Genomic DNA, 115,343 nt, shown 5'->3' on the forward strand with positions numbered 1-115,343 from the left:
AATACGCCAATCATTACAACCATACATGGATTCTCATCGCAGCGGATAATACCTGTTTATAAAAAATATAACTCAAGAGGGCACTACGTGTCAATCAGCAATGCCGACCGTAGTTCAGAGCTGGATTATATTGCAACAGTTTATAATGGGCTGGATACGAGAGATTTTGAATTTATTGAAACACCGGACGATTACCTGCTGTATTTTGGCCGTATACATCACCACAAAGGCACAGCCGAATCAATTGCTATTGCTAAGGCTACGGGCAGAAAACTGCTGATAGCAGGGATTATCCAGGACGAAAACTACTACCGCGAAAAGGTAGAGCCGGAATTGAATGATCAGATACAGTACGTTGGCCATGCCGGACCTGAGAAACGTAAAGAACTTTTAGGAAATGCTGCCGCGTTATTACATCCAATAAACTTTGATGAACCGTTTGGCATGAGTGTGGCCGAAGCCATGCTATGCGGCACTCCCGTTGTAGCTTTTAACCGCGGTTCAATGCCCGAGCTGATTAAACATGAAAGTACAGGTTTTTTGGTTAATAACGTTGATGAAGCTGTTGAAGCAATAAAAAATATAAAATCAATAAATCGTATTGACTGCCACAACCGCGCTGCAACACAATTCTCTTGTGAAAAGATGGCTGGTGATTATTTCGAATTGTACAAACGAATACTAAAAGGATAGCAGCAAAATGGTTAGGCAAAGGATATGGTATCTTACACTATCCTTCGCCCTACCTTTCAGCATTTATTATATTCCATCTTCCTTTAGGCGGTTTATCAAATCATCCATATCAACTTCTACAAATGATGTTGAATAATCAGACAATCCGTAAGGAATAATAAGCTTATTATTATTCACTATTGATCCACAGGAGTATATTACGTTAGGCACATAACCTTCACGCTCGTCGCTATTTGGTATGATAAGCGGCTCTTTCAGGCGACCTATCTCTACAGATGGGTCATCAAGCTTTAACAAGCTCGCGCCCAGCACATATCTACGCATAGGGCCCACACCGTGGGTTATCATGATCCAGCCATGTTCGGTTTCTATAGGTGAGCCGCAATTACCTATTTGGATAAATTCCCAGGTAAAGCGTGGCTCCTGCAACAACTCGGGCTCTTCCCAGATATTTATCTTATCTGAGTACATGATATAATTATTGCAACCGTCTATCCGTGATATCATGGCGTACTTGCCGTTTATTTTACGCGGAAACAGAGCAAGATTTTTGTTTTGCGCGCCCGCGCCATAAAGCGGCATAATGCGGAAGTTGTAAAAATCCGTGGTTTGCAACAGCTTAGGCATAATCAATGATCCATCGTATGCAGTATAGGTAGCATAGTAAACAGTGGATCCATCGTCATCAGTAAACTTCACAAAACGGGCATCTTCGATGCCTTTACGTTCGTATTCAGATATAGGGAATATAACCCTGTCAGATATATCAGTATCAAGCGAGAATACTATTTCGTAATATGAATCAGCAAGCCAAAGTACTTTGTCGTACTCCAGTTTGTTTATATCATTCTCCTGCAGCTTTTGCGAATCAAGAATAATACGGCGAAGGGTTGAATACTCAAAATGATGATCAAGTTTAGACTCCAGTTCCTTTAATACATCAATATTTATTTGGGTAGTAACAGCTTTTTCAAAAAACAGGCGCTTGTTGTAAACAGCGTTGCGCACTATCTCAGCCTCGTCAATGTAGTTTCCGGCGGGTAATACGGTAATGTTATTATTTTTATCAAACAATGCCCTGCGGAATGTGATGGACGAAATGTGCCCCTCGCCTACTGCCCTGAAACTCATTATTACACGTCGTTGTCCGTCTTCCAGTTCGGTTTGATCGGGGTCATCAACTATAGAGGGGTTAAAAAAAGCAGCCGACTCGATGGAGTATTCATGGGTAAAATAAGACCCTATCAGAAGCTTTCGGTAAACTGTTAACGTGTCAAAATCAATCCCCAGCTCTTCAAAAAGTGGCTTCAACTTACTGCAATGACGGTTTAAAACACGGGTTATATTACGGTGGCGCTTTGAATACTCCTGCAACAACGGAGATACTATGCCGAACGCTGTGTCTTCACTGATAACCATCACTCGTTGTAAAACCTGTTTGGCCCGTTCATTTCCATTAAAAAAGAACCTTGCTATAACGCGTCGTGAATCGGGATTAACTCTTATGGGTTTTCTTACAATAGGCAATCTCATATATAGTAAATAAGTATTATCAATTACAGCGTTAATATTAATGTAATTACGGCAAAAACAGGCTTTTTGTTTAGAAAATATAAAATATATATCAAATTATCCATTTCCACTATACAGGCGTATTTCATCATCGGGAATATAATGTTTCGCTCTCCAATCACTACTCGTCTTAAACCCTAATAATTTAACAGCAACGCCAGGTGATTTTAATTCTGTGTCATATCATCTTATTTCTTTTGATAAGATAGGTTTTTAATATCTCATTATACCCGGCATGTATGTCAGCGTCTACCAAATCAATCTGGTATTGCGCGCATTTTAGCTCCAGTTCCCGGCGATAACTTTGCACGGCTGTCCGGTAGGTATCACGAATTTTAGCCGGGTGCACTTTAATTTCCGAGCCGCTTTCCATATCAATAAAATGGTGTGGGTGATTATCAAAATTAAAGTTATACTCCTGGTGTTTGTCGCTAACATTAAATATAACCACTTCATGCTTATTGTATTTAAGATGCTGTAGGGCAGCAAACAGGGTTTGCATTGTAACCTCATCCAGGTTGTTTTCAAGCATATCACTAAAAACAATTATCATACTGCGCTGATGTATTTGCTGCGCAACATGGTGCAGAACCGCGGCAATGTTTGTATCAGATTTTACTTGACGGTTAGCATACAGTTTTTCAAGTTCCGCGTATAAATAAAACTGGTGAGTGCCCGTTGATTTTGCAGCAGTAAGCGTATCAACCTTATCTGAAAAAGCGCATAAACCAAAAGTGTCGCGTTGCTTTTTAAAAAGGTATATAAGCGACGCTATGGCATAAACAGAAAACTGCAGCTTGTTTATTCCTTTTTGAGGAAAATCCATTGACGAAGAAGTGTCTAGCAAGAGATAACAGCGCAGATTGGTTTCCTCTTCGTACTGCTTAACAAATAACTTATCAGTCCGGGCCAGCAGTTTCCAGTCGATATTTTTAACTGATTCGCCGCTGTTGTACAAACGGTGTTCTGCAAATTCTACTGAAAATCCGTGGAAAGGGCTTTGATGCAAACCGGTAACAAAACCTTCCACTACCTGCTTTGCCAGAAGCTCAAGATTGGCCAGGCTGCGGATGTGCTGTTCGTCTTTTAATTGCATACGATTTTAAAATATCACGCCATCCCTACAAGCTTTAAAAGATTGCCGATGCGTGCCGATAGCGGTTACAAGTTAAATATATAACAAAAAAGCGTCCTGATAAATATCAGGACGCTTTTAATATTTTAAGCCGGCACTTATTACACCTGGGCGTTTAGTTTATTAGCTAAAACAGATTTTGGCACAGCGCCAATTTGCTTGTCAACTATCTCACCGTTTTTAAAGAATAAAAGGGCGGGAATATTACGGATGCCAAACTTCATTGATATACCCGGGTTATGGTCAACGTTAACTTTGCCTACAACAGCCTTGCCGTCATATTCTTTAGCTAACTCCTCAACCACAGGGCCAACCATGCGGCACGGACCGCACCACTCTGCCCAAAAATCAACCAATACAGGTTTATCTGATTTTAATACAAGTTGTTCGAAGTTTGCATCAGTTATTTCTAAAGCCATGATTTCTACTTTTTATGTTTGTTATACAAATATTACTAATCAAATTGCTTGCCACAAGTACCAGCCTGACAATGTGACAATCCGATTATCAAATGCCGCAACGCTAACTTTGGCGTGACGCTAAAGGTAACAGTTTATACAAGTGCGCAGGAAATTATTTTATTAACATGGGTTACTTGTTAACAATACAACGTATTAAATGATATTATAAAAGCAAATGGAATTGTTACTATTTCATCAGGCGTTAGCGTGCCTTTAAGATGCATGCACACATATCGCCAGTCACAAAAAGCCGGTAGTAGCAAATGATACTATCAGAGTACTAAAAGCTTTACTTCGTAGTTAACACCGGCTGTACCCTTGTAAGGCTAAATAAATCCTCTAAAAGATCATCGCTCGGGTTTACCTTAAATACCTTTGATGTTGCACTTGCACTCAGGTTCTCCTCATAATCGCTGATGGTAATCTTAAGGTCGCAGGTTTTGTTAGGATATTTCTCATTGTTTTGCTGGATAATATACAGCAGGCTGTCAACAAACTGGGCATTTATCTCTTTCAGATTAACGGGTACGGTTAGCGATTTGCTCCGGGTTTCGCGCATTTCAGACAGCAGGCTCATTACACTTATGCGCAAGTCCCAGTTGTCCTTTTGGCGGAACTTTTCTTCGATACTGCCGCGTATGTGCATAAAGAAACCATCAACCAACAGATTACGAAACTTTATATAATCCTCGCCAAACAAAGCAAACTCGTATGAATCATTGTAATCCTCAAAAATAAAGGTCCCGAAAGGCTTACCGGTTTTTGTGGTTTTGTGTTGTACGTTGCTCATCAGCCCGCCAATGCACAGCTCGCCTTTACGGCGCAAGTTTGCGAAAGCAAGAGCTATATCATCACCCCCCTCGCCGGAGCGTGCCTTTTGCATCAGCTTAAGATCAGACACCGTAGCATTGCAAAACTTTTCTAATTCAAGTTTATAGTTATCTAAAGGATGGCCGGTAAGGTATATACCTATTACATCCTTTTCGTACTTCAGTTTCTCTATCAATGGCCATTCCTCTACCTCGGGCATAGGCGGCTCCGGAATATATGAAGCTACTGAACCGCCGAAGAGCGACGATTGCGTGCTGTTTTGCGTGTTTTGGTAATCGTTAGCGTACTTTATCAGGCGCTCCACACCTGTAAGCAATCCGTTTTCAGTCTTAGCAAAAAACTGCGCCCGCCTGTAGCCAAAACCATCGAATCCGCCGCCATAAACAAGATTCTCATATGATTTACGGTTTACACTACGCACGTTACTGCGACGCGCAAAATCATAAACCGACTCGTAAGGCCCGCGTTCTTTACGTTCTTCAATAATACTTTCAACCGCCTTTTCGCCCACCCCTTTTACGCCGGTGAGGCCAAAACGTACTTCACCTTTTTTATTTACAGCGAATGCCATGTCCGACTCGTTAATGTCTGGACCAAGCACCGGCACTCCCATGCGGCGGCATTCCTCCATAAAAAAGGATATCTTTTCAATGCTGTTTTGGTTATTTAATACAGCTGCCATATACTCGGCCGGGTAATGCGCCTTAAGGTAAGCCGTTTGGTAAGCCACAAAGGCGTAACAGGTGGAGTGCGATTTATTAAAAGCGTATTGCGCGAAGGCTTTCCAGTCGTTCCAAATTTTGGTAAGCTTATCTTTTGGATGACCTTTGGCTATGGCGCCGTCCATAAACTGGGCTTCCATTTTATTCAGCACCTCAATCTGCTTTTTACCCATGGCTTTACGCAACACATCGGCATCTCCTTTACTAAAGCCAGCAAGCTTTTGCGATAAAAGCATCACCTGCTCCTGGTAAACGGTAATACCATAGGTTTCACCCAGGTATTCTTCCATGTCGGGCAGGTCAAATGTAATTGGCTCAAGGCCGTGCTTACGTTTAATAAAATTGGGTATATATTCTATTGGTCCCGGTCGGTACAGGGCGTTCATAGCTATCAAGTCTTCAAACTTATCCGGCTTCAGTTCGCGCAGGTACATTTGCATACCATCACTTTCAAACTGAAATGTGCCGTTTGTATCACCGCGCTGATATAGCTCAAATGTTAGCTGATCATCAAGGTCTATATAATCTATATCGATTTCAACATCATGATTTTGCTTTATCATGCGCAAGGCGTCCTTGATAATGGTAAGGGTTTTCAATCCCAAAAAGTCCATCTTGATAACGCCTGCATCTTCAATTACCCGCCCGTCAAACTGGGTAACCAAAAGATCCGAATCGCGCGAGGTAGCTACCGGCACAATGTCAGTCAGATCATACGGCGCGATAATAATACCCGCCGCATGCACACCGGTATTACGTACAGAACCTTCAAGTTTTTCCGCCTCCCTAAGCACCGTACCCTTTGGGTCGGTAGTAGATTTGTAAATGGTTTGCAATTCCGGCACCTGCTCTATTGCCGTTTTAAGGTTAATGCCCAAAGTTTCGGGCACCAGCTTTTTAAGGGCGTTTACTTCGGCCAGCGGCATATCCAGCACACGCCCTACATCCTGTATACTGGTGCGTGCCGCCATTGAACCATAAGTAATAATCTGCGCTACCTGGTTTTTGCCATATTTATCAACAACATAATCAATAACACGCTGGCGGCCGGCATCATCAAAGTCCGTATCAATATCGGGCATCGACTTACGGTCGGGATTCAGGAATCTTTCAAATAGCAAATTATATTTTAAGGGGTCGATATTAGTTATACCTATGCAATAGGCCACTACCGAACCCGCCGCCGAGCCACGGCCCGGACCAATAAATACACCCATATCACGGCCGGCTTTAATAAAGTCGGCTACAATAAGGAAGTACCCTGCAAAGCCCATGGTGCGTATGGTGAACAGCTCGAAATTAATACGCTCTTCAGCCTCAGGCGAGATATCCTTATAACGCTCCTTAGCACCTAAAAACGTTATATGTTTCAGGTATTCCCACTGGTTCAGCGTGTCGGCATCATCACCGGTTGTATGTATCTTAAATTCTTCGGGTATTACAAAGTTTGGCAGTAATATATCACGCTTCAGCTTTAATACCTCAACTTTATCAACAATTTCATTTGTGTTATCCAATGATTCAGGCAAGTCATGAAACAGCTTGCCCATTTCGGCCTGTGTTTTAAAATAAAACTGGTCATTAGGAAAACCAAAACGGTAGCCCTTTCCACCTTCTTCATCTGTAGCAATAGGCGTGCTTTGCATATCGCCGGTATTTACACACAATAAAATATCATGTGCATTACTATCCTGCTGATCCACGTAATGCGAATCATTAGAACAGATAACTTTTACGTTATGCTTTTTAGCAAATTTCAACAGTGCCGCGTTAACAATATTTTGCTCGGGGATATCATGGCGCTGTAGTTCAATGTAATAATCTTCGCCAAACAGGTCAAGCCACCATTTAAATTCACGTTCGCCGGCTTCTTCACCATTTTTCAAAATCTCCTGTGGTACCGATGCACCAATACAGCAGGTTGTAGCAATAAGACCTTTATGGTGTTTCAGTATAAGTTCCTTATCAATACGGGGCCATTTACTGTACAAGCCCTCCATATAACCCAAAGAGCACAACTTAACCAGGTTTTTATAACCCTCGGCATTTTTGGCCAGCAGTAATTGGTGCCGCCTTACATCTTTCTTCTCCTTGGTAAATTGTTTAACATGCCTGTCATCAACCACATAAAATTCGCAGCCTACTATGGGCTTTACATTGTGCTTACCAGCCTCCGCTACAAACTTAAATACGCCAAACATATTGCCATGGTCGGTAATAGCCAGCGCCTTCATGCCATCGGCAGCAGCTTTTTTATATAGCTTTCCTATATCTGCGGCGCCGTCAAGTAGCGAAAACTGAGTGTGTACGTGTAAATGGGAAAAATCAGGCATAACAACTCCAAATCAAAATTTCAGGTAGAATACAAAGTTATCAAAAAACAAGTTGGGGCTATCATGTGTTGAAAACAAAAACCCGCTAAAGAAATCGCAACGCAAAGGTTAACAAACCTGTTTATAGCCGTTCCTAAGGTATTTTTACAATACTTAACACAGAAGAAACAGTTACGGGTACACTATTTGATGTTTAAAATGTAATTCGATCTTAACCGTATAATATATTACAATTTTGAAAAAATTTGGACGTATAGCCCTTAAAACCATCCTATGGATACTCGCGAGTGTTATTTTTTTAATACTGCTTGTAGTTATTTTGATACAAGTGCCAGCTGTGCAAAATTTTGCCAAGGATAAAGCAGTAACTTTTATACAAAATAAAATAAAGACTAAAGTTGAGATAGGCCATATCTCATTAGGGCTACCTAAGTTAATCGTATTAGAAGATGTATATTTTGAAGACCAAAAGCGCGACACCCTTATTGCGGGGGATAAGCTGAAGGTTGACATAACCCTGCTAAAACTTTTAAAAAATACGGTTGAAGTAAACGAGATTAACCTGCAAGGCATCACTGCAAACATTAGCCGCGGGCCTGACAGCCTTTTTAACTTTGATTATATTATAAAAGCATTTGCCGGCGAGCAGAAAAAAGAACCAAAGCCCGCTGACACCACTTCATCCATGAAATTTGCCATGGGGAAAATTATACTGGACAGGATAAATGTTAAATATAAAGACGCCATAAGCGGGAATGACGTAAAGTTTCTTTTAGGCCATTTTGACACGCGAATAAATGATTTTGACCTGGACAAGATGAAGTTTGGCATAGACAAAATAACGCTTGCCGATGTAAACGCTACGGTGATACAAACGCCGGTTCCGCCCACTATTGATACGCCCACAGCACCGCTTAATATGGATTTAAAGCTGGGTGAAATTGACTTATCAAAGATCCGCGTAAAATATAGGGCATCAGAAATGGATGCGAATGTTGATTTAGGGAAATTATTAGTTGATATGGATAATATTGACTTGAAAAATCAAAAGGTAGCTATAAATAATATATCCCTTAACGAAACTAAAGCACGCGTAACATTTGATAAGCCCAAAACCGTAGCCAAAGAGGTGGTTGAGGCCGTGAAAGAATTGGATACGCTTGTATCGTCGCCTACTAAAAACGAATGGGCAGTTACACTAAAAAAACTCAACATCACCAATAACGATATTAAGTTTGACAACAATGTGCAAAAGCCGATTGCGCGGGGTTTAGATCCTGGCCACATGCATATAAAAAATCTTAATGTTGAGCTGAAAGACCTCGCTTATAGCCCTGATACGGCTTATGGAAAAATAAACACTTTTACTTTTACTGAAAAGAGCGGCTTTAAATTAAAGACGTTCCATACCAATTTTACATACGGCCTTAAGGGCGCTTCACTTACAGATTTACTGCTTGAAACCCCTAACACAGTTTTACAAAAGGAAGTTAAACTGACTTATCCGTCAATAGAATCTTTAAGTAAAAATATAGGCATGTTAGGTGTGAATGCCAATTTAAATGGCAGCAAGTTAGGCATGCGCGATGTTACGCTGCTGATGCCTGACATGGCCAAAATGCCACAATTAAGGAAATTGCAAAATGCCGTACTAAGGGTTAACGGTAAAATAAATGGCCGGGTGGGTAACCTGCGCATTAATGACCTGGAGATATTTGGCTTAAGTCAAACTAGAATTAGGGCGTCGGCAGTTCTGCGGGGGTTGCCTGATGTAAATAAGGCTTATTTTGACGTAAACCTGCGGGAGTTTAATACCAGCCGTGGCGATATTTATGCGCTTGCCCCGCCAAATACTATCCCGGCTACGGTTAGCATCCCGGCTAATTTGAATTTAAAGGGCACTTTAAAGGGTAGCATGAACGATTTTGATACCAAAATGTCTCTCCGGTCAAGTTACGGCGCGGTTGATCTGACCGCATCTATGCGTAACTTTAACCGTAAAGGACGTGAAAGGTATACGGCTAATGTTAAAGCAAATAAACTCAATGTAGGCGCCCTTACTAAAAAGCCGCAAATGGTGGGTATGGTAAGCATGAGTGCCAGCATAAAAGGCACCAGCTTAAACCCTAAAACCGCGAGCCTGGCATTTAATGGCAACGTATCATCAGCCTATGTAAAAGGGTACAACTATCGCAACTTAGTATTAAAAGGTACTGCCAGCAACGGCAGCTATGTGGCCAATGCCCTTATGCGTGACCCAAACATAAGCTTCGCCCTGAGTGCGAAGGCTAATATGAATAAAAAGTATCCGGCGGTAAACGCTACGCTCTCGCTGGACAGCATTGATCTGCAGGCATTAAAGTTTGTTAAAGATCCGCTACGGTTGCATGGCAAGCTGGTAGCAGATGTACCTACCGCCGACCCTGACTACCTGAACGCTGATATCATTTTAACCGATTTGCTAATGGTTCAAAAAGGACAGCGTATAAAGCTCGACACTGTGAGCCTGGTTTCGACTGCCACTGCCGACAGCAGCACACTGCATTTAAAGGCTCCTATGCTTACTGCCCATATGGCTGGTAAATATACTTTAACCGGCATCGCCCCTGCTATGCAGGATCTTGTAAACAAATACTTTAATACAGCAATTGCTTCAGGCGTTAAACCTGCTGCGGCAAAATACCCTCCGCAACAATTCACCTTTAATATTAAGCTGGTAAAAACACCCCTGACTACACAATTAGTGCCCGACCTGAAAACCCTTGACCCTGTTGTGTTCAACGGCCGTTTTAACAGCCAGGCGGGTGAATTGGTTGTAAACGGATCTGCTCCAAAAATTGTTTACGGCACACAGGAGATAAACAACCTTGCGTTGGCGGTTAATACCGGTAATAATGCATTAAACTACAATGTATCTGTGGATGAGGTAAAGGTATCATCATCTATCAATATCTTATACACTACTATATCAGGTAATTTACAAAATGATAAGTTAACTACGAGCTTACAGGTACGCGACCGTGAACGTAAAGAGCGTTATCGTATAGCCGGTGTGTTGAGCGTACTGCCGCAGCAATACCAATTTAGCTTTGTTCCTGAAGGGTTACTACTGGACTATATGCCATGGTCGGTAAATGCAGATAATGCTTTACAGTTCGGCGCAAAGGGTATACTTGCACGCAATTTCACTATTACCAATGCTAACCAGGTATTAAGCGTTAACAGCAATCCGCAGCAGCCTAATGCGCCTATTGATGTCAGGTTTAACAATTTCAGGATTGAAACCCTAACAAAAATTGCGCAGCAGGATTCATTGCAGGTGGGCGGCGTTATTAACGGTAATGCAAATATCAGCAACCTGCAGGCGTCGCCAGTATTTGTAGCGGATATGAATATAAGCGACTTTAGTTTTAAAGGCGACACCGTTGGCAATATCGCTGTAAAAGTTAACAATCAAACCGCTAACGCCTTTGCAGCCAATGTTGATATAACTGGGCGGGGTAACCAGGTTAATCTTTCAGGAATGTACTATACTGCACCAAGCAGCCGGTTTGATATGAACCTGAATATAGTTAACCTGAATATGCAAAGCATACAAGGATTCAGTTTCGGCGCTATACGAAACGCAAGCGGTACTATAACCGGAGCCTTAAAAATTACGGGTACCCCTGACGCGCCTGCAGTGCGGGGCGATATCAACTTTAACAAGGTAGGCTTCAATGTATCAATGCTTAACTCCTACTTCAGCATGCCTAATGAAAGCATTACCTTTAATAATGACGGGGTACGATTTAACGACTTTACCATGGTAGACTCGACCGGCAACAAAGCTATTGTTACCGGTACCGTTTATACCAAACAATACACTGATTTTGCTTTCGGGCTTGATATCCGCACAGATAATTTCAGGGTGATGAACTCTACGCAAAAGGATAATAAGCTCTTTTACGGACAACTATTCGTTAACAGCAATATCAAGATAAGGGGCGATATGAACATGCCGGTAGTTGATGCGCAGCTTACCGTAAATGAAAAGACAGATATGACTATTGTACTGCCATCATCAGACCCAAGTATAGAGGACCGGAAAGGCGTGGTGGAGTTTATTGACCAGAACGCACCTAAGCTGGATTCGATATTGCTCGCGCGTCAGCTTGACTCGCTACGTAAATCAGATGTGACAGGGATGGATGTATCTGCTACAATTAACGTTCATAAAAATGCCAACTTTAACATTGTGATAGACCCGCGTAACGGGGATATGGTGAATATTAAGGGTGAGGCAAGCCTGAATGGCGGAATTGATCCAAGTGGTAAAATCAACCTGACCGGTACGTATACCGTAAACCAGGGCTCTTATAGCCTATCTTTTGCCACCGTAAAACGTAAGTTTAACTTTAAACAAGGCAGCAGCATCACCTGGACAGGCGACCCTACCAGCGCGATGGTTGACCTCACTGCAGTATATATTGCAAATGTCCCTCCTATTGATTTGATCAACGGTCAAACTGATGACGTAAACATGGGAGTGTATAAGCAAAAGCTACCGTTCAACGTGAACCTTATGCTAAAGAATGAATTATTGAAGCCGGAAATAAGCTTTGATATTATACTGCCAGACAGCAATTATGCCGTGTCTGCAGAGGTGAAAAGTACGGTTGAAACCAAATTGGCACAAATACGCCAGGATCCTAACGAGTTAAACAAACAAGTATTGGGCGTACTGGTGCTTGGCCATTTTATAGGCGAAAATCCGCTGCAAAGCCAGGGCGGCAGTGCAGGCGTTGAGGGCGCTATACGCAACAGCGTGAGTGGCTTGCTTAGCGATCAGTTGAACAACCTTGCAGGCGGTTTAATAACAGGGGTAGATCTTGACTTTGGACTTACCTCGGGCGAAGACTATTCTACAGGTACTGCTACTAACCGTACGGACCTCAATGTGGGTGTATCTAAACGGTTCCTTAATGACAGGCTCACCGTATCTGTAGGCAATAGCTTTAACCTTGAAGGTAACCGGCCAGGACAGAAAGCCAGCAATATTGCCGGCAATGTTTCTGTAAACTATAAGCTGAGCCGCGACGGCCGGTATACCCTGCGCGCTTACCGTAAAGACGAGTTTGTGGTAATACAGGGCCAGATTATTGAAACTGGTGTAGCCTTCGCTTTAACCATGGACTATAACCGCTTCAGAGAAATATTCCGTAAGCGCACGCCTGAAGAAAAAGCGCTTCGCCGCCAATATAAACGTGAACAGGAACAACGCGAGAAACAGGAAGATAAGCTGAATGAAGCCCGTGAAGCGAAAGATGAACAGACTAAAGAGCGAATGGAACAGCAATCTAAAGAGCAACCTACAAACTAACATGATAAAAAATACAATATATCTGCTATTAATTACAACGTTATTGAGTGCCTGCAGCACCACTAAGTACTTGCCGCCCGGCGAAAAACTATATACCGGGCACAAGGTTAAGGTTGACGGCAAAGACATAAGCAACAAAGAGGAAAAGAAACTGAGCGAAGATTTGAAGGGATTGTTACGCCCAAAACCAAATTCGTCTATATTAGGCTTGCGGGTAAAACTATGGGTGTATTACAAAACCTACACAACCAAAACAAAGGGCTTTAAACATTGGCTGAATACAAAATTTGGCGAACCGCCTGTACTGGTAAGCTCGGTTGATTTGCAAAAGAACAGTGATATATTACAAAACAGGTTACAAAATAAAGGATATTTTCAGGCGTTGGTAAGCGGCGACACCGTTGGCAAAGAGAGAACCGCCAAAGCAGAATATATGGCCGTCCCTGGTCCCGGTTATAAAATCCGGAACATTAACTTCCCTACAGGCAACGAGAGCCTGGATACAGCTATAGCCGGAACAAGTGATGAAACGCTATTGAAAAATGGGGAAAATTATGACCTGGATGTAATTAAGGCCGAGCGTTTGCGTATAGATGCGCGTTTAAAGGAAAAAGGCTTTTACTACTTCGCCCCCGAAGATATTATCATGAGGGTTGACAGTACGGTTGCCGGCCACCAGGTAGATATGTTTGTTGCCGTGAAACCCGAAACAGCCGAGCGAGACCGTAAAATTTACACCATAAACGACATTTATGTTTACCCGAGTTATTCATTAAGGGATACCTCCCTGCATTTGGATAAGGCTGTGCCATACCGCTGGTATAATGTTGTAGAGAAAAGGAAGAAAAAAACCATACGGCCGATGGCCTTTAAAAACACCGTTCTGCTTCGGCCGGGTGAAGTTTATAATCGTACTGAGCATAATAACTCACTTAACCGCTTTATAAACCTGGGGCCTTACAAGTTTGTAAAGAACAGGTTTGACCCGGTTGCAGGCGATTCTGCAAAGTTGGATGTATTTTATTTTTTAACGCCTCACAAACGAAAATCAATACAAGTTGAGGTATTGGGTCGTACAAACTCGGCCAATTTTACTGGTACGCAATTAAACATAAATTGGCGTAACCGTAATGCTTTTAAAGGCGCGGAATTGCTTACCCTTACCGCCTTTGGTAGTACCGACGTGCAGATATCCGGGCAAAACGGCGGATTTAATGTATACCAGCTGGGTGGACAGATGCGCCTTACCTGGCCGCGCTTTATCGCTCCTTTTAATATAAAATCAGATAACGCTTATATACCCCATACGCATCTTACACTGGGATACACTTTGATCAACCGTACTAAATTGTACACCCTGAATTCGTTCAATGGTTCATTCGGGTATGAGTGGAAACAGAATATCCGTAAAAACCACGAACTGAACCTCATTAATATTACCTATGTAAACCCGGTAAACGTAACGCAATTGTACCAGGATAGTATCAAAAAAAATGGTAACCCTGCCCTTCAACATGTTATAGACCGCCAATTTACTTTTGGCCCGAGCTATAGTTATACTTACACCAATACGAACGAAAGTTACCGGACCAACACGATGTACTACAATGCACGTATAGGGCTTTCAGGTAATTTGTTCGGTCTTTTAAGCGGGGCTGATACATTGGCAGGTAAAGTACGTACAATATTTGGCACACCATTTAATCAATACGTTAAGCTGGAGAATGACTTTAGATTTTACCACAAGGTTGGCCTTAACAGCAGCATTGCTACGCGCCTGATGGTAGGTGTTGGCATACCTTACGGCAACTCGACATTAATGCCGTACAGCCAGCAGTTTTTTATTGGCGGATCTAACAGTTTACGTGGTTTCAGGGCAAGGTCAATCGGTCCCGGTACTTTTTACGCGGGCAATACAACCGCTACAGACGGATTCCTGCCCGACCAGGCAGGCGATATCCGGATTGAGGCAAATCTAGAGTACCGCCCCAAATTATTCAGCATAATATACGGCGCCGTGTTTGTAGATGCAGGTAACATTTGGCTAATGCGCGACCCGCTACGTAACGGAAGGGCGTTTGGCAAAACGTTTTTAAAAGAAATAGCCGCTGACGCCGGTGTAGGTATACGTGCGGATGTTACTGTACTTGTAGTACGGGCAGACATCGCCTTCCCTATCCGCAAGCCTTGGCTGCCTGACGGTCAGCGATGGGTGTTGGATAAGATTGACTTTGGAAGCAGCGCCTGGCGCCGGGAAAACTTAGTGTTTAATATAGCGATTGGATATCCTTTTTAATAAGCATTTATTGGTTGCAGAATCTATTACGCTGAAGCCAGAAAACTATTTAAGGTGTTAACATTTTTCACGGCGTCGCCCATGGTATTATTAAAATACGCGTATACTGTTTTGCCTTCTTCTAACCAATCGCGGATATAGGTGGCATATTCATACAAATAATCATCGGTATAACTTCCGCGGTAGCCGCCGTTGGGGCCGTGGAAACGCAAAAAAACGAATTTCGTCCTCGGATCAGTAGTTGGTGTAGCAGAGGCTGGCATATCATGATATACCATTGCCATGTTGAATTTATCAAGCATTTCATAAACATCGCCCATATACCATGACTTGTGCCTGAACTCTACCGCCGTATCCCATTGCTTATCGGGATCGCAACTGCGAATAATGCTTAATAAATATTCCATTTTATGCAGCTTGTTTACCTGTATAGAAGGCGGAAATTGTATCAGCAAACTGCCCTTCTTTTCACGGGCATTATCAATTACCTGCATAAAACGCTCTACATCCTTCGGCTTAAACTCAAGTTCTTTTTGATGGGTGATCTCACGCCATAGTTTGAAAGTGAAACGAAAATCACCGGGCACATCATCAGCCCATTTTTTTATAGTTGTTGGCATAGGCACTTTATAAAAAGTGCAGTTTTGCTCCACGCTGTTAAACATGCTGGCGTAATAATTCAGCCGGCTTTTGTTTCGGAAAGCCTCGGGATAAAATTGTTTGTTACGAACAGGAAGTTCGATATTACTTGTGCCCGAATAAAATTTTGCAGCCATGTAAAATAGTAAGCTAACATAATGCCAGATTAAAGGAGTTACTAAAATGGCTTTAGCGTTAACGTTTTTTAGATCTATATGGCCAATCAATACATCCGCCTCAAATATAAACCGCAAAACTGCTAACTAACCTTTACTTTTGCGGCATGACCAAACATACCATTCCGTTACAGATTCTTGACCTGCACGATGACGGCTTCCACCCCATTATTGATGTAACGTTGTATGGCAATAGCTTCAAACTTGTATTGGATACCGGCGCATCTAAGACCGCGTTTGACAAAACGCTGTTAGCCGAAGCCAACGCCGACGCTCTTATATCGGCCACCGACAAATTGTCAACCGGCCTTGGTACCAACAGTATGGAATCATACACCGCCATCATAACCGACCTTTACATCGGTGATTTAAAAATTGACGAGTTTGAAGTGGCAGTGCTTGACCTGTCAACCATTAACATAGCTTACGAGCAAATGGCCCATCCGCAGGTACTGGGTGTTTTAGGTGGCGATATACTGATGAAGTATCAAGCAATTATAGATTATGGGAAGAAGAGGCTCGTGCTAAAAGTCTCGTAGATTAATTGCACCGCGCATATTTCAACGATAATCTTTTGGTTTAATCTTAAATTTCGAACACACAAAAAAGCCCTCCATAATGGAAGGCTCTAATTCTTAGTTCTTTTTATTACGTAAAACTACGTGTCAATACGCGCGTATTTAGCGTTCTTCTCAATAAACTCGCGGCGCGGCGCTACCTCGTCGCCCATCAGCATACTAAATGTATGATCGCATTCGGCCGCGTTTTCTATACTGGCTTGTTTTAGTGTACGGGTTGCCGGGTTCATGGTAGTTTCCCATAACTGTTCGGCGTTCATCTCACCCAAACCTTTGTAACGTTGTACATGTACGCTATCTTCCTTACCGGCACCCTTAAGGCGTTGTATGGCATTGTCGCGCTGCTCATCATTCCAGCAATACTCCTGCTCCTTACCTTTTTTAACCAGGTACAGTGGCGGCGAAGCTATGTATACATAGCCAAACTCAACTAACTCTTTCATATAACGGAAAAAGAAAGTTAAAATAAGCGTGGTGATGTGTGAACCGTCAACGTCAGCATCCGTCATAATCACGATTTTGTGGTATCGCAGCTTGGTTATATTAAGGGCTTTATCGTCTTCAGGAGTTCCGATGCTTACGCCAAGCGCGGTAAACATATTCTTGATCTCCTCGTTCTCGTATATTTTATGCTCCATGGCTTTTTCCACGTTCAGAATTTTACCACGTAACGGTAAAATTGCCTGCGTATCGCGGTTACGCCCTTGCTTGGCAGTACCACCTGCCGAGTCACCTTCCACCAGGTATATTTCGCATAATGCAGGGTCGCTGTTCGCGCAGTCAGCCAGTTTCCCCGGTAGTCCTGAACCGCCCATTACATTCTTACGCTGTACCATCTCGCGGGCTTTACGCGCAGCGGCACGTGCTGTTGCGGCCAGTATCACCTTTTGCACTATCATACGGGCCTCTTTAGGGTTTTCCTCCAGATAGTTTGATAGTATTTCACCTACAGCTACGTTAACGGCACCGCTTACCTCGCTGTTGCCCAGCTTGGTTTTGGTTTGTCCCTCAAATTGCGGCTCCGCAACTTTAACAGATATAACGGCAGTGAGCCCTTCACGAAAATCATCCCCTGTTATTTCTACCTTAACATTTTTAAGAAGGCCAGACTTATCCGCGTAAGCTTTTAATGTACGGGTTAAACCCATACGGAAACCGGCTACGTGCGTGCCGCCTTCAATAGTATTTATATTATTAACGTATGAGTGTACGTTCTCTGAGTAGCTGTCATTATACTGCAAAGCCAGTTCAACAGGGATGCCTTGTTTCATCCCTTCTACATAAATCGGCTCCGGAATTATCGGGTTACGCGTGCCGTCCAGGAATTTAACGAACTCTTTAAGACCACCTTCTGAGAAAAACTCCTCTGAAGGGAATGTTCCATCTTCATTGGCGTCGCGTTCGTCGGTCAAGGTTAAACGTATACCCTTGTTAAGGAATGCCAGCTCGCGTAAACGGGCCGCAAGGGTATCATATTTATATTCAGTAGTAGTAGTAAATATTTCCGGGTCGGGCTGGAAGGTTTGTATGGTGCCTGTTTTATCAGATACACCAATTTCTTTCACCTCAAACAGGGGCTTACCACGCTCGTATTCTTGCGTGAATATTTTGCCCTCGCGATGAACCAGCGTTTTTACGTGCGTTGACAAAGCGTTAACGCAACTTACACCCACACCATGTAAACCGCCAGATACTTTGTAAGTATCCTTATCAAACTTACCGCCGGCGTGCAATACGGTCATTACAATTTCAAGCGCAGATTTGCCTTCCTTTTTGTTGATGCCGGTTGGTATACCGCGGCCGTTATCTGCAACAGTTATAGAGTTACCCGGATGTATGGTGACATTAATATCGGTACAATACCCTGCAAGCGCTTCGTCTATCGAGTTATCAACCACCTCATATACCAGGTGATGCAGGCCCTTTACGCCGGTATCGCCAATATACATTGACGGTCTTTTTCGCACCGCCTCAAGGCCTTCCAGTACTTGTATATTATCTGCCGAATAATTGGATCTGTCGGCTGATGTTTCGGGTTTGTCTTGTGATTCTTCTGATTGGTCTTCGATTTCTTCGCTCATAAGTATTTAAAACAATAACCTTCAAAATTACACAATTTATGCGGATAAACAGTAATGTTGATAAGTTGTGGAAGTGTGGAAACAACCGGCGTAAATGATTAGGATACTTAACAGTAAAGTTTATATTTGTGAAATTTTTTAAGACAACGATAATGACACATAAGGCTTCGATTTTTAGCAAACTGACACTGGGAATACTCGTGGCTGGCACAATTGCCGCTTGTAATCAAAATAAACCTGCTGCTGATAAACCGGCTGCTACAACAACTGCCAGCACGCCTGCAGCTACGCCTACCGCTACCATTGTGTACGTTCAGCAAGACTCGCTACTGGCTAAATATGGTTATGCTAAGGACCTGTCTGACCGCCTGCAAAAGAAAGGCCGTTCTGCCGAGAGTGATTTGGTTTCGCGTAAGCAAGCCTTTCAACGCGAAGTAGCCGAGTACCAAAAGGATGCAAACACCATGAGCGCTGAGCAGCGTGCACCTATTGAGCAAAGGCTTCAGCGTAAAGGACAGGAATTGCAAACATACGAGCAAAACGCTACCGCGCAATTTCAAAACGAATCGGGCAATGAAACTGAAAAACTATATAATAAAATTGTAGCCTTTACTAAAAAATACGCTAAAGAAAAGGGCTACAAAATGATCTTGACCCATTCAAAAGCAAATCCTATTATGTATTATGGTGATGAAAGCCTTGATGTAACTGCCGACGTAGTTAAAGGGCTGAACGCTGAATATGACAAAGAGAAGAAATAACTCTGCATGCAAACTGCAAATGCCCCGGTTGAGTAAACCGGGGCATTTTTGTTTTATCACAAGTCCTTTTCAACCTATATAACCGCATCAAAGCTATATTAAAGTGGAATCTATTGTACTACCCCCAAGGCTACAAGAATGCAGGTACTTATTTCCCTTTTTTTCAACGAGATTTACTCGTGCTCTTCCCCCCTATCAGGCTGAACAGGTGTAAAAAAGCCGTCTTGTAAATCGTCTATCTCCCTGCGGTCGCGTTTGGTGGGGCGACCGGTTCCGCGGTCGCGTTTAAGCACCGGCGCATGAAACATAGATTTAAAACTATGCGTTTCTTCTACCGGAGTAAGGTCTTCATAAAAGTTAACGGCTGTTTTGGCGTCTACCCTATTCTCCAGCATGCCGGTAACCTTTACTACTTTACGCTCTGCACCTTTAGCCACGTTATATACATCGCCCAACTTAACTTCATACGATGCTTTAAGATTTTGGCCATCTTTTTTTACACGCCCGGCCTTGCAGGCGTCTGACGCCAGGGTACGTGTCTTAAACAAGCGGATAGCCCACAAGTATTTGTCTATGCGTAGTTTTTCTTTTTCAGGCATGGTGCAAAGATAGTGTGGTTAAATTATAATTCGGCGGCCGGCTACAGCTTTGCTTTTCTCGAAACTGTTATAGCAAGTATTACCACTCAATAGCTCAAACTTTGTCTGCCGGATGGCATTTTTAATTAACATATCGGTTTTTTTATTAAGTGCAGATAAATGGAGATTTCCATATTGACAAATGCTCCCTATGACAGTGAATTCATTGTTACAAAAATAAAAATATGGTAAAGAAGCGTTACATCTAATCAGCCAAAAAAAATGTTTAATAAATTCGGGCAGTTCACTTAAACTTACATTTATAGCACCGTTGAAACGTTCACTTATGCCATTATTTGCCATATAATCTAACGCTTTTTTAGCCGGCTTATAATCATTATACTGATAAAGCCAGGCTCCACGGGTTTCTCCCAAGAAAAACAATTCCTTGACATCAAGGCGAAGCATAAGTTTTGTTAGTTGGATACCTAACATTTTAGCATGGCCCTTAGCTGATAATGATGGAAGTGTCAGGATATATGTATCATACACTTCGGGGTGTGTAAATTTATCCGTTTTATTATTTGATTGCGGGAACTCCGTAAATTTCAAAAGAAACTGTTTACGGGATATCTTTTGTATCATTTAACTATCATCAGGTATAAATAATAAGCATAAAATTAAAACATCCATTTAAAAAAACACCTTATACCTTTGCAGAAACTTATTTTATTCAATGGACGACAATAAATACCCTGAAGACACCGGACAGGACGATACAGAACAAGAGCAATACAGCGACGAATCCGGAGCTGTTGAAATATATTCCAAAAGTGCTATATGGGGCTTTACCATATTTTTCTCCATGATATTTGGCGGGGTACTGTTGATGCAAAATTTAAGGGCAGCAGGCTATAAAAAGGCGGGTAATGTGGTGTTACTATTTTCCATCATTTATACATTACTATCGTTCGCTATAGGTTTTGTTTTGGCGCCCGGAGTACGATATATTGGTGTCATCACAAATATTATCGGGGGTGCTGTGCTAACCGAATACTTTTATAACAAATATTTCCCTGACAATGACTATTACCCAAAACCCATCTGGCGCGCGCTGGGGGTGTCTATATTAATAGTTTTAATTATAGCGCTGATACTCGCCATGTTAATTGCGTCGGTACCCGGACTTAAAGAGCAGCTTGAAGCTATCAAATAACATCAACCAAACAATTGTCGGCGAAAATCCTTTAATTTGCCAAAAGATAATTTACATCAATGCTAGATCTTAAAAAACTTATAGAAGACGCCTGGGAAGACAGGAACCTGCTGCAATACAAAGAATATGCTGAGGCAATTCACACCGTTATTGAACGGCTTGATAAGGGCGAATACCGCGTTGCCGAAAGCATTGCCGGCCGCTGGCATACGCATGAGTGGTTAAAAAAAGCCGTTATTCTTTATTTCCCTATACGCGGAATGGAAAAAATAGAAGTTGGCCCCTTTGTGTTTCATGACAAAATGAAACTAAAAACCGACTACGCCGAAACAGGCGTACGGGTAGTTCCGCACGCTATTGCACGTTACGGAGCCCATTTGGCTAAGGGCGTTATCATGATGCCGTCATACGTAAATATAGGCGCCTTTGTTGATGAAGGAACCATGGTGGATACATGGGCAACTGTTGGTTCATGCGCGCAGATAGGCAAAAACGTACACTTAAGCGGCGGCGTAGGTATAGGCGGTGTTTTAGAACCGGTACAAGCTTCGCCGGTTATTATTGAAGATAACTGCTTCATCGGCTCAAGGGCAATAGTTGTTGAAGGTGTAGTTGTTGAAACCGAAGCTGTGTTAGGTGCCAATGTTGTTTTAACAGCCTCAACTAAAATAATTGACGTTACGGGACCTGAGCCTGTAGAATATAAAGGCCGTGTACCGGCACGCTCGGTAGTTATACCTGGCTCGTATACTAAAACTTTCCCGGCCGGTGATTACCAGGTTCCTTGCGCGCTGATTATTGGTCAACGTAAGGAATCTACCGATAAAAAAACGTCACTTAATGATGCTTTGCGTGAAAATAACGTAGCGGTTTAATTACACTATCGTTTAAATTGGACAAGAGATTTGTGATTGCTTGCAGTAATTCAAATCTCTTGTTGTTTATTGCAGGTTTCGTATTTTTATATAACATCAAACAGCCGCCTATCTTAATTCATTATCTGACATATAAAACTACAGACACATGAAGATATTGATAAGGTTACCTAACTGGCTTGGCGATGTAGTTATGAGCACTGCCTTTACGGCAGCAGTACGAGAGCGTTACCCGAATGCGTTGATTGATGTAATCATTAAAAAGGAACTTGGCAGCATTGCCTCACTCATACCAGGCATTAACCATATCCACCTTTTTTCAAAAAAAGAGTACAATGGACTAACAGGCGCTTACGCGTTTGGAAAAACCCTGCGCCGGCACCATTACGATGTTTTTTTCAGTTTGCCGTCATCCATATCTTCTGCCACTATGGGTTGGGCTACACAATCACGTAAGCGCGTAGGCTTTGGCAGCGAAGGTGGGTTCTTTTTACTGACAAACGTTTGCCGCCGACCTAAAAATGTACATCGCGCTACAGAGTACATAGCCCTGCTTGAGCAGTTTAGCGGGCAAACAGTAAATGATAGCGCTGTAAAATTACAGGCTGCCGAAACAGAGAAAGTCAACCGGCGGATCATCATAAACTTCAATTCAGAAGCTACGTCGCGACGTATGCCGGTTGATAAAGCTGTAGAGCTATTAGATGCTATCGCAGCTAACTTTAAAGATGCCACATTAACGCTGATAGGCGGACCAAAAGATATTACATATATAGATGAAGTAATTACGGCCTCGGTTAATACCGCCGGTATTGAAAATTACTGCGGCAAAACAGATTTAAAAGGCCTAGCAAGTCTGCTGGCATCCGGCTTGGTGTTGTTAAGTACAGATTCGGGGCCGGCCCATTTGGCCAACAGCATAGGGCTGCCTGTAGTAGCACTGTTTGGCGCCGGTAATGAGCTTAATACATCGCCTTTTAATAAACATAATTTAACAGTACTTAGGGCTGGTGAGCTAAGTTGCGAGCCTTGTGTACGCAACACCTGTAAATTATATGGCGTACCCAGGTGTATGCAATTACTTAGCAATAACCAGATCATACAATCATTAGCTAAATACATTAACAATGCTTAAAAACGAAGTTGCAAAGGCTTTAAAAGTAGTGCAGGAAGGCGGCATTATATTATACCCCACTGACACCATTTGGGGTATTGGCTGCGATGCTGCAAATACCGAAGCAGTTAAAAAAATATTCGCGCTGAAACAGCGGGAAGAAAGCAAGAGCATGATTATATTGCTGGATACGGATAATAAGCTGGAAAGCTACATAAAGGAAGTACCCGCGCTGGCTTATGACCTGATTGAATTTGCCGAAAACCCTTTAACGCTTGTAATGCCCGGCGCTAAAAATATATCGCCGGCTTTGATAGCTGCCGATGGCAGTGTGGGCGTGCGTGTAGTGAAACACTCTTTTTGTGAACAACTTATTCAACGTTTACGCCGGCCGCTGGTATCTACCTCTGCCAATACCAGTGGTGAGCCGTCACCACAATACTTTAGCATGGTAGAGCAAAGAATTATTGATGGGGTTGACTATGTGGTTGAACTGGAACAGGATAGTAAAGAAATAAAAAATCCTTCTACAATTATGCGGCTTTCGCCGGGCGGGCAATTTGAGTTTCTGCGCCGTTAATGCCGTTTTAAGGCTTTATTTTTTAAATTTGCCACACACACTGTACTTTGTCTTGATGGACATATACCGTAATGAAGGAACACCTGCGTCACCATATATTTAAAACCATCTCGGCATTAGCCGGAGACCTAAACATACAGGTTTACGCAATCGGCGGTTTTGTACGCGACCTTTTCCTTAGCCGTCCCTCAAAAGACATTGATATTGTGGTGATAGGCAATGGTATTGACTTTGCTACCGCCGTGGCAAATAAGTTGAAAGTTAAGCTGGCTGTTTTTAAAAATTTCGGCACCGCGCAACTAAAATACCAGGACCTTGAAGTTGAATTTGTTGGTGCACGCAGGGAGTCATACCGACGGGAATCCCGTAAACCCATTATTGAAAACGGCACGTTGGAAGACGACCAGAACCGCCGCGATTTTACAATTAACGCGCTGGCAGTTTCGCTTCACCCAAAAACCTACGGCGAACTGCTTGACCCATTTGGCGGCATTATGCATCTGCAGCAAAAGCTGATAAAAACACCGCTTGGTCCTGTTGAAACCTTTAGTGACGACCCTTTACGCATGATGCGTGCCATACGCTTTGCATCGCAACTTGGTTTTACTATTGACGAAGGTGCCTTAAAAGCCATTGAAAATAATGTGCACCGCATCTCCATCATCTCGCAGGAAAGAATAACCGATGAACTGAACAAAATAATACTTTCGCCTAAGCCATCGCTTGGATTTAATTACTTGTTTGATACCGGTTTGCTGCATAAGATATTTCCGCAAATGACAGCACTTTACGGGGTTGAGATACGCAACGGCAAAGGCCACAAAGACAACTTTTACCATACCTTGCAAGTGCTTGATAATATTTGTGAAGCAACGGATGATTTGTGGTTGCGCTGGGCAGCCATTTTACATGACATTGCCAAGCCGGCTACAAAACGATTTGAAACAGGGCATGGCTGGACATTTCACGGGCACGAGGACAAGGGTGCCCGTTGGGTACCTAAAATATTTGCACAATTGAAACTCCCGCTTAATGAGAAAATGAGGCTGGTGCAAAAGCTGGTACAATTACATTTGCGCCCGATAGTGTTATCGCAATCCATAGTTACCGACTCGGCTGTGAGACGTTTGCTTTTTGAAGCAGGTGATGATATTGACGCACTGATGTTGTTGTGTAAAGCAGACATTACTACAAAAAATGAATATAAAATAAAAAAATACCGCAACAACTTTGAGTTGGTTCAGCAGAAGCTAAAAGATGTAGAGGAGCGCGATAGCATACGTAACTGGCAACCCCCGGTAACAGGTAATGATATTATGGAAATATTTGGACTAAAGGAGGGCCGCGAAGTAGGAATTATAAAAAATCAGATACGCGAAGCAATCCTTGAAGGCGAAATACCCAACTCCCGTGAGGCTGCCCTGAAATTTACTGTAGCCAAGGGTGAAGAAATTGGCTTAAAAGTTGTGGCGAAAATCGATTGAATTAAAACATTATTATTTTTGACTAAAAAAAAATTATAACACAAATGGCACTATACAGATTCAGGATCACTTTTGAAGATTACGACGATGTAGTAAGAGAAATTGACGTAAAGTCAAACCAAACCTTTCTTGATCTGCATTACGCAATCCACAAATCAACCGGGTACAATCCTGAATACTCTTCATCATTTTACATCAGTAATGACCAATGGATAAAAGGCGAAGAAATTACTTATTTGCCCAACCAGCGCAGAATAGACCGTGGCGTACCACTGATGGAAAAAGTTAAACTAAGCAGCTTTATTGATGACCCGCATCAAAAATTTTATTATACATTTAATTTCGACCGTCCGTTTGACTTTCATGTCGAATTAATGAAAATCATTTTGGAAGAAGCCCCGGGTGTAACCTACCCTCAAGTGGTAAAATCTGCAGGCGAGGCTCCAAAACAGTTTGGTAACGCGTTTAATCCTGATGCGCTTGCAGCAGCATCGGCATCAACCGACGAGTTTGATTTTTTAAATGAACAGGGCGACTACAATCCTGAGGATACTGAAGATTTTTCGGAAGTTGACGAGACCGGTGAGGCCGTCGGTGGCGAAGAGGAACAGGAAGAAGATGAATTTGGAGATGAATTTTCAGACAACGAGGGTTTTGAGGACGAGCGCAGCGGACGGGATGACTATTAATTGTGGTCATATCGGTAGCGGTAATCCATAATCTGGTAGTAACCAATCCTGACGGAACTTATCGGATTTTGATATTAAATAAGGATATGGATTATTAATTATGGACACAATGCCTAAAACCCTTGTTGTAATTGCCGGACCTACAGCTGTTGGTAAAACAGACGTGGCAATTAAACTGGCGAGGCATTTAGACACGGTTGTGATATCGGCCGACTCCCGGCAGTTTTATAAAGAAATGTCTATAGGCACGGCCAAACCTACGCCACAGGAACTAGCAGAGGTTAAACACTATTTTATAGATTCGCATTCGGTTACCCACAGTTTTACCGTTGGGGCATATGAAAAACAAGTTTTGCAGCTGCTGGACGAACTTTTTAAAATGCACGATAAAGTGATACTGGCTGGTGGATCAGGTCTTTTCATAAAAGCTGTGTGTGAAGGGTTTGACGATCTTCCCTCCGCCCCGCCTGAAATACGGCAAAAACTTAACGAGGAATTTGAAGAGAAAGGCATAACTTATTTACAGGACAGGCTAAAGATTGCAGATCCTGATTACTATAATGAGGCCGATCTGGATAATCCACGACGGCTTATCCGGGCGCTTGAGGTTTTTGAGGTTACCGGTAAACCGTTTTCTTCATTTCGCATGGCGGCAGCATCCCCCCGCCCTTTTAATTGCATAAAAATTGGCTTAAGCCTGCCGCGGGATATTTTATATGAGCGTATTAACCGCCGGGTTGATGTAATGATTGAGCAGGGCCTGGTTGATGAAGCCCGCACATTGTTAAACTACCGGTACTATAATGCACTGGATACTGTAGGCTATGCAGAATTGTTTGAATATTTTGACGGCAAAACTGATTTACAAACGGCAATTTCACTCATAAAACAAAACACACGCCGTTTTGCCAAACGGCAGCTCACCTGGTTCAGGCGCGATCCGGAGATCAAATGGTTTGATATTTCGCAGCCTGAATTTCTTAATCGTGTATTATCCGTTGTAGACAACACTTAACATTTGCTAATATATTTTATTTAAGTGAACTGCCTTTGCAATTCGCACTTAAGTTCATATTTTTAGCCACCTTAATTGTAAAACTAAATGTCGAAGAAAATAGCATTAATAACAGGAGTAACCGGTCAGGACGGAGCTTATCTTACTGAGCTTTTATTGAGTAAAGGTTATGAAGTGCACGGTATCAAACGCCGCAGCTCTTTATTCAACACTGACAGGATTGACCACTTGTACCAGGACCCGCATGATATTGGTCGTAATCTGATACTCCATTATGGCGACTTAAGTGACTCTACCAACCTAATACGCATTATACAACAAGTACAGCCTGACGAAATATATAACCTGGGCGCAATGTCGCACGTGAAGGTGAGTTTTGACACGCCTGAGTATACCGCCAACGCCGATGGCATAGGTACGCTACGCATTTTAGAGGCTGTCCGTATTTTGGGCCTTACCAAAAAAACCCGCATTTACCAGGCATCGACATCAGAGTTGTACGGTTTGGTGCAAGCTGTACCACAAAGTGAAACCACGCCTTTTTACCCACGCTCACCTTACGCGGTAGCCAAGCTGTATGCATATTGGATAACAGTAAATTACCGCGAAGCGTACGGCATGTATGCCTGCAACGGCATTTTGTTTAACCATGAGAGCCCGCTACGCGGCGAAACTTTTGTTACCCGTAAAATTACCCGCGGCGCCGCCAAAATAGCTATGGGACTGCAAGACAAGTTGTATTTAGGCAACCTTGATGCACAACGCGATTGGGGCCACGCCAAAGACTATGTAGAGGCAATGTACCGGATTTTACAACAGGATGTTGCTGAAGATTATGTAATTGCTACAGGCGTTACCACTGCCGTGCGCGAATTTGTGCGTATGGCTTTCGCCGAAACCGGTATAGTTGTTGAATTTAAGGGTGAAGGTGATAAGGAAAAGGGCTATGTGGTTAGCTGCTCAAACTCTGCTTACCAGCTGCCTGTTGGAAAAGAGGTAGTGGCGGTTGATCCTAAATACTTCAGGCCAACTGAGGTCGATTTATTAATTGGCGACCCTGCAAAGTCACAAAACCAACTTAACTGGAAACCAAAATACGATCTAAAAGGTTTAGTACAGGAGATGGTAGCCGCGGATATCACATTATTTGAAAAAGAAAAATTACTTAAAGATTCGGGCTACGTCATCAAAAACCAGTACGAATAAGCTTTAAATGGATAAAAACGCAAAAATATACATAGCGGGACACCGCGGAATGGTTGGATCTGCCATCCATCGCAAACTGAATAAAGAAGGGTTTAATAACATTGTAACGCGCACGTCTGATACCCTGGATCTGCGCGACCAGCAACAAGTAGCTGATTTTTTTGAGCAGGTAAAACCCGATTATGTATTTTTAGCAGCAGCTAAAGTTGGCGGTATTGTAGCCAATAATACATACCGGGCAGAGTTTTTGTATGAGAACCTGCAGATACAAAATAACGTTATCCACCAGTCATACCTTAACGGGGTTACAAAACTGATGTTTTTAGGGAGCAGTTGTATTTATCCTAAACTAGCCCCACAGCCGCTTAAAGAGGATTATTTACTTACCGGGCCGCTGGAAATAACCAATGAGCCTTATGCTATAGCTAAAATTGCGGGTATTAAAATGTGCGACGCATACCGTTCGCAATATGGCTGCAATTTCATATCGGTAATGCCTACTAACTTGTATGGTTACAATGACAATTACCATCCTGAAAACTCCCATGTGCTGCCAGCGTTAATACGTCGATTTCATGAGGCTAAAGAGCAAGGTGCTCCAACAGTTACTATCTGGGGCACTGGTTCGCCAAAACGCGAATTTTTATTTGCAGACGACCTGGCGGAGGCATGTTTTTATTTAATGCAAAACTATAATGAACCAGGGCTCGTAAACATAGGCACCGGTGAAGACCTGTCAATAAAAGATTTGGCGCTGCTTGTTAAGGAAGTTGTAGGATACCAGGGCACCATTGACTTTGACACATCAAAACCTGATGGCACGCCACGCAAGTTAATGGATGTTACCAAGCTCCACAACCAGGGCTGGAAACATACCATCGAATTGCCTGAGGGTATTGCTCTGGCTTACCAGGATTTTTTAAAAAAGAATTTGGTTAAATAGTGATTGAAACGGAGATAATGGATTAGTAGCCGACCGGTAAATTTACGGCAACTGCTTTCAACACGCTTATATATAATATCCATGAAGAACATCATCATAACCGGCGGCGCAGGTTTTATAGGCTCACATGTAGTGCGGCGCTTTGTACACACCTATCCCAACTACAACATTATAAATGTCGACGCATTGACCTATGCCGGTAACCTGGAAAATTTAACTGATATAGAGCACCTGCCCAACTACACGTTTGAGCGTGCGGACATTAAAGACGCAGATGCTATAAATGCATTGTTTGAAAAACACAGTGTGACTGATGTAGTGCATCTAGCGGCCGAATCACATGTTGACCGGTCCATCACCAATCCGCTTGATTTTGTTTACACCAATGTTATCGGTACGGTAGTACTTTTAGAAGCCGCGAAAAAATACTGGAAAGATGATTACTCAAAACATCTTTTTTATCACATATCAACCGACGAGGTTTATGGTTCTTTAGGCACCGAAGGCTTTTTTACCGAGAATACGCGTTACGACCCGCATTCGCCTTACAGCGCAAGTAAAGCTTCAAGTGATCATTTTGTTCGCGCCTACCATGATACATATGGCATACCGATTGTGGTATCAAACTGCTCAAACAATTACGGGCCAAACCATTTCCCCGAAAAGCTGATACCACTGCTCATTAACAATATTATTACCAATAAGCCGCTCCCTATCTACGGCGACGGCAAAAATGTGCGCGATTGGTTGTACGTGAAAGACCATGCGCGTGCTATAGACCTTATATTTCATAAAGGTAAAACCGGCGACACATACAACATAGGCGGATTTAATGAATGGGCCAATATTGACCTTGTGAGGGTGCTTTGCCGGCAGATGGATGAAAAGCTTGGACGTACACCGGGTGCCAGTGAGCAACTGATAACCTTTGTAAAGGACCGCCCGGGCCACGATGCCCGATATGCCATTGATGCTACCAAGTTAAATAAGGAGCTTGGCTGGGAACCATCAGTAACCTTTGAGCAGGGCCTGTCGGAAACTATCGACTGGTACCTTGATAACAAAGATTGGATAGAACACGTAACCAGTGGAGCTTATGCCGATTATTATGAAAACCAATATGATAAACGCTGATAAATGACCATTGAACTCACACCATTACAGGGATTGGTATTATTAACACCGGCGATATTTAAGGACGACCGTGGTTATTTTTTTGAGAGTTTTAATCAAAACAAATTCAACACACTTACAGGTACGAGTATCAATTTTGTACAGGACAATCAATCGTACTCTGTTAAAGGGGCACTTCGCGGACTGCACTTTCAGCGCGGCGAACACGCCCAAGCCAAATTGGTACGTGTATTAAAAGGCGAAGTACTCGATGTCGCCGTGGACATACGTCCAGGATCGCCTACCTACGGACAGCATTTTAAACAAATCTTGTCTGAGAGTAATCACCTGCAAATGTTCATTCCACGGGGATTTGCACACGGGTTTAGCGTATTAAGTGACGAGGCAGTATTTTTTTATAAATGTGATAATTTTTACAACAAGGCATCAGAAGGTGGATTACATTATGCCGACCCGGCATTGGCCATTGACTGGGGTATGCCGCATGATCAGCTTATTGTCTCAGAGAAAGACGCCGTGCTGCCGTATTTAGCAAATATTGAAGGTTAAAACCAGGAGAGGCCATGAAAAACGTAGTAATTTTTGGCGCATCAGGCCAGTTAGGCCACTGTTTTAAACAGGTAGCCGAAAACGAGGGGATAACCTCAATATATTTTCCGCCCGAAAGCGAAGCCGATATACTTAATCCGGAAGCACTGGCAAGAGTATTTAATCAATATCAGCCCTTTTACGTTGTAAATTGCGCTGCCTACACAGCTGTAGATAAGGCTGAAGATGATATTGAACTCGCGGAGAAAATAAACCGTACAGGCGCAGCTAATCTTGCTAAAGTATGTGCTGAATATGGCTCGGTTTTAATTCACGTATCCACTGATTTTGTGTTTGAAGGGAACAATCCAATCCCCCGTAAAGAGGACGATGTTGCTCAACCTATTAATGTTTACGGGCAAACCAAACTGGATGGGGAAAAGGATATAGCGGCTTTACTGGAGAAGTACTTCATTTTACGCACCAGCTGGCTTTACTCTGAATATGGCAATAATTTTGTAAAAACCATGCTTAAACTCGGTTCGGAGCGTGAGGAACTTAAAATTATAGCTGACCAAATAGGTACGCCCACCTATGGGATAGACCTCGCGTACGCCATTATGCAGATAGTCAACACAGAAAACACCTGCTATGGCATATACCATTACAGTAACGAAGGCGTGGCGTCATGGTATGATTTTGCCCATGCTATCTTTGAGCTTTCAGACACCCATGTAAAAGTACTGCCCATACCTACCAGCGATTATAAAACAAGGGCTATACGCCCGGCCTACTCAGTGATGGACAAAGGCAAAATAAAATCTACACTGGGCATTGAAATTCCGCATTGGCGCGATAGTTTGCATATTTGCATAAACAGGTTGATAAATGGTTGATTAACGGGTAGACACTGGCGAGTAGAGGATAGTATTTTGAATTAAATTTGGGGTTTAGAATTTATTAGTTGGTACTTATAATTTAAGAGCATGAAAGGCATCATTTTAGCAGGCGGATCAGGAACAAGGCTATACCCTATTACCAAAGCCATCAGCAAACAGCTGATGCCTATTTATGATAAGCCGATGATCTACTACCCATTGTCGGTATTAATGCAGGCGGACATCCAGGAAATCTTAATTATTACCACCCCTGAAGACAACGAAGGCTTTAAACGCCTGCTGGGCGACGGCCGCGAACTGGGCTGTCGTTTTGAATATGCCATACAGGAAAAACCGAACGGCCTTGCGCAGGCTTTTGTAATTGGCGAGAGCTTTATAGGCAATGATAAGGCAGCACTAATATTAGGCGACAATATATTTTACGGCACCGGGTTTAATGAACTGATACGCACATTTAATGATGTTGATGGCGCTGCGATTTTTGCTTACCCTGTTGCCGATCCTGAACGATACGGTGTAGTTGAATTTGACCAAAACCTAAAGGCAGTTTCTATCGAAGAAAAACCCGATAACCCCAAATCCAAGTTTGCAGTTCCCGGGTTATATTTTTACGATAACAGGGTTATTGAGATAGCTAAAAACCTTAAACCATCTCCGCGGGGCGAATATGAGATTACTGATGTAAACAAGGCTTACCTTGAAGCGGGCAATTTGTATGTAGGCGTTATGGACCGCGGTACCGCCTGGCTTGATACCGGAACATTTGATTCGTTGAGCGATGCTACAGAATTTGTGCGCGTAATTGAAAAACGCCAGGATACAAAAATAGGATGTATTGAAGAAGTAGCCTATCGCCGGGGATTTATTAACGCCGAACAGTTAAATACCCTGGCGCAACGCTATATAAAAAGCGGTTACGGCAAGTATTTGCAAAAACTGTTAGATTAATAAGCACAATTAATCATTCGCGCTAAAGGCTACAAAATATTCTTATTGGTCCCGTTACGTTGCGGTCTCACTATTACCAGTTGCGTTACCTGCACTTCTTTATTTCGCGTTGCCTTATTCAAAAAAGACGGGCTTAAGCGAGTGATAGCATAGTTTTCAAAAGTTTTTAAGGGGTATATGTGCCAGCCTTTAGCTGACAGCCGGGTAACAGTTGCGGCTTCGGCGTACAACATAAAAGGCTTGTCAGGTAAATCACCGCTGCCATCAGGAGAAATAGTTATCATCGGCTGGTTGAGGTAAAACTCCATACCAAAATTTGATATATCTACGCTTTGTAGTACAGGCAGGCGCTGCGGGTTGTTTCGGTTTATCCACACAGCGGCCTCGCTGCCCGCCTGGTACTTCATTACCGACGGATAAAACACCAGGTTAAGATACACATTGACAACACAGGCCGCCAAAATAGTGGCAAATCCTGTTTTTTCATACCACGTAACGCCTATGCTGCGCGGCAAAACCATCATACAAAAAACCAATATAAACAACAATGCAGCAGTAGCAATTCCGAAGGTTTCCGGGCTATAAAAATAGTGCAATGCTGCCAAAAGCAATATTAACAGCATAATTATTGCGCCTTGTACAACACGCACGGTATTAATAGTTTTTGCTGATTTAAGGCTACAAATGTATTGAGCCGTAATAATGGCGAAAAATGGAAAAACGATATTCAGGTAGTGGGGTAACTGAAATTTGGAAACGGAAAACATAAGGAAGGTTACCATAGCACCGCTAACGCAGTACCATTCATGTAACCTGGTTACACGCAAACCGTTTTTAACGTACTGAAACAGTGCCGCGAACAGTAGCAGTGACCATGGTAAAAATGCCCACAGCGTGGTATGTACAAAAAAAGACAGATCACCGCTGCCTTTGATTGGCCCGGTATTAAAAAAGCGTCCGAACTGACTATCCCAAAAAAAGAATTTTACGCCTGATACGCCTGTTTGACCGAAGACAACCTTTTCGGGATGTGCGTCAAATTGTACATATACACTGTAAACCTCGGGCAATATAAACACACCAACTAATATGATAGCGGCAAGCCACCGCCAGTGCAAAAGACGATGCCATTGCCGGGTGATAACAAGGTGACCGACGATGGCGCTGCCAATTGTAATAAGGGCAAACATACCCTTAGTCATTACGGCACAGGCAGCAAATATGCATCCGGCAAGCAGATGCCAAAAGTTATTATATATGTCTGCTCTGTAATAATGATATACAGCTGCTATAATAAGCCCGGTTAAATAGGGCTCGGCCCGTACATCATTATTTGATAAAATTATATGCTGCGAAGTAAGTAACACAAGCACCGCCCATATCGCCACTTGTTTATTATACAGTTTTTGAGCAAATAGCCAGGTATAAACTGCGCCTAAAAACATAAATACGATTCCCGACAGTTTGTAAGCCCAGGCGCTTATTCCGAAAATCTTAAAGAACAACGCGGCCACCCAAAACGGAAAATGTGGCTTATCCAGCCAATCGGTACCCCGCACGTAAATATTTATATAATCATTACGCAGTACCATGCTTTTGGCAATTGTAGCATACAGAGTGGCGTCGGGGTTCATTAGCGGAACAAACAGCCCGCTCAGGTTAATAAGCACGGCTAGTGCAACAAAAAGATACAGCCACTTATTTAATGTAATTGTTTTTTGCATACGGCACAATGCTTGCGGTGTAAATATATCAGATTTTTACGGCGCTTAACAATTTGAATTGCCGCCGTCTCTCAAAGTTTAGTATATTGTAAATAGCTATGAATCGAAGAAGTTTTTTACGCAGTACAGCCCTGGCAGCCGGGTCTCTTCCCCTGTTAAACAATCACAGTTTTGCATCATGGCTTAACCCGCAAACCATGCAATTTAAGGTGCTGCGCAACAATGTAGGTTTTTTTACCGAACAAGGCGGCACAATAGGCTGGCTAAGCAATAAAGAGGGTATCGCGGTGGTTGATGCGGAATTTCCGGAACAAGCCAGGCACTTAATAACTGAATTAAAAAAACAGTCAGACAAGCCCTTTAAATGGCTCATCAACAGCCATCATCATCCCGACCATACCGGCGGCAATATTGTTTTTAAGGGATTGGCCCGCAATGTAGTGGCTCATGCTAATTCCCTTACTAATCAAAAAAAGCAGGCAGCGGAACAAAATAAAGAAGACCAGCAATTATATCCCGACACTACGTATACTGATGAATGGAAAGTTAAATTGGGTGACGAGCTGATACACCTACATTATTTTGGCCCCGGCCACACCAACGGCGACAGTTTGATACATTTTGAGAATGCAAATATAGTGCATACCGGCGACCTGGTATTTAACCGGCGGTATCCGCGGGTAGATCGTAAAGGAGGCGCTTCTGTTAAAAACTGGATAAACGTATTGCAAAAGGTGCAGCATCACTTTGACAGGGACACGTTGTTTATTTTTGGCCACGCGTTTAACCCGGAAAAAGTTACAGGTAACATGGCTGATATTGCGGCAATGCAACATTTCATAGAAAGACTTATAAATTATGTTGAAAGCGGCATAAAAGCAGGTAAAAGCAAAGATGAGATACTGGCAACTAAAACTATACCCGGCGTTACCGAATGGCAGGGCGACGGCATACTTTACGGGCTCACAGCAACCTATGAAGAATTGAGCGTTATATGAAGTTATGGACTAAAGCTTTACTGTGGCTGATGGGCATTTTAGCTTTATTTTATGCAGCCGTTTGCTTGTTCTTTTATTTTGCACAGGACAAAATCATTTTTCCGGCCCATAAACTTACCGCTGATTACCAATTTGAATTTACATACCCCTTTAAAGAATACGCCATACCAAATGGTAAAGATACCCTTAGCGGGATATTGTTTAAAGCTTATGAAACTAAAGGATTGATATTTTACCTGCATGGTAATGGTGGCGCACTTGATACCTGGGGAACGATAGCACCAGCATATACCCAAATGGGATATGATATCTTTATGCTTGATTACCCAGGTTACGGCAAAAGTACCGGCAATATTGAAAACGAACAGGATCTGTTGAAGGCTGTGCAAACCGCTTACGATACCATAAAGGTTGGATATACAGAAAACCAAATTGTTGTTTTTGGTTTTTCTATCGGTACCGGTGCGGCTGCCTGGCTTGCATCGCATAGCCAGCCAAAGGCGTTAGTTTTATTGGCCCCCTACTATAGCATTGCCGACCTGGTAAATCGGCGTTACCCCTTTCTGCCAGGCTTTTTAGCTAAGTATAGCTTTGCTACGTTTAAATATATTGAGCGGGTAAAAGCACCGGTACATATTTTTCACGGAGACGAGGATGTTGTTATTGAGCACGCAGCTTCAATAAAACTACAAAAGCATTTCAAAAAGGGTGATCAGCTTGTTATTCTTGAGGGCCAGGGCCACAACAATATACAGAACAACAAAGTATATCTATCCAAATTAAGCGCTATATTGAATTAAATTTTATGGTATGAAAAGTATATACGTTATCATCATTTGCTTAATCGCAATCAATCCTTTAACGGCTTTTCCGCAAAGTAAGAGTATAAAAGTCCGGGCCAATCACCAGGCACTGTGTGTTAAGGATCTTGAAGCAAGCGTGAAATTTTATAATGAAGTGATTTTACTTGAGAAGATGACCAGTCCGTTTAATAACTCCGCTATTCAGTGGCTAAAAACCGGGCCGACAACCGAGTTACATTTGATTAAAGGCGATTGTGCCGGGGCAAAGCACTTTAGTAATGTGCATATGTCTTTTGCAGTATCGTCAATGGCCGACTACATGAAACACCTTGATAAATATAATATTGCCTACAGCAGCCTTTCCGGCGAAAAGAAGCCCCAAACCAGAGGCGATGGTGTTCAACAGATATATTTCCAGGATCCGGATGGTTATTGGATTGAGATTAACGACGCGAAGTAAACGTCAATATTAATACTCAATACCGGCTACCTCTTTTTGTTTAATGGTTACCGAGCCCGCACCGTTATAAATGTTAAGGTTGATAGATACGTTGTACAAATCGCTATCAAAAATAAATATGTTTTTATCGGCATCCAAGCCCTTGAAGCTAAGTTTAAGGCCTGCTTTGCCTGCTTGCGTTACCAGGCCCAAAATATGCTGCTTGTTGTTTGAAGTATAGTAAACATTACGTAATAAAGCGCCATTATCCAACTTAGTGCCATCGCCCACCATTACCGTTTCCCATTTAAAATCAGGCGTGGTGCGTTTATAACCTTCCATCTGCATGCCGCTGGTGTTTTTCATGTTATAGTCCCGCTTAAAAGAACGTGCCTGGGTTAAGTAATTATATGCCTCCTGATTACTCAGGTGTGCAAGGTTAGTAAGATCATTAAATGTTACGCTTTGGCCGTGTACATATCCACCGGTTAACATCAAAAGGATAAGCAGGTATTTTTTCATCATATTCCTTACCAAATATACTTAATTCAAAAATAAATCAAATGGTGTGCCTGAGCACGCTCCTGCTTCAAAACAAGCCTCATCCGGTCGTTAGCAGATGATTAAACTCCCCAATTCTCCGCAGGATGGGGAATCAGCTGTCAACGCTTGTCCACCTTACCGGCTATTTAGTGTATGGTTGTAAACAAAAACTGGAACAAAGAACGCATAATGGTCAGCGGTTTTGTCTGCTCCAGGCCATCACCAGCGTTATCATTTGATTATAAGTAAGCAGGCCCTGCGGCTGGTTGTTGGCCTTTAAAAAATTGTCGTAAAAAACACTGCTAATTTTCTCCAGGCGGCCTTCATAATATGTCCAGTAAGCGTGCTCAGCCTTTAAATCTGCCAGGACGTTGGCAGATATACGCTTTTTGTAAAGCTTAAAGGTTACACTATCGGTAGCGCGCAAGGCATACATAAACTCTGTCATGCCTGAATAATAAGCTGAATAGCGCAACAAACGGTTGTTTGAACTTATGCCGGCAATATACCCGGCAAAATTGGCTTCATCTTCGGGCGCTATACCCATTTGGTGGGAAAGTTCGTGGCATGCAACAAACGGCTTTAAAAATACAGGCATTCCGTAGTTTATTTGTGCCTCGGTGGTAAAAGGATTATAATAACCCGATGTTCCCAAATAATTCATTAGCGGTGTAAGTAACGACGATTTTATTTGCGGCCTGTGCGGGCGAAATTGATTTGAGTGCGCCGACATTTTTTTTACAGCATTTATAGCTACAGCATAAATTTCTTTACTATCTGGTTTAAGGTCAGCACCGGCGAGCCTACTACGCGTAGCGTTGGCACTGTCTATCAATAAAGCAGTTACTGCTTTTAACTCCCGTACTGTATAAGCGGTATCAGACAGGCCAAAACGCTGCGATGCAGGCGGCCTGAAATAGTTCATACCCCAAAAAACATAAAAAATGACAACGGCAGATTGTGCGCTGATGATGAGTCCCGTTAAAGTAATAAAGCCCCTTTTAAATTGCTTTGTAAAAAACAACTTTAAAAGTTGGATCAACCCGTATATAATACCACCGACCATTGCCACATATAATACGTCGCCAACACTAAAGGGAAACAGGTTCAACACCGGATGTAAAACCTTACAAATAAATTGGTAAACGCCACCCCAATAATAGCGCTCAACAAACCCGGGGTACCCTGCCAATATAATAAGCAAAAAGATAATGCCTGTAAGTATGCCTATGGTAATACCGCGATTAATTAATTTTTTATTGACGGGGGTAGCCATGCAGTAAATATACACCTGATTATGCCAAAACAAAAAGGCCATCCAGATGACTCGGGATGGCCTTTAAAAATAACTAATTACAACTATTTTATTGAGACTGGAATGGTTACGTCATCCCAATTAAGGGTGAACCCGTCGGTGTTGATTTTGTATACCAACCGCTCGTGTTTTTCGGCAGATTTAACCGGCTTAACTGTTGCACGCAAAGCATCCTGCGCCACATCATATTTATAAGAACCCGGCTGAACGGCGATCTTATTAAAAATAATAGTCCAGTCGCCTTCAGTAGGTATAGTAAAGAAACTGTAAGTACCTGCAGCTAACTTTTTGCCTTCAACGGTGATGTCTTTATCGGTAGTAAAAGTAGTGGCCATATTGGCACCTGAACGCCATACCTGGCTGTAAGGCACAAGTGAACCCCAAATTTTACGGCCCTTAACTGATGGGCTTCCGTAGTTTATGGTAATAGTAGCGCTGCCTGCCTTTGCCGTTACACTATCGCGTGGACTTGCCAATGGCTTCGGATCCGTTTGGGCCGATGCAACACCTGAAATTAAAAGAGCCAATATCATAAACGATAACGACTTTAACTGAAATGCTTTTTTCATAGTAATACTTTTTTGTAAGTGCGTTTGTAAAGGTAAAATGAAAAATAATATATCACGGAGTAATAACTTATTATTTACGGTTTTAGTTTATGAATTATAAAAAACAGCAAACTAAATTGCAGGAGAACGTGTTATACATACAGAATCACATTGCAATTAGGAATTGACCTTTTAAGGTTAAACAATTGTTGTGAATTTTGCCCTTGCCCTTCGATAAGGCAGGGGTTTTTTTATTATCCCGTTGAATATACGGGCTACTACGCATTGATATTTGCCTGTATATTAACCATCACTCTCATCTTTTATTTCCTGCCAATACACAGTATTCAACAGCAAACCGTTTTTTGAAGCAACAAAAGCCTGGGTTTTCTCCAATTCAGCTTTTACTTCTTCGGGTGTGAGCGAGCCGCTTAATGAGTAGTAATAAATTGAATAACCGGTACTACTGTTAATAAATTTATAGTGCTTATCTGTAGGTTCCATAACCCTGTTATTTATACTTAAACAACAGGATTACGAAGAAATGGTTTGTAACTTGCCCGGTTTTGAGCCAGACAAAGAACATTTTTTTAAACAGAAAGTTTTTTTCGTTAGCAAATAATATCGATTTTTGAACGTTATTTCTATATTTACAACGCATGGCCAAAAAAACTGACTTTACATATTCAGAGTATTCTGAACCGCACCGTATACGCACTAAGCAAATTCTTAAGCAATACCCACATATACGTGGCTTAATTGGTAAAGATCCTACTACTATTTTCGCTATTATAGGTTTGGTACTTTTCCAGGTGGCAATGGCCTGGGTTGTGCGCGACCAATCATGGTGGATAATAATTGGTGCCGCTTATTTATTGGGGGCATTTGCCGACCACGCTTTGTTTGTAATGATACATGAATGCGCGCATAAGTTGCTTTTTAAGAATGCCAACGCTAATCGTTGGGCCGGCATGTTTGCCAATATGCCGCAAATATTCCCAAGTTCGGTGTCTTTTGAGCGTTATCACATTAAACACCACTCATTTCAGGGTATCCATGAACTTGATGCAGACCTTCCTAACCGTTGGGAAGCAAAAATGATAAATAATTCATTTTTAGGTAAAGCAATCTGGCTGTTATTTTTTCCTGTATTCCAGTTGTTCCGTTTATCGCGGTTACGCGAGATACAAAATTTTGACTGGTGGATTGTAGCTAACGTAGCGATACAAGTGGCTTTTACCACCGCTATCTGGTACTTTATGGGCTGGGCCGCTGTTGGATACCTTTTCCTGAGCTTTATGTTCTCGGTAGGGCTGCACCCGCTTGGAGCGAGATGGATACAAGAGCACTACTTAACACATAGCGCCGACCAGGAGACATACAGTTATTATGGCAAGCTTAATACGGTAGCTTTTAATGTGGGCTTTCATAACGAACACCATGACTTCCCATCTATACCATGGAACAAATTGCCGGCTATTAAAAAAGCAGCACCGGAGTACTATGATACCCTGCACTACCACAAATCATGGACAATGCTGTTTTTACGTTTTTTGTTTGACCGCGAAATATCATTGTTTAACCGGATATTGCGTAAAGACCGCGGCCGTGTGCCATTAAAGGACGTAGCCAAGCCTGATGCTGAAATGAAGATAGAAGAGCAACCTACAGCGGTGTAGTTAGCGCCCGATAAACTCAGCATTTAACAAGATAAAAAAAGTCGCTTTGCATAGCGACTTTTTTTGTGTAATAGATTTGCTTGTGTAGGCTGTTATCTTCCGGTCTCCATTAACTTAGCATCCAGAAACTTTTTAGCCCGTACTACGTCGCTCTCGTCAAGGTGCTCTATAATAACCGGAATATTGGGGTGGTCGCGTCCAAGCCTTTCAAGATACAGGTTGTAATTTAGCCAGCCTAAGCCCGGCGCCGGCAATTCTATTATCCCTACCCCGCGTAGTTTATGTCCTTCTGTACCTTCAATACCAGCCATACTTACACCCTGCATTTGGGCTGCCCGCTTAACATCCTTAGCGTGAGCAATTACAATCTTGTTTGACAAAGCATCAAAAATATGGTTCAGGGTGCTGTCCATCGCATCAATATTGTGGTCTTCAAAATAATTTGTAGGGTCCATAAGCAAACCCAGGTTGGGATGATTCACATCATTAAACAAACGCAACGTTTCTTCAACAGTGCCTATCACGTTATTTACATACGTTTCAACTAAAAATGTCACCCCATGTTCAGCGGCAAACCGGGTTATATTACCGATAACATCCAGGCACTCTTCATACCCTTCGTCAGTTTTGTTCGCAGGGTGATGCATCCAGTCGCTATCCCGGTTAAAAGTTCCTGTTTCACTAATTACATAAGGGGAGCCAAGTTCAAGCGCGAATGTTATAATCTCTTTAAGGCGCGTCAGGTTGGCTGTGCGCTTTACCGGATCGGGATGGATTAAATTAGTATAACCAGATATACAACACACCGGTAAATTATAAGTACGAAAAGCATCACGAACTTTGCGGCACTTCTGCCGGGTAATCTGGCCTGCCGAAAGGTCTATATCTTTAAAGCTTACATCAAGTTGAACCGTATTAAAACCTAAGGAGCGTATACGTTCGGCAGTTTCATTAACCGAATAAGGAAAGTAACCTGTAAATATTCCCGTCTGAATCATTCGCTGTTCGCTGTTATTTGTCTTTCTTTCAACTACCCCCGCAATATATTTCTTCAATAAAAACCGGCCGGTGTTGTTTAAATGATAAGTAGCATGCATCAACCAGGGCCATCGTTTTTAAATTATCTGCACCGCTTATTTCAGGCTCGCTACCGTTCTCAATCGCACAAAGCAACTGAGCCATTGGTCCGGCAAAAGCATCAGGAAACCAAACTTCGTTCCAGCGCGGGCTTATCCACTCGCCGGGATACAGGGTACTGGTTATGTCAATTGTACTCGGTTTTCTTTCAGGGTATGCGGGCCATCCTATACTGCCCTTAGCCATACCCGCGGTTCCTTCTACCCGCCAGTTTATATAATGGCTTGCTATGGCACCTTCCCTTGCCGGCCCAGTCCAAATATCGTCCCATGCTACGGCACGTAAGCCATTAGCATATTCGAGTATATATACACATACCCCATCCTCGTGATCGAAGTCTTTCTTTATTCGAGGATCCTGCGTTACACTCGCGTAAACACACAGCGGTTCACCAAATAAATACCTGAAACTGTCCAGGTGATGGATACTCATTATACGCAATGTTGCCCACCCCATTTTTTTTTGCCAATCCATAAAGTGCGGTATAGCACGCATATCAATGGTAGCAAAAACCGGGTTGCCTAATAAGTGTTGCTCAATTGCGGATTTACAAGCACGTATAGACTGATCATACCGCATATTTTGGTTTACAGCAAGCGTTATCCCGGCATCCGCGCACAGCTTAACCACCGTTAAAGCCTCATCAAAATTTACGCCCATAGGCTTTTGTACCAGTATACCTTTAATGTGCTTATGCTTTACCGCCTCGCGCACAATATCTACTTGTACATCCGGTGGAACAGCAATGTCAAGGATACTGACTTGGGGGTTAGCAATTACATCGCGGTAATCGCTGTAAAAATTTTTAATGTTATGCCTTTGCGCAACAGCCCGGCTTTTCTCCGGTTCACGCGATGAGATGGCCACCGGATTAAAACCGGCTTGCCGGTAGGCCACTAAATGACAATCGTCCATTATAAATCCTGCCCCTATGCAGCCTATGCCGGGTGTACGGTTGCGCGGTAATGCAGGAAGATAATTAAGGTTGACGGATGACATTATATGTAAAGGTACTGACGGACACGGCCGGTTCAAAGGTTAAGATAAAATAAAGGTAGTTTCACCACTTTTAAATCAAAAAAATATAGTTTTTTGACATAGTATGATTAATGTAAAAAAAATTATGCACTTTAACCTTTTATTATGCTATGCGACCGTTAATTCAAAAGTTACCGCTATCCAAAAATTCGTCGTTTTTGATAGACAAGTTTTTTACACCTGATTTTGAAACACCCTGGCATTACCATTCGGAATACGAGATAACATTGATATTAAAAGGTAAGGGGAAGCGCTTTATAGGCAATCATGTAGGCGATTTTGCCGAGGGCGAGCTTATTTTACTGGGCCCCAACCTACCCCATTTATTCAGAAAAGATAATCCGGATGAGGAAGGTGGCTCGATGGTGGTGCATTTCCAGGAAGATTTTTTGGGACCCGGGTTTGCTGCCATACCTGAGATGCAAAAAATTAAATTATTGTTTGAGAGGTCAAAAATGGGTGTAAGGGTTGTGGGTAAATCACGCGAAGTTTGCGCAACGCAAATGAACAACGTTTTTAAACAGAGCGGCATGGACAGGTTAATAGCCTTACTGCAATTATTAACCATGCTGGCGCATACTGATGAATACGAGCTTTTGTCAAGCCCGGAGGTGGGAGGCCAAAACGCCCGCGACAGTGACCGGCTAAATAAGGTATTTGATTATGTAATGACGCACTTTACGGAAAACATACAGCTTGACAAAGTGGCCGAAATAGCCAACATGAGCTATTCGGGATTTTGCCGTTATTTTAAAAATCGTACTAAAAAGAATTTTTCGCACTTTGTAAATGAAATACGTATTGGTTACGCCTGCCGGCGCCTTATGGAAAGCGACGTATCAGTTAGTACGGTATGCTATGAGTGCGGGTTTAACAACCTTACCAATTTCAACGAACAGTTTAAAAAGATAATTAAATTAACGCCCCATCAATTTAAGATAAAAAACAGGCAATAACGTTGTGTTAGGTATATTTTATTTGTTTTTTAAATATAATATCCGGTAATTTGCTAATTAAATTAGCAAAAATATGGCGGGAATTACAGCAGCAGATAAGATAATTATATTTAGCAGATACATAGGGCAGCAAGTAGTTATAAATAGCCTTTTAAATAACGAAAAAGATGTAACCGGCACCCTGCAGGGCATACGTAATAACGCGCTGCTTATTGATGTGAGCGGCATTAACCGCTGGATACCGCTTTCAGATGAAATTACTCTCTGCGATATTAAACTTTTGCTTAAGCCTTTAAAAAAACTTACGGCACAAATTATTGATACAGCCAATAATTTACCGGTGCAGGCATTTATTACGCCATATTATCAGCAGCTTGGCTTTGATATGCCTGTGTTTATTGCACCGGGCCATCCATGCAATTGCCGTTATGTACATGAGTTACATCTGGCAGATTACCGTACCGCAGCAGAGATAGACTTTAGCAAACAATTAATAACTGCCAATATTTAGTCCGTTATAAAATTTGTAATTTTTATGACAATTATCGAAGTCGGTAATAACTATTTGCGATAAATAATAAAAAAATCATAATATATTGCTAATTTGCCTGTTAATGGTCAGAATGAGCAGGCGCAAAAAATTACGAATACTTATAATAGTGGTTTCCATCATATTTATAGGCGCTTATGCACGGCATAGGTACCTGGATGATAAATATACTGTATCAGGCCGTATCCAGAGTAAAGCTGCCAGCGAGATTTCAGGCATAGCCGGCTCGCTTAGTAATGAGGGAGTTTACTATGTGCATAACGACAGCGGTGATACCAGCCGCTTTTTTGCTGTAAAAAGTAACGGACACGTACTTTCAACCATATATTATAACTGGAGCATGATTAAGGCAATATCTGCACATGATTGCGAAGATATTGCTACCGGTCCCGGCCCGGTTAAAGGCAAAAATTATATTTACATTGCAGATATTGGGGACAATAATTCAAGTAAAAACTTCGTAAGCATTTACCGGGTAGCAGATGGCACTCAACTTATCAAAAAAAAAACCACGCATACAACCGCGGTAGCACTTAACTTAAAATACCCTGACGGGCCTAAGGATGCCGAAACCCTGATGATAGATCCCGTTGACAGACTATTTTATATTGTAACCAAGCGCAGGGACAGCGTAACCGTATATACTGCCCCTCTTGCATATAAAGCCGACGATACAGTAACCCTCACAAAGCGATGCAAACTATTTATCCCCGGAATAAAGCCGTTTAAATGGGTTACCGCCGGAGATATATCAAAAGATGGGCAACAAGTATTGCTGAAAAATTATGAGCGGGTGTATTACTGGCTACGAAAAAATAACGAACCGATATGGCAAACGATGCAAACGAAGCCCCGGAAATTATCATACCTGCAAGAAAAACTAGGTGAAGCAATAGGTTTTACTAATGACGGATCCGGTTATTATACAACCAGCGAAGGCGTTTTTTCATACCTTTACTATTACCATTCGCCAAGCCAGTTTGGCTTTTAACCTTGTTCGCAAATTGCTTTATGGCTACATTATTATTGAAACACAATTTATTAATTATCAGTCCTTTTTACCGTTTTCAACGCTTTTTATCTCGTCTTTGCGATCTTCATTAAAATCAAATTCTTTAAATTCAGGAGTTTGTTGAAGGTCCATGCTGTAACTGGTTAGTTCGTCAATTTCAACCGTTACATCCGTTGCTGTCAAATCAATAATGTGACCTCCACCGGCTTTATTGTCCTGCAAAAAATGAAAGTGATAGCCCGCAATAAAAGGTCCTTGAGCAAACTCACCTAGTTTAAACCCTACCAGGTCACCTTTTACATCTTTAAACTCAAAAAAACGCTGATTGGCTAATAAAGCTGCCAGCGGCTTGTACGGCTTTTCAACGGCTGGGAATGCACGAGTTTTAACATAGCTGAAACTGCCCGATACATGTATGGCATACATACCGTTTTGATTAGTGGTTACGCTATCTAAAAATTTGAAAAAGTCCGCTTTATTAAGCGTTCGGCCGGGCCTTATTACTTTATCAGCCTTGAAGAAACACGATATGGCATATGGCGCTGTACCTTTTGTATCTATAACTGTTGTTTTTCCTGTATAACGTGTTTGGTAAGGAATGCCTTTAAATATCAGCAACTCGCCGTCAAGTTGTTCGGGCGCACCCAATCCAAAATCGCCATGGGCTAAAATTTGCTTGTAAGGGAAATGTACATCATACAATCCGCCTATAAAAGCGCTGGCGTAACCTGCACTGTAAAGGTTGTCATATTTCCCCTGCGATGGCTTCTGGGCAACAGCTACGCCATAAAAGCACAATAAAAAAAATAAAGCGATAAAATATCCTGGAATACTTGTTTTCATAAAGCGGGTTTGACGATACAATAATAACAAAAAGAAAACATTACTTTGATAAGCGAACCGATACAGTTGCGTTACAGCACCTTCGAAAAAACCTGAATAATTTGGTTACCTTAGCCCATCTAAATTTTATCTGTGCATGAAGATATTTTACGTGATTATCACCGCCTTATTTTTTGCTGCCGCCATTGTTAGCAACACTGGCTGTAAACGGGGCACCATAATAGAAATTGATACCATAACCAATACAAAACCAACGGGCGGAAACAGTGAAATTTCCTGGAAAAAGAATGGAGTATCTGAAAAAGCGGCATTAGTAACTACTGTGTATGATACCAATAGTAATGTTATCCAAATAGCAGGTATTTTTGGTGAGCCGGCTGATGGTGCTGTAAGCATCACGTTAAACGCTCCGCAGGTTGCAGATTTCAATATTGAGCCGGGCGTAATTTTCTCCTACAATACCTCAACCACTGATGCAAATCAGCAATACCTTGGGGAGACCGGAACTGTTAAAGTAACCTCACTTACGGCCGATCGCATTGAAGGCACATTTGAAGCTCAGTGTAAATCCATTAATGGTACAGGCACAGTAACTATTACTGAAGGAAAATTTTCGTGCAAAATTGTACCGTTAACCGCACCTTAAAATTTCCCGCTATCTAATCATTAACAGGTGAATCAGGATTGAGCACGTATTCAAACTGTTCGTGCCCGTTATGAAATATAAACTTCAACCGCTCTTTCGGTATTGTAATATCCAGCGTTAAACCGGCAATTGTATTAGGTATATTATCACGTATTAGCTTAAGGTCGGCGACGTTAGGCATGTCAATAAAAATGCCCTCGCTGGTATCCTCAATTTTCCATCCCTGCAAGTTAGCACGTTGCAGTATTTGCAGCCATTTTTGTTTGTAAGCTCCCATTTGCTTTTGTGTTTTACATTATAATAACCATAACCACAGAAAGTTTTTAATTTTTATACATAGGCCGCTTTGTAACAATTTTGATTTAAGAAAAATTCAGCCTGGCTAATCATCCATAGCAATGTCAGCTAAATTTAATATTCAATAGGTTCAAACAACTCAAAGCTGATTTTGTAATGTTATGAATATTAAGTATACACTATAAGTAATACCTTTGCCCCATTGATGGATAAAGCAGGTACCACCACTTCGCGAGAAAAAAAACCGGGTTCAAGTTTAAAAAAACGGCTCACCAACGTATTTGTAGATTTATACAAAGTGGGCTCGTTTACCGGACGGTTTTTTAAGGAAGCTTTTTTGCCGCCTTTTGAATTAAAAGAGTTTATGCGGCAATGTTATGAAGTAGGTGTGCGCTCCTTCCCGTTAATTTCGTTAACCGGGTTTATAGTGGGCTTTATTTTCACCAAACAATCCCGGCCGTCGTTAACTGACTTTGGTGCTACATCATGGCTGCCTTCGCTGGTATCAATAGCCGTTTTAAAAGCATTGGCTCCACTTGTAACCGCCCTGATAGCGGCGGGTAAAGTTGGCTCAAGTATCGGCGCGGAATTGGGTTCGATGCGCGTTACCGAACAAATAGACGCAATGGAAGTGTCAGGTACCAAACCCTTTAAGTTTTTGGTATGCACGCGCATACTGGCAACAACAATAACAATTCCTTTGCTAGCAACTTATTCGGCGCTGATTGCGCTTGTAGGCGGCTTTTTAAACGTTGCGCAAAATGAGGGCACAAGTTACTCGGCATTTATGCAATCGGCTTTTGAGCCCATTACGTTTACTGATATAACAGCCTCGCTGGTTAAAGCTATTGTTTTTGGCTTTACCATCGGCCTGGTAGGCTGTTACCAGGGTTATAACTCTAACAAAGGCACCGAAGGTGTGGGTAAAGCAGCTAATAACGCGGTAGTAATAGCTATGTTCCTGGTATTTATTGAAGAAGTATTAATTGTACAAATAGCGGGCTGGTTCAGGTAAAAAGATGAAACACACAGCGGCAAATATCGACCATAACAACGCGGTAATTAGTATCCGGGGGCTTGAGAAATCCTTTGGGGACTATGACGTACTGCGTGGTATTGATCTTGATCTATATCAAGGGGAAAACCTGGTAGTGCTCGGCCGGTCCGGTACGGGAAAATCAGTACTTATCAAACTGATATCGGGTTTGTTACGACCAGATAAGGGCAGCATTAAAGTTTTAGGTAATGATGTTTTGATGCTCAGCACCAAAGAATTACAGGAGCTTAGGATACGTATTGGTTTTTCATTTCAAAACAGCGCCTTGTATGATAGTATGACTGTGCGAAAAAATCTTGAGTTTCCGTTAGTGCGTAATCGTAAGGGCATAACCCGCGGAGAGATAGATAACGCTGTTGAAACAGTACTCGACGCCGTGGGGTTGTCGCAAACCATTAATCAAATGCCATCTGAACTTTCAGGAGGTCAGCGTAAACGTATCGGTATAGCACGTACGCTGATACTTAATCCTGAAATAATGTTGTATGATGAACCAACGGCTGGCCTTGACCCTATTACCTGCATTGAGATTAATGATCTGATCAATGAAGTTCAGCAAAGATATCATACCTCATCTATCATTATCACACACGACCTTACTTGTGCGAAAAGCACGGGCGACAGGATTGCGATGCTTTTAGATGGCCAATTTCAGCGCGTGGGAAAATTTGATGAGGTATTTGCAACAGACGACGAACGGGTTAAGCCGTTTTTTGATTATAATTTTATACAATAGATATTAAACATACCATCAACATGGATGCTTCGGAAAGAAAAAAAGCGGTTTTTGTAGGCATATTTATAGCTCTCGGGTTATTAATATTTGTAGTGGGCGTGCTTACATTAGGTAACTCGCAAAAGGCCTTTGTAAAAAGCATACACATCCGCTCAAGATTTAGCGACGTTAACGGTTTAAAAAAAGGTGGCAACGTATGGTTTTCAGGAGTGAAGGTGGGCACCATTAAAGAGATAAGCTTTGCCGGCATGTCGCAGGTTGATGTTGTGATGAATATTGACGCAAAGGTGCAGGAGTTTATTCACCGCAACGCGGGTGTGCGCATAAGTTCAGACGGTTTTATAGGTAATAAAATAATTGTGATTGACGGTGGTACGCCCAACGCACCTGTTGTGCAGGACGGTGATTTTCTGCAATCAGAAAAATTACTTTCCACCGAAGACATGATGGCTACATTACAGCAAAACAACCAAAACCTGCTGGCCATTACCAAAGACTTTAAACAGCTAAGCCATCAAATTTTACAAGGACAAGGCACTGTTGGCGCATTATTGGCCGACAGCACCATGGCTGTGCAGCTGCGTAATGCCATGAGAAACCTGGAAGCTACTACAAAAAGCGCCTCAAACATGGCCGTCCAGCTTAACCAGTTTAGCCAGAAAATGAACACTAAAGGTGGCTTCGCCGATAACCTGCTAACTGATACCGTTACCTTTAACCGTATCCGCGGAGCTGTTACCCAGTTGCAACAAGCGGCCGCCAATGCCAGCACTCTTACCAATAACTTGAATAAAGCGAGCGACAAGCTCAACAGAACCGATAATGCCTTGGGCATATTGCTTAATGACGGTAAATCGGCAACAAAGGTGCAAAGTACTATAAATAACCTTGAAGAAAGTTCAGTTAAGTTGAATGATAACCTTGAAGCGTTGCAGCACAATTTCCTGCTACGCGGTTTTTTTAAAAAACGTGAAAAAGCACGTGCTGACAGTGCGAACAACAGGTAATAATAATGAATGCACTAAGGGCTATTATTGTAGTTGTTATACTGGCCGCCAACTTATCATCGGCAGCGCAGCAGTTAAGAGTTGCTACCTATAACATTCGCTATAAAAACGCTAATGATTCATTGCAGGGAAACGGCTGGCATCAGCGTTACCCGGTTATAGCTAAGCTTATTCAGTTTCACGATTTTGATATATTAGGTACACAGGAAGGCCAGTACGTTCAGCAGGAAGACCTGCTGAAATCGTTGCCCGGGTATACCTATATCGGAGGCGGCCGCGACGATGGCAAACAAGGTGGCGAATATGCCTCCATCTTTTATAAGATTAACAAATTTAGTTTACTAAAGCAGGGCACTTTTTGGTTTGCACCGGTTACAAGCAAACCTGCTAAAGGTTGGGACGCCATGTACCCGCGTACGTGCTCATGGGCGCAGTTCAGAGATAAAAAGAGCGGTTTTAAATTTTATTTTTTTAACCTCCACTTAGACCACGTAGGAGTAAAAGCCCGGCTTGAAAGCGCAAAACTGTTGCTTGTTAAAATTAAGGAAATTGCTGGTAAAACGCCTGTTATAATTACCGGCGATTTTAACGCCGACCAGCACAATGAAACTTACTCTTTGCTGAACACATCTGAAGTTGTAAGAGATGTATATGATCTTTCGCCGATAAGATACGCTACAAATGGCACTTTTAACCAGTTTGATCCATCCATGCACTCTACCAGGCGTATAGACCACATTTTTGTTACGCCGGGATTTAAAGCACAGCGTTTTGCCATTTTAGGCGATACCTATTTTGGACCTTCCACCGCGGGCGCTACGCCGCAACTGCGATTACCGTCTGATCATTTCCCGGCAATGGTGGTGCTTCATTATTAACCGGGTTAATTTGCCGTTATCCTGCTTGCTTGGTTACATAAATTTGCTGCGACGTCTTAATTAAGGCATCCATACGGCTCACAACTTTATCTGCATGATCTAAATTTGTTTCCAGTGCTGTAATTTCCTTATCAATAGCTTCGCTATTGCCACTAGCGCCTAATGCTTGTAAAACACCGTTTTTGTTTTTTTCAAGAAAACAGATGATATTATTAAAAAATGATGCTTTCTCTTTCATTAGTTCTTCACAACCATCTATTGTAACTAAATCTCGGCCCGTACTGCCGCTATCGGATACCTTTCTGCTGTTTACCAAACTAATTAATTTACTGTAATGCAAACCTAGCTTTGCAAAAATCTCACTCATTTCGTTATCCATTGAGCGGATTGAAAAACATTTTTTGTATCTCTCGTAATGACTAAACGCCTGCTTGGCTTTATAAATTGATGTAATGTATTTATTATAAATATGATATGATGCCATAGGGTTGATATTTTCCATTGCCCACATATAGCTAAATATTTGCCAGTATGGATAAAACCTTTGATATGTGTGCAGATATATCAATTTAACTCCGTTATGTTCTAAAATTAACCAAAAGTTCAATAACATTTCATCATAATTAACAATTGCAAAGCACCATGTAATTGTAGTTTATACACAATTGGCCAATTTGTTCATTATTGTCTACAATTATCCATATTGTTCATGTTTTTAACTGCAACGAAAGAGCCACATAACTGTAAACACTTTTAACCTCTTTTAATATATTTGTTAATGAAATATCTGTGCACCTGTATCCTGTTGTCAATAATTTCATTGCAGCAATCAATTGCACAAAAAATACCGGTGACACTAACTTTAGCGTTGCAAAAGGTATACAGGTTCAAGGCCTCTTCTAAAACAACTACGGTACAATATATTAATGGAAACAAGTTGGAAAATGAACTATCAACAGTTGCTACAATAACGTTTGCAGTGGTAGCCAAACAAGATAGTATGTATACCCTTGCAGCAAAGTATGATAGTTTATATCTAAAAATAGATTTACCAGTGGGATTCATAGAAGCGAGTTCGACAATAATTGCAAATGACATTTATTCGCGTGCGCTGGCGAAGCTTAAAGGAAAACAATTTTTAATCAGGTTAAATACCCAAGGGCATATACTTAAGGTGAATGGCTTAAATGATTCGCTTACGAATGCTGTGCTGAATTTACATGAGATCCCTGCCGATCAACGCGAACAAGCTTCTAAACAACTGCTTCAATCATTTGGCGCCGATTCGTTTAAAAGCATGGTTGAGCCATACACCTACATCTTCCCACTGTTGCCGGTGGCTCTTAACAACACCTGGGTTATCAATCAATCTTACGGGGCGCCTGTACCGGTAAATGCACGTAGCCTTTACCGGCTAAAAGCAATAACACCAAAAGAGTTTGCAATTGAAGGCACATCTTTACTTACCGATAATGATGAAAGCAAATCTGAGCTCAATGACATGCCAATACTATACACTCTGGGAGGCGCTATGTCAGTAAATTTAAAAATTGACAGAGCGGGTGGCTGGATAAAACAAGCCAACGTAACCAGTTCAATAAAAGGCAATATGCGAATAATTGATAATGCAAACTTGCCCGGCGGAATTTTAATACCTGTTAGCATTACCAGAGACATTTCTGTAAATGCCCAATAAGCCCGGCGTACATTTTTGCCTTATTTAATAAACTATATTTATATTTGAAGTGCTTTAATTATCAAATATTTGAATACTCGTTTACAACATTTACAAACCCCTGCGCAACTTAAAACCAATGCTGTGCAAGGCTTATACAATAAATATGCTGGATTGTTGCTTGGGTACATTGATAGTGTTGTGAATGACGGGGAACAGGCTGAGAAATATCTTATTGAAACGTTTAATGAAGTTGCGATGCGTTTTGAGGAATTTTCAAAACTGCAAGGTAGCGAGTACTGTAAACTGCAATTGATAGCACGCAAAAAATTATGGACTTTTTTTAACAGCTTGCAGCAATGCGACGTTGCCGAAACTATCAAAAAAATTGCAGGCTCTGCATTTGATAAACACATTTCGCAAATGAGCGATATGCAACAAAAAGTTTTTTGCGGCGTGCATTATCACGGAAAAAACACAGCCACGTTAGCCGCCGAACTCAACACAACAGAACCAGAGATAAGGAAAGTACTAAAGCAGGCCTTCTCGATCATCAGAAATAACAGCGGAGATGCAGGAGTATATTAACAGCGGGATATTGGAAACCTACGTACTGGGTTGTGCTACCGAGCAGGAAGCAAAGGAAGTGTTGTATATGATGGAAAAGCATCCCGAAGTAAGAGATGCATTAAGGGAACTGGAGGCAGACATGGAGCGTATTGCCGGCAACATGGCCATCACTCCGCCTGCCGGTACCTGGAATAAAATTGAAAAAGAAATAGACGAAATAGAGCTTCGCACTCCGCGTGAACCGGCTATATACAGTGATCCTGGGCAAAAAGCCCCTTCAAACAAGCCCACATCCGATTACATTGACATCGAGTCAGAGTCGACCCACATGCGTGTGCATAAAGGCTGGAAGTGGGTGCTGCTGGCGATATTTGTACTGGGGAAAATATTTCTTGGCTTTGCCATTTATTATTACTTCGAAAGCCGGCAGGCTAAAGAACAGGTTCAAGACTTGAAAACTGAACTGAAGCAACTGAAATCCAATTAACATTATGTTTAAAGGGTTTGCATCACCGGCGTTTGTTATAATCATTTTACTTTTTTCGGCCTGCAAGTCGTCTATAAAACCCGAGGCACTGTATGGGAGATGGAATTACATTAAAGTATTTAAACCCGAGGCCAATCCGGTAGATAGCGTTTCGCGTAGTGAACTTGAAATAGAGAAGCCATATATCGAGTTTGGCAAAGACAATAAATTACTTATAATATGGGGCGGTAAAGTATTGTCGCATGGTACATTTACAACTGACGGCGATAATATTCATTTTACTGAAAAGCTTGAAGGAAATCAAACCCGAACATTTCCATTTTATGTATCACAATTAACAGAAAAGATTATCGTCTTTGAAACGCTTGGTGTTGATGGATCGCGGGTAATGGCCGTGAAGTCGAACTAATTGTTGCCAAACCAATTGACTGCTTAATGTATTGTTAGCGGCACCTCGCCGTCAGGCGTTATAAAGCGGCCATTATTTACTTTTAGGCTAATAACTAATACTAAAAATGCTATTACCGAAGTAATACATATAACGCCTGCCAATGGCGTTACTGATATACTATCAAAAAAACTAACGCTCATAGATACCAGTGCGCCTATACCCAACTGTGATGCGCCCAACAGCGACGACGCTGTGCCTGCATTTTTTGAAAACGGTGCCAAAGATAACGCTGCCGTATTGGGATTAGTAATACCAATGGTGCATAAAAATAAAAATATTACAGCAACGGTGCCGTACAACTCCAGACAACCGCTTGCTGATAACACCAGGAATGCTACACCGATAAGTGCCTGAGCTGATAATGAAACATTTACGATTTGTTGGCTGCTGTAGCGTTGTAGCAAAAGGCTGTTAAGTTGACTAGCACCAATAAAACCTACTGATAACGCAGCGAATATCCAACCATATACCTTATCATTAAGGCCGTATACCTCCATAAATACCAGCGGAGAACCCGCTACGTAAGCAAAAAGGCCTGAAAACGCGAACGCTCCCGTAAAAGCATAGGTATAAAACTGGGGCGTTTTAAGTACTTCCCAAAAACCCTTAATTATAGGCACGGGTTTAAGTGATAAATTTTTATCTGGCACATAAGCGTCAGGTAAAAAGAATAGTACGCTTAATAATATCACTACGCCCATTAAGGCCAGTATAATAAATACCCATTGCCAGCCCGGCCCCGCTGTAACATACCCCCCCACTGTGGGTGCAACCATTGGCGACGCACCTACTACCAGCATCAGTAACGCAAAAACCTTTGCGTTCTCACTTACCGGAAACAGATCGCGCACCATTGCCATGGAAGCCACAGCTGCTGCACAGCTGCCTAACGCCTGAATGATGCGTAACACTATTAAGCCTTGTAATGAAGTAATACTAGCGCAGCCAACTGATGCAATGATATAAATTAACAAACCGATATAAAGCGGTTTCTTACGGCCAAACTTATCCAGTAAGGGCCCGTATAATAATTGCCCAAACGCCAAACCGATAAAAAACGCTGACAGTGACAGTGCTACACCCGCTACATCGGTATGCAGAAACCTGGCTATCGCCGGAAAACCCGGCAAGTACATGTCAATGGAAAATGGCGGCAGGGCGGTTAAAGACCCCAGTATAAGTATTAAAAAAAAATGGCGTTGCCTGGTCATGAAATATATTTGCTAAACTTTTACTTTCATCCTGACTATAAATATGCGTGTTTAAATTTAAGCCGGGGCAAATAACCATAACTAATGTAAACTAAAAATCCGGCGCTAACCATTTACAAGGCCATGCAACTCGCCCCAATTCTCTCTCCGGTTTTCGTCAAGGCGGCCCTTGCCTGTTTCACAGTAGTTCTTAAGCATTAAAAGATGCCTGGCCCAGTGAAAATTACATATCGAAAAATACTCGGTTTGCGCCCTCCATCCATCGTGCCTGAAGTTTAATATTACAGCGCCGTTCTGTTCGGTTATATCAAAACTTATTGTTGTGTTTTGCCATTCGTCGGTCAACAGGCATTTCCATGCTACATAACTATGTGGTTGAAGAGCGGTGATCTGCATTGGTGTAATTCCGCCCTTGCCTTCATCAAACTTGTTTATAAAACCAATTTCAGGCTTAACGGTAGCCTTTGTTATCCACCACTGGGTTAACCCCTCTTGCTGGGTAACGGCGTCATATACCCGTCGGGCACTTGCTTTTATCCATACCTGATGGGTGATAGCCTCCATCATTGCACTGTTTGTGTAATGATAGCAATTTAAGTTAAACAACATGAACCTAAAATTTGAGCGTGTGTGACAATAATGTAAGCAGGTGCTCAGGGCATACAATTGTGTTACCGCGCTTCACCTGCTAATTTATTACACAAAATTACAGTAATCAATCAGGCTACTAATGGCAAATAATGTCAATAAAAGGGGGCAAACACGACAAAAAAATTTATACATTAGTTTACTAAAACCTAAGAATGATAAACATAGCCCTGCTGTATACAAATCAGTGCCGCCCTATAAGTATTGCCGCAATACTTGACATTTTTGAAAGTGCCAACCAGTATTATACGCGCAGGCTTGAACCGCCGGTGTTTAATATTCAAGTAGTGAGCAATCAGCACCAACCGCTTAGCGTGCATAACAAGTACACCGTAAATAAAATAAGTGATGCCGGCCAGGCTAACCTGATATTGGTACCGGCATTTACGCCCGATTATGCCGATATAGGCGATGCTATAAGGCTTAACAGCGATTTTATCCCATGGGTACAGCAGCAATATCATGACGGCGCGGAGGTGGCCAGTTTTTGTACAGGTGCGTTTCTGCTTGCTGCAACAGGGCTGCTAAATGGCCGAAAGGCTACAACCCATGTGCTGGCAACTTATGAACTTGCTAAAAATTTTCCCGAAATAAACGTGCAGCCTGATAATGTTGTTACGCATGAGGCCGGCGTTTATACAAGCGGGGGTGCTACCAATACCTTCCATTTATTATTGCTGCTTGTTGAAAAATTTTGCGGGCGCGATGTAGCTGTGCAAATTGCCAAGCTGTTTGCTATCGATATGGACCGCGACAGGCAGAATTATTTCGCAACGTTTTTACCTACTAAAAACCATACAGATACACTTGTCGCCGATGCTCAGCAACGTATGGAAACGTTATATCCAAAGCCGGCCACCGTTGAAGAGATAATAGGTGATATTCCTTCCAGCAGGCGCAATTTTGTGAGGCGCTTTAAACATGCTACAGGTATTACCCCTATTGAATACCTGCAGCGTACGCGGCTTGAAGGGGCAAAAAAGCTTTTGGAAAAAACCAATCAAAGTATAACCGAGGTAATGTATAATTCAGGCTATAACGATGTAAAATCATTCAGACAATTGTTTAAAAAAGGTGTGGGTCTTACTCCTAAAGAATACAGAGATAAATTCAATAGCATAAAAAACAATTAACAACCACCTAATTAGCAATAACTTACATACAACCAATTCATATTGGCGTATTATTTGCTTTACACGTTAGAAAATAATGAGCCATGAAAAAATTTGCAATATGTACAAGCCTGGCCATGGCGTTACTACTATCGGCAGGCGAAACTGCCTCGGCGCAGCAAACTCCAAAAAAAGATATAAGCCCGCAAGGTAAAGGTGCAATTATAGGCGGTGCCGGCGGTGCCGTGGTAGGTGGCATTGTTGGCGGCAATGTTAAAGGCGCGCTGATAGGTGGCGCGTTAGGGGCAGGTACCGGTTATGTTATCGGAAACGAAAAACGTATGAATAAAGAAAAAAAAGCTGCCACCTACAAAAAAAGCACAGTGAAAAAAAACCAATAGGCATTGAATAAACAGCACCGCAAATAACGGTGCTGTTTATTTTTAATGTTATATTACGTACCTGAAATGTGTGGAGATTAAACGGATTTGCCGTTTTATCCGTTTACCTGCTTTATGTCTAAATTTCTACTTACGGCCTTATTGCTTCTCCCCTGTTGCCTTTGGGCGCAACCTAAGATGATAAAGGACACGACTAATACAGATACCCTTGACAACCAAAGAGACTTGATAGATGTTGCGCGATCGTTATTTAATGTTCGCCCGCGCACGATAAAGGCAGAAAAAGATAAGTCTGTTTACTTCTCGTTTTTGCCGGTATCGTCAGCGGTGCCCGGCGGAGGCAAAGCCCTTTTTACATCAACAACTGCCGGATTTTACCTCGGTGACAGAAATACAACCTATATATCAAGCGTTACATTTGCCCCATATTTTAATTTTAAAGGTCGTTATGGCTTGCCTGTACGTTCAAATATATGGCTGAAGAATAACTCTTGGAATATTTTAGGCGACACCCGCATACTAATATATCCCCAATACACCTGGGGGCTGGGCGGAAGACGCGACAATAATGATAAAATACTTCTTGACTACAATTATATACGGCTATATCAAAGCGCGCTTAAACGAATACAACCCTATTTTTTTGCCGGAATTGGATACAACCTGGATTATTATATCAATGTAAAGACTGATAATCCGGGTGAAGTTGAAAAATTCACGGGCTATACTTTCGGAACAGGTAAAAACTCGTTCTCATCCGGCGCAAGCATTAATTTGCTTTATGATACGCGCAATAACTCTATTAACCCATTGCCGGGAGTATATGGTAACATTATATACAGGTTTAACCCGCGCATACTCGGAAGTATTGATCATTGGCAATCGCTTTATATTGATGTGCGTAAATATATCTCGCTGAACCCGGCAAGTAATAAAAAAAACGTTCTCGCTTTTTGGTCATACTACTGGACATCCCTTACCAACGGCACTCCTTACTTAAACTTGCCAAGCATTGGCTGGGACCCGTACCAGCGTTCAGGCCGCGGAATAGAACAAAACCGGTATCGTGGCGAAAAATTGTTTTATTTTGAAAGTGAATACCGTAGCGATATAACCCGTAATGGTCTTTTTGGTTACGTTTTATTTGCAAGTGTTAATTCAGTAAGCGAACCAAACAATAACCGGTTTGCTTTTTGGCATCCGGCCGCCGGCGCTGGCCTGCGTATTAAGTTTAACAAAAAGTCGGGTACAAATATTGGCATTGATTACGGATTTAGTAAAGGCTACTCGGCAATCATGGTTAATCTAGGCGAAGCATTTTAATTTGTAACAGAAACATTACGCCTTTTAAATAAAGTTTAATAGACTAAAAATCTGCTTTCCATAACTCACAACTGGGTTTTTTCTTGTACGTACCACTTTGAGTAATCCCATGTTTAATACAACAAAAGGGTATTTTTATAAATTTTACTATTTTTGCTTGCTGATATACGAATAATCGGGCATAAAACTTTTCGCCTTTACCGGCGCCGTCATAAGCTACATACTTTTATCTTTCTTCGCTTATCCGCTTTATAAAATTAAAATGTTAAAACGTATTTTAGTACTTGACGATAATAGCGACATCCTTGATGTTGTGCATGAAACTTTAACCTACGAAAAGTTTGAAGTGAAAAGCACAGGAGATGGCGATGATGTAATGCCACTTGTAGAGGAATTTAACCCCCATCTTGTTATTCTTGATTATCGTTTATCAGGCGCAAATGGCGGCGAAATTTGCCAGCGCATTAAAACACATCCGCGTTTTAATAATATCCCGGTAATCATTTTCTCAGCATATGTTAATGACGGCAATGAATTGGCCGCTTATGGTTGTGATGCCATTATAAATAAACCTTTTGATTTGGGTGAGTTGGTCGAGAAGGTGAATAAACTTATTTAACAGGTAACACATTTTACCAACAGTTCCTAAAAATAAAGCCCGAACTTCCCTCTTATTCAGCACGTGATTTAAAAAATCACAAACTTTTATCCATTTTAAGCGGAGATATTTGATTCTTTTCAAAGAAACACTTAATAAAAAGTTAATATTTTAATAATGGCTTAACTATTTTATTAATTTAATAACTTTTTTATATTTGAAATATGTAATTGAAGCTGTCCTAATAATACAAACACTCACTAATTGTATTTAATATGGAAAAAAAGACAGATGAAAAACTCAAAATTCAGCCTGACGCCAAAAAAACTGTTTTGTGCCCCAAATGTAATACAGAAATAAACAGTCGTACCCCCAGAGGGGCATTTGTAAAAACATTCTTGTTTTGGTTGCCTATAAAAAGATATATGTGCTACAAATGCTCGCGCAAAACATACGTATGGGGATAATTATGGTGTTTATTTAGACGGTATACCCATCTCCCAACCTTTCCTGCACCAGGCAGACGAAAGAAAGAACCACTATTTACCTGATGCGCCAACGCCTTCATTCCGGTCAGAACTAATAATTGGCTGTCCTAAGCCTTCACTATTGTTCTTATAAATTTCCTTCGGCAAAAACAAACTTGTTAGCACACATGTCAGAATCAAAATGATCTATATAGCTAAATTAAAGTTACTATTATACAGACAATTGGATTTTTGGTACAGCGTTTGTAAAATGCTAATGAAAGACATTTTAAAAAGCGGGGTTATGATAATGAGGCGAATATTGGCAGTAGATGATAATAGCGAGATACTTGAGATACTACAACTTATACTAGAAGATTACGGATATACCGTTGATACGCTCACAGACGGGCATTATTTATTTGATAGAATAAAGGAAAGCATGCCTGATTTAATACTTCTTGATGTAATGCTGGGCGATATGGATGGACGGGAATTGTGCAAGGAGGTTAAGAGCGGCGAATTTACACATGGGATACCTGTGGTATTGCTATCGGCCACCTATGAAATGACCGAAAATGATAAGATGAAATACGGAAATCCTAACGCTTTTATAGCTAAGCCGTTTGACATAAATGTGTTGATTGATGTTGTGGAAAGGCAACTGGCAGCCTAAATAACGCTCCCTTTGTCATTACATCTATATTTTTCAACACGCATACCATACACTACGATATAATCGTTAAAAATCTGTTTTCCACACTTGTTAATTACTAATGTGGATTGCATCTTTGCCGTTTAGCTATTTTAGCAGTATCGATAGTGTACTTTATGATAAAACTTAAATATATTTTACTGCCTGCAGCAGTATTGTTGGCCTCAACGTCACAAGCACAGCAAAATCCTTCATTTCATATTTATAAAACCTATCATACAGCGCTTGACCTGCTTGATAAAGGCAAGTATGTGGCTGCGGCAGAGCAGTTCAGGCAGGTTGAAGATGCAAAGCTAAAAACATCTGCCCAGGCTAAGTTTGAGTCAGAATTGTCGCTAATAAAAGAGAACTCTTATTATTACGAAGCAGTTTGTGCGCTCGAATCAGGAAGCGATGATGCAGAAAGCCTGTTTCAGAAGTTTATAAAAGAGCATCCGGAAAATCCTTTAACCAAACTGGCCTATTTTCAGGTTGGTAAGTCGTACTTTAAACAGGGCAAGTATGTTGAAGCGCTACAATGGTTTAATAAAGTTGAAGACGGCGAATTAAGCGGACGTAACCACACTGAATATAAATTCAGAAAAGGATATGCTTACTTTGTTACCGGCGATTATACCAACGCCCAAAAACAATTTGCCGAGGTTAAAAATAAGCGCTCACCTTTTACTGAAGATGCAACCTACTATTTTGCTTATATTTCTTATCTTAATAAAGATTACCAACTGGCACTGGCAAACTTTGAGAAACTAAAAAATTCAAAAAAGTATGAAGCAAGCTATCCCTATTATATAACAGCAGTTTATTTTTTAGATAAAAGGTATGATGATGTATTGAACTATGCCATTCCTATAATTAATAATACCAAACAACAGCACGAAACAGAGATGCTGCGCATAATTGGCGCATCGTATTTTGCTAAAGCCAACTACCCGCAGGCTGTAAGTTACTATAGCCGTTTCCAGGATCAGGACAAGGGTAAAACTGAAAACACGCAGGACAGTTACCAGATAGGCTATGCCTTATACAAAACCGGCAACTATCAAAAGGCGTCAACTGAGCTAAAGAAACTTGTTGGGCAGAACGATATTTATAGCCAAAGCGGTAATTACACCCTGGGCGATGTATTTTTGAAGCTGAATAATAAACAAAGCGCGCGTAATGCATACCTCACCGCTTCAAGACTGGGCTTTGACAAGCAAATTCAGGAAGACGCTCTTTTCAATTATGCTAAATTATCTTACGAGCTGGATTTCAATACCCAGGCCCTTGAAGCTACACGCACTTACCTTAAAAACTATCCTAACTCACCCCGTACTGATGATGCTAAAATATTGTTGGGCGAGGCGCTTCTGAACTCACGCAATTACAAAGAGGCTGTAGAGATACTTGAGCCCATACCCAATAAATCAATCAGCGCACAAACAGCCTATCAAAAAGTAACCTATTTCCGTGGTTTGGAATTTTATAACGAACGCGCTTTTGAAAATGCCATAGGCATATTCCTGCGATCGTTAAACTCCCCTATTGACCGGAGGACCGAAGCATTGACTTTGTATTGGATGGCTGAGGCTATGTACGAAGTACGTAAGTACAACGAATCGGTTGAAACATTTGAGAAGTTTTTAGCCCACCCCGAGGCTAAAGAAACAAGTGTAAGCAACTATGCAAATTACGCGCTGGCATACGCGGCTTTTGGCGGTGAACAGTACAGCAAGGCTGCACGATACTTTGAGCGCTTTTTGCAAGGGCCGGAAAAAGATCAAAGCACCGTTAACGATGCCATAACACGGGTAGCTGATAGCTATTTTGTAATGAAGAGTTATGGCAAAGCTATGGAGTACTATAACCGTATCATAGCACAGCGCAGCCCCGGTGAAGACTATGCGCTGTTTCAGAGAGGTGTAATACAGGGTTTACAGGGCGCGCATGATACTAAAATAGCTACCCTGAACGATGTACTGGCAAAGTTTCCAAACTCTGATTATGCCGACGATGCTTCATTTGAGATAGCTTACACTTACTTTTTGAAAAACGACGGCGACAGGGCGAAGACTGATTTGCAGGCTATGATTCAAAAGTATCCGCGAAGCAGCTATGTGCCGCGTGCATTGGTAACCATGGGCCTGATAGATTACAATGCCCACCGCGACGACCAGGCCGTTGAATCGTTTAAGCGCGTGATACAGGATTACTCATCTACCGATGAAGCAAGGCAGGCGCTTAAACAAACTGAAAAAATATATACCGATAAAGGTGACGCGCAAACCTTTATAAACTACGCGGGCACTACATCCATAGGCAACTACACTACTGCCGAGCAGGAAAGCATTATGATAACGGCCGCTAACAACTTGTATTTACGTAGCGATTGGCAGGGAACCGTTGGCGCGGTAAACGCTTACCTTGATAAATTTCCGACGAAACAGATATATGCTAAGCAAGCAAGGTTTATACGCGCGCAGGCACTTGTAAACGTAGGTCGTTGGCAAGAGGCCGTGGTGGATTACAATTATATCCTGAACGACTGGACCAGCGCCTATACTGAAAAATCGTTGATTGCCATGGCGAAGTTATATATGTCGCAGAAAAAGTATAATGACGCGGTGGTATTTTTAAAAAGGCTTGAAACCAACTCTGAGTACAAAGCCGATTACACCTTTGCTATAAACAACTTGCTGGTTAGTTATGACCAGATGGAAATGCCCGATGATGTATTGAAATATGTAGCGCTGGTGCGGCAAAATGAAAAGTCGGCACAGGAAGATAAATTCAAAACGGGCTTGTTCGCCGGTAAAGCGCATCTACAGCTAGGTGATACCACAGCAGCAGTAAATGAATTTGATTATACGGTAGCCAACACTAAAACAATAGCGGCGGCCGAGGCCAAATATAACATCGCTCGTATTGAATACTTGCGCGGCAAATATAAAGCATCGCAAAAAACATGTTTTGACCTGGCGAAGGAGTTACCTAATTACGATTATTGGGTTGCCAAAACGTTTATTTTACTAGCCGATAATTATACAGCCTTAAAAGATGATTTCCAGGCCAAAGCTACGCTACAAAGTATTATAGAAAATTACAAAGGTAACGATGATATACTGCCCGAAGCCAAAGCAAAACTTGCAAAATTAAACGGCAGCAAAGTTACCCAGGCACCGGCGGTGGCTGAACCGCAGCAACAACCTGCGGCCGAAGAAGCGACTAAAGATGAAACTACACCTGCCGAAGCGCCCAGTGAGGAAACTGCCGCTCCGGAAGAAACAAAACCAGAAACACAGGATAACAAAGAATAATAAAAGCAATGAAATTCAGATACACCTACATATTGGTTACCATATTGATGGCATTTTACTTTGTTCCTGTTAACGGCCAGGTGAAAAACAAAAAAGCAGCGCCTAAGAAAGCCGTGCCTGTATCGCAATCAACGGCTAAAAAGCTTGGCGACGCAGCCGCCCAAATAACGCAGGACACATCAAAAAAATCCAATACCAAAACTGAAGGCAGCAGCCTGTCAGAAGAAATTATTGTAACAACCCAATACAAGCCCGTTTTAGCTGATGCGGTTAAAATACGCCGCAATCCGGACTTAGAGGATAAAACACCTTACAAAGCACCGCTAAGCTATACTACTTTAGATAAAAGGCTTCAGAAAGACAATGAAATTCAGCAGCTTGAAGCCATGAAAAGGCCTGCCGAACGCGATTCGGTACCTACAAATAATTATGCCAGAGCAGGTGTAGGCAACCTGAAAACCACTTTTGTTGAGGGATACTTTGGCAATGGAAAGGATGAAGCGCTGCAAGTTGGAGGCTATGTAAAACACTTTGCCCAAAGCGGAACCATGTTTGAAAAGCAAAACGAGAGCAGGAATGAGATAGGCGTATTTGGCAAAAGCATTATGGCCGAGAATACATTGAGCGGACGTATTGACTATCGCAGGCGCGGAACATATTTTTATGGTTTTAACACTGATGTAGCCACGCCTCCTGTATTTGACCCGCAAAAACAGACACTAAGTACTATAAGCGCGGAAGGCGAAATAGCTAAAAACTATCGCGACGTTGAAAACGATTTTACCTATGCTTTAAAATTTAAAGGATATGTATTTAGCAATGCTTACCAGGCAAGAGAAAATAATGTAGTGCTTACCGGTTTCCTGAACAAAACCGTTAAGCAATTTTATGCAGGTATGGCGGCCTCGCTTGATCTTGGCACCCAAAAAGATAGTCTGTATTCATACAATAACAGCTTGATACGGCTAAACCCCTATTTAAAATTACAGGGCGACCGGTATAAAATTGATGCAGGCGTTAACATTGTGAAAGAATTTGGTTTTGGTAACCGGTTCTTTATTTTCCCGGCTGCTAAGCTTGAGTTCCAGGTGGTGCCTAAGTATATACGCTTGTTTGCCGAAGCCAAAGGCGACGTAAACAAAGCTTCTATACGCGACTTCTCAGAAACAAATCCTTTCATTGGCGAAAATATAGCTATCAAGAACTCGGTTGAGCGGCTAGCTATCAGTGTAGGTTTAAAAGGTACGCTGGCGCCAGGCCTTGGCTTTAAGGCGACAGTATTCCGCAACAATGTTAAAAACATGGCTATGTTTGTTAACGGCTTCGCGTCTGATTCTGCCGGCAACAATAAGTTTGGGGTTATCTATGATGATGGCGATACACGGGTAAGCGGGTTCAACGGCGAACTTGATTTTAAAGCGGGCGACGACCTTAATATATTCGGACGTGTTGAATTCAGGGATTATCAAACTTCTACTGAAGAGCAAGCCTGGAACCTGCCCAAATTTAAACTTACCGCAGGGGCAATTATCCGGATAAGCAATAAAGTAAATATTAATGGCTCATTATTATTCAGGGGCGATACAAAAGACCGGTTTATAATTCAAAATGAAGTGCAACCGGTAGCCATTAAATCTATAGTTGACTTAAATGGAGGAGTTGAATATAAGATAACTAAACAATTATCAATATTTGCGCAGGTGAATAACATCCTCAACAACTCAAACGCAACCTGGCTGTATTACAACAACTACGGATTTAATATATTTGGCGGCGTTGGCTATGCCTTTTAAGTTTTTTGAAATTTTATAATTAAACGTACTTTTACGGGGATGGATTTATCCTATTACTTAAGCGAAATACTGGAACAGCGGGGTGAGGTTAATGTACCGGGGTTAGGCCGTTTTGCTAAAGTACGCGTTGCCGGTTATTTTAATGAGGCAGAAGAAAAATTTTATCCTCCGCGTAACGAAGTACAATTTAATACAAAGGCTGTTGATGTTAACGACGATACCCTTGCGAATTATATTGCCGGAAAAAAAGACATATCACCAACCTCAGCAAAATTTTTTGTATCCCAGTATGTTACTACAGTGCTGCAGGATGCTGCAATAAAAGAAGTGCAGGTGGGTGAGCTTGGGTGGCTTGGTAACGACGGCTTAGCTCTTGCATTCCGATCAAAAATTGCCGATCCTGCATATTTCGGGCTGCCGGTTGTGGAGGTGCATAAGGTTGACAAACTACCCATTGAGCCCGAACCGATTCCGGAGCTATCTATGACTATCGCATCGGAGAATAAGCCTGAGCCTTCGTCTGAGATAACCGAGATACATGTGCAAAATGATACGTTTGAAGAGGAAGAAGCAGATGAAGAAAAACGCGGCTTAAATGTTAAATTGATAGCCATGATAATTGCCGGTATAATTGTGCTGGCTACCGTTGGGTTATATATATATGACCCATCTATATTTGGCAACCAGCAAAAAAGAAAACCGCTGGTACCTATAACTTCCACATCGTCACCTGCAATTGCCGACACAACGACCAACTTAAATACAACTACAGACACGGCTGCAAATGCTGCGCCGGCGATGACGGATACAGCTAAAAACAGTGCAACGCAGAACCAGGTAAACCAGCCTGCCGTGCCGCAGGTGCCGCTTGATCTTGACGCGCCTACCCAAAAAATTGTAATTGACCAGGCAGTAAAGGCTGCTACCGCTCAAAATACCGACGAACTACCATGGCAATCAACATGGGCTATTATTGGGGGGACTTTTTCAAAACAGGAACAGGCCGAAGATGCTGCGGACGAGTTTAAGGCGCGCAGCATTGACGCCCAGGTTATAGGCGACAAAAAAGGCCGGAAGAAATTTGTAGTTATCGGCACTTATCCTTCACAAACCGAGGCTGCAAATGCACTTAAAGAGTTGAAAAAATCCCGAAAGACCCGGAAAGACATTTACATAAAAGAATTTAAAAAATAATAATGACACTATTACTGCAAATAACGGATACAATAATTGATACGGCAACCGCGGCGGCCCAGCAACTACCTGTAGCAGGTGAACCTATAGAAGAGTTACGATTTGGCGACTTACTTTTAAAAGGTGGCTGGGTAATGATACCCATTGGCATACTGGCTATATTAGGGCTGGTGATATTTTTTGAACGTTTTTTCACTATCCGCAAAGCATCTAAGGATGAATCAAGCCTGATGACGCAGGTGAGGGCAAGTATTATGTCGGGCAATTTGCAATCGGCTGTGGCTATATGCCGCAACAGTAACTCGCCACTTGGCCGTATGCTGCAAAAAGGGTTATTACGCATAGGCAGACCTATAAAAGATATAGAGGGCGCTATAGAAAACGTTGGTAAGCTTGAAGTTGCCAAACTGGAAAAAAACATTGGCATCATTGGTATCGTAGCCGGCATAGCCCCAATGTTTGGTTTCCTGGGTACCATAGCCGGGGTAATACAAATTTTCTATAATATCTCTAAAACCGATAACATCAGCATGGGCGCCATATCCGGCGGTTTATACGTAAAAATGGTTACCTCGGCAGCAGGTTTATTTGTAGGTATTGTGGCCTACATATGCTATAACGTACTCAACATGATGGTTGATAAAGTGATTTTAAAGCTTGAAACCGACGCTATTGAATTTATTGACCTGTTAGAAGAGCCAAGCAAATGAATTTAAGAAAAAGGCACAGGAATTCTTCGGCAGAGGTACATACCTCCGCGCTGAATGATATTATGTTCTTCCTGCTCTTGTTTTTCCTGATAGCATCAACAGTTACTAATCCTAACGTTATAAAACTCATGCTGCCGAAATCAGCATCCGGGCAGTCGGTATCAAAAAAAACTATCACGGTATCAGTAACCAAGGATCTGCGGTACTACGTGGATAAAAAGGAAGTAGCCATAGAAGCGCTTGAAACTACCTTAAAAAGCTACAAAAGTTTGGCAACAGAATTGACCATTGTTTTATATGTAGACCGCACCGTGGCTATACAGGACGTGGTACAAATAATGGATATAGCACAAAAACTGAATATTAAGCTAGTACTGGCAACGGAACCTAAAGGTTAATGATTAGAGACTTGAGATTAGAGACTTGAGATTAGAGATTAGTTAAACCTATTACAAAATTCGAAATCGAACATTCCGAAATTCGAAATAAAAATGGATTACCGCGAAGAAAATAACTACCCCAAGGCCTTTGCCGCCACCGGTTTAATATTAGCCGTGGTGATGGCTTTGAGCTATTTTATTGTTTTTAGCACCTTACCCAGGGTAGAAGAAGGCACCGGCGGCATACTTGTTAATTACGGTACTGTTGACGAAGGTATGGGCGATAATTATACCAGCACTGAAGAGCCATCTGTTGCTGAAAATGCCAATCAAAGTAAACCGGACAAGGTGACCCCCAACCCGCCAACTAATGAACCGGTACAAGCCGATAACAGCAATAAACAAGTAGTTACCCAAGACAACGAGGATGCACCTGAAGTGACTGCGAACACTAAAACACCGAGCGCTACAGTTGCCACTACGCCTAATAAAACGCCGGCAAAACCTACCGTAAACCAGAACGCGCTGTACAAAGGCGCTACTAACCCGGGTACAGGCTCTGGCGATGGTACCGGCAGCACACCGGGTAACCAGGGGAAAACTACCGGCACAACCCTTACCGACAATTATGACGGAACAGGGTCTGGTAATGGGGGTAACGCCCTTAGTGCACGTAATTTTGTACGGGCCCCTGCTAAGCCTGAGGTTAATAAACGTTATGATGGTAAAGTAGTGGTCGAGTTTAGAATAGATAGAAACGGTAACGTTACCTATGCCAGGGCGGGCGCCAGGGGCACTACCATAGTTGATGCGGATTTACTTGACAAATGCGAGGAAGCTGTGCTACGTGCCAAGGTAAGCCCATCAGCAGGTGCAAGCGACGAACAGACTTACGTACAGACTTTCGTATTTAAATCGAAATAACTTAAATAACATCGGTTCTATATCAATCTTTCCGCAAACAGGAAAATACGATATTGAACGCTTGATAATGGTCTATGGACTATAAATCTACCCTTGACTATCTTTACACGCAACTGCCGGTGTTTACCCGTGTTGGCAGCGTGGCATTGAAAAACAATCTTGATAATACAATTGCCTTGTGCGCTTTGCTGGATAACCCGCAGCATAAATTTAAAAGCGTACATGTAGCCGGCACCAATGGTAAAGGCTCATCGTCGCATATGCTGGCGGCCATAATGCAAACAGCGGGCTATAAAACAGGTTTATATACTTCGCCGCACCTAAAAGATTTTAGGGAGCGCATACGGGTAAATGGTCTGATGATACCGGAACAAACCGTTATTGATTTCGTGGCTCGTCACCAACAGGTATTTCTTACTATTGAGCCATCATTTTTTGAGATGACGGTAGCGCTGGCATTTGACGTATTTGCTAAGGAAAAGGTGGATATAGCCATCATCGAAGTAGGACTGGGAGGCAAGCTGGATTCTACCAACGTTATTTCTCCCCTGCTATCGTTGATTACCAATATTGGTTGGGACCATACCGCCATACTCGGCAATACCTTACCTGAAATCGCAAATGAAAAAGCGGGCATCATCAAACCAAATACACCGGTTGTTGTCAGCGAGCTACAAGTTGAAGTAGCCGGAGTGTTTATCAACAAAGCAAGGGAGCAAAATGCACCCATAACTTTTGCGGACGAAGAATGGGAAATAGAAGAGCTGATTGCTCATAGTTCATGGCTGATAAATGATGACCTTACAACAAATGTCCCTGTAAAGAATATAATGGCCAGGCACATACCAGGTGGAGCCACGCTGCCCTTACAAACTGATTTGACGGGCAGCTATCAGCTTAAAAATATAAAGGGTGTATTAAGTACCGTAAAAAAATTGCTCGATCTGGGCTACGTTATTACTGATAAGCATATCCAAACCGCGCTGCAGCAGGTAAAAAAACTCACAGGACTGCGTGGGCGGTGGGACGTACTGAATAATTTTCCTTTAACAATCTGCGACACCGGTCATAATCCCGATGGCATAGAAGAAGTGTTAAAAAATATAGCACTGGTGAAATTTGACCGGCTGCATTTTGTGATAGGTATGGTAAACGACAAGGACGTTAGCAAGGTTTTAGCATTACTACCCACTGATGCCTTTTATTACTTTTGTAAGCCTGACATACCACGTGGCTTAAATGTGGAAAGCTTGAAGCTGCAAGCCGAAAGTTTTGGCTTAAGCGGCGAAGCTTATCCATCCGTAAAAGCGGCATTACATGCGGCACAAAACAACGCAGCAGGCAGTGACCTGGTTTTTGTAGGCGGCAGCACCTTTGTAGTTGCCGAGGTAGTATAATCCTGCCATATTAAGGCCCTCACTTAGTAGCGAATCACATGATGTACAATAGATTCGTCGTTGGCGATATAATGACGCGGGAAAACTATATTTTTACGGTCAACAGAAGCTAATTTACCAAATGACATATCAACCATTATCAAACCGGTACCAAAACATGCAATACCGTCGCTGCGGACGAAGTGGCATAAAACTTTCCGCAATTTCATTGGGCCTATGGCACAACTTCGGGCATGTGGACGTATATGACACGTACCAAAAAACCTTGCGGCTGGCATTTGACAGTGGAATTACCCATTTCGACCTGGCCAATAACTACGGCCCGCCTCCAGGGTCGGCCGAGGAAAATTTCGGACGGATATTAAAAGAAGACTTTTTTAATTACCGCGATGAACTCATTATATCCACCAAAGCCGGGTATACGATGTGGGATGGGCCGTACGGCGACTGGGGCTCAAAAAAATACCTTGTAGCCAGTCTTGATCAAAGCCTAAAGCGGATGGGACTGGATTACGTTGATATATTTTACCACCATCGCCCTGATCCGGAAACGCCGCTGGAAGAAACGATGCAGGCGCTGGACCTTATTGTGCGCCAGGGTAAAGCCCTATACGCCGGCATTTCCAATTATCCTGCCGCGGAAGCAGAAAAAGCTATACATATATTAAAACAATTGGGCACACCGTGCCTGATACATCAACCTAAGTATTCTATGTTTGTACGCGATCCGGAAGCCGGCCTGCTCGACGTGCTTGCCAGGGAAGGTGTAGGATGTATACCATTTTCGCCACTAGCCCAAGGGCTCCTTACTAACAAATACCTCCACGGTATACCGGAAGATTCAAGGGCAGCAAGGTCGACAGGCTTTTTGCAGAAAGACCAGGTAACGCCACAAAGAATTGAGCAAATAACTAACCTGAATAAACTGGCCATACAACGCGGACAGTCGCTTGCCCAAATGGCGCTCGCCTGGCTGTTGAAAGACGATCGGGTTACCTCTGTACTTATTGGCGCGAGCAGGCCTGATCAACTGGCAGATTCCTTAAAGGCGCTTGATAATATTAAATTTTCATCAGAGGAATTAGCCAGCATCGAAGACATCCTGAAGTAATTTCTATAACGGAACAAAGTATGCAACGGGGAGTATCACAATGCAAATAAACTGGGGAATAATTGGCTGCGGAGACGTAACCGAAAAAAAGAGCGGTCCCGCTTTTAACAAGGTGCCAAACAGCCGCCTTGTGGCGGTAATGCGCCGTGATGGAGAGAAAGCTGCTGATTACGCCCGCCGCCACAGCGTGGGTAAATGGTATGGCGATTCAGATGCAATGCTCAACGACCCTGATATAAACGCTGTTTATATTGCAACTCCCCCGGCCTTTCATCTTCCTTATGCCCTGGCAGCGTTAAAAATAGGGCTGCACGTTTATGTAGAAAAGCCGGTGACGTTAAACGCAGATGAAGCCGGGCAAATGGCTGCCGCCGCAAAAATTAGTAAAGCAAAGCTCACAGTTGCACATTACAGGCGCGCTGTACCGCTGTTTATCAAAATCAAAGAACTACTTGATAATAATAGTATCGGCGAGGTACGCACTGTACAAATGAGGCTTTGGCAATCGCGTAAGGCACCATTGGTTGCAGGGACCGAGAGCAACTGGCGCGTACAGCCGCATCTATCCGGCGGGGGATATTTTCATGATTTGGCGCCGCATCAACTTGACCTAATGCTATATTACTTCGGTGAGCCGGAAAAATATCACGGATTTTCGCTTAATCAAGCGAAGCTAACCCCTGCGGATGATAATGTTAACGGCCAGATATTGTTTAAAAGCGGAATCACCTTTAATGGATCATGGTGCTTTAATGTAGGCGAAAACGAGCAGGATGACAAGTGCGAGATAGTGGGAACAAAAGGCAAAATCACTTTTGCGGTATTTGGAAATTACATCAGGCTGAATGATGAGCTGATAGAATTTACCCACCCTGAACACATACAACAGCCGATGATAGAACAGGTTGTGCGCTATTTTAACGACGAACGGAATAACCCCTGCAGCGCCGAAGAAGCTGTTACACTAATGGAAATAATGGATGCATTTACAAATAACCCAAATAAGTTTAACAGCATCTAAGTGCTATCCTGTTACTTTTTAGGAACCTTGGCTCCCTCTTTACGCGCCTCGGACAAACCTATAGCTACCGCCTGCTTTTTACTGGTAACTTTTTTTCCGCTGCCGCTTTTTAGCTTGCCTTCTTTCATCTCGTGCATGGTTTCTCCAACCTTTTCCTGCGCTTTTTTTGAATACTTTGCCATAATCTTTTATACTTTAGTTGAGTAGATTACACAAAACTTCTGCCAAAAAAAATTACTTTTTTGGTTTTTTTATTTCAAACAAAAGCATCGTTGTGTTGAGGGAGTTATGGTAAACGCTCATAAAAGAAGGTAAGACCAACTTATAAAAAATATATACCTTTAAGTCCTGTTAGGCAATTGAATTTATAGCTGCAGTATATGATACCAAAAAAACTTATAACGCCTTTTTATGAACGTCTGGCCCTGGTGCTTGTGGGTATCATATCGCTTAGCTACCTGGTAATTCTCGGCCGTGAAATACTAAGCCCTCTGTTATTCGGCTTTCTTTTCGCTGTGTTGCTATTACCGGTTTCTTACTTTTTCGAAAAGAAATGCCGCTTTCCACGTAGCGCCTCTTCTTTTACAGCCATCCTGCTGTTAGTTGGCGGCGTAAGCATGGTAGTATACCTTATAGGCGCGCAAATATCCAGGCTGGGAAAAGACTGGCCAATGCTGAAAACGCAAATTGAGCAATCAGTTACTGACGTACAAATGTGGATACAGAATTCATTTCACATCAATGCCGATAAGCAAATGAGCTATGTCCATAACACCACCGAGAAGATAATGGAATCGGGCACCACGTTTTTAGGCACCACCTTCGGCGCGGTATCTTCGTTGTTACTGTTTTATGTTTTCATATTGATATTTACCTTTTTTATCCTTTTTTACCGGCGCCTGCTACTGCGTTTTGTAATAAGGGTGTTTCAGGAAGATCATTCAACGGTAGTAATAGATATAGTACAAAATGCCCAAAGAATATTACGGCAATATATTTTAGGCCTGATGCTGGAGATGGTTGTAGTGGCGAGCTTAGCTTGTGCAGGTTTTTGGTTTATTGATATTAAATATGCCGTATTACTGGGCATACTGGTAGGTTTGTTTAATATAATACCCTATATAGGTATTTTTTCTGCTCTGCTGTTGAGCACTGTAGTTACGTTTGCCACGGGTACTTTACAGCAAACCGTGTTTGTAGCCATAGGTGTTACGGTTATACATATTGTTGATTCAAACTTTTTACTGCCTACTATAGTGGGTTCAAAAGTGCGACTAAACGCATTAATCACTTTTATCGGTATTTTAATTGGTGAAATGATGTGGGGACTTTCCGGGATGTTTTTATCTATACCGGTTATTGCGGTATTTAAAATCATATTTGACCGTATTGAAACTCTGAAACCCTGGGGATACCTGCTGGGTGGTGATTACGAATATAGCGAACGAGCAAAAAAAAGAATGAAAACTGAATAAAAACGTTTGTCTTAACAACTTCGCCAGATATATCTATCCGTTAGTGCATTTATTGAGATTGCAAAATATCAACGCAACTTTTTGCCCGGGCTTTTAGCCTTTCATCCAATGAATTTAAGCCCTTGTCATCGCTCGTGGTTTTATATAACGATGTAATGATCGCAAGCGTCTCGGGACTGGGATCGCACGCTTGTGCCTTCTCAAGATAAGGCAATGCTTTCTGAACCGCATTTATATATTCGTCACGGGCTTGCTTCCCTCCTGCCGAACCATTAAGCTTTTTTTGTGCCGCTTCCACCTGTTTTAAGTGCAAATACCCTAATGCGCGGTTAGCGACATAATAATCCGGCTCGGCTTTTACTACTTTTTGGTAATAGTTAATAGCCTTTTCTGATTGCCTGTCGTCATCGAACAATTTACCGGCCATATTATAAAAGCTTACACGTGCCTTTGGGGGCAGCATAGCCGTATCAGGAATAATCTTTTCAGCAAGGCCGATAGCGTCATATTGGCGAGCTTCAAGCATGGCCACATTAAGATCCAGATACCGGTTATAAACAGCTTCAGGATCCTGCGCCTTCAACTCAAATATCGACAGGATGAGCACTATAAAAAAGACGGTTATCCTACGCATAAATGGCTTTTATATCATACGGTAAAACGATTGAAAAAGTATGCAGCAGCACCGGCAACTACAAAGGGGCTAACGGCGCTAATATTACTTTAACTTATCCAGCAGCCCAAACATCTTTTGCTTTATCCCTTTAGTACTGCCGCTGTAATTGTTTACAATAAAACTAAAGCACAACGGGCGGCCCTTGTAGGTTTCGTAGCCTGCGTAGGCGAGCACATCACTTATGCTTCCGCTTTTCATCTTCATATTATTGTATGTTGGCAGGCTTTCGTAAAAATGGCCGTACCAATTTTCTTTTGCAGCCAGTTGTAGTATGCGTGCCATGGTAAGTGTAGTAACCCTGTTGCCGGGCGATAGGCCGCTGCCATCAAATATATTCAGTGTATACGGGTCTACTCCCTTCGTTTTCCAGAAATCCTGCAGCACTTTAACACCATTGGTAAACGTAATTTCTTTGCCGCCCTGTTTAGCCATAGCCAGTAAAAATTGTTCGGCATACAGGTTGAGGCTTTTCTGGTTAAGCCAATATGCCATTTTACTTAATTCGGGTGACAGGATAGTAGTTAATTCTCTATTTAAAATACCAGCCGGTTGACCGCTTACGGCTAATGTTGTGGTAGACTGAGGAGCGCCGCTTACTTTGATGCCCAGTTTCTCAAGTGTATCATTAAGTCGCAACGCTATATCATAGGCCGGATCAGGAATTGCCGCCGATACGTTTTTTTTGGTTTGATCAACGGCGTAAGTACCGCGCAGGTATACCAGTTTGCCCGCTGCAGGCAGATATACATAAGCCTTATCTCCGGTTCCGGCAGGCGCGATTAGCACCTCGCTTTTAAATGTGAGGTAAGGCATACCCGGAACAGTGTGCGATACACTGACAGGCGTACCTACCGCACCGGTTTTTAATTTAATATCAAACTGGTTTTCGTGCCACGAAAGCGCATTGGCGCCAGCACCATAATAATTGCCTACGTCTTGCCAGATCCAACCGTCGGGTATTGCCTGAGTGCCGTACGCTGTATCGTCACCAATAATACGGCCATTAACTTTTTTTATACCGGCTTTTTGCATAGCGGTAGCCATTACATTTAACAGGTAGCTGTCCCCGGTAGTAGCCCATCGCCAGCTGCCTAAAGTCGGGTCGCCCCCACCCTTTATAATGATGTCGCCGTTTAGCGTACCGTCGGCGCTTATGCTCCCATTGTACCCCACAAGAGTTTTATACCTAAAATCCTCGCCCAGCAGGTAAAACGCGGTTGCCGAAGTGATCACTTTTAACGTAGATGCCGTGGCCAGTGCCATATTTGGGTTAGCGGCAAATACCTGCTCACCGGTTTTGGCATCAAGTACGGTTAACGATACCGAAGCATAACGGCACTGGCTATCCTGCTGTAATTTATTAAATGCAGCTTGTAACTGCTGCTGTAAGGTTTGGGCTCGGGTATGCCCCGCTAATAGTAATAAACTAACTAACCACAGGCTCTTCTTCATCCTTCACGTTGCGTTGCGATATAAAATAAATTGGAATGCCTATTAAAACGATGATAAGACCCGGCCAGGTATATTCAGGTTTATAAATAACAAGCAGTATACAAAATGCTATCCCCATTAAAATGTAAATGGCGGGCAGTACCGGGTATCCCCATGCTTTGTAAGGCCGCTCGGCATGCGGCATTTTTTCGCGCAGGATGAATATGCCCGCTATGGTAAGTACGTAAAACATAACTGCCACAAATGATATCATATCCAGCAGGTCGCCGTACCGGCCGCTAAGGCAAAGTATTGATGCCACCAGGGCCTGTATCCATAAGCCAAAAGCTGGTACCGAAGCACTGTTAAGCGTACCGGCTTTTTTAAAGAACAGGCCGTCTTTTGCCATGCTGTAATAAACCCTGGCCCCTGAAAGTATCAAGCCATTATTACAGCCAAAGGTTGATATCATGATCATGATAGCTATGATAACGGTGCCTATGTTACCAAATATCACCTGCGACGCTTCTACCGCCACACGGTCTTTTTCGGCAGTGGCTATTTCGTTTAATGGTAATACAGCGATATACATGATGTTTGCCAGCACGTATATAACGGTAACAATAAGTGTCCCGAATGCAAGGCTCAGCGCTACATCCCGCTTTGGATTCTTCATTTCGCCGGCTATAAAAGTTACATTATTCCAGGCATCGCTGCTGAATATTGTACCTACCATGGCAATTGCTATAGCGCCAAGTGCGGCATTCAAAGCTAAACTGCTGCCAAAACTGCCGTCAGCATTTAACGAGTGTATGTCCCATGGATTGGTCCAGTTGGCATCCCATATATCACCTTTTAAAGCGATAAGGCCAAATGCAATCAAACCAAATAAACTCAATAGCTTAGTAAGGGTAAAAGTGGTTTGAATAAATTTACCATTTTTAACGCCGCGCGAATTGATATAAGTAAGTATAACAATAAGAATGATGGAGACTATTTGTGCCGCGCTTATGGTGTAGGCTTTTCCTTCATCACCATGTGGTATGCTTAGTAAAATATTATCTTCGCTAAGCGCGGGTACAAGGTAGGCAGTAAACTTAGAGAATGCCACCCCTACTGCCGCTATAGTACCTGTTTGTATTACTGAGAAAAAACTCCAGCCGTATAAAAATGCTATGAATTTATTGTACGCTTCTTTGAGGTAAACATATTGCCCGCCTGCTTTAGGAAACATCGCGCTCAATTCGCCATAGCTCAAGGCCGCGGTCAATGTCATAAACCCGGTTATAACCCAGGTTGAGATCAACCATCCCGATGAGCCCACCCTGCGGATAATGTCGGCGCTGACAATAAAAATACCTGATCCTATCATGGAGCCGGCCACCAGCATGGTACCGTCTAAAAGGCCAAGTTCATTTTTCATTTTGGCCGGCGAGGATTCTTTCATAATATGTGCTTTGGGTTTTGGATGGAAAGATAGATATTTTATTTAATACAATAAATGTATTGCTAAGCAGTATCTTGTTCAGCATATCTAAACTTAACCTTATAATGGAATGGGATGATTACTCTGCTGTCCATGACAGATTGGATGACGTTAAAGACATCTTCTTTTTATTGCTCGCATTACTATTTTTGGGGTTTGGCACATATCACCTGATCAAACCGTCTTTTTGGTTAAATAATAGCAAAAGCCCGCACAGCAGACTAATTGGTTCCTCAATGGCTTGTTTTATGGGATTGTTCATTGGCTATTTAAGTTTGAGCGACTTTATTTTTCATTATAATATTCAAAAAAACATGGGTAGAACCTCCGGGGTAACCACCCGAATAATTGAGATAAAAAAAGGCTTAGATGAAATAGAGTATACTTACTATGTTAATGGGTATCCCTATACCAGCTCTATAACCAGACCGGAGCAGGATTATCTTTTTTGGCCGAATTGTAGTACCTAATGGTTGTTATAGCCTATACTATGACACCATTAAACCCGAACGATCAGTAATGAATTTTTTTTATGCCGCAGGATGAATGACGCTATTTACCTAAGCCTGCCTTATAATTTATTAAAATTGTGTGCACGCAACTATTGTAAATAAATTAATTTACTATTTTGCGTACCCATTATAAACCCATATAACTAACTGTACTTTATAAACTTAATTTTTACTATGGAATTCTTGAACGATTACCTAATCTACCTTATTCCGGTTTTTGGCGTAATAGGGATTATTGTTATGGCATCAAAGGCAGCCTGGGTTGGCAAACAACCTACGGGCGATGCGAATATGGTGGAGCTTTCGGGTTACATTGCCAAGGGCGCAATGGCATTTTTGCGCGCCGAGTGGAAAATTTTGAGCTACTTTGTTATTATAGCGGGCCTTTTGCTGGCTTATTCAGGCACTACTGTCGAAACATCAAGCCCGGTTATCGCTATATCATTTGTTATCGGCGCATTTCTTTCTGCGTTTGCCGGCTATATAGGGATGAATATAGCAACAAAAGCTAACGTACGTACAACAGAGGCGGCACGCACTAGTTTAGCAAAAGCTTTGAAGGTATCATTTACCGGCGGCACTGTGATGGGGCTGGGCGTTGCAGGTTTGGCTATTATAGGTTTAGGCTCGTTGTTCATTGTATTTTATCAAATGTATGTTGTTAGCACGGGCAGCGAAGTTAACGGCCTGGCTATGGAGAAAGCACTTGAGGTTTTAGCCGGCTTTTCATTAGGTGCCGAATCTATAGCGCTGTTTGCACGTGTAGGTGGCGGCATTTATACCAAAGCTGCCGACGTAGGTGCAGACCTTGTAGGCAAGGTAGAAGCAGGCATTCCAGAGGATGACGTGCGTAACCCGGCTACCATCGCCGATAACGTAGGAGATAACGTGGGTGACGTTGCAGGAATGGGCGCCGACTTATTCGGATCATACGTGGCTACTATGCTGGCCACTATGGTGCTTGGCCGCGAGATAGTATCAGCCGACAAGTTTGGCGGGATTGCCCCGGTGCTATTACCAATGGTGATAGCAGGATTGGGCTTGATATTTTCGATAGTAGGCGCCGCCATGGTAAAGATCAAAAAGGAAGACGATAGCGTTCAAAACGCTTTGAACCTGGGTAACTGGGCATCAATAGTGTTAACAGCCATTGCCACCTATTTTGTGGTACAATGGATGCTGCCTGCAGGCGAGTTCCATATGGTGCGTGACGAGATAAACGGTGGTTTAAAAGCCGGCGTAGTACCTTTTACAAAAAACGGTGTGTTTGCTGCTATAGTTGTAGGCTTGGTAGTAGGCACATTAATGTCCATGATAACCGAGTATTATACCGCAATGGGTAAACGCCCGGTGCTTAGCATTATCAGGCAGTCATCAACGGGCCACGCTACCAACATCATCGGCGGTTTATCAGTAGGTATGGAGTCAACTGTATTACCTATTATTGTGTTAGCCGCAGGTATTTACGGATCATATTACTTTGCCGGGCTGTACGGCGTAGCAATTGCCGCCGCCGGGATGATGGCAACTACTGCTATGCAGCTGGCTATTGATGCCTTTGGCCCTATAGCCGATAACGCCGGTGGCATTGCCGAAATGAGCCGTTTACCTGAAGAAGTAAGGCACCGTACTGATAACCTGGATGCTGTGGGTAACACTACCGCCGCTACCGGCAAAGGCTTTGCTATCGCTTCGGCTGCATTAACGTCACTCGCCTTGTTCGCGGCCTTTGTGGGTGTGGCAGGTATTGAACATATTGATATTTACAAGGCCGATGTACTGGCAGGTTTATTTGTTGGTGGCATGATCCCTTTCATTTTTTCGGCATTGGCTATTTCTGCAGTAGGCCGCGCCGCGATGTCAATGGTTGAAGAAGTTCGTCGCCAGTTTCGCGAGATACCGGGTATAATGACCTATGAAGGCAAGCCTGAATATGAAAAATGTGTTGACATTTCAACCAAAGCCTCTCTTCGCGAAATGGTTGCGCCCGGGCTTATCGCATTGATAACACCTGTTGTTATAGGCTTTATATTCGGCCCCGAAGTGTTAGGCGGCTTGCTTGCCGGTGTAACGGTATCAGGTGTTTTAATGGGTATATTCCAAAGTAACGCGGGCGGTGCATGGGACAACGCAAAAAAATCTTTTGAAAAAGGTGTTGAAATTAACGGCGAGATCTATTACAAAAAATCGGAGCCGCATAAAGCATCTGTTACTGGAGATACTGTGGGCGATCCATTCAAGGATACATCAGGCCCGTCAATGAACATTCTGATCAAACTGATGTCAATTGTATCTTTGGTTATAGCACCGCATTTAAACGCCAATGTGCACACTACGGCACAAACATCTGAACAGGCAGGCAAACAAATCATTGTTAAACCTGCTCCGCAGGCTATCAAAAAACTATAACTTCATAAACAGATATCAAAACGCTCCTGTAAGTATACAGGGGCGTTTTTGCATTAATACTAAAGTCAATTTAAAATATACCTTGTCTCCTTATACATTAGTCTGCCACGGGCAGCCTATGTAACCGGCTACCTTAATCGTCGTAAAGATCATACACATAAAACTACCCGGTTTCACTAAAGCCGCGACAGCGTATACAATAGCAGGAAGCGGAACGCGCGGGCAAGGCGAACCGCATTACCGAAGGGCTGGGTGAATATTGTGGTATCGGGCTTAATGTGCTGCTGTAGCCGTTTGATTAGGCCTTATCTGGTTTCTACGCAAAAACTCCTTTAATCAACCCGTATAATGCTATATCGGCACTTTCGCAATTAAATAAAAATAAGTACGTTTGGGAATATTTAACTGACTGTATGAGATTTAAAAAACCACTTGATTTACTTTTAAGGGAAGCTTCAGAAAGCGGCGAAGGAACGCTAAGAAGAACGCTGAGCAGTTACAACCTTGTAAGTATGGGCATAGGTGCTATCATAGGCGCCGGCTTATTTTCATTAACCGGTTTGGCAGCAGCAAACAATGCCGGTCCCGCTGTTACTATTTCATTTATAATTGGTGCTATAGGTTGTGCTTTTGCAGGCTTGTGCTATGCCGAGTTTGCCAGTATGATACCAATTGCAGGTTCGGCTTACACGTATAGTTATGCTACCATGGGCGAGTTTATGGCCTGGATAATTGGCTGGGACCTGGTTTTGGAATATGCCCTGGGCGCTGCAACCGTATCTATAAGTTGGTCGCAGTATCTGATCAAGTTTCTTCATTATTACGATATACTTATACCCCCCCAGTTAACCATGTCGCCATGGGAAACCGCGACCCTTGCTGATGGCACTGTGGTAAGCGGTATATGTAATCTGCCTGCAGTGTTTATTATTGTTTGCCTCTCCTTGTTGCTAATACGGGGTACTAAAGAGTCGGCTTTTGTAAATAACATGCTGGTGGTTTTAAAAGTTGCTGTTGTACTGGTGTTTATCGCCGTGGGCTGGGGCTTTATTAACCCTGCAAATCACGACCCTTACATTCCGGCAAATACCGGTAATTTTGGAGAATTCGGCTGGTCAGGTGTGCTTAGAGGCGCCGGTGTGGTATTTTTTGCCTTTATAGGTTTTGATGCAGTGTCCACAGCTGCGCAGGAAGCAAAGGACCCTAAACGTGGTATGCCCATCGGTATTATAGGTTCTTTACTGGTTTGTACCATTTTGTACGTGCTGTTTTCGCATGTGATGACCGGCGTAGCCAACTATACAGAGTTTAAAGATAGCGCGGCACCGGTAGCGGTGGCTATAGCCAAAACGCCTTATGCCTGGCTGCAACAAGCTATCATTGTCGCCATTTTAGCCGGTTACACGTCTGTTATACTGGTAATGCTTATGGGGCAGTCGCGTATCTTCTACACCATGTCTAAAGACGGGCTTATACCTAAAGTATTCTCAAACGTACACCGTAAATTTCAAACACCTTATAAATCCAACATCCTGTTTGCTGTGTTCGTAAGCATATTTGCTGCGTTTGTGCCGGTTAAAATTGTTGGCGAAATGGTATCGATAGGCACATTATTTGCGTTTGTGCTGGTTTGCATCGGCGTTATGGTAATGCGTAAAAGTGATCCTGATACCCCGCGCCCGTTTAAAACCCCATGGGTGCCTTTTGTACCAATAGGCGGCATTGTTATTTGTATTGCCATGATGCTTTCGCTGCCCGCCGATACCTGGGGGCGTTTGGCTGCGTGGATGGTACTTGGATTGATCATTTACGTTGTTTACGGCAAAAAACATTCGCTGATACGTAACGGCAAAATAAATGTTCCGAAAGACCCACCAAACCCGCAGATAATTGAATAATATTCGATAAAGGTTCTGAAGTTTTTTCAGAACCTTTTTTGCTTTTAATACTTTATGGTAAAGCGATTGACCATGACATCAAAAAAAAATCTGTGGATACTGGCTGTTATAGCTGTGATCAACTCAATGGGGTTTGGTATTGTGGTGCCGTTGCTATACAGTTACGGCAAAAGATTTGGTTTGACCGGCGAAACATTAGGCTTATTAACGGCAGCCTTCTCTATCGCGCAGTTTTTTGCCACTCCGTTATTGGGTTCACTTTCTGACAAGTGGGGCCGTAAGCCTGTACTAATTATTAGTCTTATCGGTACGTGTGCATCCTTTATTTTGTTTGCCCAGGCGCAAAGCCTCATTATACTTTTTGCTGCACGGATACTTGATGGCGTTACTAGCGGTAACATTTCGGTAGCCCAGGCTATGATATCTGATATCTCCTCAAAAGAGGACCGCGCAAAAAATTTCGGCATATTAAGCTCGGCATTTGGCTTTAGCTTTGTGGCGGGGCCCGCAATTGGCGGTTTGCTCAGCCAGTATGGTTTGCATATGCCATTTTATTTTGCCGCTGCAATAGCCTTGGTGGGGGTACTGCTCACAACTTTTTTATTAAAGGAAACCAATCAAAATAAGCAAGGTAAAAGCCTGCACCACTTTAGTTTTATCTCCCTTATCACCATACTGAAAAAACCGGTGGTGGGCCTTAGTGTATTGGTAAGCTTTATTTTAACGATGGCACAATTTGCTATGATAATTGGCTTCCAAACATTTACTGCCGACCAATTTAAACTCACCCCTACGCAAACCGGGTTATTTTATGCCGGGTTTGGTATTACTGGTATCATCACCCAGTTGCTTGTTCCGTTTATTACGAGGGCATTTAAATCAAAATCAATTGTTTTGATGCTATCTACGTTAGTGTGCCTTGGCGCAATGGCCATATGCGGCCTGGTGTCTGGCCTCGTTATTTTTGCTATCGCCTTAGGTGTATACGGCTTATTTAACGGCTTACGCAACCCCATGCTCAATGCTATCATAGCCGATAACACTGACGAAAAAGAGCAGGGTGAGGTATTAGGAATAAACCAATCATATATATCTATAGGCCAAACCCTTGGCCCCATTACGGCCGGGTTTGTTGTTGCAATTTCTCTCCACAGTATTTTCTTTTTAGCATCTTTATATATATTAATTGCTTTTGTGCTGAGCGTCAGGCTAAAATCAAAAGAAACTAAATCCTCATAATTATGCAGCCACTTATTTTTAAAGAAATATTGTCGGTTACGATGATATTATTTGCCATTATTGATATACTAGGCGCTATCCCGGTTATTATTGAAATGAGGCAGCGTGCCGGGCATATCGAATCAGAAAAAGCAAGTATTGCTGTGCTGGTACTAATGGTGGTTTTTTTGTTTATAGGCAATGAGTTACTGAATATAATAGGGTTAGATATCGCGTCATTTGCTATTGCGGGCTCGTTTGTGATATTCATTATCGCTATGGAAATGATACTGGGTATCAAGTTTTTTAACGAAGAAATGCCAAATACAGTGTCTATCGTGCCAATAGCGTTTCCGTTAATTGCCGGAGCGGGCACCATGACCACTTTGTTATCCCTTAAATCACAATATCAAACGCAAAACATACTGGTTGCCATCGTAATTAACACCGTTATAGTTTACCTGGTGCTTAAAAATGTAAAACGCCTTGAAAGGCTCTTCGGTGAAGCCGGACTAAATGTATTGCGTAAAGCGTTCGGTGTAATTTTATTGGCTATCGCGATAAAATTGTTCAGGAGTAATACCGGTTTGTAAGCCAAAACCTGATTCATCACGTTACGGAATGCTTTTACCAGCATCTTCTAAAACGTTAAGAACGGCGGAGGTATCACGGAAAGAAAAATAGTGGGGCACCTTAGTTGTTATTTATCCGGGCATTTGCAGGGTTAACCTTGCCACAAACATAGTATCGGCCCTACGCTCGTAGCCTTTCAGCACCTTCATTTCTTCAAGCTTAAGGCCTAACTCGGTAACCATAAAATCTACAGCGTCCTCGTTTTCGGCTTTAAAGGCAGAGCAGGTAATATATATAAGCGGCTTGCCCGGTTTAAGATATTTCACAACATTGCGCACAATGCTTTGCTGAAGCCGTTGAAAAAACGCTATACGCTGTGCATCAAACTGGCTGATCATTTCAGGCGTGCGGCCCCAGGTACCCGAACCACTGCATGGCGCATCCAGAATAATGCCGTCAAACGCGTAATCATGCATTTCCTGCTCAGGATCTTGTGTAAGATCAAGCAGCTTTTTTTGATATTTAACGAGGCCTGCCTGCCTGAAACGCTCGTCAAGATTAGCTAATATAGATTCGCGAATATCTGATACCACCAATTTAATATCCGGCTGTATGCCATGCAGTAGCAGTGATTTACCCCCTGACGCGGCGCAAGCATCCCACCATTTGTCCCACTTTTCGGGCTTAAAAAAATGGGCGGTTTGCTGTGATGAATAATCTTGTACCTCAAACCAGTGCTGATTTGGAAATATGTGTTCAAGGCGTGTACCGTTGGGCAGCGAAAGACAGCTCTCTCCTTCGTCCCTGAACATTATATCAGCCTTGGTAAGTTCTGCCTTTACCTGCTGTTCGTGGCCTTCAATTATCCTGATATACAGGTCGGGCTGTACAAAAAATGATTTAAGAAATGCCTGCTTATCAATATCACCTGAAAGTTCGCCTTGCCACGGAAATACATCAGCCAGTTTAAAATCAGGATATTTAGCTTTTATCAGCGCTATTTTTTCGTTAACGGTAAAGTTGATGCAGGCAGCCCAGTCGGGCATAAAATGCTGTAAAAAGGAATTGCTTTGCGTGTTACATAAAAATTCGGCAACCATTAGCCGCGCGTCAGGGGGTAATGCGGGCAACGCTTTGCCCAGGCGAAAATAGTTATACACCAACCGGCTCGCCACCCGTCTGTCGGTTGACCCCATCTGTTTATTTTGGCGGTAAAACCCGGGTAAAAACTTCCCTAAAGGCACATCAGCAGGGTATTCATCTAATATGCGGTTAAAAGTCTTTAACTGATTCAATGCCTTCATTCTACCTGCCTTAGCTCAAAGTTGGTATACTTTAATACATTAACGTGGGTATTTACCCAACCCTGGCCGGGTTTCTTTTTAAAGCTAAAACTATTATGAAGCCCGGTAAACCCGTTTTCATTAAGCTCATGTAGATTATCCCGCCCGTCGGCCAGTAATTGTCCGAAATATAATCCCTCATCAAAGGCCTTTACAGCATATTCCGAAGGCTCTGCACCATACATCTTGCGATAATTGCGCACGAAGGTGATAGTGGCCGCGGACTTATAGTTGACCTTATCGGCAGAAGTTATATGTGTATTAAGGCGTTGTAATTGTTCGGCCTTCAGGTAACTATATTTCTCCCAATTGGGATGCCCGAAAAGTGTTACAGGAAACCTGCGTGACAGTGTGTCGAGCGAGTATAGCGTGATTTTTAAAAAGGCCTGCTTTGTTGAGGGTATCACAAAAAAGTTTCTATCAAACTTAGTAAGTTGTGGCACAATCGCGTTCAAATTACCCCTCACCACAGTTAACTGAACTACCTTAACCCGTTTTTTGGTTAAGCTATCAATTGCTTTTTTGAAAAAACCGATGTAGGCTTTTTCGTCGCTATACCCTGAAGCCAACACAAAAACCTTTTGAGTTTTGACATTTTTGCTAACAAACTCAGCCGCTTTCCACGCGTGGTACTCAAGCGGTGGTATTACCGTGATGATATTAGGGTTATTATATGTAAGCGGCGATGCCGGGGACAACGGAGATAAAATAAGGTTCTTACTTACGTTTGGTGCCGAAGTAAATACCTTCATCCCATCCGGAAATACCGGGCCGACAATTAAATCGCTCGCTTTTATCTGCGGATTAAGTGCGAGGCTGTGCGACTGCGCAGGCTCGTCTTTTGAGTCATAAACCTGTAAACGATAATTTGCCCCTTGCTCGGTAAGTGAATCAAGCGCCAGCTTAAAGCCGCGGTAATAATCGAGTGCCAGGCCGGCTTTCTTTAGTCCCGCAGGAGTATACTTTGCACCCGGATTTAAATGATCAAGGCCTAAAGGCAGCAACAATGAAATAGTGGATATTCTATCCGAAACCTTTTTTGCTTTTAGCTTCTCTTTAGCCGGTTTTTCGGCAGTTGCCTTGGTGTCGTTTTTCCCGGCTTCCTTTTCAGCTGATTTAGCCGTAGTTTTTACTGCAGGCTGTGTTTTGGGTGAACACGCGCCTGCTATTATTGCTACAACTAAAATTATTAACCACCTATTCCCACTCAATGGTAGCCGGTGGTTTCGAACTGATATCATATACTACCCGGTTTATTCCCTTAACATTGTTAATAATCTCGTTTGAGATTTTAGCCAGCAACTCATACGGCAAATGGCACCAGTCAGCTGTCATACCGTCCAGTGATTCCACCGCGCGAAGACAAATAACGTTCTCATATGTACGTTCATCGCCCATTACGCCTACCGATTGTACAGGTAAAAAAATGGAGCCGGCCTGCCAAACTTTATCATAAACACCGCCGGCCTTCAAATTGTTGATATAAATCGCATCTGCTTCCTGCAATATGCTCACCTTCTCGGGTGTTACCTCACCTAATATCCTGATAGCCAAGCCCGGACCGGGAAATGGATGGCGGCCTAAAATATTTGGATCAATGCCCAAAGCCTTGCCTACATTGCGCACTTCATCTTTAAATAATGTATTAAGCGGCTCAACAACCTTCAGTTTCATAAAGTCAGGCAGCCCGCCAACATTGTGGTGAGATTTGATTGTTGCTGAAGGTCCCTTAACTGATACCGACTCAATAACATCAGGATAGATAGTACCCTGACCAAGCCATTTTACATCCTGCACTTCGTGCGCGGCGTCATCAAATACTTCAATAAACACCCGCCCTATAGCCTTGCGTTTTTTCTCTGGATCTGTTAATCCGGCCAGGGCATCGTAAAAACGTTGCTTCGCGTCAATACCTTTTATATTAAGACCCATGTGCTGATACGAATCGAGCACCGATTGGTACTCATCTTTCCGCAGCAAGCCATTATCAACAAATATGCAATGCAGGTTTTTGCCTATAGCCTGGTGCAGCAACACGGCCGCCACCGATGAATCCACACCGCCCGATAGACCCAACACTACCTTATCGTCACCAAGTTTTTCTTTTAGCTGGGCTATGGTAGTTTCAATGAACGAATCAGGTGTCCAATCCTGCGAACAACCGCAAATGTCAACTAAAAAGTTATGTAATAATTGCTTCCCGTCGCTGCTATGGGTAACCTCGGGATGAAACTGTATACCGTAAGTTTGTGAGCCACGAACATGATAAGCAGCTACCTTTACACTGTCTGTACTTGCAATTACTTCAAAATCGTCGCCTAACCGCGCTATGGTATCGCCGTGCGACATCCACACCTGCGAGTCTGCGGGTATCATCTTTAACAGCGGAGTATCATGGTTGATATATTGCAGGTTAGCACGTCCATATTCGCGGGTACTTGATGGCAGTACTTCGCCACCGTTAAAGTGCGCTAAATATTGCGCCCCGTAGCACACGCCCAAAATAGGCAGCTTACCATGAAATTTTGCGAAATCAAAATGCGGTGCGTCATCCTGCCTTACAGAGTAAGGTGAACCTGAAAGGATAATACCCTTTACGCTGCCATCTATCTCAGGAAAATTATTGAATGGGTGGATCTCGCAGTAGATGCGAAGCTCCCTGACACGGCGCGCGATAAGTTGAGTAAACTGCGAGCCAAAGTCAAGAATGAGGATTTTTTCTTGCATGGGCAAAGATAGGATTTAGATGCGAGATGTAAGAGATGCCAATGTGCAATTTTGCATAAATTACTTGTTAAATATTAGCTAACTTTAATTTAATAAGCATTTTTAAATATGACAGCGTTAAAGGACATTATCAAACCACTGTGCATTTTTTTTGCATTGATTGCCCTATTGGCTTTAAGCTGTTAAAAAGAGCAAAGAACAACTGTGCCTGCAGAGATACCTAAAGAGACACTTCCGCCAGATGACTCATCGTATCTTTGGGCCACAATGGGCACTCCGTTTTATACCTTTAAATCAAACATAGATTTTTATGGTGTTAAAGAAACAAACAGGTTTTACCTGTTTGCTGAAAATTTAACCGCCGATGCTGAACAACAAAGTATCGAAATCAGATTCACATATCAATCAGACCTAAAAATGCCAAAAGTGGGGAAATTTTATATTTATGAAATGTATAACCTGGAAAAGGATATGGTGTTTGAAGGCAAAACGTACGCTGAAATTGTAGATAGAGCTCGCACGCCGCAACAATTTAATACAAACTATGATAACAGTACCAATAAATCCTACATAAATTTTACCAAAGTTTCATCAACAGAAGTTAGCGGCGAATTTTCGTTACAGGTGCCGGCCAAGGAAAAAATTGACGGGTTTCAGCCATTTATCAGTGTGACCGGCAAATTCAATAATGTTAAACTTAAAAATACCGTTAAGTACCCTTACAATTCATGAAGGCAATTGTGTAATAGATGTTCACGCTGAGTACATTGTCTATTTGCTCCGGCAGAGTGTCATGGGAAGTAATACCGCAATTACCTGGGTGGCAAATCTATAATTAAGCCATTGAGTGTAACCCAATCCGGCTACCTTCAGTGTCAATAAATAATCCCATAAATCCATACTCAGGTGATATTTGCATTTTGGGTGTGTGTATTGTACCGCCGGCAGTCTCAACTTTGGCAAGTACCTGGTCCAGGTCATCACCGCCGTTAAGATAAATTAGTGTGCCTTTGTCAGCACTTGGTGTAAGCATATCCGGAACCTCGCATAATGCGCCGCCAATTCCGGTCATCATATCCTCTACCGGGAATAGGCGCATCTTCGTATCTTCCATATCCATCGGTATCATTTCAATATCAAAAATGGTTTCGTAAAACTTTTGCGCGCGGCTGATATCCACTGCTGGGATCTCAAACCAACTAATGGCGTGTTTGAATGTCATGGTAACTATGGTTATGTGTTACGCAAATTTAATGTATTGCGCCTAAAATAATATGCTTAAATATGTTAATGTTAATTTGGGTTTTGACAGTTCAATTTCACTTCGCATCATGAAATATCACCCCCAGCGTATATCTCCGGCCGTCGGTTATTTCGCTAACGCCGTGCCGCATATTTACCTTATGATACCCCCTGCTGCCGCGTACCGGCCTGAAGTTGGTAGTAAACACCAGCAAATCTCCTTTATTGGGCTTTAATACTATCGCCCTCGACTGTGCGCGTGGCCTCTGTTCAACCAGAACAAATTCGCCGCCTTCAAAATCTTTCCCCGGTTCGCTCAGTATAATTACAGCCTGCATGGGGAAAAACACATCGCCATACAAATCCTGGTGCAGGGCATTGTAACCGCTTCTGCCGTATTGCAATATAAGGGGCGTAGGTTTTAACTGGCCTTCGGCATGGCAATAGTCTACCAACTCCTTGTGTGCAGCCGGAAACTCTTTGTCGATATTCAAAACCTTCATCCAGTTATTGGCAACGGGTGCCAACAACGGATAGATTCCTGTACGCAACTGCTGTACAACATCCGGCAAAGGGTATGTAAAATATTTATATTCCCCCAGCCCGTATTGATGCCGCTCCATTACTACGGTTTTACGGTATAACTCACTATGATTGTACTCGCTCACCAAAATATCACATTCTTTTTCTGTTAGTATATTGGGGATGATGGCGTAGCCAGTACGGTTTAAATCATCAGTTAGTCTGTCATTGTCGATACTATTTATAGCTTTGTTAATGCTCATATCTCAATCTTTTTATCCATTAAACCTGCCGCTTCCCAGCCAATCATAGCCGATTTGCGTGCGGTGCCCCAATGATACTGCCCAAACTCGCCGGTTGATTTAATTACCCTGTGGCAGGGTATTAAAAATGCCACCGGATTATCGCCCACAGCACTACCCACTGCACGTGACGCTGTTGGCATTTGTACCCCCTGCGCCACATTTGCATAGGTTGCCAAACCACCTGAGGGTATTTTTAATAATGCTTCCCACACTTTTAGCTGAAAAACAGTTCCCTTTAAATGGAGTTTTATTTCACTTATCTCGCTCCAGTCCCTTTTAAATATAAACAGGGCGTTTTGTTGTAAACGGTCGGCAAATTGTTTGTATTCTGCATTCGGAAATTGCATTTTTAATTGTCCAAAGGCGTCATCCCTGTCATTAGCAAAAGCCATATAACAAATACCTTTAGATGTTGATGCTACGATGACGTCACCAAACGGACTCTCGGCGAAGCTATAGTTGATAGTAAGTGCTACACCGCCATTTTTATACTCAGCAGGGGTCATGCCTTCAAGGGTGATGAACAGGTCGTGCAGTCGGCCGGTACCGCTTAGGCCGGTTTCAAAAGCTGTATTAAACAGGGTGGGCTGCTTTTGCTTTAGTATGCCCTTAGCGTGCTGTAAACTTAGGTATTGTATAAATTTCTTCGGACTTATGCCCGCCCATTCAGTGAACATACGCTGAAAGTGAAAGGGACTTAGCCCCACCTTTTCAGCTATAACATCCAGATCGGGCTGGCTCTTGAAATTGCCCTTAATATACGCAATCGCTTTTTCGATACGGTGATAGTTAATTGCATCCTGTGTTTCCATAGCGTTAATTATTACACAACAAAGGTAAACTGTAATCCCCGTGGTAAAACCCGTATCTTGCTCAATTAGCCGTAGGCTTAACTATTTTAAAAACACTATTTTTGACAGATAAGGCAATATCTTATGAAAATAGCTCATGTGCTTTTATTAGCAGGCACTGCATTACTCGCCGCTTGCGAAGGAAAAAAACAAATTGACGAAGTTAAGTCGGCTACTGTTGAGGCGATATCATACCAGACGGAGACGGCATTTAACATTACCTGCGACCGGTTTGACACTTATTATCAAGACAAATGGAAAACGCGGACTATCACCGAAAAAGCCCAACTTGACAATTTAACCGGTTTGTTATACGCGCTTAAGCGAATTGATAATGGATATGAGCCGAATGTAAGGGTGAAGCTACTGCTCAACTACACTTCAGGAAAAACCGATACAGTTTGCCTGGACGATAAAGTGACGAGGTTTAAAGGCGGGAGCTATGAAACCTCAGTAGAGTTGGCCAATATGGTCCAGTAAACAATCATCTTAAACCGTTTCCAGAAATAGGAGCAGCTAGAAGTTGGTTACACGCCGGGATCGGTAAACCTTAAATTATTCCATACAAGGCACCACCTTTTTCGCCCATCCTATCCACCAGTTTTTCTACCGCGGGGTCTTTTTCCAGTACCGGCGCGTGATGCGGCTTTATGCGCGCATCAATAATAAGCGGCCCATGACAGCCCCAGTGCTTATGTTCTGTAAAACTGTCGATGCCATAAATATCATGCGACGGATTACTGCGTGTAAAGGTTACCCAAACCAGGTTATTTACGTTTTGCGCGGTAAAAGCTGCATCATTACATAATACTATCAGTGGCAGGCCCGGCAGGTGTTTGCCTGTGAGGTGTTCCTGTAATATTTCCAGGATAAGCTCGGTATCGCTGGCGCGGATGTTATTTGGCACTTCCAATGCCAGCACACCCGGTAAGGCCATTTGGTAATTTACAAAAGGGCGGGGTATACTGAAATCAACAGGGAGTTCTGTCCACAACTCACGTTTAACATCCCCGGCGACAGTTACGGCAACCTTGCTGCCCGAATTAAGGCTGCTGCCGGTATAATCAAGTGTATCGATAGTGGTTTTAGTGTGAAAGTGGAGGTCGCGAGTGAGATCTACACGCTGCAAAACATGTTTCAGGAAGGCGCCAATATCGTTAATATCCAGTTTCGGATCATCCTCTTTGGCCGCAATAAAAAGGTATTTGGCTAAGCTTAACTGGTTTTTACCAAATATGTGATTAGCGATGGTAAGTATCTCCTGGGGCTTACGTTCGTTAATATAAGGTGTGTACCTCTCGCTGCCAATGGCAAATAATAACGGATGCACACCCGCTGCATCCACTGCATTAACAGCGTGCAATCCGGGTATCTCCCGCGGCAGCGCCGAACCCGTTATCTCATGTATAAGCGCGCCAAAGCTGGTATCTTCCTGCGGCGGCCGGCCTACTACCGTAAACGACCAGATAGGATTTTTACGATGATACACATTGTGCACCTTCATCAACGGAAAAGGATGTGTTAAACTATAGTAACCAAGATGATCGCCAAACGGCCCTTCGGGTTTATTGTGGTGTGGCATTACTGTGCCGGTAATTACAAAGTCGGCGTCTGCGGATATGCAAAAACCTTCATTATCATAATAATACCTGAACCTTCGGTTGCCCAACGCTCCGGCAAATGTCATCTCTGACAATCCCTCCGGCAGTGGCATTACAGCAGCCACCGGGTGCGACGGCGGGCCACCAATAAATATACTCACTTTAAGCGGTTGCCCTTTGGCGTTGGCCTTGGTTTGATGCACACCTATTCCGCGATGTAACTGGTAGTGCAATCCTACCTCACTATTTAGTACATAATCGTTACCGGCCAATTGTATGCGGTACATGCCCAGGTTAGCATTCATAACTCCTGGTTTATCCGCATCTTCAGTATATACCTGCGGCATCGTTACAAAAGGTCCACCGTCTTTTGGCCAGTTTACTATTTGCGGCAGTTCACTTATTTGTGTACGTCCAAACTTTATGGGCGCTCCGCCCCCGCCCTTTAAAGGCAAGGCCGACAACGCTGTTAGCGCTACATCGGCATATTTAAAAGGATTTTTTAGCGCCTGTAACGGGTCGCCTTTTACATCAACCAGCTTTTTTACTTTTTCAAGCGAATCCCTGAAAATAAACTTCGACCTGTCGAGCGTGCCAAATAAATTGGATAATGCCGGGAATTTGCTTCCTTTAACATTTTCAAATAATATAGCCGGTCCTCCGTGCTCAAAAACACGCAGGTGTATAGCCGCCATTTGCAGGTAAGGGTCAACTTCCTCTTTTATTCTTATCAGGCGGCCATGCTTTTCAAGATCAGCTACGCAGGCTTGTAAACTATTATAACCCATTGCGCGCTAAATTACGCACAATAAATTATAAAGCATTTAACAAAGCCATTAAAGCCTTGCCCGATGCATCCCAGTTAAGCCGGGTTGCATATTCATTAAATGATGAGCGCGATAATTCGGTGTAAAGGGTACTGTCGCGAAAGACGGCTTGGATATAGTTTACATATAATTCCGGGTTGTCGTACAGCGAAAACATTTTACCGTTAATATCATCCTTTATCATGGTAGGGATGCCGCCTACATCAGTTGTAATACACGGGAGGCCGAAAGAATTGGCTTCAGCATACACAACAGGCGTACAGTCGGCCTTTGACGGCAATAATAAAAAATGGCTTTGGGTGAACAACTTTTTTAAAAGCTGCTGTCCCTCGTGAGTGCTTTTGCTAACGAAGCCATAGTTTTTTACATATGGCGGGAGCTCTTTAAAAAAATCCGGCTGTATGCCGGCAATGTGTAAAATGGCAGGTACTCCCCGCTGGTTAAGCTCCCGCGTTATCGCCAAAGCTACGTCACCGCCTTTACGGTCCCACTCCACGCCTAAAAAAAGCAAGTGGCAAGTAACGGTATCCTTATTATTTGCGATGCTTTCTATATCTGCCAGCACACGATCGCATTCAATATTGGCGCCGAAAGGCACTACTTTGATTTTGGCCGGATCTACGTTGTAATAATCTATCGCGGTTTTAGCCGCCCATTCTGACGAGTAAATAGCCAACTGACAGTTATCAAATGCAGCCTGCTCAAGTTTATTGCCGTTACGTATGCTTTCGGCAGCCAGGTTGGTAAAATATGGGTAAAAGTCGATCATCCCCGCAAACGTGGCATCGGTATAAAATACCTTTGGCTTGCCGGATTGGATAAGGTTGATAGGCAAGGATGACGGTGAAAATATAATATCGGCATCAGGTTTTATTCTCCTTTCGGCTTTAACGGCGTTGCCGCGCACCAGCAAAGGTACCCTGTCAAACAGGTACCGCTGGCCCATTTTACTGTAGATGTAAGCTTTAAGCCGTAAGTATCCGGTGATTGATGTATCGAGGTTCCCTACAAAATCAAGCTCGGCATGTTGTTGTAAAGCCGCAGCTATGTAGTGACCCAAACCCGACCACTGGTGCACATCCCGGGCATCGTATGTGGTTATATAGCTAATGTTCATATTATTCGGCTGAAACGATGCCTAATTGTCGGATTTTTTATATTTTCGCTTAAATATGTTGTAATATTTATAATAATCAATTCAAATCATTAAAAATAACATATTATTTAAGTTGACTTGATATTAAATTAGCAACTTAAACTGCCTTTATAAGTTATTCCCCTAAATAACTTTATCGCAACATATATTATACATCCGCTAAAATTACATAAAACAATGAAACCAACATTATTAATATTAGCCGCGGGCATGGCCAGCCGCTATGGCAGCATGAAACAGGTTGACGGCTTTGGCCCCAACGGCGAAACGATTATTGATTATTCCATATACGATGCCATTAAAGCCGGCTTCGGCAAAATCAGCTTCATCATCCGCGAGGAGTTTGCCGAGGCGTTTAAAGCCAAGTTTGAGCCCAAGCTAAAAGGTAGGGTAGAGACAGATTATGTGTTCCAGGGTTTTGACCTGAAGCCTTTTGGTATTGATAAAGAAGTAGAACGTGCCAAACCCTGGGGAACGGCCCATGCCGTGCTGGCAGCACGCAACCAGGTGCATGAGCCTTTTTGCGTAATAAATGCCGACGACTTTTACGGTTATGATGCCTTTGAAAAGATGGCCAAATTTTTAACCACTGAAGCTGCTGATGATACCTACTCACTGGTAGGTTACCAGATAGACAAAACCCTGTCAGAGAATGGCTCGGTATCGCGCGGGGTATGCAAGGTTGAGGACGGCAATATGATAGAGATAAACGAGCGCACCCAGGTGTATTTTAAAGAAGACGGCAGCGTAGTGTACGAAGAGGGTGGTGTGGAATACCCGTTAGCTAACGATACCCGTGTATCAATGAACTTCTGGGGCTTTACACCGGCAGTTTTTAAACAAAGCGAGCCGATGTTTAAACGGTTTGTTGAGGCAAACGAGGGGAACCCGAAAGCGGAGTTTTTTATCCCGCTGGTAGCTGATGAACTGATAAAAAGCAGAACCGCTAAATTTAAAGTAATCCCTACGGCCAACAAATGGTTTGGTGTTACTTACAAGGAGGATAAACCTATAGTGCAGGAAAGTATTTCGGAACTGGTGAACAATGGCACCTACCCCGAAAATCTTTGGGCTTAACCCCCCGGGGGGGACTTTAGAACAACTCCGGACTCGCTCAGTTATACCTACTATAAGGTAAATAAAAAAGCGTTATGGCAAATGCCATAACGCTTTTTATATTAATAATAAGGCTAAAAACTGTTACGCCTGGCCCATCGTACCACCAAAATTCATGGGGAAACCCGGGTTTTCCGGCTGTATTTTAATACGACCGTTAACAGCTTCAAACTTCTCGATGTTATCCTCCAAAGCACTCAACAGCCTCTTCGCATGTTCGGGTGTTAATATAACGCGCGATTTTACTTTTGCTTTAGGTACGCCCGGCATTACCCGTATAAAGTCGAGCACAAACTCAGCGTTTGAATGTGTTATAATGGCAAGGTTTGAGTATATCCCTTCTGCTATATCTTCCGTCAGCTCAATGTTAAGCTGGTTATCGTTTTGTTCTTCCATAACACTAAAGTAATGAAATATACTGCTGTACGCCAAAAACATTATTAAACCTATATGTTTAGATAGGGTCAAAACGTTTGTAACTTTACTTATATAATTATCATCTATGCGCGTTTTCAAATATACATGCTGTTCCTTTTTGCTTATCTGCCTTGTAGTGTTTACAACAAACCCGGGCTATACATTGCCCGCTTTAAGCCCGTCTATACCGGTAAAACAAAATGCTATCGCTACGATTAACGTGGTAAGCCTGGGCGCTGATAACACCGGATTTAAGGATTGCAGCGATATTGTACGAAAAGCGCAGGAAATGGGTAACGTTTATTTCCCGGCGGGCACCTATCTTATGTCCACCGTAGACGTGATAAGTAACCGTAAATACTTTGGCGATGGGATGGGAAAAACCATTATCAAATCAAACTATAAAAAGGTTAAAGCGATGTGGGCCATCTCCACAAAAAACTTCGATAAAAGCGGGCATCCTAAAAGGAATATAGAAAATGTTGAGCTGTGTGACATGACGTTGGATTACAACCTTACTAAATGGATAGACTACTTCAGCATGATAATTTTTAAGGGTGGACCGGCAAATTATATCCGGAATGTGAAAATACAACGTATTGAGTTTATTGACAGTGGAAAATGGGTGCATCCCGATGCTAATAACGGCAAGGGTAAAGATATGTGGTCTATAAACCTGAGTTCATTTGCCTCAAAAACAGAAGATATATTAGTGGATAACTGCATCTCAAACGCCGAGTCAAAACAGTTTGTGGCGGGTGGGGGCAGCTGGCTCAAAAATATAACTGTCACTAATAATTATATTAAAAAACCACATGCCAATGGTATTGCATTTACCACTGTATCTGATGGCGACGTTACCTTTGATGGTTTTATAGTAAAAAACAATACTATTGTTGATGCGTTTGGCAGTGCCATATTATTTGGCAACGACCCGGGGACTGACCGGCTGAACGGAGGCAAACAAACTTTTTCAAACCTATTGGTAGCCAATAACAAAATTATACTGAGCGATTATAACGTGTATGGCAAAAGCTACCGCACAAAAAAATCATACCCCTATGTAGTTAATTTAAGCGGCGCCGACCCTTATATGAAAAACGTCACCATCAGGGATAACGAGATAGAGGTTAAACCTGAGTACAGTGGCGGGGATATAGCCTTGGGAAAAATACGATCATACGCTTTTAAAAGAACGCCTGTGGTAGCCGCGACGAGTTTTACACAGCCTAAAGTTAATAGTAATGTAGTTGTTAAGTATACGCCAATAGACAAGGGCACGTATATCGCCGGCTCATTTATAAAAATTAATAACGTGGGCATGTATGAGATAGTTAGCGCTACTGCAACAACGTTAACCTTGAAGCTCACAAACTGGTATTTGAAGGCAACTCCGGGCGCACTTGTACCCGCGGGAAGCAAGCTTTACTTTAAAGGTGGTATATTGGAGAATGTAACGTTCGCCAACAACAAAATAACAGGCAGCAAACTACTGCAAATGGTACCGGGGGGACTGATTAATAATTTGACCCTGACTGGTAATAATAATGTGGATTTTAGCATGCGTTACGCCAATGTGATTATTGACAATGTTGTTATCAAAAACAATACAAATCTCTACTTCCGCCAGACAGATGGTTTCATACGGGGTAATTTAACCGGAAATAAGATGACTAATCCGTCCAAAAAAAGTAACAAGCTGCTTAATTTAAGCGATGAAGTGATAAAAAGCAGGCAGATTGACAAGAAAAATGAATTGCAGCTACAAGGCAATAGTATTAAGTAAAGCAGCGGCCTAGGCTAAGTCGTTAAACAGTTTCCTGAGTAAAGGTCCCGTTACGGTTTCCACGTAATTTGTTTTTGCCCTTATATAGCCCGCGTCACCCATCCTGGTGCGTAATTCCGGATCATTGATCAGTTTAACTATTGCAGTATGTAATGCGTCAACATTGTTAGGCGGTATTACCAACCCTGTTTCGTTATGTTGTGTAACCTCACTCACCCCACTGCCAACATCAGAAACAATGGTTGGCAACTTGCAAAGCTGGGCTTCAACCAATACCTGGCCATATGATTCGGTACGGTTGGTGCAAGGCAGTAAAAAAATATCGCTTGCGTGCAAAAATCCGCCCTTGTTAAAATCATTTATCTCGCCAACAAAATGTACTCTATCCGCTATGCCCAGATCATGAGCCAGCTGTTTGTTGTTTTTTAATTCAGGGCCGTGGCCGCCAATAAGAGCATGCACATCGGTAGTTCTTGCTATCGCTTTTATAATAAGGTCAATCCCTTTATACGCTACCTGCCTGCCCAGAAAAGCAACCGTAGGTGCGCCTTTTGTATATTTATCTCTGAAATCAGCAGCAACTTTGGCTATAAGCAATTCATCCATAAAAGGTTTTTCGCTGGTACCGTTTGGAACCGTCGAAAATTTATCCTCAAACCCTACCAACTCATCTGAATGTGCCGGGTATTTATCCGTATAAGAAATAATACGAGCAGTGCGCTTAAGCAGTATCTTGTATAACGGCAGTACTATCTTTTTTAAGAACTTTTGCCTTACTATATCTGTATGATGGGTTACAACTATTTTTGCGCTTTTTGGCGCACCTATAAGTATTGAAACCATCCCAACCGGGTTGGGTGCGTGAAAGTGAATAATATCAGGCTTTAGGCCTTTGATGTACTTAATCATCTTAAAAGTGAGTTCCTGCGAAAACAGGTTGCCCATACTTCCCACCCTTATCACTTTTATTCCGTTTACTTCCTCTTCAACCGTTTGCGAGTTGGTATTAAAAACTAAAACAATTACTTCGTGGTCTTTGGATAACTCCTCACTGCAGTGCCGTGTGTTATTTTCTATCCCACCTTTATATGGGGGATAGTATTTACCAACTTGTAAAATTCTCATTTTAACTTAGGTTATCGCTCAGTTTGTAAAATGTACTTTTTGAATTCGCCCCAAAAACTGCCTTTCTTATTTCTTATCTCGGTGAAGCTGTATTCTGATGATTTTTCGAAATTTTCTTTAGCCATACTGCATAGCTCTGCCTTATTGGTAATTACCTGCTTTATATGTTGGGCCAAAGTTTTATGGTCGCCGGGTTTATGAATATATTTAGCCGGCAAAAGCTCAGGCGTGCCTGCTATGGACGATGCCAGTACAGGACATGCCCTGCTCATCGCTTCAATAACCGCACGGGGCAATCCCTCGTGCTTTGACGGGTGCAGATATACATCCAAACTATCCAAGAAATCAAAAACCGGCTGGCCCGACGAAATTTTACCGACTATAATAGCATATCTACCCATATTATGCTTATCTATCAGGTTTTGCAGATAAGCGATGTCGCCCTTGCCAACAAACAGGATCTCAAAATCAGGTATAACATTTATTAAGCTCTTTAAAGCCAGCAGCGATTCCTCCAAACCTTTATAAGCTACGTTTAAGGTGCCGATCAGGCCAAATCGCAATTTTGCAGGCGGGTTTTTTAATCTTTCTATATGCCTGTTATATATTTCAATATCCTGCTGGTCAGGCAGAACAACATTTGATGCGTTTCTGCTTAAGCCCTTTTTCATGGGGTAAGCTTTTTGCAAATAATATTGGGTTACATAGATAGCAAACTTAGCGTTCCAAAGTGCGCGCTTAGTACGCCACTCAGTAATAGCGGCCATCACCTTTCCTTTTAATGAACCGTGATACCAATATGAGTCCCACGCATCACCTACCACTTCTATGGCATAAGGCTTATTGTACTTTCTGGCAGTTTCAATAACAAATAACCCTAATTCACTCGGTAGTCTTACTGCAACGCCGTCATGCTCAAGAACCTGTTTTTTTACAAACGCATCCTCTTTTATGTAATTTTTAACATAATTTCCGAAAAGCCTTTTATTTTCTGCAAATGCAAAATTGATGTTTTCACTGCTTGAAACGTCAAGTTTAGAAAAATCAACTTCCTTATCGGAAAGATTCGCGAGAACTGTTACAGAATCAAAATGGAGCAAATAAGGCTCAAAAGCTTTTTTACCGTTAACACTCGAACTATAATATACGCCGTCCTTCTCGTAATAATCATGATCGTAAACGTGCAATAATTTCATTGTGGTACTATTTATTGTTGATCACTTCATCAATTGCCTCAAAATACTGCCTGCTTATAGCTAAGGAACTGAAGTGTGTGGCGCGTTCCCTGCCGGCTATCCGCAATTGCTCTTGCAATTCCTTGTTTACTAATATTTCTTGTATATTTTGAGCCAGGCTAACTGCGTCTTCTACCTTTGCCAATAAGCCTTCTTTATTGTGTTTTATTATCTCGTTAGGTCCAAAATCGCATTCGGTAGACACTACAGCGCAATCACAAATCATGGCCTCGGTTATTACATTACCGAAACCTTCCCAGCGTGACGACAGCACAAATACGTCCGCATTGGCAAAAAACTGGTAAGGGTTAGTTTGAAAGCCCGCAAAGCGTATATTCTCCGTTAAGCCTTTTGCGTCCCGCAACTCCATTAATTTTTGTTTATCATCGCCCTCGCCAAGTATCCATAAGTTAAAATCAACACTTTGTTTTACAAGCGCCAATGCTTCAATCAATATATCAAATCCCTTTTGTTTATGCAGCCGCCCACAGGCTATTAATTGGTTGTCTTTCCGTACATACGTATTATCAAGCGGCTCAGCTTTTTTTAACAAGTAACTATCCTCGTCATAGCCGGCGTTGTATATCACTTTTACAGGTACTCTGATTCGTAGCTTATCGATCAACTCCTGCTTGACGCCGCCGCAAATAGCTATTATTTCCGTCGCAGCGTTATACCACTTTGGTATCAAATTCAGATATAGTTTACCTCGCAAACCCTCGTTTGATAAACTTTTAACCGGGGCGTTCTGACAGCACAATATTACAGGTGGCGCATTTTTCAATTTCCGCTTAAGATAACTTAGCATTAGGTTTTGCGGGTCCATGATAGATATCACAGCGCTAGGCTTAAGTTGGTCAATCAGCTTTTTAAGAGGCAAGTATGATTTTAGCAAAGCCTTTAGCGAAGATGTTACGCCTGTTGTAAGATGGTGAACAACAATAGCCTGAGGTAGCCGGGCTTCGTAATTCCCGCCATCACGCGTAAGGGCTAAATGAACTTCGTACTTCGCAAAATCCGTATGAGTAATTATGCGCAAAAGGTGCATTTCTGCTCCGCCACCGCCAAATTTAGAACAGAAAAAAAGTAATTTGCGCCGCTGCATTTTATAATAAAGTTAATCTTAAAGCACTTTTCATACAAATGTAGCAATCTTGTTATATATATTTTGATATTTTTCCATTACGGCATCCTTGCTGAACAGTGCCTTAGATAAGGCGACGCCGTTTTTGCCATATTGCGTTAGCCGGGCCGGCTCGTTTTTTAATTGTAATATAGCTTGGTAAAAATCGTCGTAGTTATTCATGCCGATGACCTCACCACATTCGCGCTCCTCTAATATTTCACGGGCACTGCAAACATCAAATGATATTACCGGAGTTCCACAACTAATAGCTTCTATCATGCAACGCGCCAGTCCTTCTTTGTTAGATGCTATGGCTACCAGGTCGCTCACCTTATACCAGCGATCCATACGGCTATCATGACCGATAAAGCTGACAAGATGCTCAATATTCATTTCTTTAACTGCATCAAGACATTGGCGTGCATAATCATTACTATCAGGGTGAAAATCACCTATAAAATAAAAATGCGCGTCGGCCGTGTCTTTAAATTTTGAAACTACCTGTTGTATAAAAGGAAGCTGAGCCTTCTTCTCGTTGAATGCCGCTACATAACTAATCGCAAACTGGTTTAATGGTATGCCCAGCTCGGCCCGCAGCCGATCCGACTCCGGTTTATCAACTGGTTTAAATAAATCGTGCTTTACAATACTATAAGTAACAAAGATCTTTTGGCTGCCGTTACCATCAAGCAGTTTGTTAAGCACAAAATCTTTCATTTCTTCAGATAATACTACTATAATATCTGCCTTTTGCGCTATAAATGTCCATTTTTTCAATGACGAAAGTTCATCGGCCGATTTGGTGTCACGAAGATTGAATATCACCTTTGCACCGGCCATACGGCCACCAAAGTAAGCACACCAGAACCCCTGAATATCATTACAATATAGCGCCTTTAACTTATTGCTTTTTAACGTCCGGTAGGCGAGGTAGTTAGATTTTATAATATCGGCAATTTTTGCCAAACGACCCTGCTTACTGTCTTTACTACCCCATTTAATATTGCTCTTGATTATTTTCCAGCCCCTCGCCTTCCAGCGCGCGTTAAACGGACCTTCACGGTTTGTAAGAATTACAGGTTCAAGGTCAGCGTCCTGCTCCAATATTTGCGTCATGCTGTTTACTCCACCATTTGAATGGTTAGTTGTTTGATAAATAGAATAAAGAACTCTTTTTGGCATGACGCTATAAAAATTATCAGTTAGGTACGTTAACCTTGGTACGCCTGTCCCGCAAATCGGTAATAGGCTTTTCGTAGTATTTGTAGAGTAAGATGGAGATGATCATGGTTAATGTCCAGTGTTTAAAGAAGTCGTAAAAACTTTAGCCCCACTAAGACAAACACCACCTCTCTAAGGAAGTCTCCTAGTCCTAGGCTGGAAAATGAGCCCGCTGTAAAAACAAACATAAAATATATCATTGCCGCCCCCGCATATTTATGATATCTACGAAAACTGTTAACGAAAATCTTAAAAACACACCCTTTCATTATAAAAAATAGTAGTAGGCCTAATGTCCCGAAATTGAAATATACCTCTCCAATCTCTGAAGGGGGGATGCTCCAGTTAACATTAAATATTCTATATCCAGTGTAATACGCACCAGAGTGCGGCTTATCTGCCCAAAGAGCGCGCGGAACATAAGTTGCTATCAGGTACAAGTACGAAGTTCCATACAGGTAATCTACCTCCTCAGGCACCCGGCGTATAATTTTCACATCCGGCTTTTCTTTAGAACGCTTTTCAACCTCGGTACTAGAATATTCCAAATATGAGGAGATATCCTCATTTAAAACACTCCAATCTGCTTCGCTTTTATTATGGGTGGCTGAAGTTCTTAACTTACCAAGCACACCAAATAGGATCAAAAATATAAAGCCTCCTAATATCACTTTTACAAAAGGAAAGTCTTTATTAAGTAAAACCCAAGCCATCAAGTATGTTGTCAAAGCTTGTAGTATTCCGTAACGTGAACCTGTAGCTAAAAAACTGCAAAAAGCGAACACAACTGCAAAAAGCCAAAAGAAAGGATCTCTCAGTGCGGCTTTATTACGAGATAATATCCATAAAGTGGGGATGTAATATAATCCCCCAACAAAGGCCAATATAGGACCGAAGCCTTCCATAGCGGCTGAACGGCTCCCTGCCAGACCCCAGCTATTTATCCATGCCTGCAAGCCACCGCGACTGAGAAAGAATCCCAGAGCTATAGCTGAACAAATAAACGCCCACATCACAATTCTGTCACGAATAGCGGGTGACGGGAGTTTATATTTTAAATCTATTTTTTGTTTTTTTGTGATAAAATATCCAAGGTATGTGCACAATAAAGCCGCCGTTGACAACAAAGCCAACTTCATTTCAGGGGAAAGCCCCGGGCTTGGTATCACTGCTTGTTGGGTGATTACACCGTTAGAACTTAGGAACGGCGCAATGAACCTTTCTGGCTGCTTAAAAGTTTTCGCAATGTCAAACAAATTTGACCATACAAACGGATGAAGTAAACCTACACCCTTCCATTTAAACATAATCGGGACGAGCAATAGGAAATCATTCAGTATTTTAATTATACGCAGTAGTACATATTCAAACCCACCACTATTTTCCACAATTAGTCTAATCGGAAAATAAAACTGATATAGGAAAAAGTATATTATGATCCCGATACGAACAGTAAGCGGTATATCCACTAACAAATTCGTACTTGAAATATCATTAACGGCTTTGCTATAAAAACTTTGTTTTTTCGACTCAATACTTAACTCACCTTTCGTGATCATGCGGGCAAATTTTTATGGGGAGTGCTTTGTCAATTGTTTGTAATACTATTTAGTGAATACAGTGATTATAAAACTAAAGCGATCTCAATATGCAAAGTTAGAATCTATATTAGTACTTGTATACAGGATTTACAAATGCTCACGCTAAGATTTAAAATCTCTCGGTAACTAAGTCCAATGAATTTCTTACGATAGTATTTGACGGAATATGGCTCACCACCACACAACCTGCACCTATAATAACATTATCTCCTATGACTACATTTTTTAAAATTACAACATTTGATCCAATCCAGCAGTTATGTCCGATAGATATCTTTCCTATGCTAAATCCTTGTTCAATAATGGGCTTCTCTTTATCTCTAAAGCGGTGATTGTGATCATATAATTTTACATTCTCTCCAAACATGCAGTTGGCGCCAATAGCAATATATCCATGGCAGTTTATAGACAAATGGTCATTAAAAAAAACATTTTCGCCTATAAGCAGGGTAGCATTCTCGCGAACACGCAAGGTGGCATATTTACGAAAATGCACTTTATCTCCGATATCAATAAAACAGTGCTTCGAAGATACACTATAGTAAAAGCCCCTACCAATATAAATGCCACCCAATTTTAACCTTTTATTTAAAGTCACTTTTAATATAAAACGCAATATCGAGCTTCTAACATGATCTACTTTTCTTGTTACATAGTTTATGATTTTTAAAATATTCATCAAAGTAGTTTATATATTCATTTAATTTGCTTTATGATTTGGGAACCCCTTTTTTTCCAAGTATAATAACGTTCAAAGTCTAAATACGCATTACGTCCAATCTCTATTCTCCTTTGATTATTTTGTAAAAGATATTCAATTGCATCCGACCATTGCCTTGGATTATCGGGATTGCAAAATATTGCGTTACTATCATTTAGCACCTCTTTTAAAACTGGTAAATCTGACGAGATGATAGCTTTTCCATGCGCCATATAATCGAACATTTTTAGCGGAGAGGTAATATCACTTATATTTGCCTTACTATTACCATATACTTTTATTGATCTTTGATTGGGTAACAGACAAATATCAAAGGCTACGATATAAGCACTAATGGCCCTTTGGTTTACAAAACCGTGAAATACAATATTTTGAATATTTTCATTTTGCGCTCTTCCATTCCAATATGATATATCCGCATCTAAACCTCCGACTATATGGAATCTTACAGTTGGTAGCATAGGAGCAATTTTAAGAATAATCTCAATTCCTTTACCCTGATATAAATGTCCAATATAACCAATTTCGCCCGTATAACGGCCAGCATCATTAAATATTACTGGATCAACCGCAATCGGTATATCAGACGCGTCATGCAAAACGCTAATTATATTTGACTTTATGCCCTCCTTTACTAAGATCTTTTTCAATGCTTCGGAGATCACAATTATTTGAACAAGGTACTCACTTTTAAGGAGTAGTTTTCTTAAGTATTTCCACACATGCTTAGCACGCATCAATGATGAATCAAGTGTTGCATGCAATTCAAGCATCGTTCTCAGTCTATAGAAAACGCTAACTGAAGCCAGATCCGGATCACGAGTAAAAAAAAGCCCACTTCTCCGTTTCACATAATTTGCCAATTCTATACTGTAAAACAGTTTCTTCGCTGGCAACTTCTTTACTGCAACTCTTTTTAGTCTAAAGCACGGCTTTACATTATAGTAATCGAATATTTCGCAATCAGACATCTCGATATTCGTGTCGTTTGCAGGAAATATGAACACCACATCCGCCCCATTTGCAGCCAGACCCTGGCACTGCTTCATGAAGTGGAGGCTATGTGCCGCCTTAGATGGAATTTGCGCCCACACCGCATAAGATATTTTCATCGTGATACTTTTTTTATATGCTATTAATACCGTCTACCAATTTTTGTGCACGCTTCTGCCAGGTGTAATTTGCTTTGAATAGTTCATAAGCATTATTAGCAAGCGATTGTCGGAGGTCGATATTTTCCTGAAGGCTTTTGATTGCATCTACCCACTCCTGCGGATTTTCAGGATTACATAAAACGGCATTTGTTTCGTTTAAAACCTCACGGAGTACGGGTAGGTCTGACGCTATCATCGGCTTCTTATGGGCCATGTATTCAAACATTTTTAACGGACAGGTAATGTTCCCTATATCCTCATTATTCATTGTAGAGACACTTTTCAAGTTTGGCAACACGCAAATGTCAAAACTATTAAGGTATGAAGAAAGCGCGTGCTGCTGAATAAAACCATGAAAAATAACATTATCCAGTTTCATTTTGTCCTGCCACATTTTTATGTCCTCGTCACGACCTCCTACTATATGGAACAGCACTTCAGGTAAATGAGGTGCAACTTTTGCGATTACCTCCATACCTTTGCCTGGATATAAATGCCCGGTGTAGCCAATATTTAATTTCCCACTGTTAGCTATAGCGTCAATTTTGGTATGGTCGGTTACTTCATTGGTACCATTAGGTACAATATATAGCTTACTGGCGGCTATGCCTTCTTTAATAAAAAGTTGCTTTAGCGTTTCGGTAACCACTGTTAACTTTATCAAATTTTTTGATTTGTAAAAACGTCGTAACAAGTAGCTGCGATATCCTACGAATCGCTCAGGGTTATTGTGTGCGTCATAAATAACTTTTACGCCCAACAACGTAGCATATATGGCTACGCCGATAGCCCGGCAAACAACAATTGCAGGCTTTTCCTTTTTTATCAGCAATACCATTCGCACAGGGTTTATAATGCTATAGCCTTTTATTTTATAAAATAAAAAAGGTATAATTTTAAAAACAGGCGCGACATTATAAAATTTAAATATTTCCGCGGAAGTAGCATGCTCACTGTTCTTAACGGGCATTATTAAACTCAGTGTATGCCCATTCTTTACAAAGGCCTCGGATATCTTCATCACATGTACGGTATGGGCCGCCCTGGATGGAATTTCACTGGATGTTACGTAAACAATTTTCATACGGTACAATTCATTTTTTAGTTAAACATCGTTGTAGGGCTTGCCACCGTTAAGCAGTCTAAGCCCCTCAAACACCCGTACCGAATCCAGGTACCATTTGATTCCAAATACTTTTAAGCGCTGGGCAAATGATAAATGTTGTCCGTTCCTGGCAATCTTCTTCCACTCAGCTTTTTTAGGGCGTAGTTTATAAATCATTCCAAAAATTTCCTGAACATACCCGGGTTTATTACGTTTCCATTTTCCTGAAGCCAGTCGCCGGGTTTTTTTGATCATTTGCGTCAAACTATCACGCGCTGGATGCTTTACAACAACATTATCGGCATATTTCAATTTAAAACCCGCTTTGTTTGCCCTTACCCCCCACTCTACATCACCACTTGAAAAAAGCTCGCTATTAAACGCTCCTACCTCGTCGAACACCTTTTTACGAGTAAACATATTGGCTGTCACTGATGCTCCATATGCAGCATTTTCCTCCTGCCTGAACGAATATATGGTGTCGTAAAGTTCAATAGGAAGCGGCTCAGCGCCGGCAAAAAATAATTCTACTCTACCACCCACACGGTCTATATCAGGGTTGGTGGCAAAAACACTAACCACAGATTCTATCCAATCCGGTAATGGAATGCAATCTGAGTCTGTAAAACCTATGATCTCACCTTTTGCAAGCTTAAGTCCGGCATTACGTGCGGAGTAAGATCCTGGCTTATGCTCACTAATAATTGTGCAGTTAGCAGGTATATAATAGTTGTCAGGCGTGCTGTCTGTAGCATTATTTACAATGATGACTTGTATGAGCTCTGCAGGATAAGTTTGCTTCTCAAGTGCATCTATACAAAGCGTCAACCTGGCCCAATCTTTATATGTGGGAATTATTATAGTGACTACCGGCTTAAACATTCTTTTCTGATAAAATCTTCAATAACTTCTATAACCTTCTTCTGCACAGAAAACTGGTAAGGTGTGTTAATAGAGGCATCATAGAACCTGGCCTTTTCTCTGTAATAAAAATGTTCGGCATTTTTATTCGCAATCAATAGATCTAACTGCTCAAAATTAACACACTCAGTAACGATACCGTTTTTGATATAATTGTAACTGTCTGTTTGCTCCCCGTTTGATAAATTGTATTGAACCGGAAAAACATTTAATACTGCAGCCTCAAGTAATATCGAACTATTATTGCTGATAAGCATATCCAGCTTATTAATATATATAAAGCTATCCTCGTTTGTTGAGTCGGAAAAAGAAATATTTTGACCAGCTTGGAAATTCAATGTACGATTCTCACGGGGATGTTGCCTGATAATAATTTTTTTTGAGGGATGAGCAGTTATTAAATAATTAAGCAGCGCGTTTATCTTCTCAATAGAATCGCGCATGTTGAACGCCAATCCAATAACTTCTGTACCCTCGCGGTTAACAATAAGCTCTTCGCGCAATTTAAAGCGCGATATTCCCAAACATTCAATCCTTCCTTGGGTGGGGGCAATAGACTCATAAATTACGCGGGAATACTCTCCATCCAGTAAACTCAAAGAGAATTTAAGGGGTGGGAAGTACTTGTTTACTGTAGCATGTTGCAAGTATATGGTTTTGACACCGGCATCTCTAGCCGCTATTATAAGCGAACGAGAACTCGCAGTATGATCGTTCGAAAAAAATAACACTTGCGGACGATACTTCTCTAATATCTTCTTATAGAAACTGTATAAATGAAATGTGTCATTAATTATGCGCCAACGCCTGAAGGAATATTTAGGGCTAAAAAAGATATAATAAGTGAACAGTATGGCTTTCCAGGATGGTCGCGGCACATCCAGTCTCTTCAGATCTATCTTTTCATCAGTGAACTCGGCTGCGCCATAAGTGACATATACCGACCGATCTGAAAAGTGCCTGAAAATAAAATCAACCGCATGGCGGTTATTGCGAGAATTGATATGATACCAAAAGGGCAATTGAAGGTTTTGATAAATCTCTTTATCGCTTACCTTCTTTGCCGGCTTAAACATTAATAAAACGTTTTTTAACGATGTACGGAGGGTGTAAGAGAAAAGCTTAAAGAACATTTTAACGGGAGACCGCTTTATTTCATCGTCGTAGTAAAAACTTAATACGTTTTGAAATTCCTTACTGGTCAGGCTGTAATAAATGTCTTTTTCCCTTTTAAACATATTTGGTCATTGCCCAAGGATATTTATTATCCCTTTATAGTGGTTACGCGTTCAGTATCTTATGATAGTAATCTATCATATCCGCTTTCATTTCGGCTAACTTAGTTGTATTAATTCCCGGCGTTTTAATATACTTGCCCATACCCGTAATCAATTCGTTGCTGAATGGCTGGTCTACAGTGACAAATTGGCCATCCATACCGAGGCTTCTATATAAACCAGAAACCCTGTCGAGCGCGCCCAGACCTATCCCAGGCGTGTTCATGGCAATAGTACACACATTAGCGTGAAACCGCATACCCAATACCAGTGCGCTATTTTTGTAAGCTGAGAATATTTGGTTACATCCGTAGTCGCCTTGCACATAGGGGGCTACAACTATACGGGTGCGGAGATGAAAATCATTTACATTCTTTAACAGTATGTCAATCGCCTTATAATCACTATATATATGAGGCGCAAAAACTATATCATAAGGCGTGTTGTCGATTATATGGCTTATCACCTTGCCCATTTCATCAACATAGCTATCTTGATCCACCTCACCCAGTAGCCGATTCTTCATTTGCACCTGGTCGGACGTAGTGTTAATTAAAATATAATCTTTCTCTGTAGGGCGATAAAAACTTCCGTCGTTATCATAAAAAAAACCATGGTCAAGCACTTCAGGGATAGCGTTGTAGTAGTGTTCACCAATAACTTCGCGTATTACCTCTCTTGAACCGTCGTTACGAACAGCCAAATAGCGATTACTATGCCCTAAATAGCTATCTAAAAAGTCTTTAAATTTATTGATATTACCCTCAGGTATTTCATTACGGGGATTACACCCGATGCTTGAGATAACAACTGGCACTTTTATCTTATCGAGTATCGATGGTGAAATACCAATGGTAGTACCAGTAGGGCTACCTTTAATGTCAAAATCAAGAAACCCCCCCCCGCCGATAAATAGCAGGTCGTAGCTATTAGCCAGCGTAGCAAAATCGTCATCAAACCGATGCTTGTCCGGCAGTGTATAATTGTTATAAAACTTACGTATCTCCAGTTGTTCAATAGAGTAAGTGCCCTCATCCATCACTCGAGATAGAAGCGAGTGAAAGCCTATATGGCTGGCGTTGTCACCTATATTACCGTCAAACGAAGCAACATGTAAAATTTTCATCTATTTGTCAATGCAGACCTTTTACGAGGCCCATTTGTCTTTCTTTAATTCCACTGGCTCAGGTGCAGTACAAAAACTATTGGCAAATAGCCACTCTACAAACTCCCGTACTGCGCCATCGCCACCTTTGGTATTAAGTTGTAGTATACCAGGTATAGCTTTTACACGATGCGTAGCATTTGTCGGGCAGGCTTTAACACCAACTGCCCCTAATAAATCGATACAATTAATGTCATCTCCAATATAAGCCACCTCATCAATACCAATGCCTTCAAGCTTGCATATCTCCAACGCTATATCCAGCTTGGATCCAAAGCCTTTCCCTTGATGAACATAGTCGAGATTAAGCTTTTTTGCTCTACGGGTAACCATTTGGGTATTCTCAGTGGTTATAATTCCCGTTTTTATACCGCATTGGCGCAACAGGTTAAAACCCATACCATCGTGGGTGTTAAATTTTTTTAACTCATCCCCGCTCTCAGTATAATACATGCCCGCATCAGTTAACACGCCATCCACGTCGGACAGGAAAAGCTTAACCGGCTTCAAAGGTCTTGTTGTTGTTTGCTTTAAAATATACTTTCCGAACAGCTTCTCCATTATCACCCAGTCATCAGGCTCATCTATTTCAAAAGCGGTATACTCGGGCATTTCGTAAACCGCTATTTTGCCCGACAGACGATTACTATCCTCAAGCACATTTTTAACCTTTGATATATAAAATGCGCCATTTTCCATCAGTTCTCCTTTAAAATCCTGGCGACGCGGACGGTTGCGGTAGTCGTAATTGATAGGTGTACCGTCCTCATTCCAGAAAAAACGTTTGTAACGCACACAGGTTAAGAGCGAATCAGCATTCTCAGCGCTCATCTGCTCTATTGCAGATTCGATATCCTCAGTTGTTATAAATGGGTTAGTAGCCTGAACTAATAAGAATAAGTCATCAGCCGATGCTAACCCTTTATGCAGGTATTCAAGCATCACGTCTTCAGTAGACGATGTGTCCGCAGCGTTTTGGGGTTCACGATCATATACCTCAAGTTTTGAAAACCCAAAGGTGTTGACCGTTTTCTTTATTTCGTCTGAATCAGTAGCAATAACAATACGGCTAATGGATTGGCTATCTTGTAACGCCTTGGCGCACCAATAAACCAACGGCTTCCCGCAAAACGACTTTATATTTTTAAGCGGGATAGATTTACTGCCGCCGCGTACCGGAATAAAGGCTACTGCCATATACTTATTTTTACGATTTACGGTACTTCAGTTTATCGCGTTGTACACGTTCTATATCAAGTATCTCAGTATTTTTATACGTTAAAGCCTCGTGTGCATGGTGAAGATCCCGAACAAGCTTTTGCATACCGGATACTTCTAACGAAGCTGCATGGTCAGTACCCTTCCATGCGCGGTTTTTAGTGAAGTGACGTTCTATCCAATGTGCACCTAAAGTATAAGCAGCAATATCAGCCATAATACCCAGGTGATGACCCGAAAAACCAATGGCCTTCACACGGCTTTCATACCTGTCATACAAGTTGTTTATTTCAAGAAGGCAAAGGTCATTAAACGGAACGGGGTACCCTGACGTACAGCTATATACAATCAGCCTGTCTTTAGCCTGACCGGTTTCTTCAAAAAATTTAACTACTTCTTCTATTTCGTCCTTGGTAGTCATGCCAGTTGAAAGGTGAACATCGCCCTCGTATCCATCACGTAGCATGGTAAGCATTTCGTAATGATTATTACATGCAGAAGGAACTTTTATCAATTCGGCCCCGATTTCGATAATTTCACGTGCAGAAGTTGTATCCCATACAGATGTAGCATAGCCAATCCCTATTTCTTCACAGTACTTCTTTAACTCAGCATGTTGATCCTGGCTAAATTCAAGATATTCCCTATGTGCACCGTATGTGTCTCCATATGAATTATAAGGGTTGGGATGGGGAGCATTATATTGCTCTTCGGTAAGCAGTTCTTTGTTTGTCCTTTTCTGGAACTTGCCATAATCTGCTCCGCAGGCTTTTGACAAAAACAAAAGTTCTTTAGCGATCTCGAACTGCCCCATATGGTTACAGCCGATCTCTGAGATCACTTTTGGTTTTTGATAATTGAAATTGAACATATTTTTTTTATTAGCGTTGTTTCATTTAATTTTCATGTATGATATCTATCGTTACGTCACCTAATTCTTAAGTAGTTAACGTTTATATAGTTTACGGTTTAACCAATTCCGCCCTGGTTTTTCAATATAGTTATAGCTTATGCTTGATGTAATCAATGTCAGCCCGACTCCTAATGAAGTAAATAAAATAATTACCAACGCATCACTTAAATCCAAAAATGGAAATATATTTGTTAAAATGATTAATACTATGGGGTGCAACATATAAATTGAGTAAGATATATCTCCTAAAAATACAATTGCCTTATTTGATAGAAGTTTAGATGCTGTAGAGGTATCATAACACAAACCCATTAATACAAACGGTGATAATACTAATGCAACCCAAGGTTGTTGCAAGGTAAACTGTGGTAAAATTAATATGGTAAGCATCCAACCTGAGACAAGCAGAGTACAATATTTTTGGCAAAATACTGAAAATTTAGTTCTTTTTGTGTAATGATAATGTATTAGCCAACCCACTGAAAATCCGCTTACACCCCTTATCCACGCTGGCCATCCCCTTGTAAATCTTACATCGTCAGGCAAGTTATGCAAGAATACCACCACGCTTAACATCGTCAATGTAATAATTAAAGGGGATGCCAGATATTTTCGTATGTTTTTCAACGTAAATAATATCGGGAAAACGAGTATGTAAAGCCACCATTCAATACTTACAGACCATGAGGTGAATATTAACGTGTTGTTTAAGGTGACAACAGGCATAGCATTTAGAAGTAACACCTGCTTGATAAGAGCTTGATGACTAATAGCATTGGGCAAATTTTCAACAGTCAATACATTACTTAACAATATTAGCAATGCTATAGTCAGACTAAAAAGTTGTAAAGGATAAATTCTGGCAAAGCGAGCTATGTAGAATTTTTTCACGTATGCATATGCCCATTCAGATTTGGTCATATAAACGTAGCTTATAACAAAACCTGACAGAATAAAAAATAAATCTACGTATGCCTGGGCATACAAATACTTTTCCATAAGCGACCAATCTTCAAGATCGGCATTTATATGTGCAAATAACACACCCGTGGCTGCTACGCCACGAATACCTGTCAAAGCCGGCAATTCATTCGTATTTCTGACGCTACTGGACAATTTTAAAATATTGAAAGGTATATACTATTTAACCAAAACGCTTATTTCTCTCTCGGCCGCTTTTGCTAAAGTTCTAACTTTGTTTCTAATTTTCACTTTTCTATCTTTCACATTACCCAATATCAACACCACTTGGTCAAATATCTCTTCAATATCTGTAGCAGATGGAATAGCATTATATTCAATCGGATCACTGTATTCAAGCATATCTTGCAGTGTAAGGGTTTTATGGGAATTTGATCCCATAAATACGCATGGTGTGCCGCCCAACGACGCTAAAATAGATGGATGGAAACGACCGGATACAAAAACCTCTGCATTAGCTAATATTGCGGCGCCTGCAAAAATATTTATGCTTTCCGGTATTAATGGAACATTTGTAAGCCGTGAAACTTCTGACAAAAATGAATCTCCGGATGCAGTAGGTATAATAAAAAGCTGAATATTTGTATTTTTTAACTTATTTACCAGATCAACATAAGCGGATATTGCTTTATCTTTTGTCCAGGCAGCTAAAGAGCTTCCGCTTATGCATATATATGGCTGTGAAAAATCACCACTTACGAGTTTAATTTCCTTGCCGTAATATATTTGCAAAATTTTATCCTGGGATGTCGGTAAATAGTTTTTTTCCTCAATACGAGATATCCAAGTAAATAATGCGTCAGGAACGAAGCGTGTCTTTAAATCCGGAGCAATTTCTTTTAAAAACTGATATGAATAAGGGTCTCGCAAAGTTATACCATCACACTTTTTGAAAATATCAACCATTTGATCCACGGTTCTTTGATTTCTTCCGTTTACCGGGCAATCAGATATCATAGCATTTAAACAATAGGTTTTCTTGCCAAGAGATTGCGCCAGTCTTAATATTACCAGGAAAAAAATTGCATCGCGGCGAGGCGGAGTAGTGAATATAAAAGTTCCTTCGCCGTTTAAAACTACAGCATCCGAGGCCACCAAATCAACATATGTTTTTTTCAACTCCGGATAAAAATCTTTAATATGTAAAAAATTTTTCAATGATAGATCAACGTCCTCCGTGATATAATCGTTTTTCAATCCCAACCTTTTTAAAACGCTGTATAACGTTTTAAATATTGGCTTTTTATTACGATCAATCACCAACTTTTCTAACCCACCCGTAAAAGGAATATTTGTATGTAATTTAAATTTCCTTGTTTTTAACTCACTTTTCACAGTGTTAGGAACGCTATTATTTTTACTTAACAAATCAAGTAAAGCTGCACTTGTAGCTTTTGCACCCCAATTTTCCCTACTTCTGCCGTCACCCACATAAAGTATCTTCATATCTCTGTTATTAGGATAGATGTC

General features: G+C 42.0%; 106 protein-coding genes (1 of these 106 only partly in view). 58 read left to right on the top strand and 48 right to left on the bottom strand.

Features of this window, described 5'->3' with window-relative positions:
• Positions 1-693, top strand: the 3' portion of a protein-coding gene (locus DJ568_RS01470) for a glycosyltransferase family 4 protein (RefSeq protein ID WP_114003453.1). Its footprint begins 315 nt before the window's first position; 693 of the gene's 1,008 nt are visible here — the last part of the coding sequence; its start codon lies beyond the left edge, outside the window; its stop codon occupies positions 691-693.
• A gap of 66 nt (positions 694-759) precedes the next feature.
• Here the strand turns inward: DJ568_RS01470 and DJ568_RS01475 are convergent, their stop codons facing one another.
• The 4 genes from DJ568_RS01475 to dnaE form a co-directional block, all read right to left on the bottom strand.
• Positions 760-2,226 carry a glycoside hydrolase family 130 protein gene (locus tag DJ568_RS01475; protein WP_114003454.1) on the bottom strand — a complete coding sequence of 489 codons (1,467 nt, stop codon included), beginning with the start codon at positions 2,224-2,226 and terminating at the stop codon, positions 760-762.
• 217 nt (positions 2,227-2,443) lie between these two features.
• Positions 2,444-3,361, bottom strand: coding sequence for a DUF58 domain-containing protein (locus tag DJ568_RS01480; protein WP_114003455.1), 918 nt, complete (start codon positions 3,359-3,361; stop codon positions 2,444-2,446).
• 140 nt (positions 3,362-3,501) lie between these two features.
• A complete protein-coding gene (gene trxA / locus DJ568_RS01485; protein ID WP_114003456.1) occupies positions 3,502-3,819 on the bottom strand; it encodes a thioredoxin in 318 nt (105 codons plus the stop codon).
• A gap of 331 nt (positions 3,820-4,150) precedes the next feature.
• The gene (dnaE, locus tag DJ568_RS01490; RefSeq protein ID WP_114003457.1) at positions 4,151-7,747 is read right to left on the bottom strand and encodes a DNA polymerase III subunit alpha; all 3,597 of its coding nucleotides are present in this window, start codon (positions 7,745-7,747) and stop codon (positions 4,151-4,153) included.
• 235 nt (positions 7,748-7,982) lie between these two features.
• Here dnaE and DJ568_RS01495 point away from each other — a divergent pair, with 235 nt between their 5' ends.
• Together DJ568_RS01495 and tamL are read left to right on the top strand one after the other, a co-directional pair.
• A complete protein-coding gene (locus DJ568_RS01495) occupies positions 7,983-13,109 on the top strand; it encodes a translocation/assembly module TamB domain-containing protein (protein ID WP_114003458.1) in 5,127 nt (1,708 codons plus the stop codon).
• 1 nt (position 13,110) lies between these two features.
• Positions 13,111-15,405, top strand: coding sequence for a translocation and assembly module lipoprotein TamL (gene tamL / locus DJ568_RS01500; RefSeq protein WP_114003459.1), 2,295 nt, complete (start codon positions 13,111-13,113; stop codon positions 15,403-15,405).
• 26 nt (positions 15,406-15,431) lie between these two features.
• On the opposite strand, the gene DJ568_RS01505 is transcribed toward tamL, so the two are convergent.
• Positions 15,432-16,181: a DUF72 domain-containing protein gene (locus tag DJ568_RS01505; RefSeq protein WP_114003797.1), complete on the bottom strand. Its 750-nt coding sequence runs from the start codon at positions 16,179-16,181 to the stop codon at positions 15,432-15,434.
• A gap of 146 nt (positions 16,182-16,327) precedes the next feature.
• Here DJ568_RS01505 and DJ568_RS01510 point away from each other — a divergent pair, with 146 nt between their 5' ends.
• Entirely contained in the window at positions 16,328-16,759 is a 432-nt protein-coding gene (locus DJ568_RS01510; RefSeq protein WP_114003460.1) for a retropepsin-like aspartic protease, read from the top strand.
• Between the two features lie 119 nt (positions 16,760-16,878).
• On the opposite strand, the gene gyrB is transcribed toward DJ568_RS01510, so the two are convergent.
• Positions 16,879-18,879 carry a DNA topoisomerase (ATP-hydrolyzing) subunit B gene (gyrB, locus tag DJ568_RS01515; RefSeq protein WP_114003461.1) on the bottom strand — a complete coding sequence of 667 codons (2,001 nt, stop codon included), beginning with the start codon at positions 18,877-18,879 and terminating at the stop codon, positions 16,879-16,881.
• Between the two features lie 152 nt (positions 18,880-19,031).
• On the opposite strand from gyrB, the gene DJ568_RS01520 reads away from it, so the two are divergent.
• Positions 19,032-19,640: an OmpH family outer membrane protein gene (locus tag DJ568_RS01520; RefSeq protein WP_114003462.1), complete on the top strand. Its 609-nt coding sequence runs from the start codon at positions 19,032-19,034 to the stop codon at positions 19,638-19,640.
• A gap of 173 nt (positions 19,641-19,813) precedes the next feature.
• On the opposite strand, the gene DJ568_RS01525 is transcribed toward DJ568_RS01520, so the two are convergent.
• Together DJ568_RS01525 and DJ568_RS01530 are read right to left on the bottom strand one after the other, a co-directional pair.
• A complete protein-coding gene (locus DJ568_RS01525) occupies positions 19,814-20,239 on the bottom strand; it encodes an RNA-binding S4 domain-containing protein (protein ID WP_114003463.1) in 426 nt (141 codons plus the stop codon).
• An 18-nt stretch (positions 20,240-20,257) separates the two neighbouring features.
• A complete protein-coding gene (locus DJ568_RS01530; RefSeq protein WP_114003464.1) occupies positions 20,258-20,863 on the bottom strand; it encodes a hypothetical protein in 606 nt (201 codons plus the stop codon).
• Positions 20,864-20,954: 91 nt separating this feature from the next.
• Between DJ568_RS01530 and DJ568_RS01535 the strand changes: the two genes are divergently transcribed.
• The 13 genes from DJ568_RS01535 to rfbA all read left to right on the top strand — a co-directional run bounded on the left by DJ568_RS01535 (position 20,955) and on the right by rfbA (position 32,849).
• Entirely contained in the window at positions 20,955-21,434 is a 480-nt protein-coding gene (locus DJ568_RS01535) for a hypothetical protein (protein WP_114003465.1), read from the top strand.
• 59 nt (positions 21,435-21,493) lie between these two features.
• The gene (locus DJ568_RS01540) at positions 21,494-22,309 is read left to right on the top strand and encodes a 2,3,4,5-tetrahydropyridine-2,6-dicarboxylate N-succinyltransferase (protein WP_114003466.1); all 816 of its coding nucleotides are present in this window, start codon (positions 21,494-21,496) and stop codon (positions 22,307-22,309) included.
• A 148-nt stretch (positions 22,310-22,457) separates the two neighbouring features.
• Positions 22,458-23,444, top strand: coding sequence for a glycosyltransferase family 9 protein (locus DJ568_RS01545; protein ID WP_114003467.1), 987 nt, complete (start codon positions 22,458-22,460; stop codon positions 23,442-23,444).
• Positions 23,437-24,003 carry an L-threonylcarbamoyladenylate synthase gene (locus DJ568_RS01550; protein ID WP_114003468.1) on the top strand — a complete coding sequence of 189 codons (567 nt, stop codon included), beginning with the start codon at positions 23,437-23,439 and terminating at the stop codon, positions 24,001-24,003. Before DJ568_RS01545 ends, DJ568_RS01550 begins: the two co-directional genes overlap by 8 nt.
• Before the next feature lie 71 nt (positions 24,004-24,074).
• Entirely contained in the window at positions 24,075-25,487 is a 1,413-nt protein-coding gene (locus DJ568_RS01555) for a CCA tRNA nucleotidyltransferase (RefSeq protein WP_114003469.1), read from the top strand.
• 44 nt (positions 25,488-25,531) lie between these two features.
• Positions 25,532-26,176 carry an IS1096 element passenger TnpR family protein gene (locus tag DJ568_RS01560; protein WP_114003470.1) on the top strand — a complete coding sequence of 215 codons (645 nt, stop codon included), beginning with the start codon at positions 25,532-25,534 and terminating at the stop codon, positions 26,174-26,176.
• A gap of 109 nt (positions 26,177-26,285) precedes the next feature.
• Complete coding sequence (gene miaA / locus DJ568_RS01565) at positions 26,286-27,191, top strand: tRNA (adenosine(37)-N6)-dimethylallyltransferase MiaA (RefSeq protein ID WP_114003798.1); 906 nt, start codon at positions 26,286-26,288, stop codon at positions 27,189-27,191.
• Between the two features lie 87 nt (positions 27,192-27,278).
• Positions 27,279-28,397 (top strand): GDP-mannose 4,6-dehydratase, encoded by a 1,119-nt coding sequence (gene gmd / locus DJ568_RS01570; RefSeq protein ID WP_114003471.1) that lies wholly within the window; start codon positions 27,279-27,281, stop codon positions 28,395-28,397.
• 7 nt (positions 28,398-28,404) lie between these two features.
• Positions 28,405-29,340: a GDP-L-fucose synthase gene (gene fcl, locus DJ568_RS01575; RefSeq protein ID WP_114003472.1), complete on the top strand. Its 936-nt coding sequence runs from the start codon at positions 28,405-28,407 to the stop codon at positions 29,338-29,340.
• 81 nt (positions 29,341-29,421) lie between these two features.
• Positions 29,422-30,474 (top strand): dTDP-glucose 4,6-dehydratase, encoded by a 1,053-nt coding sequence (gene rfbB / locus DJ568_RS01580; RefSeq protein WP_114003473.1) that lies wholly within the window; start codon positions 29,422-29,424, stop codon positions 30,472-30,474.
• Positions 30,475-30,477: 3 nt separating this feature from the next.
• Positions 30,478-31,023: a dTDP-4-dehydrorhamnose 3,5-epimerase gene (gene rfbC / locus DJ568_RS01585; RefSeq protein WP_114003474.1), complete on the top strand. Its 546-nt coding sequence runs from the start codon at positions 30,478-30,480 to the stop codon at positions 31,021-31,023.
• A gap of 14 nt (positions 31,024-31,037) precedes the next feature.
• Complete coding sequence (rfbD, locus tag DJ568_RS01590) at positions 31,038-31,898, top strand: dTDP-4-dehydrorhamnose reductase (protein ID WP_114003475.1); 861 nt, start codon at positions 31,038-31,040, stop codon at positions 31,896-31,898.
• 90 nt (positions 31,899-31,988) lie between these two features.
• Entirely contained in the window at positions 31,989-32,849 is an 861-nt protein-coding gene (gene rfbA / locus DJ568_RS01595) for a glucose-1-phosphate thymidylyltransferase RfbA (RefSeq protein ID WP_114003476.1), read from the top strand.
• A 29-nt stretch (positions 32,850-32,878) separates the two neighbouring features.
• On the opposite strand, the gene DJ568_RS01600 is transcribed toward rfbA, so the two are convergent.
• Positions 32,879-34,573 (bottom strand): ArnT family glycosyltransferase, encoded by a 1,695-nt coding sequence (locus tag DJ568_RS01600; RefSeq protein ID WP_114003477.1) that lies wholly within the window; start codon positions 34,571-34,573, stop codon positions 32,879-32,881.
• A 98-nt stretch (positions 34,574-34,671) separates the two neighbouring features.
• Between DJ568_RS01600 and DJ568_RS01605 the strand changes: the two genes are divergently transcribed.
• The 3 genes from DJ568_RS01605 to DJ568_RS01615 are packed head-to-tail and all read left to right on the top strand — an operon-like array spanning position 34,672 to position 36,834.
• Positions 34,672-35,571, top strand: a complete 900-nt coding sequence (locus DJ568_RS01605) for an MBL fold metallo-hydrolase (protein WP_114003478.1) — start codon at positions 34,672-34,674, stop codon at positions 35,569-35,571.
• Positions 35,568-36,371: an alpha/beta hydrolase gene (locus tag DJ568_RS01610; protein WP_114003479.1), complete on the top strand. Its 804-nt coding sequence runs from the start codon at positions 35,568-35,570 to the stop codon at positions 36,369-36,371. The genes DJ568_RS01605 and DJ568_RS01610 overlap by 4 nt, the downstream gene beginning before the upstream one ends.
• A 10-nt stretch (positions 36,372-36,381) precedes the next feature.
• Positions 36,382-36,834: a VOC family protein gene (locus DJ568_RS01615; protein WP_114003480.1), complete on the top strand. Its 453-nt coding sequence runs from the start codon at positions 36,382-36,384 to the stop codon at positions 36,832-36,834.
• Positions 36,835-36,843: 9 nt separating this feature from the next.
• On the opposite strand, the gene DJ568_RS01620 is transcribed toward DJ568_RS01615, so the two are convergent.
• The 4 genes from DJ568_RS01620 to DJ568_RS01635 all read right to left on the bottom strand — a co-directional run bounded on the left by DJ568_RS01620 (position 36,844) and on the right by DJ568_RS01635 (position 39,723).
• A complete protein-coding gene (locus tag DJ568_RS01620; RefSeq protein WP_147238688.1) occupies positions 36,844-37,338 on the bottom strand; it encodes a hypothetical protein in 495 nt (164 codons plus the stop codon).
• Between the two features lie 211 nt (positions 37,339-37,549).
• A complete protein-coding gene (locus DJ568_RS01625) occupies positions 37,550-38,632 on the bottom strand; it encodes a DUF3810 domain-containing protein (RefSeq protein WP_158534848.1) in 1,083 nt (360 codons plus the stop codon).
• An 83-nt stretch (positions 38,633-38,715) separates the two neighbouring features.
• Entirely contained in the window at positions 38,716-39,240 is a 525-nt protein-coding gene (locus DJ568_RS01630) for a DUF2911 domain-containing protein (protein ID WP_114003483.1), read from the bottom strand.
• A gap of 282 nt (positions 39,241-39,522) precedes the next feature.
• Positions 39,523-39,723: a hypothetical protein gene (locus DJ568_RS01635; protein WP_114003484.1), complete on the bottom strand. Its 201-nt coding sequence runs from the start codon at positions 39,721-39,723 to the stop codon at positions 39,523-39,525.
• A 155-nt stretch (positions 39,724-39,878) separates the two neighbouring features.
• Here DJ568_RS01635 and DJ568_RS01640 point away from each other — a divergent pair, with 155 nt between their 5' ends.
• Positions 39,879-40,898 carry a fatty acid desaturase gene (locus DJ568_RS01640; RefSeq protein ID WP_114003485.1) on the top strand — a complete coding sequence of 340 codons (1,020 nt, stop codon included), beginning with the start codon at positions 39,879-39,881 and terminating at the stop codon, positions 40,896-40,898.
• Positions 40,899-40,990: 92 nt separating this feature from the next.
• Here DJ568_RS01640 and DJ568_RS01645 read toward each other — a convergent pair whose 3' ends face one another.
• Positions 40,991-41,896 (bottom strand): sugar phosphate isomerase/epimerase family protein, encoded by a 906-nt coding sequence (locus tag DJ568_RS01645; protein WP_114003799.1) that lies wholly within the window; start codon positions 41,894-41,896, stop codon positions 40,991-40,993.
• 28 nt (positions 41,897-41,924) lie between these two features.
• Positions 41,925-43,034, bottom strand: coding sequence for a Gfo/Idh/MocA family protein (locus tag DJ568_RS01650; RefSeq protein ID WP_114003486.1), 1,110 nt, complete (start codon positions 43,032-43,034; stop codon positions 41,925-41,927).
• Between the two features lie 149 nt (positions 43,035-43,183).
• Between DJ568_RS01650 and DJ568_RS01655 the strand changes: the two genes are divergently transcribed.
• The 3 genes from DJ568_RS01655 to DJ568_RS01665 all read left to right on the top strand — a co-directional run bounded on the left by DJ568_RS01655 (position 43,184) and on the right by DJ568_RS01665 (position 45,570).
• Positions 43,184-44,029 carry an AraC family transcriptional regulator gene (locus tag DJ568_RS01655; protein WP_114003487.1) on the top strand — a complete coding sequence of 282 codons (846 nt, stop codon included), beginning with the start codon at positions 43,184-43,186 and terminating at the stop codon, positions 44,027-44,029.
• Positions 44,030-44,102: 73 nt separating this feature from the next.
• Positions 44,103-44,540 carry an LSm family protein gene (locus DJ568_RS01660; protein WP_114003488.1) on the top strand — a complete coding sequence of 146 codons (438 nt, stop codon included), beginning with the start codon at positions 44,103-44,105 and terminating at the stop codon, positions 44,538-44,540.
• A 112-nt stretch (positions 44,541-44,652) separates the two neighbouring features.
• Entirely contained in the window at positions 44,653-45,570 is a 918-nt protein-coding gene (locus tag DJ568_RS01665; RefSeq protein ID WP_114003489.1) for a hypothetical protein, read from the top strand.
• Between the two features lie 57 nt (positions 45,571-45,627).
• On the opposite strand, the gene DJ568_RS01670 is transcribed toward DJ568_RS01665, so the two are convergent.
• Positions 45,628-46,434, bottom strand: coding sequence for an acetolactate decarboxylase (locus DJ568_RS01670; RefSeq protein WP_114003490.1), 807 nt, complete (start codon positions 46,432-46,434; stop codon positions 45,628-45,630).
• Between the two features lie 136 nt (positions 46,435-46,570).
• On the opposite strand from DJ568_RS01670, the gene DJ568_RS01675 reads away from it, so the two are divergent.
• A complete protein-coding gene (locus DJ568_RS01675; RefSeq protein ID WP_114003491.1) occupies positions 46,571-47,080 on the top strand; it encodes a hypothetical protein in 510 nt (169 codons plus the stop codon).
• Positions 47,081-47,093: 13 nt separating this feature from the next.
• On the opposite strand, the gene DJ568_RS01680 is transcribed toward DJ568_RS01675, so the two are convergent.
• Entirely contained in the window at positions 47,094-47,357 is a 264-nt protein-coding gene (locus tag DJ568_RS01680; RefSeq protein WP_114003492.1) for a hypothetical protein, read from the bottom strand.
• A gap of 225 nt (positions 47,358-47,582) precedes the next feature.
• On the opposite strand from DJ568_RS01680, the gene DJ568_RS01685 reads away from it, so the two are divergent.
• The 4 genes from DJ568_RS01685 to DJ568_RS01700 are packed head-to-tail and all read left to right on the top strand — an operon-like array spanning position 47,583 to position 51,055.
• On the top strand, positions 47,583-48,392 hold the full coding sequence (locus DJ568_RS01685; protein WP_114003493.1) for an MlaE family ABC transporter permease: 810 nt from the start codon (positions 47,583-47,585) through the stop codon (positions 48,390-48,392).
• 4 nt (positions 48,393-48,396) lie between these two features.
• Positions 48,397-49,170 carry an ABC transporter ATP-binding protein gene (locus DJ568_RS01690; RefSeq protein WP_114003494.1) on the top strand — a complete coding sequence of 258 codons (774 nt, stop codon included), beginning with the start codon at positions 48,397-48,399 and terminating at the stop codon, positions 49,168-49,170.
• A 20-nt stretch (positions 49,171-49,190) separates the two neighbouring features.
• Positions 49,191-50,177 carry an MlaD family protein gene (locus DJ568_RS01695; protein ID WP_114003495.1) on the top strand — a complete coding sequence of 329 codons (987 nt, stop codon included), beginning with the start codon at positions 49,191-49,193 and terminating at the stop codon, positions 50,175-50,177.
• 5 nt (positions 50,178-50,182) lie between these two features.
• Positions 50,183-51,055, top strand: coding sequence for an endonuclease/exonuclease/phosphatase family protein (locus DJ568_RS01700; RefSeq protein WP_114003496.1), 873 nt, complete (start codon positions 50,183-50,185; stop codon positions 51,053-51,055).
• Between the two features lie 16 nt (positions 51,056-51,071).
• Here the strand turns inward: DJ568_RS01700 and DJ568_RS01705 are convergent, their stop codons facing one another.
• Entirely contained in the window at positions 51,072-51,557 is a 486-nt protein-coding gene (locus tag DJ568_RS01705; RefSeq protein WP_147238689.1) for a hypothetical protein, read from the bottom strand.
• 276 nt (positions 51,558-51,833) lie between these two features.
• Here DJ568_RS01705 and DJ568_RS01710 point away from each other — a divergent pair, with 276 nt between their 5' ends.
• From DJ568_RS01710 to DJ568_RS01725, 4 genes are all read left to right on the top strand, one after another.
• Positions 51,834-52,751: a DUF6263 family protein gene (locus DJ568_RS01710; protein ID WP_114003498.1), complete on the top strand. Its 918-nt coding sequence runs from the start codon at positions 51,834-51,836 to the stop codon at positions 52,749-52,751.
• 69 nt (positions 52,752-52,820) lie between these two features.
• The gene (locus DJ568_RS01715) at positions 52,821-53,318 is read left to right on the top strand and encodes a sigma-70 RNA polymerase sigma factor region 4 domain-containing protein (RefSeq protein ID WP_114003499.1); all 498 of its coding nucleotides are present in this window, start codon (positions 52,821-52,823) and stop codon (positions 53,316-53,318) included.
• Entirely contained in the window at positions 53,302-53,787 is a 486-nt protein-coding gene (locus tag DJ568_RS01720) for a hypothetical protein (RefSeq protein WP_114003500.1), read from the top strand. Before DJ568_RS01715 ends, DJ568_RS01720 begins: the two co-directional genes overlap by 17 nt.
• 4 nt (positions 53,788-53,791) lie before the next feature.
• Positions 53,792-54,196, top strand: coding sequence for a hypothetical protein (locus tag DJ568_RS01725; protein WP_114003501.1), 405 nt, complete (start codon positions 53,792-53,794; stop codon positions 54,194-54,196).
• Positions 54,197-54,219: 23 nt separating this feature from the next.
• Here the strand turns inward: DJ568_RS01725 and DJ568_RS01730 are convergent, their stop codons facing one another.
• Complete coding sequence (locus DJ568_RS01730) at positions 54,220-55,449, bottom strand: multidrug effflux MFS transporter (RefSeq protein ID WP_114003502.1); 1,230 nt, start codon at positions 55,447-55,449, stop codon at positions 54,220-54,222.
• A gap of 105 nt (positions 55,450-55,554) precedes the next feature.
• Positions 55,555-56,016 carry an SRPBCC family protein gene (locus DJ568_RS01735; RefSeq protein WP_158534849.1) on the bottom strand — a complete coding sequence of 154 codons (462 nt, stop codon included), beginning with the start codon at positions 56,014-56,016 and terminating at the stop codon, positions 55,555-55,557.
• A gap of 236 nt (positions 56,017-56,252) precedes the next feature.
• On the opposite strand from DJ568_RS01735, the gene DJ568_RS01740 reads away from it, so the two are divergent.
• The 14 genes from DJ568_RS01740 (at position 56,253) to DJ568_RS01805 (ending at position 72,539) form a co-directional block, all read left to right on the top strand.
• Entirely contained in the window at positions 56,253-57,230 is a 978-nt protein-coding gene (locus DJ568_RS01740) for a GlxA family transcriptional regulator (protein ID WP_114003504.1), read from the top strand.
• Positions 57,231-57,313: 83 nt separating this feature from the next.
• A complete protein-coding gene (locus DJ568_RS01745) occupies positions 57,314-57,610 on the top strand; it encodes a glycine zipper domain-containing protein (protein ID WP_114003505.1) in 297 nt (98 codons plus the stop codon).
• A gap of 177 nt (positions 57,611-57,787) precedes the next feature.
• On the top strand, positions 57,788-58,933 hold the full coding sequence (locus tag DJ568_RS01750) for a BamA/TamA family outer membrane protein (RefSeq protein ID WP_233496600.1): 1,146 nt from the start codon (positions 57,788-57,790) through the stop codon (positions 58,931-58,933).
• A gap of 262 nt (positions 58,934-59,195) precedes the next feature.
• Positions 59,196-59,552, top strand: coding sequence for a response regulator (locus tag DJ568_RS01755; RefSeq protein ID WP_114003507.1), 357 nt, complete (start codon positions 59,196-59,198; stop codon positions 59,550-59,552).
• A gap of 723 nt (positions 59,553-60,275) precedes the next feature.
• The gene (locus DJ568_RS01760; RefSeq protein WP_233496601.1) at positions 60,276-60,674 is read left to right on the top strand and encodes a response regulator; all 399 of its coding nucleotides are present in this window, start codon (positions 60,276-60,278) and stop codon (positions 60,672-60,674) included.
• A 155-nt stretch (positions 60,675-60,829) separates the two neighbouring features.
• Complete coding sequence (locus DJ568_RS01765) at positions 60,830-64,009, top strand: tetratricopeptide repeat protein (RefSeq protein ID WP_114003508.1); 3,180 nt, start codon at positions 60,830-60,832, stop codon at positions 64,007-64,009.
• Between the two features lie 8 nt (positions 64,010-64,017).
• Positions 64,018-65,802 carry a porin family protein gene (locus tag DJ568_RS01770; RefSeq protein ID WP_114003509.1) on the top strand — a complete coding sequence of 595 codons (1,785 nt, stop codon included), beginning with the start codon at positions 64,018-64,020 and terminating at the stop codon, positions 65,800-65,802.
• A gap of 39 nt (positions 65,803-65,841) precedes the next feature.
• Entirely contained in the window at positions 65,842-66,996 is a 1,155-nt protein-coding gene (locus DJ568_RS01775; RefSeq protein WP_114003510.1) for an HU domain-containing protein, read from the top strand.
• 2 nt (positions 66,997-66,998) lie between these two features.
• On the top strand, positions 66,999-67,706 hold the full coding sequence (locus tag DJ568_RS01780) for a MotA/TolQ/ExbB proton channel family protein (protein WP_114003511.1): 708 nt from the start codon (positions 66,999-67,001) through the stop codon (positions 67,704-67,706).
• Positions 67,703-68,104 carry an ExbD/TolR family protein gene (locus tag DJ568_RS01785; protein ID WP_114003512.1) on the top strand — a complete coding sequence of 134 codons (402 nt, stop codon included), beginning with the start codon at positions 67,703-67,705 and terminating at the stop codon, positions 68,102-68,104. The genes DJ568_RS01780 and DJ568_RS01785 overlap by 4 nt, the downstream gene beginning before the upstream one ends.
• Before the next feature lie 93 nt (positions 68,105-68,197).
• Complete coding sequence (locus tag DJ568_RS01790) at positions 68,198-69,010, top strand: energy transducer TonB (RefSeq protein ID WP_114003513.1); 813 nt, start codon at positions 68,198-68,200, stop codon at positions 69,008-69,010.
• Positions 69,011-69,084: 74 nt separating this feature from the next.
• Positions 69,085-70,407, top strand: coding sequence for a bifunctional folylpolyglutamate synthase/dihydrofolate synthase (locus tag DJ568_RS01795; RefSeq protein ID WP_114003514.1), 1,323 nt, complete (start codon positions 69,085-69,087; stop codon positions 70,405-70,407).
• A 121-nt stretch (positions 70,408-70,528) separates the two neighbouring features.
• Positions 70,529-71,518: an L-glyceraldehyde 3-phosphate reductase gene (mgrA, locus tag DJ568_RS01800; RefSeq protein ID WP_114003515.1), complete on the top strand. Its 990-nt coding sequence runs from the start codon at positions 70,529-70,531 to the stop codon at positions 71,516-71,518.
• A gap of 40 nt (positions 71,519-71,558) precedes the next feature.
• Positions 71,559-72,539: a Gfo/Idh/MocA family protein gene (locus DJ568_RS01805; RefSeq protein ID WP_114003516.1), complete on the top strand. Its 981-nt coding sequence runs from the start codon at positions 71,559-71,561 to the stop codon at positions 72,537-72,539.
• 11 nt (positions 72,540-72,550) lie between these two features.
• Here DJ568_RS01805 and DJ568_RS17330 read toward each other — a convergent pair whose 3' ends face one another.
• Positions 72,551-72,721 (bottom strand): DUF6496 domain-containing protein, encoded by a 171-nt coding sequence (locus DJ568_RS17330; RefSeq protein WP_199560824.1) that lies wholly within the window; start codon positions 72,719-72,721, stop codon positions 72,551-72,553.
• A 198-nt stretch (positions 72,722-72,919) separates the two neighbouring features.
• On the opposite strand from DJ568_RS17330, the gene DJ568_RS01810 reads away from it, so the two are divergent.
• A complete protein-coding gene (locus DJ568_RS01810; RefSeq protein WP_114003517.1) occupies positions 72,920-74,014 on the top strand; it encodes an AI-2E family transporter in 1,095 nt (364 codons plus the stop codon).
• Positions 74,015-74,063: 49 nt separating this feature from the next.
• On the opposite strand, the gene DJ568_RS01815 is transcribed toward DJ568_RS01810, so the two are convergent.
• The 3 genes from DJ568_RS01815 to DJ568_RS01825 form a co-directional block, all read right to left on the bottom strand.
• Complete coding sequence (locus DJ568_RS01815) at positions 74,064-74,648, bottom strand: tetratricopeptide repeat protein (protein ID WP_114003518.1); 585 nt, start codon at positions 74,646-74,648, stop codon at positions 74,064-74,066.
• Between the two features lie 84 nt (positions 74,649-74,732).
• Positions 74,733-76,142, bottom strand: coding sequence for a D-alanyl-D-alanine carboxypeptidase/D-alanyl-D-alanine endopeptidase (gene dacB / locus DJ568_RS01820; RefSeq protein ID WP_114003519.1), 1,410 nt, complete (start codon positions 76,140-76,142; stop codon positions 74,733-74,735).
• A complete protein-coding gene (locus tag DJ568_RS01825) occupies positions 76,117-77,568 on the bottom strand; it encodes an APC family permease (RefSeq protein WP_114003520.1) in 1,452 nt (483 codons plus the stop codon). The genes dacB and DJ568_RS01825 overlap by 26 nt, the downstream gene beginning before the upstream one ends.
• Positions 77,569-77,672: 104 nt before the next feature.
• Here DJ568_RS01825 and DJ568_RS01830 point away from each other — a divergent pair, with 104 nt between their 5' ends.
• The 5 genes from DJ568_RS01830 to DJ568_RS01850 all read left to right on the top strand — a co-directional run bounded on the left by DJ568_RS01830 (position 77,673) and on the right by DJ568_RS01850 (position 84,237).
• On the top strand, positions 77,673-78,077 hold the full coding sequence (locus DJ568_RS01830; RefSeq protein WP_147238690.1) for a hypothetical protein: 405 nt from the start codon (positions 77,673-77,675) through the stop codon (positions 78,075-78,077).
• Between the two features lie 216 nt (positions 78,078-78,293).
• Positions 78,294-80,528 carry a sodium-translocating pyrophosphatase gene (locus DJ568_RS01835; RefSeq protein WP_114003522.1) on the top strand — a complete coding sequence of 745 codons (2,235 nt, stop codon included), beginning with the start codon at positions 78,294-78,296 and terminating at the stop codon, positions 80,526-80,528.
• A gap of 413 nt (positions 80,529-80,941) precedes the next feature.
• Complete coding sequence (locus DJ568_RS01840; RefSeq protein ID WP_114003523.1) at positions 80,942-82,426, top strand: amino acid permease; 1,485 nt, start codon at positions 80,942-80,944, stop codon at positions 82,424-82,426.
• 72 nt (positions 82,427-82,498) lie between these two features.
• Positions 82,499-83,665: an MFS transporter gene (locus DJ568_RS01845; RefSeq protein WP_158534850.1), complete on the top strand. Its 1,167-nt coding sequence runs from the start codon at positions 82,499-82,501 to the stop codon at positions 83,663-83,665.
• Positions 83,666-83,667: 2 nt separating this feature from the next.
• A complete protein-coding gene (locus tag DJ568_RS01850) occupies positions 83,668-84,237 on the top strand; it encodes a MarC family protein (RefSeq protein ID WP_114003525.1) in 570 nt (189 codons plus the stop codon).
• Between the two features lie 111 nt (positions 84,238-84,348).
• On the opposite strand, the gene DJ568_RS01855 is transcribed toward DJ568_RS01850, so the two are convergent.
• From DJ568_RS01855 to guaA, 3 genes are read right to left on the bottom strand one after another with little or no spacing between them, the layout of a single operon-like run.
• Entirely contained in the window at positions 84,349-85,521 is a 1,173-nt protein-coding gene (locus tag DJ568_RS01855) for an RsmB/NOP family class I SAM-dependent RNA methyltransferase (protein ID WP_114003526.1), read from the bottom strand.
• Positions 85,518-86,801 carry an ABC transporter substrate-binding protein gene (locus tag DJ568_RS01860; RefSeq protein ID WP_147238691.1) on the bottom strand — a complete coding sequence of 428 codons (1,284 nt, stop codon included), beginning with the start codon at positions 86,799-86,801 and terminating at the stop codon, positions 85,518-85,520. Before DJ568_RS01860 ends, DJ568_RS01855 begins: the two co-directional genes overlap by 4 nt.
• On the bottom strand, positions 86,758-88,287 hold the full coding sequence (guaA, locus tag DJ568_RS01865) for a glutamine-hydrolyzing GMP synthase (RefSeq protein ID WP_114003528.1): 1,530 nt from the start codon (positions 88,285-88,287) through the stop codon (positions 86,758-86,760). The genes DJ568_RS01860 and guaA overlap by 44 nt, the downstream gene beginning before the upstream one ends.
• Positions 88,288-88,491: 204 nt before the next feature.
• On the opposite strand from guaA, the gene DJ568_RS01870 reads away from it, so the two are divergent.
• Positions 88,492-89,019, top strand: a complete 528-nt coding sequence (locus DJ568_RS01870) for a hypothetical protein (RefSeq protein ID WP_147238692.1) — start codon at positions 88,492-88,494, stop codon at positions 89,017-89,019.
• A 103-nt stretch (positions 89,020-89,122) separates the two neighbouring features.
• Here the strand turns inward: DJ568_RS01870 and DJ568_RS01875 are convergent, their stop codons facing one another.
• The 3 genes from DJ568_RS01875 to DJ568_RS01885 all read right to left on the bottom strand — a co-directional run bounded on the left by DJ568_RS01875 (position 89,123) and on the right by DJ568_RS01885 (position 91,168).
• A complete protein-coding gene (locus DJ568_RS01875; protein ID WP_114003530.1) occupies positions 89,123-89,509 on the bottom strand; it encodes a VOC family protein in 387 nt (128 codons plus the stop codon).
• A 97-nt stretch (positions 89,510-89,606) separates the two neighbouring features.
• Complete coding sequence (locus DJ568_RS01880) at positions 89,607-90,314, bottom strand: 2OG-Fe(II) oxygenase (RefSeq protein WP_114003531.1); 708 nt, start codon at positions 90,312-90,314, stop codon at positions 89,607-89,609.
• The gene (locus DJ568_RS01885; RefSeq protein ID WP_114003532.1) at positions 90,311-91,168 is read right to left on the bottom strand and encodes a methylated-DNA--[protein]-cysteine S-methyltransferase; all 858 of its coding nucleotides are present in this window, start codon (positions 91,166-91,168) and stop codon (positions 90,311-90,313) included. Before DJ568_RS01885 ends, DJ568_RS01880 begins: the two co-directional genes overlap by 4 nt.
• Positions 91,169-91,291: 123 nt before the next feature.
• Between DJ568_RS01885 and DJ568_RS01890 the strand changes: the two genes are divergently transcribed.
• On the top strand, positions 91,292-91,687 hold the full coding sequence (locus DJ568_RS01890; RefSeq protein WP_114003533.1) for a hypothetical protein: 396 nt from the start codon (positions 91,292-91,294) through the stop codon (positions 91,685-91,687).
• A gap of 70 nt (positions 91,688-91,757) precedes the next feature.
• On the opposite strand, the gene DJ568_RS01895 is transcribed toward DJ568_RS01890, so the two are convergent.
• Positions 91,758-93,596, bottom strand: a complete 1,839-nt coding sequence (locus tag DJ568_RS01895; protein ID WP_114003534.1) for a UbiD family decarboxylase — start codon at positions 93,594-93,596, stop codon at positions 91,758-91,760.
• 25 nt (positions 93,597-93,621) lie between these two features.
• Positions 93,622-94,752 carry a glycosyltransferase family 4 protein gene (locus DJ568_RS01900; protein WP_114003535.1) on the bottom strand — a complete coding sequence of 377 codons (1,131 nt, stop codon included), beginning with the start codon at positions 94,750-94,752 and terminating at the stop codon, positions 93,622-93,624.
• A 216-nt stretch (positions 94,753-94,968) separates the two neighbouring features.
• Between DJ568_RS01900 and DJ568_RS01905 the strand changes: the two genes are divergently transcribed.
• Entirely contained in the window at positions 94,969-95,868 is a 900-nt protein-coding gene (locus DJ568_RS01905; RefSeq protein ID WP_114003536.1) for a nucleotidyltransferase family protein, read from the top strand.
• Between the two features lie 123 nt (positions 95,869-95,991).
• On the opposite strand, the gene DJ568_RS01910 is transcribed toward DJ568_RS01905, so the two are convergent.
• Positions 95,992-96,303, bottom strand: coding sequence for a DUF3467 domain-containing protein (locus DJ568_RS01910; RefSeq protein WP_114003801.1), 312 nt, complete (start codon positions 96,301-96,303; stop codon positions 95,992-95,994).
• 157 nt (positions 96,304-96,460) lie between these two features.
• On the opposite strand from DJ568_RS01910, the gene DJ568_RS01915 reads away from it, so the two are divergent.
• Entirely contained in the window at positions 96,461-98,110 is a 1,650-nt protein-coding gene (locus tag DJ568_RS01915) for a glycosyl hydrolase family 28-related protein (protein WP_158534851.1), read from the top strand.
• A gap of 9 nt (positions 98,111-98,119) precedes the next feature.
• Here the strand turns inward: DJ568_RS01915 and DJ568_RS01920 are convergent, their stop codons facing one another.
• From DJ568_RS01920 to DJ568_RS01990, 15 genes are all read right to left on the bottom strand, one after another.
• A complete protein-coding gene (locus DJ568_RS01920) occupies positions 98,120-99,235 on the bottom strand; it encodes a glycosyltransferase (RefSeq protein WP_114003538.1) in 1,116 nt (371 codons plus the stop codon).
• Between the two features lie 11 nt (positions 99,236-99,246).
• A complete protein-coding gene (locus tag DJ568_RS01925; RefSeq protein ID WP_114003539.1) occupies positions 99,247-100,431 on the bottom strand; it encodes a glycosyltransferase family 4 protein in 1,185 nt (394 codons plus the stop codon).
• Positions 100,432-100,438: 7 nt separating this feature from the next.
• On the bottom strand, positions 100,439-101,575 hold the full coding sequence (locus tag DJ568_RS01930) for a glycosyltransferase (protein WP_114003540.1): 1,137 nt from the start codon (positions 101,573-101,575) through the stop codon (positions 100,439-100,441).
• Positions 101,576-101,605: 30 nt separating this feature from the next.
• Entirely contained in the window at positions 101,606-102,778 is a 1,173-nt protein-coding gene (locus DJ568_RS01935) for a glycosyltransferase family 4 protein (protein ID WP_114003541.1), read from the bottom strand.
• Positions 102,779-102,900: 122 nt separating this feature from the next.
• On the bottom strand, positions 102,901-104,376 hold the full coding sequence (locus DJ568_RS01940; RefSeq protein WP_114003542.1) for an O-antigen polymerase: 1,476 nt from the start codon (positions 104,374-104,376) through the stop codon (positions 102,901-102,903).
• 151 nt (positions 104,377-104,527) lie between these two features.
• Positions 104,528-105,097 (bottom strand): acyltransferase, encoded by a 570-nt coding sequence (locus DJ568_RS01945; protein ID WP_114003543.1) that lies wholly within the window; start codon positions 105,095-105,097, stop codon positions 104,528-104,530.
• A 17-nt stretch (positions 105,098-105,114) separates the two neighbouring features.
• Entirely contained in the window at positions 105,115-106,251 is a 1,137-nt protein-coding gene (locus tag DJ568_RS01950) for a glycosyltransferase (RefSeq protein ID WP_114003544.1), read from the bottom strand.
• A gap of 13 nt (positions 106,252-106,264) precedes the next feature.
• Positions 106,265-107,377 carry a glycosyltransferase family 4 protein gene (locus DJ568_RS01955; protein ID WP_114003545.1) on the bottom strand — a complete coding sequence of 371 codons (1,113 nt, stop codon included), beginning with the start codon at positions 107,375-107,377 and terminating at the stop codon, positions 106,265-106,267.
• Between the two features lie 21 nt (positions 107,378-107,398).
• Positions 107,399-108,280, bottom strand: coding sequence for a glycosyltransferase family 2 protein (locus tag DJ568_RS01960; RefSeq protein ID WP_114003546.1), 882 nt, complete (start codon positions 108,278-108,280; stop codon positions 107,399-107,401).
• Positions 108,265-109,557, bottom strand: coding sequence for a glycosyltransferase family protein (locus DJ568_RS01965; RefSeq protein ID WP_114003547.1), 1,293 nt, complete (start codon positions 109,555-109,557; stop codon positions 108,265-108,267). The genes DJ568_RS01960 and DJ568_RS01965 overlap by 16 nt, the downstream gene beginning before the upstream one ends.
• Before the next feature lie 43 nt (positions 109,558-109,600).
• A complete protein-coding gene (locus DJ568_RS01970; protein WP_114003548.1) occupies positions 109,601-110,722 on the bottom strand; it encodes a polysaccharide pyruvyl transferase family protein in 1,122 nt (373 codons plus the stop codon).
• A 21-nt stretch (positions 110,723-110,743) separates the two neighbouring features.
• The gene (locus DJ568_RS01975; protein ID WP_114003549.1) at positions 110,744-111,958 is read right to left on the bottom strand and encodes an acylneuraminate cytidylyltransferase; all 1,215 of its coding nucleotides are present in this window, start codon (positions 111,956-111,958) and stop codon (positions 110,744-110,746) included.
• A gap of 10 nt (positions 111,959-111,968) precedes the next feature.
• Positions 111,969-112,850 (bottom strand): N-acetylneuraminate synthase family protein, encoded by an 882-nt coding sequence (locus tag DJ568_RS01980; protein WP_114003550.1) that lies wholly within the window; start codon positions 112,848-112,850, stop codon positions 111,969-111,971.
• A gap of 75 nt (positions 112,851-112,925) precedes the next feature.
• Positions 112,926-113,978 (bottom strand): acyltransferase family protein, encoded by a 1,053-nt coding sequence (locus DJ568_RS01985; RefSeq protein WP_158534852.1) that lies wholly within the window; start codon positions 113,976-113,978, stop codon positions 112,926-112,928.
• Between the two features lie 54 nt (positions 113,979-114,032).
• Positions 114,033-115,319, bottom strand: a complete 1,287-nt coding sequence (locus tag DJ568_RS01990; RefSeq protein WP_114003552.1) for a polysaccharide pyruvyl transferase family protein — start codon at positions 115,317-115,319, stop codon at positions 114,033-114,035.
• Between the last annotated feature and the right edge of the window lie 24 nt (positions 115,320-115,343).

This window comes from Mucilaginibacter hurinus, from assembly GCF_003324525.1.
In the GTDB taxonomy this organism is placed as follows: domain Bacteria; phylum Bacteroidota; class Bacteroidia; order Sphingobacteriales; family Sphingobacteriaceae; genus Mucilaginibacter; species Mucilaginibacter hurinus.

Bases quoted from the DNA above. Each gene is read 5' to 3' on its own strand.
- DJ568_RS01675 (WP_114003491.1), top strand. From the start codon at position 46,571: ATGAAGATATTTTACGTGATTATCACCGCCTTATTTTTTGCTGCCGCC.
- rfbA (WP_114003476.1), top strand. From the start codon at position 31,989: ATGAAAGGCATCATTTTAGCAGGCGGATCAGGAACAAGGCTATACCCT.
- rfbD (WP_114003475.1), top strand. From the start codon at position 31,038: ATGAAAAACGTAGTAATTTTTGGCGCATCAGGCCAGTTAGGCCACTGT.
- DJ568_RS01730 (WP_114003502.1), bottom strand. From the start codon at position 55,449: ATGACCAGGCAACGCCATTTTTTTTTAATACTTATACTGGGGTCTTTA.
- DJ568_RS01930 (WP_114003540.1), bottom strand. From the start codon at position 101,575: ATGCAGCGGCGCAAATTACTTTTTTTCTGTTCTAAATTTGGCGGTGGC.
- DJ568_RS01780 (WP_114003511.1), top strand. From the start codon at position 66,999: ATGACACTATTACTGCAAATAACGGATACAATAATTGATACGGCAACC.
- DJ568_RS01745 (WP_114003505.1), top strand. From the start codon at position 57,314: ATGAAAAAATTTGCAATATGTACAAGCCTGGCCATGGCGTTACTACTA.
- DJ568_RS01905 (WP_114003536.1), top strand. From the start codon at position 94,969: ATGAAACCAACATTATTAATATTAGCCGCGGGCATGGCCAGCCGCTAT.
- DJ568_RS01650 (WP_114003486.1), bottom strand. From the start codon at position 43,034: ATGTCATCCGTCAACCTTAATTATCTTCCTGCATTACCGCGCAACCGT.
- DJ568_RS01885 (WP_114003532.1), bottom strand. From the start codon at position 91,168: ATGGAAACACAGGATGCAATTAACTATCACCGTATCGAAAAAGCGATT.
- DJ568_RS01695 (WP_114003495.1), top strand. From the start codon at position 49,191: ATGGATGCTTCGGAAAGAAAAAAAGCGGTTTTTGTAGGCATATTTATA.
- DJ568_RS01910 (WP_114003801.1), bottom strand. From the start codon at position 96,303: ATGGAAGAACAAAACGATAACCAGCTTAACATTGAGCTGACGGAAGAT.
- DJ568_RS01610 (WP_114003479.1), top strand. From the start codon at position 35,568: ATGAAGTTATGGACTAAAGCTTTACTGTGGCTGATGGGCATTTTAGCT.
- gmd (WP_114003471.1), top strand. From the start codon at position 27,279: ATGTCGAAGAAAATAGCATTAATAACAGGAGTAACCGGTCAGGACGGA.
- DJ568_RS01615 (WP_114003480.1), top strand. From the start codon at position 36,382: ATGAAAAGTATATACGTTATCATCATTTGCTTAATCGCAATCAATCCT.
- DJ568_RS01680 (WP_114003492.1), bottom strand. From the start codon at position 47,357: ATGGGAGCTTACAAACAAAAATGGCTGCAAATACTGCAACGTGCTAAC.
- DJ568_RS01830 (WP_147238690.1), top strand. From the start codon at position 77,673: ATGGAATGGGATGATTACTCTGCTGTCCATGACAGATTGGATGACGTT.
- DJ568_RS01760 (WP_233496601.1), top strand. From the start codon at position 60,276: ATGAAAGACATTTTAAAAAGCGGGGTTATGATAATGAGGCGAATATTG.
- DJ568_RS01880 (WP_114003531.1), bottom strand. From the start codon at position 90,314: ATGAGCATTAACAAAGCTATAAATAGTATCGACAATGACAGACTAACT.
- DJ568_RS01825 (WP_114003520.1), bottom strand. From the start codon at position 77,568: ATGAAAGAATCCTCGCCGGCCAAAATGAAAAATGAACTTGGCCTTTTA.
- DJ568_RS01635 (WP_114003484.1), bottom strand. From the start codon at position 39,723: ATGGAACCTACAGATAAGCACTATAAATTTATTAACAGTAGTACCGGT.
- DJ568_RS01900 (WP_114003535.1), bottom strand. From the start codon at position 94,752: ATGAACATTAGCTATATAACCACATACGATGCCCGGGATGTGCACCAG.
- DJ568_RS01620 (WP_147238688.1), bottom strand. From the start codon at position 37,338: ATGATGAAAAAATACCTGCTTATCCTTTTGATGTTAACCGGTGGATAT.
- fcl (WP_114003472.1), top strand. From the start codon at position 28,405: ATGGATAAAAACGCAAAAATATACATAGCGGGACACCGCGGAATGGTT.
- DJ568_RS01935 (WP_114003541.1), bottom strand. From the start codon at position 102,778: ATGCCAAAAAGAGTTCTTTATTCTATTTATCAAACAACTAACCATTCA.
- DJ568_RS01795 (WP_114003514.1), top strand. From the start codon at position 69,085: ATGGACTATAAATCTACCCTTGACTATCTTTACACGCAACTGCCGGTG.
- DJ568_RS01980 (WP_114003550.1), bottom strand. From the start codon at position 112,850: ATGTTCAATTTCAATTATCAAAAACCAAAAGTGATCTCAGAGATCGGC.
- DJ568_RS01955 (WP_114003545.1), bottom strand. From the start codon at position 107,377: ATGAAAATTGTTTACGTAACATCCAGTGAAATTCCATCCAGGGCGGCC.
- trxA (WP_114003456.1), bottom strand. From the start codon at position 3,819: ATGGCTTTAGAAATAACTGATGCAAACTTCGAACAACTTGTATTAAAA.
- DJ568_RS01965 (WP_114003547.1), bottom strand. From the start codon at position 109,557: ATGTTTAAAAGGGAAAAAGACATTTATTACAGCCTGACCAGTAAGGAA.
- DJ568_RS01805 (WP_114003516.1), top strand. From the start codon at position 71,559: ATGCAAATAAACTGGGGAATAATTGGCTGCGGAGACGTAACCGAAAAA.
- rfbB (WP_114003473.1), top strand. From the start codon at position 29,422: ATGAAGAACATCATCATAACCGGCGGCGCAGGTTTTATAGGCTCACAT.
- DJ568_RS01510 (WP_114003460.1), top strand. From the start codon at position 16,328: ATGACCAAACATACCATTCCGTTACAGATTCTTGACCTGCACGATGAC.
- DJ568_RS01555 (WP_114003469.1), top strand. From the start codon at position 24,075: ATGAAGGAACACCTGCGTCACCATATATTTAAAACCATCTCGGCATTA.
- DJ568_RS01705 (WP_147238689.1), bottom strand. From the start codon at position 51,557: ATGGAAAATATCAACCCTATGGCATCATATCATATTTATAATAAATAC.
- DJ568_RS01950 (WP_114003544.1), bottom strand. From the start codon at position 106,251: ATGAAAATATCTTATGCGGTGTGGGCGCAAATTCCATCTAAGGCGGCA.
- DJ568_RS01890 (WP_114003533.1), top strand. From the start codon at position 91,292: ATGAAAATAGCTCATGTGCTTTTATTAGCAGGCACTGCATTACTCGCC.
- miaA (WP_114003798.1), top strand. From the start codon at position 26,286: ATGCCTAAAACCCTTGTTGTAATTGCCGGACCTACAGCTGTTGGTAAA.
- DJ568_RS01850 (WP_114003525.1), top strand. From the start codon at position 83,668: ATGCAGCCACTTATTTTTAAAGAAATATTGTCGGTTACGATGATATTA.
- DJ568_RS01810 (WP_114003517.1), top strand. From the start codon at position 72,920: ATGATACCAAAAAAACTTATAACGCCTTTTTATGAACGTCTGGCCCTG.
- DJ568_RS01895 (WP_114003534.1), bottom strand. From the start codon at position 93,596: ATGGGTTATAATAGTTTACAAGCCTGCGTAGCTGATCTTGAAAAGCAT.
- DJ568_RS01655 (WP_114003487.1), top strand. From the start codon at position 43,184: ATGCGACCGTTAATTCAAAAGTTACCGCTATCCAAAAATTCGTCGTTT.
- DJ568_RS01710 (WP_114003498.1), top strand. From the start codon at position 51,834: ATGAAATATCTGTGCACCTGTATCCTGTTGTCAATAATTTCATTGCAG.
- DJ568_RS01685 (WP_114003493.1), top strand. From the start codon at position 47,583: ATGGATAAAGCAGGTACCACCACTTCGCGAGAAAAAAAACCGGGTTCA.
- DJ568_RS01530 (WP_114003464.1), bottom strand. From the start codon at position 20,863: ATGATACAAAAGATATCCCGTAAACAGTTTCTTTTGAAATTTACGGAG.
- DJ568_RS01835 (WP_114003522.1), top strand. From the start codon at position 78,294: ATGGAATTCTTGAACGATTACCTAATCTACCTTATTCCGGTTTTTGGC.
- DJ568_RS01970 (WP_114003548.1), bottom strand. From the start codon at position 110,722: ATGAAAATTTTACATGTTGCTTCGTTTGACGGTAATATAGGTGACAAC.
- DJ568_RS01690 (WP_114003494.1), top strand. From the start codon at position 48,397: ATGAAACACACAGCGGCAAATATCGACCATAACAACGCGGTAATTAGT.
- dacB (WP_114003519.1), bottom strand. From the start codon at position 76,142: ATGAAGAAGAGCCTGTGGTTAGTTAGTTTATTACTATTAGCGGGGCAT.
- DJ568_RS01740 (WP_114003504.1), top strand. From the start codon at position 56,253: ATGATAAACATAGCCCTGCTGTATACAAATCAGTGCCGCCCTATAAGT.
- guaA (WP_114003528.1), bottom strand. From the start codon at position 88,287: ATGCAAGAAAAAATCCTCATTCTTGACTTTGGCTCGCAGTTTACTCAA.
- DJ568_RS01665 (WP_114003489.1), top strand. From the start codon at position 44,653: ATGAGCAGGCGCAAAAAATTACGAATACTTATAATAGTGGTTTCCATC.
- DJ568_RS01475 (WP_114003454.1), bottom strand. From the start codon at position 2,226: ATGAGATTGCCTATTGTAAGAAAACCCATAAGAGTTAATCCCGATTCA.
- DJ568_RS01840 (WP_114003523.1), top strand. From the start codon at position 80,942: ATGAGATTTAAAAAACCACTTGATTTACTTTTAAGGGAAGCTTCAGAA.
- DJ568_RS01765 (WP_114003508.1), top strand. From the start codon at position 60,830: ATGATAAAACTTAAATATATTTTACTGCCTGCAGCAGTATTGTTGGCC.
- DJ568_RS01960 (WP_114003546.1), bottom strand. From the start codon at position 108,280: ATGTTTAAGCCGGTAGTCACTATAATAATTCCCACATATAAAGATTGG.
- DJ568_RS17330 (WP_199560824.1), bottom strand. From the start codon at position 72,721: ATGGCAAAGTATTCAAAAAAAGCGCAGGAAAAGGTTGGAGAAACCATG.
- rfbC (WP_114003474.1), top strand. From the start codon at position 30,478: ATGACCATTGAACTCACACCATTACAGGGATTGGTATTATTAACACCG.
- DJ568_RS01875 (WP_114003530.1), bottom strand. From the start codon at position 89,509: ATGACATTCAAACACGCCATTAGTTGGTTTGAGATCCCAGCAGTGGAT.
- DJ568_RS01525 (WP_114003463.1), bottom strand. From the start codon at position 20,239: ATGCCTGAAAAAGAAAAACTACGCATAGACAAATACTTGTGGGCTATC.
- DJ568_RS01535 (WP_114003465.1), top strand. From the start codon at position 20,955: ATGGACGACAATAAATACCCTGAAGACACCGGACAGGACGATACAGAA.
- DJ568_RS01670 (WP_114003490.1), bottom strand. From the start codon at position 46,434: ATGAAAACAAGTATTCCAGGATATTTTATCGCTTTATTTTTTTTATTG.
- DJ568_RS01860 (WP_147238691.1), bottom strand. From the start codon at position 86,801: ATGATATCAGTTCGAAACCACCGGCTACCATTGAGTGGGAATAGGTGG.
- DJ568_RS01560 (WP_114003470.1), top strand. From the start codon at position 25,532: ATGGCACTATACAGATTCAGGATCACTTTTGAAGATTACGACGATGTA.
- DJ568_RS01640 (WP_114003485.1), top strand. From the start codon at position 39,879: ATGGCCAAAAAAACTGACTTTACATATTCAGAGTATTCTGAACCGCAC.
- DJ568_RS01920 (WP_114003538.1), bottom strand. From the start codon at position 99,235: ATGAGAATTTTACAAGTTGGTAAATACTATCCCCCATATAAAGGTGGG.
- DJ568_RS01775 (WP_114003510.1), top strand. From the start codon at position 65,842: ATGGATTTATCCTATTACTTAAGCGAAATACTGGAACAGCGGGGTGAG.
- DJ568_RS01600 (WP_114003477.1), bottom strand. From the start codon at position 34,573: ATGCAAAAAACAATTACATTAAATAAGTGGCTGTATCTTTTTGTTGCA.
- DJ568_RS01790 (WP_114003513.1), top strand. From the start codon at position 68,198: ATGGATTACCGCGAAGAAAATAACTACCCCAAGGCCTTTGCCGCCACC.
- DJ568_RS01940 (WP_114003542.1), bottom strand. From the start codon at position 104,376: ATGATCACGAAAGGTGAGTTAAGTATTGAGTCGAAAAAACAAAGTTTT.
- DJ568_RS01815 (WP_114003518.1), bottom strand. From the start codon at position 74,648: ATGCGTAGGATAACCGTCTTTTTTATAGTGCTCATCCTGTCGATATTT.
- DJ568_RS01770 (WP_114003509.1), top strand. From the start codon at position 64,018: ATGAAATTCAGATACACCTACATATTGGTTACCATATTGATGGCATTT.
- gyrB (WP_114003461.1), bottom strand. From the start codon at position 18,879: ATGAGCGAAGAAATCGAAGACCAATCAGAAGAATCACAAGACAAACCC.
- dnaE (WP_114003457.1), bottom strand. From the start codon at position 7,747: ATGCCTGATTTTTCCCATTTACACGTACACACTCAGTTTTCGCTACTT.
- DJ568_RS01755 (WP_114003507.1), top strand. From the start codon at position 59,196: ATGTTAAAACGTATTTTAGTACTTGACGATAATAGCGACATCCTTGAT.
- DJ568_RS01785 (WP_114003512.1), top strand. From the start codon at position 67,703: ATGAATTTAAGAAAAAGGCACAGGAATTCTTCGGCAGAGGTACATACC.
- DJ568_RS01750 (WP_233496600.1), top strand. From the start codon at position 57,788: ATGATAAAGGACACGACTAATACAGATACCCTTGACAACCAAAGAGAC.
- DJ568_RS01630 (WP_114003483.1), bottom strand. From the start codon at position 39,240: ATGAAAAAAGCATTTCAGTTAAAGTCGTTATCGTTTATGATATTGGCT.
- DJ568_RS01505 (WP_114003797.1), bottom strand. From the start codon at position 16,181: ATGGCTGCAAAATTTTATTCGGGCACAAGTAATATCGAACTTCCTGTT.
- DJ568_RS01660 (WP_114003488.1), top strand. From the start codon at position 44,103: ATGGCGGGAATTACAGCAGCAGATAAGATAATTATATTTAGCAGATAC.
- DJ568_RS01480 (WP_114003455.1), bottom strand. From the start codon at position 3,361: ATGCAATTAAAAGACGAACAGCACATCCGCAGCCTGGCCAATCTTGAG.
- mgrA (WP_114003515.1), top strand. From the start codon at position 70,529: ATGACATATCAACCATTATCAAACCGGTACCAAAACATGCAATACCGT.
- DJ568_RS01550 (WP_114003468.1), top strand. From the start codon at position 23,437: ATGCTTAAAAACGAAGTTGCAAAGGCTTTAAAAGTAGTGCAGGAAGGC.
- tamL (WP_114003459.1), top strand. From the start codon at position 13,111: ATGATAAAAAATACAATATATCTGCTATTAATTACAACGTTATTGAGT.
- DJ568_RS01520 (WP_114003462.1), top strand. From the start codon at position 19,032: ATGACACATAAGGCTTCGATTTTTAGCAAACTGACACTGGGAATACTC.
- DJ568_RS01645 (WP_114003799.1), bottom strand. From the start codon at position 41,896: ATGATTCAGACGGGAATATTTACAGGTTACTTTCCTTATTCGGTTAAT.
- DJ568_RS01855 (WP_114003526.1), bottom strand. From the start codon at position 85,521: ATGAAGGCATTGAATCAGTTAAAGACTTTTAACCGCATATTAGATGAA.
- DJ568_RS01725 (WP_114003501.1), top strand. From the start codon at position 53,792: ATGTTTAAAGGGTTTGCATCACCGGCGTTTGTTATAATCATTTTACTT.
- DJ568_RS01625 (WP_158534848.1), bottom strand. From the start codon at position 38,632: ATGGCTACCCCCGTCAATAAAAAATTAATTAATCGCGGTATTACCATA.
- DJ568_RS01735 (WP_158534849.1), bottom strand. From the start codon at position 56,016: ATGATGGAGGCTATCACCCATCAGGTATGGATAAAAGCAAGTGCCCGA.
- DJ568_RS01605 (WP_114003478.1), top strand. From the start codon at position 34,672: ATGAATCGAAGAAGTTTTTTACGCAGTACAGCCCTGGCAGCCGGGTCT.
- DJ568_RS01700 (WP_114003496.1), top strand. From the start codon at position 50,183: ATGAATGCACTAAGGGCTATTATTGTAGTTGTTATACTGGCCGCCAAC.
- DJ568_RS01945 (WP_114003543.1), bottom strand. From the start codon at position 105,097: ATGAATATTTTAAAAATCATAAACTATGTAACAAGAAAAGTAGATCAT.
- DJ568_RS01545 (WP_114003467.1), top strand. From the start codon at position 22,458: ATGAAGATATTGATAAGGTTACCTAACTGGCTTGGCGATGTAGTTATG.
- DJ568_RS01540 (WP_114003466.1), top strand. From the start codon at position 21,494: ATGCTAGATCTTAAAAAACTTATAGAAGACGCCTGGGAAGACAGGAAC.
- DJ568_RS01990 (WP_114003552.1), bottom strand. From the start codon at position 115,319: ATGAAGATACTTTATGTGGGTGACGGCAGAAGTAGGGAAAATTGGGGT.
- DJ568_RS01720 (WP_114003500.1), top strand. From the start codon at position 53,302: ATGCAGGAGTATATTAACAGCGGGATATTGGAAACCTACGTACTGGGT.
- DJ568_RS01975 (WP_114003549.1), bottom strand. From the start codon at position 111,958: ATGGCAGTAGCCTTTATTCCGGTACGCGGCGGCAGTAAATCTATCCCG.
- DJ568_RS01845 (WP_158534850.1), top strand. From the start codon at position 82,499: ATGACATCAAAAAAAAATCTGTGGATACTGGCTGTTATAGCTGTGATC.
- DJ568_RS01925 (WP_114003539.1), bottom strand. From the start codon at position 100,431: ATGAAATTATTGCACGTTTACGATCATGATTATTACGAGAAGGACGGC.